The organism is Nitratireductor rhodophyticola (assembly GCF_019891355.1).
Taxonomy (GTDB): domain Bacteria; phylum Pseudomonadota; class Alphaproteobacteria; order Rhizobiales; family Rhizobiaceae; genus Nitratireductor; species Nitratireductor rhodophyticola.
Map to the genome: position 1 here is coordinate 460,034 of NZ_JAHSSF010000001.1, position 110,582 is coordinate 570,615.

A 110,582-nucleotide genomic window follows, 5' to 3' on the forward strand; every position below is an offset into this window, starting at 1 on the left:
GTGGTCCGATACGGTCGGCCAGCCTGAGGCGATGGAAGAAGACATGCTGGACTTCGCCTACGAGGTTCAGCCCACCTCGCGCCTGTCCTGCCAGATCATCGTGCGTGATGATCTCGATGGTCTGGTGGTGCGCATTCCCGAGCGGCAAGCCTGATCTGACGAGCTTGTGGTCAGGTGCGCACGCATGTGCGGTGAAGCGTTCTAACCGGGGTTTCGTCCCTTTTCGAGCTGTTCCAGCCGGTAGTTGAGCAGGCGCATCAGGCGCCACTCGAAATTGCCGCTTTCAATGCGGTCGAATTTTGCCTGCGCGGCATCGTGTTCTTCGAGTTTCTTCTGCGTCACCTGTTCGGCGCGCGCCTGAAGGGCTTCACAGGAAGAGCGCGGCGCAAGGTCGCCAATCTCGTTTTCGATGCTGCGCGCGTAGCGTTTGGCAATTCCCAGATGGCTTTCTTCATGACGCTTGATGTCTTTTGACAGCGTATCCCAGATGAGGGCGGTTTCCGGTCCGGCGCTCCTTCGGTTGCGCCAGCGGGGGAGGAAGACCCGCGCCTTGACCGAAACCCTGACGTCGGCGATGCGGCAGCGCCGGTTTTCTTCCTCGTAGGTTATCCTGGTCTTGAACTCCATGCGGGTCGCGCCGGGGTGTCTCTGCCCGGTGCTCTGCACATGCGGTCCACGCGAGCGGAGCTGTTCTTCAATTTCGCTCAGCGTCTTTCCGCCGATGGAGAAGTAGCTGTAGGTGCGTGAAATGTCGGCGCTCGCGGTGGGAAAGGTACCGAGTGCCAGCAGGGCGAGTGTCAGCGTGATGCGTCTCATGATGTCTCCGATCTTCACCCTGCGACGTCGGTTGCGCGATGACAAGCCCGGCACTTCCGGTTTCCGAGTCGGCCCGTCAAACACATTGCGGTTGATTTTGGCGGCAATGAGCCGCAAAAACGCCTGATTGCGATCCGGAGGCTACAAGCCCGATGACTTTTCCTGTCTGGAAACTTGCGCATGGGCGCGAACTCGTGCTCGGCGCGGACGCGATCATCATGGGCATACTGAACGTTACGCCGGACAGTTTTTCCGATGGCGGTGCCTTTGTCGGTATCGAATCCGCGCTCCGCCAGGCAGACAGACTGATCGGCGAGGGGGCGTGCATTGTCGATATCGGCGGCGAATCGACCCGCCCCGGCGGCGCGCCGGTATCCGCTGCCGAAGAGCAGGATCGGATACTGCCTGTGTTCGAGGCGCTCGCGGGGCGCGATGACGTTCTTCTTTCCGTCGACACCTACCGGGCCGTGACGGCACGGCTCGCCGTCGCTGCGGGAGCCCATATCGTCAACGATGTCTGGGGGCTTCAGCGCGAGCCGGGCATTGCAGAGGTCGCATCGCAAAGCGGGGCAGGGCTCGTCATCATGCACACCGGCCGCGAGCGCGAGAAGCTTTCCGATGTGATCGCCGATCAGTTCTCGTTTTTGCGCCGCTCGCTGGAAATCGCCCGCCATGCCGGCGTTCGGGACGAACAGGTCATGCTTGACCCGGGTTTCGGCTTTGCCAAGGACACGCAGGAGAACATCGAGATCATGGCTCGTTTCGAAGAACTGGCCGGCCTTGCATTCCCCCTGCTTGTCGGTACATCGCGCAAGCGCTTCGTGGGGGCGGTCACGGGCCGCGAGAGTGCAGAAGATCGGGATATGGGAACGGCCGCGACCAGTGCGCTGCTTAGAATGAAGGGCGCAGCCGTTTTTCGGGTGCACGATGTCGCAATCAACAGGGATTCGCTGAAGGTAGCAGATGCTATGCTTGCAGCGCAGAGATAGGCCGGTGAGGCGATGATGTATGTAATCCGGATGAAGAACTGCGCTTTCTTCGCGCGTCACGGCGTGCACGACGAAGAAGAGCGCCTGGGCCAGCGCTTCTATGTGGATGCGGTGCTGACCGTGGAGCCTGGCCGTGCGCTTAGCGATGATTCTCTGGAGGGAACGGTCGACTACGGCGCGGCCTTCAAGGTCATTGAAGAGATCGTCGCCGGCAAGCGCCGGTTTCTGATTGAGGCTTTGGCGCTGGAAGTGGCGAAGGCACTTGCTGCCCGCTTCCCGCAGATTGCGCGTTCTGAAATCACGATACGCAAGCCCAACGCTCCTGTTCCTGGAGTTCTGGACTATGTCGAGGTTTCCGTGGTCTGGCCGCAGTAGAATGCAGGACGTTTATCTGGGTCTGGGGGGCAATATCGGAGACCCGCGCCGGGCGATGCAGATGGTTTTGGCGGCGCTCGATGCCCGGCGCGATACAGAGGTTCTCGCCGTCTCGTCGCTCTATCGCACGCCTCCGTGGGGCAAGCTCGATCAGCCGGATTTTCTCAATGCCGTTGCCATGGTGCGCACCAGCCTTGATCCGCATGCGCTCCTCGAGCAGTGTTTGACGATCGAACGGGCGCTCAAGCGCATACGGGCGGAGCGCTGGGGGCCGCGCCCCATCGACGTTGACATCCTGTTTTACGGTGACCGCACTGTGGACGATGCCGGGCTGACGATACCGCATCCGCGCATGGCCGAGCGTGCATTCGTCCTGGCGCCACTGGCCGAGATTGCGCCGGAGCGGGAGATTGACGGAAAATGCGCCAGAGCGCTCCTTGAAACGCTGGATCAGAGCGGTATGGAGCGAATTACGCCCGACGGAATGTGGTGGCGCGTCGATGGAGACAAAAAAAGCGGCTGAAAGCCGCTTTTTCTTCCCGAAAAACCTGGCGGCATGATCGACATGGCGCCCACAAGGCATCAGCGATTACTGCCGGGCGATGGCTTCGATGCCGCCGGAATCCGTGCGCTTCAGTTTCATTCCGATTACCGGAACCATATCGTCGTTCACCTGCACCGAAATGGTGATGTGCATCGTGTTTTTGTCGCTGATGCGCGCGCGCATCGCACCGCTGAGCGAGGAGCGGTGAAGAGCGAACACCACATCGTTTCCGATTACCTTGCCGCCGGTGACATCGAGACCCTTGCCGGCCGCGCCATCGAGAAAGGTTCCGATATAGCCGCCCTTTCCACGTACCACACTGGCCTTCATGGGCTGTGTGAAGACCCCGACACGACAGCTTCCGTCGAGCGCCATGCCAATCTTCTTGTCGGGCGTGCCACCGTCGAAATTACAGACGAACTTCGTACCCTTGTATTTGCCGGCGACAATCTCGCCGGGACCAGACCAGCTTCCTTCGACAGACTGGAAAAAACGCCGCTCCTTTTCCGAAGCTTCCGCCGTGCCGGCCAAACCGGAAATCGGGGCTGCTGCAGCGGCCAGAAGAGCGAGCTTGAGCGCGAATTTCAGCATGAGCTAAAGAACCAGACCAGGTTGAAAAAGAAATCTAGCGGGAATCCTGCCGCAGATTGGTTAAGGCTTTGTCTACCATACCGACCTGATTCGGTGGAGCCGCCGAGCGCATCAAACCCGGGGTTCCGGTTGCGATAGTCCGCAGGTGTGTCTTTTGAGACTCACCCGACCAGCCGACGATTTCAGAAAAACTGGCGCTTTGTTTTCGGGCTATCCTTGCCGGTTTTCTCGCTCGACGCGAAACTCGTGAGTGCTTTCAGAAAGTCGCCGATGCCCGGGCGCTGAACGGCGTTGAACGGGAGAGGACGGGCGGCGTCCATGGCGGCGATGCCGATGCGCGCCGTCATCATGCCGTTGACCACGCCTTCGCCGAGTTTCGCAGAAAGGCGCGCTGCAAGCCCGTGACCCACGACCTGCTGAACCAGCGTTTCACCGGCGGCCATGGAGCCGGTGATCGCAAGGTGCGTAAAGATGCTGCGCACAAGGCGCATGAATCCCAGGAACCCGGGGCGTCCGCCATAGAGGTCGGCAATGCGCCGTGTCAGCCGCGCGGCCTCGAAGAGCACATAGGCGATGTCGATCAGCGCCCGCGGCGATACCGCGGTCACCACCGACACCCGCTTGGCCGCATTCAAGACCTGGGTTCGTGCCATTGCGTCGAGGGGAGCGAGCAGTTCCTTCTCGGCAACCGCAAGCAGGTCCGCACCGTCGATCACATCGTCTTTGAGGCCCAGAAGCGTTTCGCGGCCGGCGGCCGTCTCGGGCTTGCGCGCCAGCAGACCCATGAGGTGATCCACCGTTTTCCTGGCTTCTGCGGTGTCATTGCGAAGGATCGCGTCCGCTGCATCCCGGCGCATCGCCTCGATGGAAGCGAGCCGCATGATGCCGAGTGCTTCACGAACAAGGATTGCCACGAACGCCAGCAGCGCTGTCGCGGCCACGCCGAGCGCCAGCCAGCCCAGCCAGTCGGCACGGTTGAAGAGGTCGCGGATCAACCGGTCGGTCCAGAGACCAATTGCCAGCGAAACGAGGATACCGAAGGCGGTGAAGAAGACGCGGCCCAGTATGGAGCGGCGGCGCGGCGGAACCGGCGGCGGGGTGGTGAGAGCCAGGTCCGGCTCGGCGAAATAATCGTCGCTTTCGGCGACCACCGCCACTGCCTTGCCGGGGCTCACTGCCTGCGGCTTTCGTTTGGCTGCCGGCTTTTCGACCTTTTCGGGTCTCGGCGGATCTATGCGAAACGATGCGGGCGCTCTCTTCATGCGAGATGGTCTCCGACAAGAAACTGAAGGGCCCGGTCAAGTCTGATATGAGGGAGAGAAAGGGTGACGCCTTCGGCGGTTCGCTCGAGCCGCGGTGGGCGAAACCGCACGAAACGGAGCGAGTGCTCGGGAGCGGAGCCGGCGTTTTCTTCGTCCGGTCCCGGCTGCTGGAAGATCAAACCGGGCTTTTCGGGCAGGTCGCCTGGAAAGATTGCCGTTTCGGTGTCGCCGTCGAAGGTCTCACCGGCGATGGTTTCGCCCTCCAGCGGTGTTCCGATGATGACGGGCAGTGTCTCCTTGCCCTGTCTTACGGTTCCCTCGCGCGTCGCCCGCACGGCGGCCATGGCGAGAACGTCGACCGCGGCGCCGGAAAAACCGGCCCGCGCGATGGCACGGTCGGCGAGCCTGCGCACGATTGCCTGCAACCGGTCATGGCTTTCGTGGTGGATGTGGTCCGCCTTGGTTGCCGCGACGAGAATCCGGTCGATGCGGTGTGAAAAAAGCCCGGTCAGGAGATTGCCGCGCCCCTGGCGAAAGCACGAGAGGATCTCGGTCAGCGCCCGTTCGAGGTCGGTAACGGCCTCGGCGCCCGCGTTCATGGCCTGCATTGCATCGATCAGCACGATCTGTCGGTCGAGCCTGGCGATGTGTTCGCGGAAAAACGGACGAACGACATGCGTCTTATATGCCTCATAGCGCCGCTCCATCATGGCATGCAGCGAGCCGGGCTTGCCCCGGGCGCCGGGCTCCACACCCAGCGGGGCGAAGGTCAATGCCGGAGAACCCTCCAGATCGCCCGGCATCAGGAAGCGGCCGGGTGGCAGCGTTGAAAGCGCCCGGTGATCGGCCTTGCATGCACGCAAATAGGATGAAAATGCCCCGAAAAGCCTGCGGGCGGCCATTTCATCTGCCGGTTCGTTCGGGTCGACCTCATGCGTCAGGGCGCGCCATTCAGCCGAAAGATCGGCGCGGGCAGGAAGGGCTGCCATCTCCAGCGCCTCGCGGCAGAAGGTTTCGTAATCCTTCGACAGCAGCGGTAGGTCGAGCAGCCATTCGCCAGGATAATCAACGATATCGAAGGATAGTTTCCCGCGTGACAGGAGACGGTTCCATGCTGATGCGGATTCGAATTCGACCGTCAGGCGCAACTCGGAGATGGCGCGTGTGGATTCGGGCCAGATACGGCTTTCGACAAGCGCGGCGATGTGATCTTCATACTGGAAGCGGGGGACCGCATCGTCCGGCTGGTGTTCCAGATAGGCCCTGGAAATACGCCCCGAACTCTGCGCGTCGAACAGCGGTAGCCGTCCACCATGCAGAAGATTGTGCACGAAAGCGGTGATGAAAACCGTCTTGCCGGCGCGTGAAAGCCCGGTAACGCCGATCCGCAGTGAGGGCGAAACGAGCCCGGCGGCGCGTCCGGCCAGCGTGTCGAGAGCAATCCGCGCTTCGTCCGTGTATGTGGTCAATGAAGCCAAAAGGCGAAATCCTCAAAAATCGCAAGACCTTGCATATAGGAACCCAAAGCCGTGATTGAAGACCGTTGGCGCAGCGTGCTGTCAGAGGTCCGGCTTCAGGAAGGCTTCGAGCCGCCCGCCATTGCGTCTTATATTTGCCAGTGGTCCGGGAAAGCTGATGACTGCAAGACCGCAAGTGGGGAAGCCGGAAGCGGTACCGCGCATTGCCTGTTGATCTCCTGCGGAAGGAAGTTCGAACGCCAGATCCTCCATCATCGGATTGTGCCCCACCAGCAGCAATGTCTCAGCCATCGGCGCTTCCCGCACGGCGTGCAGGTAGTCCGTTGCATCGGAATTGTACAATTCCGGGACAAGTTCCGTTTTTGGGGGGCTGTCGAAGAGTGTTGAAGCGACAAATTCAAGTGTTTCGACAGCGCGCCTGGCTGGAGAACACAGGATCAGATCGGGAATGAGGCCGGTTGAGCGCATTCGCGTCCCAAGCGCCTTTGCGTCGGACTGGCCCGACTGGGTAAGGGTTCTGTCGAAATCCGACGTACCGGGTGCCGCCCAGCCGGCCTTTGCGTGGCGAAGCAGGAAAAGGCGGGACATTACCGAAATCCGGGATAAAACGAAGAAAACGCGCCAAGAAGCTGCTGGTTTGAACCAAAACTGCGCGGATTTTCCGTCATTTTACCCTCCGTGGAATCCCGTGATCTCCCCGGGGAGTTTATACGCATCCCGCGTTTGGAGTAGGAGATATCCACTATTTCCGCTGCAATTAACAAAAGCGTGAAGCATGCGGCCTTTGTGCTTGTGGTTGCGGGGGTGCGTGAATATATAGGCGCGGGCGTCAAAACATCTCAGGGTGACTCGATGAATGAGCTCAGAAATGCCGAATACGTGCCCACCGAGGACGAACCCTTCATGAATGAGCGCCAACGCTCATATTTCCGTGCGAAACTGCTGCGTTGGAAAAGCGACATTCTCAAGGAAGCGCGTGAGACCCTCGAGGTACTGCAACAAGAAAGTGCAAATCACCCGGACCTCGCCGACCGTGCGTCGTCCGAAACGGATCGCGCAATCGAACTGCGAGCGCGTGACCGCCAGCGCAAGCTGATCTCCAAGATCGATGCCGCCCTGCAGCGCATCGAGGAGGGGACCTACGGTTATTGTGAAGAAACGGGTGAGCCGATTTCACTGAAGCGGCTTGATGCACGCCCGATTGCGACTTTATCGATCGAGGCACAGGAACGTCATGAACGCCGCGAGAAAGTCTATCGCGACGATTGATTTTTTTACTTTAAGCACGCTTTTGATCCGTGCTTGTTTTGTTTTGTGCGCGCCACCCCTCAGGGTTGGCGCTTTTTTCTTGTCCACCGTCTGGTGGAGCTTTGAAACCGGGCCGTCAGTGTTTCTGTTCTGAAAGCTCTTCAAGCAGGCGGCTCATCTCATCTTCGAGCGTGTGTTCGCCGGCCTGATTCTGTGCGGCGGATTGCTCTGCGCGTGAGGCTTCAAAATCAACGGCAGGAGTCTCGTCTGTGTGTTGCAACCCGGCGCCGGGTTCTGGTGGCCGGTGTTCCCCGGCGTCTTCGATACTCGGCTCACGTATCGGGGCAGCCGGCGCCACTGTGGCAAGCGAACCGATCGATGCCGCTGTAACGGCGCGCCGCGGAGCGGGCGACGACACGGGTTCCCGCATTGGCTGCGGGGCTTCTGTCACTGTTTCTGCCGGATAACGGCGAGGCGCCGGCGCGGGGGCCGGCCGACTGGCTATCTGGATCGTCGGTTCCGGTGCTGACGGGCGGCGTTCGGGCTCGGGTTCGGGCATTTCCGGTTCCGGGGAAGAGGGAGCGGTGCGGGGCGCCTCTCTCTCGATTTCCGGTTCCTGCATGCCGGAGGCTCGTGGTTCGACTGGCGCAGCCGGTTCTTCGACTTGCTGCGTCACAGGCTCGGCAGTCGTGGCACGGGGCCCCCCGATATTGGTTTCGATCACGAGATCGCCTGGTCCGCCGATCAGGATGAGGTGTTCCACATCATCGCGGCGCACCAGTACGAGACGTCTGTGGTTGTCCACGGGGGTGGCGTCCGTCACAGCCAGGCGCGGCTGCCTGCCACGTGCGCCGGAGATGAATGTCCCGGCGGTGAACCGGCGGTTTACCCGGAGAAACACAATAAGGACGACGGCGACGGCTATGAGAATGATCGTCCAGAAGGCCGCGGTCGCGTAAGCCTCTCCAAAAATTCCCACGAGCCAGTCGCGCATTCGTCTACTCCACTCTCAATCTGATCAGCCAAACTATGCGTCTCGCAGGGACGCGGCAACCCGCGGCTGCGCCGACAGAGCCTGCCCCCATGGTTTTCAGCAGCAAAATTCGCGCAAAGAAAGGCGATTTGCGTTTCGATTACATGTGTACGCTTGCAGATGCCGGGAGCCCTGATATATCCCGGAGAGGCCGGGTTCGCGTGGAGCCTGGCAGGAATTGGGCGCGACAGACGGGAAACGCATGGCCAAGCAGACCGGGGGAGAAATCCACGCAGCACCGATTGTCGACCAGAGTTCTCGACCCGGTGCCATCACGCGCCTGATCATATTCATCGTCATACTGACCCTTTCTGCGGTTGCATTTTCCGTGTTCCGCGAACGGCTCGGCGATCCGTTCCTGCTCGGACTCCTTGGTATTCTGGCGATGATCGGTGTGGGGTTTCTGTTCGCAACAGCCATCGGATTCGTGCAGGTCGCACCGCGTTCGGCGGGAAGTGAACTCTCCAGGGCCTTTGTCGATTCCATGGAGGAGGGCCTTGTGGTTGCGGACACCAAGGGCCGCATCCTTTATGCAAACAATGCTTATGCACAAATGACGGGTGCAACATCGGTGGCCGATGTGAAGACCGTCGACGGACTTCTGGCAGACAATCCGGAAGCCGCACCGGTGGTGGAGAAGCTTTCGGCCGGTCTGCGCGACGGACGTGCAGGTGACGGAGAGTTCCGGCTGTCGCGCTCCATCCGCCCCGGCGGTGCGCTTGGCGCCCGCTGGTACAGAACCTGGGCGCGCATCTTCAAGTTGCCGGGTTATCGTCAGCCGGTGTCCGCCTGGCAGATTGCCGATATTTCGGAAGAACGCGCCGAGCAGGAGCGCTTCTTCCTCGACCTTCAAAAGGCGATTGATCATCTGGATCATGCACCGGCGGGCTTTTTCGCGGCCGATCCCGACGGACGTGTGACCTATATCAACGCAACGCTGGCGGAATGGCTGGGCATCGATCTTGCCAATTTCGTGCCCGGAGCCGTGCGCCTGCCACAGATCGTTGCCGGTGACGGGATGGCGCTGATCAACGCGGTGAAGGCCGATCCGGGCACAGCGCGCAATGCGGTGATCGATCTCGACCTCTCTACAATGGGTGGCGAAGTGCTTCCGGTGCGTTTCATGCATCGCGTAACTGCAAGCCGCGAGGGAACTCCGGGGGCAACCCGCACCATCGTCCTGAACCGTCAGCTGGGTGAGGACGCGTCAGCGGACCTGCGTGCGTCCGAAGTGCGTTTCACCCGCTTTTTCAATTCCACGCCGATGGCGATTGCTTCGGTGGATCATGAAGGGCGGATCCTGCGCACCAATGCACCGTTCCTTTCGCTGTTCTCGCGTGTCGTCGACAGCGGTGCAGTGGAGCGGAATATCCGGCTGGATGCGGTCATTCACGAGAATGACCGCGAGGCGTTTGCCGCGGCGCTTGAAAGGGCAAAGCAACGCCAGGCGGAAATCGCGCCCATCGACACGATGCTGCCCGATGATGCAGAGCGGCACGTACGCTTCTACGTGAACCCCGTGGTCGACCACGATGGCGGGGAGGGCGCGGAGGAAGCCGCGATCGTCTATGCCGTGGAAACCACCGAGCAGAAGGCGCTCGAAGCGCAGATGGCGCAAAGCCAGAAAATGCAGGCCGTGGGACAGCTCGCCGGCGGCATCGCGCACGATTTCAACAACGTCCTGACGGCCATCATCATGGCCTCTGACCTCCTTTTGACGAACCACCGTCCGTCCGACCCGTCTTTCCCGGACATCATGAACATCAAGCAGAATGCCAATCGCGCTGCGTCGCTGGTGCGTCAGCTCCTGGCGTTCTCGCGTAGGCAGACCCTGCGTCCGGAAGTGCTCAACCTGACGGATGTTCTGGCGGATCTGAGAATGCTGCTTGCGCGCCTCGTCGGCAGTGAGATCACACTCTCCATCGAGCATGGGCGCGATCTTTGGCCGGTCAAGGCCGATATCGGTCAGTTCGAGCAGGTTGTCGTGAACCTGACGGTCAACGCACGCGATGCAATGCCGGAAGGGGGCAAGCTTGCTGTGCGGACCCGGAACATTTCCGCCGAAGAGTGCGCCCAGTTTTCTTATCGCGAAATGGCAGCGGCCGACTATGTGGCTGTCGAGGTGAGCGACACGGGTACGGGCATCGATCCCGAAACCATCAAGAAGATATTCGAGCCATTCTTCACCACCAAGGAAGTGGGCAAGGGAACCGGGCTTGGCCTTTCCATGGTGTATGGCATCGTCAAGCAGACGGGCGGCTTCATTTTCTGCGATTCCGAGCTGGGCGAGGGCACCACATTCCGAATCTTCCTGCCGCGTCATGTTCCGAGCGAAGCGGAGAAATCTGCCGATGAAGCCGCTGCACGAGGGAATGACGCTGCGAAGGCGAAAGAAGAAAACCGCGACCTTTCAGGCTCTGCACGCGTGCTCCTCGTAGAAGATGAGGATGCGGTCCGGATGGGCAGTGTGCGCGCGCTCTCCTCCCGGGGTTATGAAGTGCATGAGGCCAGCTCCGGCGTCGAGGCGCTCGAGATATTCAACGAGCTGGATGGCAAGGTCGACATCGTCGTTTCCGACGTTGTGATGCCGGAAATGGACGGCCCGACACTGCTTGGCGAGCTGCGCAAGGCGCAGCCCGACATCAAGTTCATCTTTGTGTCCGGTTATGCCGAGGATGCCTTTGCAAAGAACCTGCCGGAGGATGCGCAGTTCGGCTTCCTGCCGAAGCCTTTCTCTCTAAAACAGCTTGCAACTGTTGTTAAGGAAATGCTGGAGGAAGCCTGATCGTTTCAGACTTCTCGCCATTTGCAAAAAAAAACTGCGCCGATGCGGTGCCCATAAAGCTGGACTGTCAGACTGAAACTGTGCGGCGAACGCGGTTTTGCGTTCCAAACAGCTTTATGTAGCGCTCGATTTCGGCTGGGTCGCCTGTTGCCTTTTCCGGGTTGTCGGAGAGTTTGACCGCCGGTTGGCCATTTGCGCTGCTCACCTTGCAGACGACCGAGATCGCCTTCAGACCATTCACTTCCGTTGGCGCGCAGTTCTCGAAATCATTGGTGAGGTTGGTGCCCCAGCCAAAGGCCATGCGCACCTTTCCCTCGAAATGGCGGTAGGCCGCTTCGATCGTGTCTACATCGAGGCCGTCGGAAAAGATCAGCAGCTTGTCACGCGGATCTTTGCCGTGCTTGCGCCAGAACTCCATGATGCGTTCCCCGCCTTCGATTGGAGGCGCGCTGTCGGGACGGAAGCCCGTCCAGTCCGCGACCCATGGCGGGGCGTCACGCAGGAAGGATTCCGTGCCGAATGCATCGGGAAGCACGATCAGCAGGTTGCCGCCGTAGTAGCTCTGCCAGTCTTCGAGAACGCGATAGGGGGCCTCGAGAAGTTCCTCGTCAGTTCTGGCCAGCGCTGCCAGCACCATCGGCAGCTCGTGAGCGTTCGTGCCAAGTGCTTCCAGGTCCGTATCCATGGCGAGAAGCACGTTGGATGTGCCGGTAAAGGAACCGCCGATGCCTTCTTTAAGCGCTTCCACGCACCAGCGCTGCCAGAGGAAAGAATGCCGCCGCCTGGTGCCAAAATCGGAAATCCTGATGTCCGGCAGCTTTTTCAGGCGTTCGACCTTGGTCCAGACCTTGGCCTTGGCGCGAGCATAGAGAACATCGAGCGCGAAGGGGCCGAGCGAGCGCATGGCAGCGCGCGATCGCAGCTCGTTGATGATCGCAAGGGCGGGAATCTCCCACATCGTGGTTTCCATCCATTTGCCATGGAAGTTGAGTTCATACTGGCCGCCACGACGGGTGAGCTCGTATTCTGGTAACCGGAAATCCGCGAGCCAGTTGAGGAACTCCGGCTGGAAAATCTGCTTGCGCCCATAAAACGTATTACCGGCGAGCCAGATCATTTCCTTTTTGGTGAAGCGGATCGCACGGGCGTGATCCAGTTGCTCGCGCAGTTCCCCTTCATCGATCTCTTCGGCCAGGAGGACCGACTTGTTGCGGTTTATAAGAGAGAAGGTCGCATCGACATTCGGATACAGCCCCCAGATCATCTGCAGCATCAGAAGCTTGTAGAAGTCCGTGTCCAGGAGGCTGCGGCAGATGGGGTCGAGCTTCCAGGCGTGATTGTAGACGCGGCGCGCGATATCGGTTTTCGGCATGATGTGCGTTTCCTGCGAGTGTAGTCCACCGGTTCGCGGCGTTCGTCCGGCAGACCACACCGGCAGGCCACGATTGTCAACGACCGCCAGAGTCAAACCTTGCGGTGCAAGGGGAAACGCACATCGAAATTGCGATCTTCACCAGGCTCTGAACCTGGCTTTCGCCAGCTTTGAGACAATTGCGCGGCGGATGGTTAAAGCTTCGTTAACAGATGAGGCGGACACTGACTGCCGGGAGGAGTCTCGAGGAGATGAGTATGATCTACTCTGGCTTTTCCAAACGGCGTCTGGCTTTAAGTGGGGCTCTTCTTTTGGGCGCATTTGCGCCTTCATGGACAATGGCTGTTGCGCATGAGGCAAAGAGCGGCTGGCGCTATCCCTATGCCTGCTGCTCCGATCGCGACTGCCGGGAGGTCTCGAACGCCGCCGTCACGGAGGGACCCGAGGGATATGTCATCAGGGTAACCGGTGAAGTGTTGCCGTATACGGACAAGCGTGTGCGCAACTCGCCCGATGGCGTGTTCCACTGGTGCTCCGTGGCCGGAAAGATGGACGGCCGCACCATCTGCCTGTTTGTGCCGCCACGCAGCTTCTGACGCGGTGGAAGACAGGCCGTGAGGCGCAGCGCAAGGTGCTGTGTCAGAGCGGAATGTTGTCGTGCTTTTTCCAGGGGTTCTGGAGGTCCTTGTTGCGCAGCATCCGCAGGGCACGGGCAATGCGCGTCCGTGTCGAATGCGGCATGATAACCTCGTCCACATATCCTCGCTCGGCCGCCACAAAGGGCGAGAGGAAGCGGTCCTCATACATTTTTGTGTGGGCGGCTATCTTGTCCGGATCGTCAATGTCCTTGCGGAAGATGATTTCCACGGCACCCTTGGCACCCATCACCGCGATCTGGGCCGAAGGCCAGGCGTAATTGATGTCACCGCGCAGGTGTTTGGAGGCCATGACGTCGTAGGCCCCGCCAAATGCCTTGCGTGTGATGAGGGTGATCTTGGGAACCGTTGCCTCCGCGTAGGCAAAGAGCAGTTTGGCGCCGTGCTTGATCAGCCCGCCATACTCCTGCGCGGTGCCCGGCAGGAATCCGGGAACATCCACATAGGTGACAAGCGGAATGTTGAAGCAATCGCAGAAGCGTACGAAGCGGGCGGCCTTTCGGGACGCGTCCGAATCCAGAACGCCCGCCAGCACCATCGGTTGATTGGCGACGAAACCCACCGTGCGGCCCTCCACGCGACCGAACCCGGTCACGATGTTTTTGGCGAAGGACGTCTGAATCTCGAAAAAATCCGCTTCGTCGCAGGTTTTCAGGATCAGCTCACGGATGTCGTAGGGTTTGTTGGCATTGTCTGGGACCAGCCGGTCAAGAGAGTAATCGGGGTCCGAGACGGGCTGGAAACACTCCACTTCGGGCAGGTCAGCCGTGTTCGACGTTGGCAGGAAATCGATCAGGCGGCGCATCTGCAGGAGCGCTTCCACATCGTTGTCGTAGGCGCCATCGGCTATGGAGGATTTGACGGTGTGGACGGAGGCTCCGCCGAGTTCTTCGGCCGTTACCGTTTCGTTGGTGACGGTTTTGACCACATCCGGCCCGGTGACGAACATGTAGGAGGTGTCGCGCACCATGAAGATAAAATCGGTCATGGCCGGGGAATAGACGTCACCACCGGCGCAGGGGCCCATGATGACGGAAATCTGCGGGATGACGCCGGAGGCGAGAACGTTGCGCTGGAAGATCTCGGCGTAGCCGCCGAGTGCCGCCACGCCCTCCTGAATGCGCGCGCCACCTGCATCGTAAAAGCCGATGATGGGCGCGCGGTTCTTCAGCGCCATCTCCTGAACCTTGACCACCTTTTCCGCATGCGCTTCGGAAAGAGAGCCGCCGAACACGGTGAAATCCTTGGCAAAAACGAAGACGGTGCGCCCGTTGACCGTGCCCCATCCCGTCACCACGCCATCGCCGGAAATGCGGGTTTTCTCCATGCCGAAATCGGTGGATCGATGCTCGACGAACATGTCGAACTCTTCGAACGTGCCTTCATCGAGGAACGTCTCGATGCGCTCACGCGCGGTCAACTTGCCCTTGGCGTGCTGGGCGTCGATCCGCCGCTGGCCTCCACCCTCGCGTGCGGCAGCGCGGCGACGTTCCAACTCGAGAAGAACCTCTTTCATGCTTGTCTCCCCCAAAGGCAATCAACGGCCTTCTGCTGTTAGCATGGCGGCAGCGGCAGGAAAATACGCCGTGCGTTCCAGATAACGCACGGCGCGTTTGCAGAATTTACCAGCTGCCGGTGTTTTCCATGGAGGCCCAGGGCTCGGCCGGCTCCCTTGCGCCGCCCTTCTGGAGGAGTTCGATCGAGATCCCGTCAGGCGAACGAACAAAGGCCATGCGGCCGTCGCGGGGCGGGCGGTTTATGGTGACGCCTGCCTTCATCAGCCGGTCACAAAGAGCGTAGATGTCGTCAACCTCGTAGGCGAGGTGTCCAAAATTGCGGCCCCCGTCATAGTCCTCCGGGTCCCAGTTGTATGTGAGCTCGATCAGCGGTGCCTGTTCCTGGCTCGCGCGCGCTTGATCTGCGGGGGCCGAAAGGAAGATCAGGGTGAAACGTCCCTTCTCGTTCTCAGAGCGGCGAACCTCGGTCAGTCCGAGCTTGTTGCAGTAGAATTCGAGCGATTCATCAATGTCTTTTACACGGACCATGGTGTGCAGGTAGCGCATGTTTTCTCTCGCTTGCTGGTTTACGTATACGGTACGGGGGCTCTACACGTTCTATTCGGCAATGTTGCACGTTAACCGGTTGTGCCGTTTTGCCGAAATCCCTCAAATCCGGCTGATTTCACCTGCTGTTGAAAATCAGAAACTGGGTCTTGCTATGCCACAAAGCGCCAATGCTATCTTTGAAACACACAGTGAGTCGGGCGGACTTGAGAAAAGGCTTGATGGGATGGACGACAAGTCCTCGACAACCAAGAGGTACGAGGCTGGCGATAAGGCGCCGAAAACGGATGACGTCGCGGAAACCGGGGAACTGGTAGAGATTTCCGGCGCCATCAAATGGTTCGACGTGGCGAAAGGCTATGGCTTTATCCTCCCGGACAATGAAGAGCATGGCGATGTGCTACTTCACGTAACCTGCCTGCGCAAGGATGGGTTCCAGACGGCACTCGAGGGCGCACGGGTCGTTTGCCTGGCCCAGCAGGGCGAAAAGGGGCTGCAGGCCTTCAAGGTGGTGTCGATCGACCTTTCGACGGCGGTTCATCCGAGTGAGGATCAGGCACCGCGCACCCATGTTACCGTTGTCGCGGAGAGCGGGCTGGAGCGGGCGATTGTCAAATGGTTCAACCGCACCAAGGGGTTTGGGTTCCTGACCAGGGGTGAGGGGACCGAGGACATTTTCGTTCATATGGAAACCCTGCGCCGTTACGGTGTGACGGAACTGCGCCCCGGCCAGGTGGTTCTGGTCCGTTTCGGGCGAGGCGAAAAGGGCCTCATGGCCGCCGAAGTCTATCCCGATCTTGGCACGTTGAACGCCGCGCACTGATCTTGCGCGGCTCCCGTACCTGAGAGAGTGCCAGCGATGCCGCGCTTTGTGTTTTCCCTGTCTGGCTGTTTTCTGTCTGCTGTCGTTGCCCTGATGGTTGCGACAGCCGGGGCGCTTGCGCAGGGCTCGGCGATGCGGCTGCCGGTCGACCCTGAACCGCTTGTCGCGATCACATCGTCGGGCGAGGTCCGGTTTGACATCGAGATCGCCGACGAGCCGCATGAACGTCAGCGCGGCCTTATGTTCCGCCAGTCCATGCCCGCTGATCGTGGCATGCTCTTCGTCTTTCCGGCGGAGAGCCGGCAGGGCTTCTGGATGCAGAACACGCCACTCGCACTTGACCTGATGTTTGTCGGTGCCGACGGCACGGTACGGGCGATTGCACCAGGAACACCTTTCTCCACCGCGTCCATATCACCAGATGTGGAATCTCAATTCGTGCTTGAACTGCTGGCGGGAACCGCGCAGAAGATGGGTATCGAGGTCGGTGATCGTCTGCGCCATCCGCGCATCGAGACTGCCGGCGCACAATAGTCAGCAGCGGCGCATATCCAGACATGCAGTCTTTCAAACATGACGGGTTCGAACTTTCCTTTATCGATGAAGGGCAGGGCGATCCAATTCTCCTGATCCACGGCTTCGCTTCCACCCACTATGTGAATTGGGTGGCGCCGGGCTGGGTGAAAACGCTGCGGGATGCGGGTTTTCGCGTGATCGCACTCGACAATCGCGGCCATGGCCGCTCCACCAAGAGCCATGACGAGGCGGTTTACACACCCCGCAAAATGGCTGGCGATGCGGCAGCGCTGCTTGATCATCTGGACATTCCGAAGGCGCATGTGATGGGTTATTCCATGGGCGCGCGCATTTCCGCTTTTCTCGCCCTTGAACATCCCTCGAAAGTCGCGACGCTGATCCTGGGGGGGCTGGGACTGGGCATGATCGAGGGCGTTGGCGAATGGGATGAGATCGCCGAGGCCCTGCTGACCGACGACCCCGATACCATCGCCTCGGAGCGTGGTCAGATGTTTCGCAAGTTCGCAGACCAGACGAAGAGCGATCGCAGGGCACTCGCAGCCTGCATCGCGACCTCGCGTGAACTTTTGACCGAACAGGATGCGGCGAGGATAGCCGTGCCGACGCTGGTGGCGGTGGGAACGCGCGACGATATTGCCGGTTCGCCCGAAGGCCTTGCCGATCTGTTGCCTAATGGCGTCGCGTTTGCCATTGAGAGACGGGATCATATGCTGGCGGTGGGCGACCGGACATTCAAGGCGCGCGCGCTGGCATTTCTGGAGGAGCACCCTCTTGATCGAACGTAAGGCGATTTCATTCGTCGGGGCCGAAGGCAATCGGCTGACCGGTGACATATGGGATGGTGGCGGTCAGCCGGTCGTTTTTCTGCATGGCGGCGGACAGACCCGCCGCGCATGGGATGCAACGGCCCGGGATGTGGCCAAGCGCGGCATGCGGGCAATCGCGGTCGATCAGCGCGGCCATGGCGAGAGCGCCTGGGTGGAAAGCGGGCATTACGGCTTTCATCACTATGGCGAGGATGCAGCGGCAATCTTTCACCAGGTGCACGAGCGCTTTCACACGCGGCCCGCGGCTGTGGGCGCATCGCTTGGCGGCCTTGCCTCTTTGACGGCGGAAATGCGGGCTGGCCCGATTCTGGACGCGCTGGTTCTTGTCGATATCACGCCGCGTCTCGACCCTGTCGGGGTGGACCGGATTCAGGGTTTCATGGGCGCGCGGATGGAGGAGGGGTTTGCCTCTCTCGAAGAGGCAGCCGATGCAATTGCTGCGTATCTTCCGCACCGCGCACCGCGCCGCTCCCTCGAAGGTCTTCGCAAGAACCTGCGGCAGGATGAAGATGGCCGCTATCGCTGGCACTGGGACCCGGCCTTCATCAAGGGCGCGGTGAACATCAATTCCGGCGCGGAAGCGCTAATGCAGGAACTGATCGCAGGTCTGCCGGAACTGCACCTTCCCGTTCTTCTTGTCCGCGGAATGCGGTCGGAGCTGGTGCAGGAATCTCACGCGCGGGAGTTCGTCTCGCTCGCCCCGGCTGCATCCTATGTCGATGTTGGCGGCGCGGGGCACATGGTTGTCGGAGACCGAAATGACGTTTTCGCTTCGGAAATCCTGAAGTTTCTGGGCCGTGATCAGGCGGCCTGATCGCTCAGCGCCCCTGGAAGCGGGCGGGTCGGCGTTCACGAAAAGCCAGGCGCCCCTCCGCGTAGTCTGCGCTCTCGAAGGTAATGTCGCCCAGATTCTGCGCGTGCGAGACGTCGCTCGCGCGGCAAGACAGAGCGGCTGCGATGGATGCCTTCGAAGCACGGATTGACAGGGGCGCGTTGGCGGCGAGCATTGTCGCTATCTCCTGTGCCCGGCTGGCCAGAACGTCGGTGGGCACGATTTCAAGAAGGAAACCGCACTCCCTGGCGCGCGCTGCATCGATCCGGGCACCGGTGAATGTGAGATAGCGCGCCATCTGCGCACCCGCTGTGGCGACAATGTCGCCCATAGCCTCGACCGGATAGGCAAGGCCGAGCCGGGCGGCGGGAACTGCAAAGAGCGCATCTGGTGTTGAAATCCGCAGATCGCATGCCGCCGCCAGACCGAAACCACCGCCGAAGCAGACGCCGGAGATGGCGGCGACCGTGGGCAGGCGCGTGTTGCGGATGGCGGCGAATGCCTCTGCGTTCAACGCTTCATAGACCCGCGCCGTTTCCGCATCCCGGCGTACGGTCTCGAATTCGGAGATGTCGGCCCCCGCGCAGAAATTGTCGCCCGCTCCGCGCAGGATCATCACGCGTGCCGTGTCGTCGGCGTCAAGTTTTTCAATTGCGGCAATGAGGTCGCGCCACATTGCCTGCGAGACAGCGTTCATCTTCCCCGGACGCGAGAGGAGAATTGTGGCAACACCATCGATGCAGGAAACGCGGAGGGCTGGCTCACTGTGATGGGCTGGCACTGTCATGCATCAATTTTCCTGTAACTATGGTCACGGTTTTTTGCGGTTCAACTACCAAGGCTTCTGACGTATGTTGCCATGCAAGGCAAGTTTACGCCTTGGAGCATCGGACCGAAAAGTGGGATCCGGTTTTCGGATTGTTCCGATGCTCCATTTATAGTTTGGATCGTCCTTTGTGCGTCCGGATGGACGCACGGCGATCTAGAGCATTATGCGGGCAGGTGGAATCACCTGACGTTTGCATGTGCGTGGATAACTGAGATATGGAGCGTCCTTCGGACCGGCATGACTTGCACGGGGTAATGTGTCGCAAAACCCTGAAAACCATGAAGTCTTCCTGCGGTGGCGCTATGCCCATCCGCACAAACCAGGCCGATCATTGCGGCCATATTCATAGGCCCTGAGCCCGGGTGGAGAAATCCAATGAACGCACGCAACGCAATTCGCCAGCGCAGTTCCGGCAAAAGCACCCCGCAGCCGGTGGATCCGATCTGGTATGCCGTGCGCGAAGAGGCAGAGGCCGCGGTTGCCAACGATCCGCTTCTGGCAGCGTTTCTCTATGCCACGATCCTCAATCATGACGATCTGGAAAGCGCGGTAATTCACCGGGTGGCCGAGCGGCTCGACCATCCGGACATGGGCGCGGATCTCATCCGACAGACATTTCACGCGATGCTGAATGCCGACCCGGAATGGCGTACAACGGTGCGTGTCGACATTCAGGCCTATTACGACCGGGATCCGGCCTGCGATCGTTTTCTGATGCCGGTGCTTTATTTCAAGGGGTTCCACGCGATCCAGACACACCGGCTGGCCCATTGGCTCTGGAATGAGGGGCGACGGGACTTCGCCCTGTATCTGCAGAGCCGCTCCTCCGCTGCCTTCCAGACGGACATCAATCCGGCAGCGCGGATGGGCAAGGGAATCTTCATTGACCATGCGACCGGGGTCGTGATCGGCGAAACTGCCGTTGTGGAAGACGACGTTTCACTTCTTCATGCCGTGACCCTCGGCGGTACAGGCAAGGAAACCGGCGATCGACATCCAAAGATTCGCCATGGCGTTCTGATTGGCGCCGGCGCGAAGATCCTCGGCAATATCGAGGTCGGTCACTGCGCCCGGGTCGCTGCGGGATCGGTCGTACTGAATGATGTGCCGTCCGCCAAGACAGTTGCGGGTGTGCCGGCACGGGTTGTCGGTGAGTCCGGATGCAGCGAACCATCGCGCTCGATGGATCAGACGCTTCACGGCGAAGCCTGAGAGGCTCCCGCGACCTCAACATTGTCGTTTTGCGTTGCGATGGCGGTTGGAGGGGGGGCGGCTGTTCGGAAACGCCTGTTGACCTGCGGAAGCTTTACGGCTGAAATCCCGGTTTCAGGGTTTACAGTGGCGCAGGGCTCATGTCAGAAGCGCGCCACCACAGCAGTGCCGCCAATCATCTATCTGGGTGATTTGTCGGTTCTGTACGAAATCTGAAGCTGCGCATAAGGGTTGCTAAGAATATCCGACCCTGGCGATGCGCGATGCACTGGAGATGTTTCTTGAATCCCGAGGAAATCAGAAAGCTGGAAGCGTATTTCAAACGCACCTTCAACAATCCCGCCTTGAGTGTGAAGGCGCGCCCGCGCAAGGACGATTCCTGCGAGCTCTATCTGGGAGATGAGTTTCTCGGAATCATCTTCAAGGATGAGGATGAAGGAGAGCTTTCCTATAATTTCTCGATGGCCATTCTCGACATCGATCTCTGAGAAGCACTGCCAGATCATCTCTTTGGAAAGCCCGCGTGCAATACAGTTGCCTGCGGGCTTTCTGATTTCGGTCTCCGGTCGTCGGCGCGCGTTCTGTTAGCCAGGTGCATTGAGAAGGCGCGCAACCTTCTGCTTTATCGCGCTATCCAGAACCTGCCAGTTTCCCAGGAGCGAAGCAGGGAAGCGGTAGGTCATGCTCAGGCGGTTTCCGACGTTAATGTCCCGCTCGCAGGGTGCTAGCGCTTCGCGGGCTGCTGTGCCTGTCAGGCAACGGGCAACGAATGGTTGATCTGTCCCGGCATTCTCTGCGATGGCCAGAACCTCCCCCGCATATCCCGAATCCCTCTTGAAACGATGGAACCGAATGTTCCCCGGGCCGGCCACTGAGCGCGTTTCGATGATCTGCCGGTAAACCGGCTCCAGCCTGTTGCTCATATCGCGCGACATCACCTGTTCCTCGAATGTGAGGAATATGATGTTCCGCGCTCCGTCGACATGATTGAAATCGTTGCGCCGCTCGGGCGTGTATCCCTCAAGCTCGGGCCATGACAGATAGATGTCCAGACGCAGCGTGACGCCATCCATGCGTGCACTCTTGAAGCGGATGGCATTTTCAGGAACCGTCAGAACATTGTTCCGGATCACGATTTCCCGAAGCCTGACCGATTCGGTGTGGCCGGCATTCGAAAGGCTGGCACCATACCAGCGTCCGAAAAGGAAGATGCCGAGAGACAGGACAAGGAGCACAAGGCAGAGCTGGAGCACGCGGATCGCAAGACGATGTCTCCGCGAAGCCGGCTCCGCGCCGGAATCCCCAGTGGTTTCGCCGGTCGCCAGTGTCATCCCCTCGTGCACGCCTCCCGCGGATGGGAGAATCATCATCAAGTTTCTGAATATCAATGAAACCTTGGCTCTACATGGTAAAGGGACAGTAAATCTCTGCCGCAGGAGCTTCCTGAAGAATGGAGACCGGGAGCGTTTTCCTGAAGCCGCTATTCTGCTTTGGAGCGGGATGCTGCAGAGTACGACTTGTTCGAACTGGAGTGGACTATGCCGATTTACGCACTGGCGGGCGAAAGCCCCGTTTTCGAAGACAGGGAAACCAACTGGATCGCGCCGGATGCCTCGATTATCGGACGGGTGCGGCTAGGTCGCAACGCCGGTATCTGGTTCGGTGCCGTCTTGCGTGGTGATAATGAGCCCATCGAGATCGGAGAAAACACCAATATTCAGGAGCATTCGGTGCTGCACACGGATATGGGCTTCCCGCTGCGCATCGGGCGCGGATGCACGATTGGCCACCGGGCGATCCTGCATGGCTGCACAATCGGCGAAAACAGCCTGATCGGCATGGGCGCGATTGTCCTCAATGGAGCCGAGATCGGCAGGAACTGCCTCATAGGCGCGGGTGCACTCGTAACAGAGAACAAGAAAATCCCCGACAATTCGCTCGTCGTCGGCTCACCGGCAAAGGTTGTGCGGGAACTGGACGACGAAGCCGTGCGCGCTCTTCAGTGGTCATCCGCTCACTACGTGGAGAACGGCAACCGCTTTCTGAATGAACTGAAGACGCTCTAGGGTCCTGACCCTAGGAGCCCGGAAAAAGGCGGAGCCGACCCATGGGGTGGGCCGGCTCCTGTACCCGGTCGTTGGGGACGGGGAGGTGGGGACTCGACCGGGTGTCCCGGAGCGGACCCGGCTGCGCGGAGGTCAGAAGCGCAGTGTTGTCCGTCGGATGTCAGTCTGTCATGGGCGCGTCCCGTCCATTGCGCCCATGAGTATGGAATGTATCAGCGGCTCGAGGCAACGCTGCCGACAGCGATGGCCCGCCCATCGTTGATGGTGACCCATTTGCCGGAATGAGACGCCGACTGGCGTTTCAGATAGGTGTAGTCCGTATCGGTCCAAACTGAAACACGTGCTTCCAGATTGTCCAGAATATAGTCACCCATGCTGGTGACAACCGTCAGCACCGCATGTCCATCTCCGTTGGGCTGGCGCACGACCGTGATCAGCAGATTGCCGGCCGGTACGCCCGCGCGGATGAGGCGCCGACGCTTCTCAAGGACGTAGTCTTCGCAGTCGCCATAGGCCTGAGGGTAGGACCAGTATTCCTCAACACCCCACATTTCCATGTCGGTGCGCGGCAGAACCGTCGAATTCACAGCGTTGTTGACGTCGATCATAGCCTGCCAGAGCTTCCGCGTGAGCTGCACCGGGCGCGGACGCGCCGTGGTCTGGCGGCACTCCACCGGTTCACGCTGACACAGCTCATAGTGCCCGATAGGCTGACTGGTAAGGCCGCCGATCTTCATGAAATTGGGTGTGGCGAACGCCCCCGTGGTGAACGCCCCCATTGCGATTGCGGCTGCGGCCATGAGCCGTGCGCTTGTTGAAAGCCCCATTGTCTTGTCTCCCCGTTTGACGCGACAATGGCAGAGGGGAATTTATTCTAGGCAAAATTGCACAGTATAAGTCTCGATAAATTCTATCTGTATTTGGAATTAATAAGAATAAAAATCGATCTTGTTTTGATTTTTATTTGAGTAAAGTTTGCTTAAAATTGTAACGAAATTGAAGAAGCGATCCGGAGGCGGAATGAAGAATCTGCGCGCATTGGTGTTCGACCTGGCGGGCATGAAGCCGGCGGACGACTGAATGGCGGCTGCGCGCAATGACGACCCCGGAGCCGCGCGCGTGGTGTGGGCTCAGGACTACCTTTGTTCCCTGGTTATGGGAGCATGGTGAAAGGTGCCAGAAGCGACCTGCCGGCCGGAGAGGCCAGGGATGTGATTGCAGCGGATTTCGAGGTTCTGACCTCGGGCGTTGTCAGACTTCGGCAGCGAGCGAGAATTCTGCTTCCAGAGCCTGACGGTCCTGAATGCTGGCAAATTCGATGGCCACTCCGTCGTCGAAGTGGCGGACCACCTGGCCACGCATTGTGCCAATATGAACCTGGGTGCCCCGTTCAGGCCTGACTTCGCTCTCAATGGCTGCGCCGGAGAGCGAAAGATCGATAATGCGGCAGCGGTATTCGCGGCCGTCCGGCAGACGCAGGACGCTGATCGGATTGCGCGGTGCGATGCGCTCGTGGCGACGATCCTCGGGCAGGTCCAGTTCGTGCTTGTTGGCGAGCCAGGTGAGCTGTGCTGCGAGCTTGTCGCGTTTGCGCTCCGATGCAACCACCGTCATGGCGAAACCGTCGCGGTTGACCCGGATGATTTCACCTTCGATGCGGCCAACATGATCGAGATAGGCGATAACACGTTCACCCTGGCGGCCTGACCGCTGGGCGATCAGGCAGACATCGCCCGGCGACATGTCGGTCACGCGGCACGCGTGTTCGCTGCGGTCTTCCAGCATGAAACGGCCGTAGATCGACACTTTCACGCGCTGAAAACTGCGTCGCTCATCATCCAGTGTGGACCGGTTTATCGCCGCTGACATGGTGGTATGCGCTCTTCGCTGTGGCGGTTCTGATGCCCAGTCGGGCAGCGCTACACTACGCCCAATCGGTTAACAACCGGTAAGAGCAACTATACGTTGCGGCCACCGTCGAAGACCACCAGATGCCGGAAGCGACGGCCCTGACCGGGCTCGATCAGACTGTCGGTAATGGACCGTCGTTCGGGCACCAGTGGCGGGACTTCAACGGCAGGACGGTTTTTCAGGAGAACCGGCTCGCGATCCGCATCGATGAGACGCAGAGACGTCACTTCGCAGTCGACGAGGGCCTCTGCACCCAGCCAGAAGGGCTTTTCGCAGGCCAGAAGCGAACCCATCGCGCGGGGGCTCTCCATCCCACCTTCCAGAGGCAGGAGCAAGAGCTCGAACGACGCCCTGTCGTCTGCTTTGTTTTTTCCGTCGAAGGTAAGAACGACGACGGACTTCATGTCGAAAACGCTGCGTGCGAGTTTTCCGACCACTGTCTGATCGCGGTCCGCCCAAAGCGATGCGAAGGAAAGGCCCTTCAGCTCTTTTCCAAAAGTGGCACACAGCCGGGTGCCGGCGAGGCGGAAGACGGCTTCGCTCCGTGCGTCCTTTTCAAGGATGAACGTATCGGCCAGCAGGGACTTGATCTCTGCAGGTTCAACTTCCGTGCGCCTGGGGGCCGGACGGTTGCCGCGCAACCTGTTCCAATATTGGAACAACGTCACTGAACCATCGTGTCTCATGCCTCTTGGCTCCTTACTTTCGGCCCGGGCCTGTCCCATAGGCGGACAGGTGTGGGCATTTTCAATAGCGACATGTGGATGGCTGCAGGTTGCGTGCCAGAGCGGCCGGGGTTGTTCACCTGCCCGTTTTGTTAAGGTTAAAAAAGGGTTTCAATTGCATGGCCGGCGGGGCGCTGGCAGTGTCTGGCTGTCAGCAAGACCGAATCATTCACAGACGGGCAGGGCCGAAGTTCGGAACAAGAACCGGCAGGGGGGCTCGACAAAGCCGTTCAGGTTGTTTTGCCTGGACGGCTTTTTCTGTCCGGTGGGTCTGCTGGATCGCTCTGCGTCCAACCGCACGCACAAAGGACGATCCAGACTGTTGATGGAGCATCGGAATAGCCCGAAAACCGGATTCCACTTTTCGGTCCGATGCTTTAAGCAAAATCATGGACAGAGATGAAGATCACAAGATTCCGGCGGCGGCAGCCGACAGGGTGGGGCATGGCGGGAATGATGGACGCGAGCCCGTCTTCAATCTGGCGCCGGCGGTTGCGGGCATCGGCCTTGTTTGCATTGCCATCTACGCGGTGGAAGCATTCTGGCTGAATCTGGATCAGCAGCTCTGGCTGATGCTGCATTTCGCTTTCCTGCCAATTCGCTATACGGGGCCGTTTGCACTTGATTTTTCAGCCCTGATCAGCCCGGTCACCTATTCCCTCCTGCATGGAAGCTGGGGACATTTGCTGGTCAACCTGATCTGGCTTGCCGCTTTCGGTTCGCCGCTTGCCAATCGGATCGGCACCATGCGCTTCCTGCTTTTCTGGATTGCGGGCGCTCTCTCAGCGGTCGCGCTTCATTTTGTACTCTATCCGTCGTCAGTGGTTCCCCTGGTCGGGGCGTCCGGCTCCATTTCGGCAATGATGGGGGCTGCGGCGCGTTTTGCCTTCCGTGTGGACCGCCGCGCACCAAAACCGGCTTTCACCGGACCGGTCCTGCCGGTATCGGTGGTCTTGAGATCCCGGATGGTTCTGGTCTTCCTCGGGGTCTGGATGGTTGTAAACCTCGCCACGGGCGTATTCAGCGGCACGACGATCGACGGGCCGCAGATCGCCTGGGAGGCGCATATCGGCGGTTTTCTTCTGGGCTTTTTCGGTGTTCGCGCGTTCGATCGCCGCCATGCCGCGCCGCAATATCCTCAGGACAATTGACGAGCACGCGAGACGGTATTCCACCACTTGCAAAGCACTCGGGCTCGGCGCAACATTGGCTTGTTGCGAGGAGAAGGAGATTGCGATGACGGTAAAGGCCATTCTGGACGCCAAAGGGCGCAATGTCGTCACCATCGCCCCGGATATGAAGCTTGCGGATGCGGCGCAGCTTTTGTCGGAACGCGGTATCGGTGCGGTCGTCGTAACAAAGGCCGATGGCCGGATTGCGGGCATATTGTCGGAGCGCGATATTGTGCGCGTGATCGGCAGGGATGGTGCCAGCGCTCTCGAACAGCCGATCTCCAGGGTGATGACGTCGAAGGTGCAGCGCTGTCATGAACAGAACACCATCAACGAGGTCATGCAGATCATGACCACGGGGCGTTTCCGCCACCTGCCAGTCGAGGAAAACGGCAAGATTGCCGGCATTATCTCCATCGGCGACGTCGTGAAAAAGCGGATTGAGGATGTCGAGCGCGAGGCGGAGGACATCCGCAGCTACATAGCCACCGCCTGAAAGATGAGAGGCTGCCTTCTGGCAGCCTCTCCTAATGCATGTCGCTTTCAAGTGAATTCATTTGAAAGACAACGAACATGCATCATTTGAAAGTGTTTCAGCGTCCTTTCGCGTCTTATAAGACGCGCGGCGCTGTAGTTTAGCGGTTGTCGCCCTGTGAGCGAACCAGTTGCAACCCCCGCCGCGTGATGCGGTAGGGCCCGCCATTGCGCGACTGGATTGCGCGTTTGCGTTTGATTTTTCTGAAGACGATCACGTCGAGGCCGGGGAAATACCAGCCATCGCGCGTGACGCAGTTCAGTTCGATGATCTGGCCGCGGTCATCTTTCTCAATGTCTATGCGACCGCCCTGCGCCAATATGTGCAGGATGCGCTGTTCTGCGCGGGAAATGTCCATGTTTTGAAGTCCTGGAAAAAACCGGTGGCCGAATGGCCACAAAACATCGCCGCGCCATCCTGCGATGGCACGGGGTTTCAAGGTTTTCTCGCCCCGATCCTGTGTTGGTTCAGGTTCGGGGCCTCACCGGGCCTCAAGGCTGATGGACATAAAAACTCCGTTGGTTCGCGGTTTTCATAACGCAAACTTTGGCCGGAATAAAGCGCTCGGCTTGCCACACGGGAGTGTTTGGTCTAGCGAATGCGCATTCATCATAGAACCATCCGACTGCACGGCACCGTGAACCCATGACAATCATCGATACGCGCACGCCCGATCCCAAGCGCTTCATCTCCGGAGCGACCGGCGACTGGGAAATCATCGTCGGCATGGAGATCCATGCTCAGGTTACCTCTGAAGCAAAGCTCTTCTCCGGCGCTTCGACGGCCTTCGGTGCCGAGCCCAATGCCAATGTCTCGCTCGTGGACGCTGCCATGCCCGGCATGCTTCCGGTGATTAACGAAGTGTGCGTGAAGCAGGCAATCCGCACGGGACTGGGTCTCAAGGCGCAGATCAACCTGCGCTCGGTTTTTGACCGCAAGAACTACTTTTACCCGGATCTGCCGCAGGGCTATCAGATTTCACAATTCAAGCAGCCGATCGTGGGCGAGGGTAAGGTGACGGTGTCCGTCGGCCCCGCCAAGGACGGTTCATTCGAGGAAATCGAAGTCGGCATCGAGCGTCTCCATCTGGAGCAGGATGCCGGTAAGTCGATGCATGACCAGCATCCGACCATGTCCTACGTGGATCTTAACCGATCCGGCGTCGCGCTCATGGAAATTGTCTCCAAGCCTGACATCCGTTCGGCCGATGAGGCCAAGGCGTTTCTGACCAAGCTGCGTACGATCCTGCGCTATCTGGGCACCTGTGACGGCAACATGGACGAAGGCTCCATGCGGGCCGACGTGAATGTTTCCGTGCGGCGTCCCGGGGGCGCGTTCGGCACGCGCTGCGAGATCAAGAATGTGAACTCGGTGCGTTTCGTCGGTCAGGCCATCGAATCGGAAGCGCGTCGTCAGATCGCCATTCTGGAGGATGGCGGGTCGATCGATCAGGAAACCCGTCTGTTCGATCCCGCGAAGGGCGAAACGCGTTCCATGCGTTCCAAGGAAGAGGCGCATGACTACCGCTATTTCCCCGATCCGGATCTGGTGCCGCTGGAGTTCGATCAGGCTTATGTGGATGCGCTCGCTGCCGATCTGACGGAACTTCCCGATGAGAAGAAGGCGCGCTTCATCGAAACGTTTGGCCTCTCGGAATACGACGCATCCGTGCTGATTGCGGAAAAGGCCACGGCGGACTTTTTTGAAAAGGTTGCCGAAGGCCGCGACGGCAAGGCTGCCGCCAACTGGGTGATCAATGATCTTCTTGGCGCCTTGAACAGGGCCGGGCAGGGGATCGAAGACACCACAGTAACGCCTGATCAGCTTGGTGCGATCATCGACCTGATCAAGGACGGAACGATATCCGGCAAGATTGCCAAGGATCTGTTCGAGATCGTGTTTGCAGAAGGTGGTGATCCGCGTGTCATCGTCGAAGAACGCGGCATGAAACAGGTCACCGATACCGGTGCCATCGAAAAGGCCGTGGATGAGGTCATCGCCGCCAATCCGGACAAGGTCGAACAGGCCAGGGCCAAGCCGACGCTTGCCGGCTGGTTCGTCGGACAGGTGATGAAGGCCACCGGTGGCAAGGCCAATCCGCAGGCCGTCAATGCGCTTGTGAAGGAAAAGCTCGGGATCGATGCCTGATAGCGAGGAATTCTTCGTCCGTACGGCCGGCGAGCGCGACCTGCCCGCCGTGCGTGCGCTCCTCGTGGAGACGTGGCACGACACCTATGACCCGATCTATGGCCGCGAGCGCGTGGTGGAAATTACCGACACCTGGCATTCTCTGGATGCGCTAAGGGCGCGTCTGAAACGTCCGCATTCAGAATTCGTACTGGCAGACAATGGGCGGTTGATTGGCGGTATGGCGTTTGCAGTGGCCGGGAAAGACGGCAAGGAAATCCATCTTCATCAACTCTATGTGCATCCTGAATGCCAGGGAAAAGGCATCGGAATGGCGCTTTTCGCCGAGATCGCTAAGTGTTTTCCTGAAGCGCGTGAAATCACGCTCGAGGTTGAAGAGGCGAACAGCAGGGCGAGAGCCTTTTACGCCCATCTGGGATTTGAGCAGGTTGGGCGAAGCGGCGATTGCGGTGGTGCGGGTTTCGAGCTGCCGGCGCTCATCTATCGCCGGGGGCTTTGATGGAAACGGGCGCCGAAGGGCCGATGATTCGAATCGCCGAACGACGCGATGTTGAGGCGATTGTCTCGCTCTTCGCTGCGGACGGGGAGGGTGGCCACGGGGACACGACCGATCCGAACGCCGCAGCCGCCTATCTTGCGGCATTCGAGCGCATCAGCCGGAGCCCGAACGACACGCTTTACGTTGCCGAACTCGACGGCGAGGTTGTGGGCACCTTTCAGACGACGCTTATTCCGGGAATGCCGGGGCGTGGCGGGACGAGCTTCCAGATCGAGGCCGTGCAGACCCGCAAAGACATGCGCAGCCGGGGGATTGGCGCGCTGATGATCTCGCACGCCGTCGATGAGGCGAAGGCGGCGGACGCGCGTCTGGTTCAGCTCATGTCAAACGCTGTGCGCGAGCGCGCGCACGGGTTTTATGAGCGGCTTGGCTTCGCAAAAAGCCATGTCGGTTTCAAGATGAAGCTGAAATGACTATGGAGCATTGTCCGGAGGCCTTGCCTTCCGGCGCGGTGGACGCCATAACGCCAATCACGAGCCATCTGTGACGATGACAGCGAGCGACTTGAGGACGCCATGAAGAAGTTTTTGCTTCAGTTTTTCACCTGGTGGAACGGCCAGACGCTGGGCACGCGCTTCCACACATGGCGCAAGGGCACACGCGTCGGTGAAGATGAATTCGGCAATACCTATTATGAAGGCGGCAAGGATTCCGAGGGGCGCACACGCCGCTGGGTGATCTATAACGGCATTTCCGACGCCTCTCTGGTGCCACCCGGCTGGCATGGCTGGCTGCACCACCGCGTTGACGTTGCGCCCGTCAACGAGAATTACACGCCGCGCGAATGGCAGAAGCCCCATCAGCCGAACCTGACAGGCTCGCCGGCTGCCTACCGTCCGCAGGGCTCGATCGCGAACGCGGCCGATCGCCCGCGTGTCACTGGCGATTACGATGCGTGGACGCCTGGCGGCTGAACCTGTTTGCTGATCTCGCCACAATTGCGCATTAGTCGTAAGCTTTATCGTGGGTCGGGCGATTCCGCTGGACTCTCTCAGCGTGACAAGCAAACAGAACGGGTGTCGAGCCATATGAAGTCAGGCCAGAAGAAAAACGCCGGTTTCGGGCTGATCGTGGCATTGGGACTGGCCGTGCTGGCGACTGCGCCGGTCCAGGCCGCCCGGATCAAGCACCCGGTGGCCGAATTTACCGGCATCGACAAGATCACCGGGCGTATCATCTCTTTTGACGTTTATATGGACGAGACGGTTCAGTTCGGTGCGCTGCAGGTCACCCCGCGGGTCTGCTACACTTCGGAAGAGACCGAAGAGCCGCGCACGGATGCTTTCGTGGAAGTGGACGAGATTACCCTGGACCGGGAAATCCGCCGTATCTTTACCGGCTGGATGCTGGCCGAGAGCCCTGGCCTGAACGCGGTCGAGCACGCGGTCTACGATGTGTGGCTGAAGACCTGCAAGGAAGACACCGACGTTCCGCCACCGGAGACCAATTGATCTCGTTCTCCGTTCTTACGGATTGAAGCGTGCCTCGCCGCTTTGCAGTGCTTCCTGCAGGAGCTGCTCATAGCGGTTCCGTGGCACGTCGATTGCGCCGAACTGCTTGAGATGCGGCGTCGTAAACTGTGTGTCGAGAAGCGTGAAGCCGCGCTCACGCAGCCGTTTCACGAGATGAACCAGGCAGATTTTCGAGGCATCGGTGCGGCGTGAGAACATGCTCTCGCCGAAGAAGGCGCGGCCCAGCGTCACGCCGTACAGCCCGCCGACCAATCCCTCATCCGTCCAGGCTTCCACGGTGTGGCAATGGCCGTTCTCGAACAGAAGCCCGTAGGCTTCGCGGATCGGTGCATTGATCCAGGTTTCGGTGCTGTCACGCCGTGCCTCTGCACAACCTTCGATGACGCCGTCAAAGTCCGTGTCGAAAGCGATCCGGAAAGGATTGCGGCGCAGCGTCTTGCTCAGGCTTTTGGGGACGTGAAACGTGTCGAGCGGGATGACGCCGCGCATCTCCGGCCGCACCCAGAACACCTCCGGATCGTCGGCGCTTTCGGCCATCGGGAACACCCCGGTGGCGTAAGCGCGCAAGAGAAGATCCGGAGGAATCCGAAATCCTGGTGCGAAAGGTCGTGCCATCGTGCCCAACCGGCGAGATCGCCGGAAAATCACATGGAGCAGCGAGCCTTAGCTCGTCTTCGCCAGGTAATTCTCCAGCCAGTGAATGTCGTAATCGCCGTTGGCGATGTCGGGATTGCCGACCAGGTCCTGGAACAGCGGCAGCGTGGTCTTGATGCCGTCGACCACAAATTCATCCAGGGCGCGGCGCAGGCGCATCATGCATTCCACCCGGTTGCGGCCATGCACGATCAGCTTGCCGATCAGGCTGTCGTAGTAAGGTGGAATGCGATAGCCGGAATAGACGCCGGAATCGACGCGGATGCCGAGACCGCCGGGCGTGTGGAAGTGCGAGATCGTACCCGGCGAGGGGGTGAAGGTGCGCGGGTCTTCCGCATTGATGCGGCATTCGATGGCGTGGCCCTCGAAGCGCACTTCATCCTGCGTGCAGGAAAGACCGCCGCCCGAGGCAACGCGGATCTGCTCATGCACCAGATCGATACCGGTAATCGCTTCCGTCACCGGATGCTCCACCTGAAGGCGGGTGTTCATCTCGATGAAGTAGAACTCGCCGTTCTCGTAGAGGAACTCGATCGTCCCAGCGCCGGAATAGCCAAGATCGGCAATCGCCTTCGACACGATCTCGCCGATGCGGTTGCGCTGTTCGACGTTAAGGGCGGGGGAGTTCGCCTCTTCCCAGACCTTCTGGTGGCGGCGCTGCAACGAGCAGTCGCGTTCGCCCAGATGAATGGCCTTGCCGGCGCCATCGCCCATGACCTGCACTTCGATGTGACGCGGCTTTTCGAGATACTTCTCGATATAGACCGCGTCATCACCGAAAGCCGCGCCTGCCTCGGAGCGTGCGGTGGAGAGCGCTTCGGCAAGGTCGGCTTCCGTCTTCGCGACCTTCATGCCACGCCCGCCGCCGCCGGCCGATGCCTTGATGAGAACGGGGTAACCGATATCCGCGGCGATCCGCTTGGCTTCCACATCGTCGGTGACGGCGCCATCGGAGCCGGGAACCACCGGAATGCCCAGTTCCTTCACCGTCTTCTTGGCGGTGATCTTGTCGCCCATGATGCGGATGTGGTCGGCTGAAGGACCGATGAAGGTCAGGTTGTGCGCTGCCAGAATCTCCGAGAACTTCGCGTTCTCGGAAAGGAAGCCATAGCCTGGATGAACTGCGTCGGCGCCGGTGATCTCGCAGGCGGCCAGAATCTGATGAATGTTCAGATAGCTGTCGCGCGAGGGCGGCGGCCCGATGCACACGCTTTCGTCGGCAAGGCGCACATGCATCGCGTCCGCGTCGGCTGTTGAATGTACGGCCACGGTCTGGATGCCGAGCTCCTTGGCGGCGCGCAGCACGCGCAGGGCGATTTCGCCGCGATTGGCGATGAGGATTTTGTGAAACATGCGCGCCTGCCCCGGACTACTCGATCACAACCAGCGGCTCACCGAACTCGACCGGCTGCGCATCCTCGAAGAGGATCGCCGTCACGGTGCCGGAGCGGGGCGCGGGGATCTGGTTCATGGTCTTCATCGCTTCGATGATCAGAAGCGTCTGGCCTTCCTTCACGGACTGACCAATCTGGATGAAGGGGCTGGCCCCGGGGGCGGGGGATGCGTAGGCGGTTCCCACCATGGGGGAGGGAACGGCGTTCTTGGAATCGGCAGGGCTCGTTGCCGGCGCTTCGTCCTTCGCCGAGGCTGCGGGAGCAGCCGGCGCAGGCGCCGGGGCAGGTGCGGGCGCGGCGTAAGTCTGCACCGCCGCTGCCGCCTGCTTGGCCACGCGAATTCGCAGGTCGTCCTGCTCGACCTCGATCTCCGTCAGATTGGTGTCGTTCAAGATCGTCGCAAGCTCGCGAATGAGTTGCTGATCGACCCCCGTCTTCTTTGTCGACATATTCTTTGTCCTGCCTTGTTCTCAATCGGGCCGGCTTGCGGCCAGCGCGTCCAGCGCGAGTACATAACCGATTGTGCCCAAACCGCAAATCATCCCTTTTGCGGCCGGAGCAATCATCGAAACGTGGCGAAAGGTCTCGCGTGCGTGAATGTTGGAGATATGCACCTCGATCACCGGCAGCGGGCTGACGGCGCGGATTGCATCATGGAGCGCGATCGACGTGTGCCCATAGGCGCCTGGATTGATGACGATCCCGGCGGCACCTTCACTGGCCTCATGAATCCAGTCAACGAGGTCACCTTCGTGATTGGACTGGCGAAACTCGATGTCCACGCCAAGCGATGCAGCCTTTTCCCGGCAGGATGCTTCGATCCCTTCCAGAGTATCGCCGCCATAGATGCCGGGTTCACGCCTGCCGAGCGCATTCAGGTTGGGCCCGTTCAATATGAAGACTGTTTTCGCCATGAAATTGTCCCCTGACCCCTCGCGGCACGCTCAATACGCTCCTCTATAGAGGGCTTAGACCGTGCCGCAAAGATGGCAAGGGGCTTCTTTGTCTGTCCACAGCGCGCTCACGGCGCCGATCAGTTGCTTTGCGTGCGTGCCTGGTCGATCTTCTCGGCAAGAACGTCCTTGCCCAGTGCGCCGAACACCACTTCATCGCCGATCACATAAGCGGGTGTTCCTGTGACGGCAAGCTGATTCGCCAGATCGTAGGTCTCGGCAAAGATCTTCTGGATCTCCGGATTCTCCATCTCCTTGCGCAGTGCGGCTTCGTCGATGCCTGTTTCGGTTGCGATCTTCATGGCCAGTTCGCCGTCGGCGCGCGTTTCCGCGCCCAGAAGCTTCTGGTGGAAATCGGCGTATTTTTCCGGGGCAATCGCATGAACCGCCATGGAAACCACATGCGCTTCACGCGACTGGGCGGAGAGGATCGGAAATTCCTTGAGCACGAAGCGGACATCGTCGTTTTCCTCGACCAGCGCCTGCATGTCCGCCATGGCGCGCTTGCAGTATCCGCAATTGTAGTCGAAGAACTCCACGACCGTGATGGCTGCGTCGGGATTTCCCACCACGCCGTCGTAAGGGCTGTTGAAAAGCTGCTCTTGTCTGTCCTTCATGACCGCCTGCTGAGCCAGTTTCTGCTCTTCACGCTGCTTCTTCTCCAGCGCGTCCTGGACCTCGAGCAGGATTTCGGGATTGTTGAGCAGGTACTCGCGGACAATCTGCTCCACCTGCGGCTTGCCGAGCGGTGCTGCAGTCTCGGCCTGCGCCCCGCTGCCGAACAATGTGACTGGCGTGAGCAGGGCGGCCGTCGCCGCAAGCACTCGGATATTTCTGGTGAAGGTCATGTCATGTTCCGATTCATCTGATTGGTGGGCGGGTGCGCTCATGGGTGTCGATGGCGCGTCAATGGTTCACGCTAACCCGGTTTCCTGTACTGAATGATGTCCTGGGCACGCAGCCAGCCAGGCGTTCCGCGCTTCATGCGCTTTTGTGCTCTGGTGGCGAAGATTTTTGCATCCTGATAGCGGCCGAGATGAAAATGGCCTTCCGCGGTTGCCAGGTCGGCCGCAGCGATGTCTCCGAGCTGGCCATAGGCCTGCGCGAGATAGCGATAGCCATTGGCAAATTCCGGCTCGCGCGAAAGACCTGTCTGCAATTCGGAGGCGGCTTTTTTCACCAGATCCGGCTTGCCGGTCGCAAGAAGAGCCTGCCCATAGCCCACCTGCAGGAGGCCGGGCGTTCCCGGTGCAAGAGAGAGTGCTCTCGCATAGGCATTGGCCGCTTCTTCGGCACGGCTGGCCTTGATCAGAATGTCACCGCGCAGCTCCTGCAAATAGGCATTGCGCGGCATTTCCGCGATCAGGGCATCGACCTTCTGAAGCGCGGTGCGCGGGTTGCCATTGAGATAGGTGGCGATGGCATCGCCGTAGCGCGCCGGAATGCCGCGCGGATTGCCGCGGAATAGGCGCTGAACGGCCTGCCCACCTTCCATATAGGCGGCGATCTTGGCCCGCATCATGTCGTGACGAAGCTGTAGCTGCGGGGGATCCTTGCGATCGAAGTAGCGGCTCTTGCGGGCGAGCTCTTCCAGATTGGCGATGCGCTCGCGCGGCATCGGATGGCTGATCTGGTAGGGATCCACATTGATGCCGGCCAGCGCCATGCCGCCGGCAAGGCGCTCGAAGGTCTTGAGCATGCCGTTGGCCGACTGGCCCGTTCGATTGAGATAGTCGATCGCCGTGCGGTCTGCTGTTGCTTCTTCGGAGCGCTGGTAGCCGAGCAGGCTGCGCCGGGCCATTTCAGCGCCACCGGCTGCCATGCCCATGCCAGCCGTTGCCAGGCCGCGCGAATCCGAAGCGGCGCCGGCCACACCTGCACCGATGCCGATCAGTGCGGAGACAATCGCCATTGTCTGTGCGCGCTGCAACTGTTGGCGCAGACGTTCCTGATGACCGCCGGCGATATGACCGGCCTCGTGAGCGAGGACGCCAATGACCTCGTTGGGCGTTTCCGCATCCGTCAGTGCGCCGGTGTGAATGAAAATCCGGCGTCCGTCGACAAAGGCGTTGAAGCTGCGATTGTTGACGAGGACGATGTCTATGCCAGACCGGGAGAGGCCCGCCGCTTTCAGGATCGGTTGGGCATATTCCGAGATCAGGGCTTCGATTTCCGCATCGCGCACGACGGTCACTCTGGACTGGGCAAAGGCAGAGGGTGTCGAGGCGACAGTGAGATAGGCCGCAACGAGGAAAAGCGAAATGGTTCGCGTGACAGTCGTGTAAACCATGGTGTTTCTCTCAAGCATCGCGAAAGTGGTAGACGAGCATGAGGGCGATGGAAAGGCAGAACCGCGTGCGATCATGGAGTTTTGATCACCAGCGTCGCCATGCCGCAAAAAAAGAAGCCGGCGCAGAACGCCGGCTTCTCGAGATCAAGTCGTCAGGAGCGTTACTACAGCGCCGCGCGTCTTGTAAGACGCGCAAAGGACGCTGTAACACTTTCAAATGAATTCATTTGAAAGCGACATGCATTAGAAGAAGCTCTTGCGCTGCCACCAGCCGGTTTTGCGCGGCCGGTCGCTTTCTGCAGGCTCTGACGAGGAAACAACCGGTTCGGCTTCTGCAACAGCGCTCTCCTTGACCGGAGCGTCCTTCTCCTCAGCCTTGGCTTTCGCCGTGCTGCGACGTGTGGCGGTCCGGCGCTTCTTCGGCGCAGGAGCGGCGGCCTCTTCAGATGCGACTGCCTCAGTGGCATCTTGTCCGGCAGGCGCTTCCTCTGCAGGCGGCGTCGCGCCATTGGTGGCTTCGGTCTTCTGGCTGTCGTCGGCTGCGGCAGCGGCAGTTTTGCGCGTGCGGCGGCGCGGCTTCTTTGCCGGCTTCTCGTCTGTCGCCGGTTCCTGTGTCGCGTCGCTTGAAGCGTCCTGTAGCGGAGCGTCTTCTGCCGCAGCATCGAGCTTGGCCGAAGTGTCAGCATTCGCCGCCTGAGGCTCTTCATTCCCGCTTTCGGTCTCGGTCTCCTGAGCCTGTGCGTCCTGCGCCTGGTTCTCGCGGCGGTTCTTGCGACCACCCCGTTTGCCGCGGTGACGCTTCCTGCGCTCGCCTTCACCACCCTCCGCAGCCGCTGCCTCGGCAGGTTCTTCGGAAGAAACAGTTTCTTCACCGGTGCCCGCAGCAATGGCATCTGCGTCGATCGAGCCCTGTTCGGTGCTCTCATTCTGATTCTGGTCCGTTGCTGCCTCTCCGCCACCGTTGCGGTTGCGGCCGCCGCGCCGCTTGCGCTTGCGCCGCCGCTTGCGCGGCTCGCCATCCTCACCGTTGGTGGCTTCGTGTGACGGGGCGGCGGTCTCTTCCGGTTCGGCAACGTCGACCGGAGCCGTGGGGGCGGGCTGTTCCATGCCCGACTTGTCGGCAGGCTGCTGCCTGGTGATCGCAAAGTGCTGCGCACCGACCTCGTCGTCCGCTTCCACGGTGATGTTCACACCAAAGCGGTTCTCCATCTCGACGAGATTGGCGCGCTTGTGGTTGAGGAGATAGAGAGCCGTGGGTGTGGGGGTCCGCACAGCGATATTGTTGCGGGAATCTTTGAGGAGATATTCCTCGATGGAGCGAACCACGAAGAGAGCCACGGAGGAATCGGAGCGGATATGCCCGGTGCCGCCGCAATGGGGGCAGGGCTGCATCGTGCTCTCAAGAACGCTTGCGCGAATGCGCTGGCGGGACATTTCCAGAAGGCCGAAATGCGAGATGCGGCCCACCTGGATGCGCGCACGGTCGTTCTTCAGGCATTCCTTGAGGCGCTTTTCCACCGCACGGTTGTTGCGGTTTTCCTCCATGTCGATGAAATCGATGACGATCAGACCTGCAAGGTCGCGCAGGCGCAACTGGCGCGCGACCTCTTCTGCCGCTTCCAGATTGGTCTGGAGCGCGGTGTCTTCGATGGAATGTTCTTTCGTGGAGCGGCCGGAGTTGACGTCGATTGCAACCAGCGCCTCGGTCTGGTTGATGATGATGTAGCCGCCGGATTTCAGCGTTACCTGTGGCTGCAGCATCCGGTCGAGCTGTGCTTCGATACCGTTGCCGGCAAAGATCGGCGTAACCTCGCGATAGGGCTGCACGACCTTTGCGTGGCTCGGCATGAGCATGCGCATGAAGTCCTTGGCTTCGCGATAGCCTTCCTCGCCTGCCACAAGGACTTCGCCGATATCCTTGTTGTAGAGGTCGCGCACGGATCGCTTGATCAGGCTGCCTTCCTCGTAAACGAGGGCAGGCGCGGTCGATTCAAGCGTGAGGGAGCGCACCTTCTCCCACAGACGCATCAGATAATCGTAATCGCGCTTGACCTCCGCCTTGGTGCGATTAGCACCCGCGGTGCGCAGGATGACCCCCATGCCCTGTGGCACATCAAGCTGCTTCACGACGTCCTTGAGGCGTTTGCGGTCCTGGACGTTCGTGATCTTGCGCGAAATGCCGCCGCCGCGTGCCGTGTTCGGCATCAGGACCGAATAGCGTCCGGCGAGCGACAGATAGGTGGTAAGTGCTGCGCCCTTGTTGCCGCGCTCTTCCTTTACGACCTGAACCAGAAGTATCTGGCGGCGCTTGATGACTTCCTGGATCTTGTAGTTCTTGCGGGCGGCACGGCGCGGGGGCTGAGCCTCCTCCAGCGCGTCGTCGGCTCCAACGGTATCGACATTGTCGTCCTCGTCGTCGCCATTGCCGTCATCTCCATTGCTGTCGTCTCTGGAGCGGTTGCGGCGGGAGCGCCTTCCGCGCGGCTCTTCTGAAACCACATCGCCGGCTGCATCCGCAGCCATCGCCGCGGACTTTTCCCCGCCCTCGGTTTCGGAAGCGTCTTCGTCATCGGAGGGCTCTTCGGAGAGGGTTTCGCCATTCTCCTCGTCGGCAGCGACATCGTCCTGTTTCGCTGACTTCTTCCGGGTGCTGGCACGGCGGCGCTTGCGCCCGCCCTTCTGGGCCTGGCGCTGCTCGCCTTCTTCCTCGTCTTCGTCCGCCTTGGCTTCCGCCGCCTCGGCCTCGATGAGTGCCTGACGGTCGGCTACAGGGATCTGATAGTAGTCGGGATGGATCTCGCTGAATGCGAGAAAGCCGTGCCTGTTTCCACCATACTCGACGAAAGCCGCCTGAAGTGAAGGTTCAACGCGTGTTACACGCGCCAGATAGATGTTTCCGCGAAGCTGTTTCTTATCCTGAGATTCGAAATCGAATTCTTCGATGCGATTACCGCGAAGGACGACGACCCTTGTTTCCTCCGGATGGGAGGCGTCTATTAGCATTTTGTTCGGCATAAATTCTTGTCTCCCCGGCAGGGAACGATTGTCGGGCTGGACTCCACGCGTGTCGCCGCAAGCCAGTGTGACAATCTGTGCCGGATAATCTGAGGTTCGTCGGCGTTGAAGGCCGCGCGAAATTGGGCCGGAACACCGATTTCGCGGTGCATTTTAATCCGGATCTATTTCCAATCGCGCCTGAAGCCATTCCATCGCCCGGCAGAACCGTTTCAACCAAGGCCCGGTTTTACGGGCCAGCTTTTGCTCATAGCGAGCCGGCGCGGACGTTTCTTAAGGTCCGGCCGTTTCCAACGTCAGAGCCCTCATGTCTGGAGAACGCCCTGAAAAATTCCTTCTGAATCACCGCCCGTTCCGGTTTGCGGCAGCGGAAAAGATTTGCCCCGTTGCTCATCGCCGTTTGTCAGCAGGGACTCAAACCAGGCACGCGTATCGCGATGATTCATAGATGCTTTTATGATTTGACAGTTGTATTGGCAACCCTGATTTCCATTGACGGGTTGCGTGGCAGGTCGATGCGGAACCCGGCGCGTATTTGCTCAATCGATCTGGAAAGCGCATAAAAAATGCCGGTTTCCCGGCGATTCGAGAGCAAAATTGCCATCTTTGTCCGTAGGGAATCGGTGTCGATTCGATAAAAATTCGCACAATGCATCGCAGAGAGACGGTTTTGCACAGACCAGCACTTTTGTTTTCGGTTGTTCTTGCGGCGATCCTTCTCGTCTTCAACAACGCTTTAGGTGCTGATTCCGCGCTGAAGGCACATGATTACAAGATGGCGGGCGATGCGCAGTACACGCGCATCGTCGTCCATTTCGACCGCAAACCCGACTTTCGATGGTTTCTGCTGCGCGACCCCAGCCGGCTGGTGATCGATCTCCCATCGACGGACTTTTCGTTCGATCCGCTTGAGCTGCGTCCGCGCGGGCTCGTGGCCGCGGTTCAGTACGGTGCTGTCGATGCGCAGCGGGCGCGGCTCGTCTTCAGGGCGGTCGGGCCGTTCTCCGTCGAAAAGGCCGAAGTGAAGGAGAACGAGACTTCGGACGGGTTTCGCCTGATCATCGAACTGCGGGCAAGCTCGACCGAGGCGTTCGATGCGGCATTGCGTGCGAGCATGCTGAAACCGGGGACGGAAGCCCGACTGGAGGCCCCGTCTCATACGCAGGATCGATTCACTGTCGCGCTCGACCCGGGGCATGGCGGCGCTGATGGTGGCGCGCGTGGCGTGAACGGCACGGTTGAAAAGCAGATCACGCTTCTGTTTTCACTGGAACTCGCCAGGAAACTCGAGGAAACGGGGCTCTATCGGGTCGTTCTGACGCGGGAAGACGACCGGTTTCTGCGGCTCGATGAGCGGGTGCGGATCGCCCGGGAAAAAGGCGCCGACCTGTTCGTCTCCGTACACGCTGACGCGATCGCAATTCGCAGCGTGCGCGGGGCGACCGTTTATACGGTGTCCGACAAGGCTTCGGACGCCGAGGCTGCTGCCACGGCTGCACGCGAAAACCTCTCCGACGAGATCGCAGGCAAGGTGCCTGAAGAAGAGCAGGATGAAGTCGAAGACATTCTGGTCGATCTCATCCGGCGCGAAACGCATGCGTTTTCCATACGCTTTGCGCGCACGCTGATCGGCAAACTGTCGGATACGGTACAATTGGTGAAGAACCCGCACCGATATGCGGGATTCCGCGTCCTGCGAGCGCCCGACATTCCGTCGGTTCTTCTGGAGCTTGGCTATCTGTCGAACCCGAAGGACGAGGCTCAGCTTCGGGATCCGGCATGGCGCGCAGCCACGATGGATGCGATCATAGAGGCGGTGGGTTATTTCGCGAAGGCCAATGGCGGGGCTCGCGGATGATGCCGAGACGTTGCAAGTCTGCAACGCTGGCATGGATTAATGCGGCTGGAGGTATTGCCATGCCTGCCGCCGTATTTTGCCCACAAGACTAAGGCAGTAAGGAAAAACGCAGGATTTTCCAGAAGCCCCGGGTGTTCCGGGCGGAAGATCGTGACAAAAAGTGGTACTATAGAATCGCTAACAACGAAGATGGGCGGACTGCGTTGCGGTGACGAGGCACCATTTCGTCATTCCTCTTTGTGATGCGGACAGAACTTGAAAGGCGGCCCCGGCGATCCCTGACATTGACAGGGCAAAGCTATGTCGGGGTGTAAATTGGAGCGGGCATGGTACGTCTCATCGGGTATTTCTTTGGCGTGGGCATCGTGCTGGCGCTGCTGGTGGCAGCGGGCATTGCACTTTATGTCGGCGATCTGACTAAAGATCTTCCCGACTATGAGGTTCTGGCGAAGTATGAGCCGCCGGTGACCACCCGTGTTCACGCCGCCGACGGCGCACTGATGGCGGAGTTTGCGCGCGAGCGCCGGCTTTATCTGCCCATTCAGGCGGTGCCTGACCGTGTCAAGGCGGCCTTCCTTTCGGCTGAAGACAAGAACTTCTACAATCATCCGGGCGTTGACGTGACCGGTCTTGCACGAGCCGTGGTCACCAATATCCAGAATCTTGGTTCCGGTCGCCGCCCGGTGGGCGCATCAACCATCACGCAGCAGGTCGCCAAGAACTTCCTTCTGACGTCGGACCAGACGATGCAGCGCAAGATCAAGGAGATGGTGCTCTCCTTCCGCATCGAGCAGGCCTATTCCAAGGATCGCATTCTCGAACTCTATCTGAATGAGATCTTTTTCGGTCTTGGCTCCTATGGCATCGCGGGTGCTGCGCTGACCTATTTCGACAAGTCGGTCAATGAACTGACGCTTGCCGAAGCGGCCTATCTCGCCGCTTTGCCCAAGGGTCCGTCGAATTATCATCCATTCCGGTACACGGAACGCGCCATAGAACGCCGCAACTGGGTGATCGACCAGATGGTCGCCAATGGCTATGCCACGGCAGAAGAGGGCGAGAAGGCCAAGGCGACCGGGCTTAATGTGTCTCCGCGTCGCCGTGGAACCTATCTCTTTGCCGGCGAGTATTTCACCGAAGAGGTCCGCCGCGACATCATCTCCCGCTATGGTGAGGACGCGCTTTACGAAGGCGGGCTTTCCGTTCGCACGACACTCGACCCGCAATTGCAGCTTTATGCCCGCAAGGCGCTGCAGAATGGTCTGCTTCGTTACGATACGCTGCGCGGCTATCGCGGACCGGTCACGCAGATCGACATTTCCGGAGACTGGGGTGTTCCGCTCGGCGAAGTCGATGCCCTCAGCGACGTGCCGGAATGGCAACTTGCCGTCGTTCTGGGGACTGAAGACGACAAGATTTCCATCGGCATCAAACCGGAACGTGTTGTCTCCGGTGCGCTTTCGGAAGAACGCGAGACAGGAACCATTGCGCTCGACGACATGAAATGGGCCATGCGCCATGTGGTCGATGGCAAGCGGGTCAAGGCGAACAGGCAGTCGGACGTGCTGAAGCCCGGTGACGTGATTTTCGTCGAGAAGAAACCGGATACGGAGCGGGCGTGGGAGTTGCGTCAGGTTCCCGAGATCGAGGGCGCTCTGGTGGCCATGGACCCGCATACGGGACGCGTCCTGGCGATGGTTGGCGGTTTCTCCTATGCCGATTCCCAGTTCAACCGCGCAACGCAGGCCTATCGCCAGCCCGGTTCGGCCTTCAAGCCCATCGTTTATGCCGCTGCGCTCGACAATGGCTATACGCCGGCGTCGGTTGTGCTTGATGCGCCGATCTCCATTCAGGTGGGCAATGATGTCTGGGAGCCGAAAAATTACGGCGGCAAGTCGGCTGGGCCCTCGACACTGCGTGCGGGCATCGAGCGCTCGCGCAACCTGATGACGGTTCGTCTGGCCAAGGATATGGGCATGCAGCTCGTGGCCGACTATGCGGAGCATTTTGGCCTTTACGACAAGATGCTTCCCGTGTTGGCCATGTCGCTGGGCTCCGGTGAAACGACGGTCATGCGCATGGTTTCAGCCTATGCGGTTATGGCGAATGGCGGAAAACAGATCGTGCCTTCTCTGGTCGACCGCATTCAGGATCGCTACGGCAAGACTGTCTACAAGCATGACCGCCGCGAATGCGTCGGCTGTGTTGCGAGCGAGTGGACGGGGCAGGATGAACCGGAGATCATCAACGATCGTGATCAGGTTCTCGATCCCATGACCGCTTATCAGATCACCTCGATGATGCAGGGCGTGGTGTCGCGCGGCACCGCCGTCACCGTTTCAGAGCTGGGCCGCCCGATTGCCGGCAAGACCGGCACGACGAACGACGAAAAGGATGCATGGTTCGTCGGTTATACACCCGACCTCGTGGTCGGGGTGTTCATGGGCTACGATACACCGCGTCCGATGGGGCGTGGCTCCACGGGTGGTGGCCTGGCCGCTCCGATCTTCAAGGAATTCATGGCGAACGCCCTGAAGGATATGCGCCCTGTGGATTTTCAGGTGCCTGAAGGCATGAACGTCATTCCCATTGATCGCAAGACGGGGATGCGCGCCCAGGCAGGACAGCCGGGCGTCATCATGGAAGCCTTCAAGCCGGGCACGGGGCCGGCCGACAGCTACTGGGTCATCGGCATGGAGGACCTGGAAGGCGCGGGCGGTCCCCGGGTGATTTCTCCCCAGGCCAACCGTGCGGTCAATTCGGGCGCCGGCGGCCTCTACTGACAATGTCGACCGATTATAGGCGTGTCCGCTTTACACAGGCGGGCACGCTCCATATGGTCCGACGCGATTCAGGACACCGTTCCTGAAAAATCCAACAAAACCGAGGTGTGGATCTGCAATGCGTGCGGAAACCGAAAATCTTGTCGACGAAATCAAGCAGGCCATAAGCCTGCTGAGGAGGCATCTTTGACTGGGATGAAGCGGTAAAGAGGCTCGAATATCTGAATTCCCGCGCCGAGGAGGCTGATCTGTGGAACGATCCGCAGGAGGCCCAGAAGCTGATGCGCGAGCGCCAGATGCTCGAAGAGAACATCACCGGTGTCCGCAACCTGTCACAGGCGCTTGAGGACAATGTCGGGCTCATCGAACTTGGAGAGGAAGAGGGTGACACCTCGGTTGTCTCGGAGGCCGAAGCCGCGCTGAAGGGGCTCAACGATGAGATCGCGGCCCGTCAGGTCGAAATGCTCCTTTCCGGTGAGGCTGACGGCAACGACACCTATCTTGAAATTCATGCCGGCGCTGGCGGTACCGAGAGCCAGGACTGGGCGCAAATGCTTCTGCGCATGTACACGCGCTGGGCCGAGCGCCGCGGCATGAAGGTTGACGTGATGGAAGTCCATGACGGCGAAGAGGCGGGCATCAAGTCTGCCACGCTGCTGATCAAGGGGCGCAATGCCTATGGCTGGCTTAAAACGGAATCGGGCGTGCATCGCCTCGTGCGTATTTCGCCATATGACAGCAATGCGCGGCGGCACACTTCCTTTGCCAGTGCCTGGATTTACCCGGTCATCGACGACACGATCGATATCGACATTCCCGATTCCGAGGTTCGCATCGATACCTATCGCGCGTCGGGCGCGGGCGGTCAGCACGTCAACACGACCGACTCTGCAGTCCGCATCACGCACATTCCAAGCGGTATCGTCGTTCAGTGTCAGAAAGAACGCTCACAGCACAAGAACCGGGCGACCGCCTGGGACATGCTGCGGGCGCGTCTTTATGAGGAAGAACTGAAGAAGCGCGAAGACGCGGCAAATGCGACCGAAGCATCCAAGACCGACATCGGCTGGGGGCACCAGATCCGTTCCTACGTACTGCAGCCCTATCAGTTGGTGAAGGATCTGCGCACGGGCGTGGAAAGCACCAGCCCTCAGGATGTTCTGGACGGCAAGCTCGACGCGTTTATGGAAGCCGCTCTGTCGCAGCGTGTGCATGGCAGCGATGGTGCGGAGGTCGAGGACCTGGCGTAGATCGCCGTGCGTCCATCCGGACGCACAAAGGACGATCTAGACTGTTGATGGAGCATCGGAATAACCCGAAAACCGGATTCCACTTTTCGGTCCGATGCTCTGATGCATGTCGCTTTCAAATGAATTCATTTGAAAGACAACGAACATGCATCATTTGAAAGTGTTACAGCGTCCTTTGCGCGTCTTATAAGACGCGCGGCGCTGTAGCCGGTCTGTCGACAAAACAGGACAATACGGGCGGACGCATGGCGTTCGCCCGTTTTCACGTTCAGGAATCGCTTTCGAGATATTTGGCGATCTTTCGTCCCGCCGTGATGAAGCGGGACGGATTGATGGCTGCGCCGGATCTGCGCACTTCATAATGAAGGTGCGGACCTGTGGAGCGGCCGCTGGAGCCTACCTTGCCCACCTTCGTGCCGACATCCACTTTGTCCCCGGTCTTTACGAGAATCTTGCTCATGTGAGCGTAGCGCGTCGTCAGGCCGTTTCCGTGGTCGATTTCCACCATGCGTCCATAGCCGCCGTTCCAGCCTGCCTTGACGACGGTTCCAGCGCCGGTCGCGTGGATTGGGGCGCCACGGCGGGCGCGGAAGTCGATTCCCGAGTGATGTGCCAGGCGACCGAGAAACGGATCCTTTCGTGCACCAAACCGGCTTGTTATCGGTGCACCAGGTGACGGGCTCGCCAGCGGGAGCCGCTTTGCCTTTGTCTTCACCTCGTTCAGATGGGACAGTGCTTCATCCAGTTCCCGTACCTGATCCTCAAAGACAAGGGCCGAGGTGGCGGCGAGAAGCGGACCACCAACGTTCTGCTCCCTGTCATCTTCAGGAATGGTCAGGCCAACATCTTCCAGGGTACCGGCGATGGCGTCGGCAGTCTGATAGGCGTCTTCGGCGAGCAGCCTCACGCTGTCGATCTGGTCTGTTTCAATGGATTCCAGCGCGCGATTGAGCTTCACAAACAGATAGTCCGCCTTGTCGGCTGCTGACAATTGTCCACTCTGCTGGGATGTCTGGGCGCGCAGCGGCCAGGGAACCGTGTCTCTGGCCGAAGGGGCAAACGAGGCGACAGCGATGCTTCCGGTTTTTGTCGGGTCAAGCAGATGGTCGGTTTCAGCCTTGATCTGGGGCCTGGGGGCGGGCACGGGCGCATTCTCGGGAAGCAGTTCGGCGCCCGCTCGATTGAGCACCGGAGCGAGGCGGCTTTGCCGTTTGGTCAACTGGTCCTGCCGGGCAAGCAGTTCGCCGACCTTTTCCTGCATGAACTGCTGATCGAGGAGCTGCCGGCTGGTAACTCGATCGAGCTGTGCACGCAGGGCGGAGATTCGATCTTCGTAGGCCTGCTGAAGGCGTGCCTGACGGGCGACGGTCGCACCGATCAGATCGTCGCGGAGCACAAGATAGGAAGTGGCGAGAAGATAACCGATGGCAAGCGCTGCAACGGCTGAACCCACCATTGCAGCAACCCAGGGCCGCACGGTGAAGTGCCGTATCTTGTCGCCCCGTGCGATGATGATCGTATGGGGTTCCTTGCGTTTACCAAAAACCGCGGATTGCTGTGGGCGCATCGAGAATCGAACTTATGTTCAAGGGACCAAATTCGATGTCGATTACACTTGATTAGGGTTAACAAAGCTTTTCGGACGCTGGCGGGTGTGGTGCCAAATGCGGTCCGGCAAGCTTATTGCCAACGGCATTTGCGGGCTTTCGTCATAACAGGCGCGGGATAGGGCCTGCGCCTATTCACCGTTCTGCTTGAGCGCTTTGACGGCGTCGAGCACCGCCTGCGCATGGCCCGGCACTTTCACCTTGCGCCACGTCTCGGCGATGCGGCCGTCCGGGCCAATCAGGAAGGTGGAGCGCTCGACACCCATATATTTGCGCCCATACATGCTTTTCTCGACCCAAACGCCATAGGCCTGGAGCGTCTCCTTGTCCTGGTCGGACACGAGGCTGATTGTGAGAGCGTGCTTGTTCTTGAACTTGTCATGGCTTTTGGGGCTATCGGGAGACATCCCGAGCAAAACCGTATCCAGAGCATCGAATTCGGGTTTGAGGGCGGTAAAATCGATTGCCTCGGCGGTGCAGCCGCTGGTGTCGTCTTTCGGGTAAAAGAAGAGAACCACGGTCTTCCCGCGAAAATCCGACAGTCTGATTTCGCCGCCGCCATCACCAGGCAGTGAAAAATCCGGAGCTTCGCTTCCTTTGACGGGTTCTGTCATTTTCTTTCCCCTGTTTGTGGATAGCCGATGGAAGGGAGAGATATAATGATGTCGGTGGATTCGTCCATGGCTGCTGAGTGTCGACGGGAACGGTTTTGGATCAGGAAGGTGCTCCTCACAGAAAGGTCAGGTTCAAGCGCGGCGAGATAGCGGCTCTGGAAACGTATCCGTCTACCCATGACAGGGCTCGCCGGGTTTTGAGACGCTCGGTCATGTGGCTATGGCTAAGGCGGTGCGTTGGCGGTCTTTTCGTCATGATCGCGCTTCTCGTTTCCCTTGGCGTGGCCATTCAACTCATCGGAACAGGCTCCTTCGGCCAGGATCGATTGCGTTCGGCTGCCCAGAAAGCCCTGACAGCACTGGCGGGGTACGAAGTCGAAGCGACCATGGGGAGCCTCCGGATCGTTCTGAGTGATCGCAGCCTGATCGCGCTCGAAATTCGCGATGTTGGTCTGACAAAGGCTGAAACCGGTGAAACGCTGATCGACGCGGACACGCTGCATTTCGGTTTCAGGCTGCTGCCCCTGCTCAGGGGCCAGGTGCAGGTGGGCAGCGCTGAGATCACCGGCGCTCGTGTGCAACTGGCCAGTCTCTCCTCGCGCCCCGAGGAGGTGGCCGCGGTCGCCCGCTGGAAGAAGCCTGTCGATCCCCGCGTCATCGAGAAGGATGTCTTCGATGGCCTGCGACGCGTCTACGCGCTGACCGAACGTACGGGAACGCGCTATCTTCGTCTGCGCGACGTGGTGGTCGTTGTGGATGAAACCACCCAGCGCAGCCTCGCCATCGATGTCAATGCTTCGATGACACCTTCCGGCAAACTGGACTTCAAGAGCAGTGTTACTTTTGACGACCGCGACATTGAACTTTCTGGAACCGCTTTGCGACCCGCGCGTGAGGGGCCGATCAAGTCGCTCGATATCGAGATCGCAGCGCCAAAGCCATCGCTCCTGGAAGCCGCGCGCACGGTTTCGGGGCAGACGCGGCGCAAGGGTGGTCTTCTCGAAGCGGTGCGCATTTCACTCAGCGGTGGAGAGACCGAAAGCGGCAAGGGAAGGCTGCAATTTGAACTGGCCCTGGAGGAGGCGCCCTTCGATCTTGGCGAAGACGGTGTATTGACAGCGACAGGGCGCATTCGCGCCGCTGTTGAAAACGATACGGGGATGGTTGTCATCAACCGGGCAAGCCTGATCGTCGGTCGCTCGGCTTTCGACTTCACCGGCCGGATTGTTCCGGTAGAAAACCCGGATGCCGGGAGCGCGGTTTATCGTTTCGATCTTGCCAGCGGCAAGTCGACGATCGCGCCGATCGATTCTCCCGAAGCCGCTGTCCCGTTCGTTGCCGGGGCTTCGGGCCGCATCGACACGGGAAGCGGTCGGATCATCGGCGATACGATCCGTATAGCCACAACGTCGGGGGTGATCACCGCAAGCGCTGCCGTGACCCTTGCGGCGGGCAAGACGCCGGGCCTTTCGCTTGCCGTTTACACCAAGGGCATGCCGACACATGAGGTGAAGCAGTTCTGGCCGTGGTTTGCCGCTTCCGGCGCGCGGGAATGGGTGCTGGAAAACCTGTTCGGCGGGCGGGTTGTTGAAGGCAATCTGCGCCTGCGGGTTCCACCGGGGCGTTTCGGCAATGGCAAGCCGCTGGACAATGAAGAGGTCAGCGGAGCCTTCGAGGTTGCAGATGCACGGTTCGACATCGCCGGCCGGATCCCGCCGGTGCGTGATGCCGTCGGCCGTATCGCCTTTCAGGGTGCAGATATCGACATCGGTATCGAAGCAGGGACGGTGTTCATGCCGAGCGGGCGCAAGGTTGCGGCGAGCAAAGGATCGCTCAGGGTTCGCAATGCACATGTCAAGCCACGCATAGGCAAACTGGAGATTGACGTCGCCGGAAAGGCACCGGCGATCATCGAACTCGCATCTTACGAACCGATCGACGTTTCGGACAGGATCGATCTTGCGCCTCAAGATGTGACAGGAGATGTCACAGGTCATGTGAAGGCAGATATTCCTCTGAGCGACGGAATACCGCGCGAAGACCTCGGCTGGCAGGCGACGCTCGAATACGAAAATCTCTCGATCTCAAAACCCTTTGACGGGCAGATGGTCGCCGATGCGAGTGGTGTCCTGATGGTAGAGCCGGGAAGGGCGGACATATCCGCTTCGGCAACCCTCAACGGCATTCCGGCACGGCTGGAACTCGTGGAGCCTTTCGGTGATACCGGAGTAGAGCGGTCGCGCAGGATTCAGCTGACGCTGGACGACAAGCTGCGAGACAAAGTGGTTCCGGGGCTCAGCGAGATTCTGTCTGGCCCAATGACAGTCGACTATTCCGAGCGCGACGACGGCCGCAAGGCGCTGACCGTCAAGCTCGACAAGGCGCGTCTGACGCTGCCATGGATCAACTGGAGCAAGGGCGCGGGCATTCCGGCGACGGCATCCTTCGTTCTCGATGAAAAGCCGTCCTCGATGACACTGACGGATTTCAAGCTGTCCGGTGAAACGTTTTCGGCTGAAGGACGTCTCAGCATCGCCGGTGGGAAGCTCTCCAGCGCACGTTTTGAAAGAGCGCGACTTAATCGCGGTGACGATTTCTCGGTTTCGATCGATCGTTCGGACAGGAATTTCGCGGTGACCGTTCGCGGTGCTGCGCTGGATGGCCGGTCTTTGATCAAGCACTATCTCGGGGCGGAACAGAGGGGCGCGGGAGGTGGCGCATCCGAAGCAGGTAGCGCGAATGTGACCCTGGATGCGAAACTTGCGCGTGTGTCCGGCTTCGGCGGGGCAGTGTTGCGGGACGTTTCCCTGAAGTATGCATCGTCGCAGCGTGGACCGGGCCGTCTGGATCTGACTGCCAAAACGGCATCGGGCGGTGCCGTGACGCTGGCGCGGGATGCTAGCGGTATCGCGGCCAATTCCTCCGATGCCGGCGCGGTCATGCGGTTTGTCGATTTCTACGAGAATATGGAAGGGGGGCAGATGGCTGTCTCGCTGAGCGAGGGAAATGGCGGGGTTCTCAGCGGTCGTGTCTCGGCCGAGAACTTCTTCATCGTCGACGAGCCCCGTCTTCGTTCGCTGGTGTCGGCAACCGAGAACAATGGTGAGGTGGATGCCAACAGGATCAGTTTCGAACGTGGCTATGCGACGGTGCTGAAAGGCCCGGGCCGTCTCGAACTGAAGGATGGCGTGCTGCGTGGGCCATTGATCGGCACCACGTTTCAGGGAACCCTGTTTGACGCAAACGACAACATCGCGATCACAGGCACTTTCATGCCGCTTTACGGGCTGAACCGGATCTTTGGCGAGATTCCGGTGTTCGGCGGGTTGCTCGGGAATGGGCGCGACCGCGGTTTGATCGGAATAACCTACCGCCTTTACGGCAAGCTGGCGGAACCGCAGATGGAGGTGAATCCCATCTCGGCCATCGCTCCCGGCATTTTCCGGCAGATTTTCGAGTTTCGATAAAAGAAAGCGTGCGCCATTCGAGCGCACGCCATTTGCGAGAGCGCCGCGCTTCGTGCGCCTCAGACCGGACGCAGAAGCACGTGCTTCTTTTTGCCGAGCGACAGTTTTACCACGCCTTCCTCGGTGAGATCGTCGAGGGTCACGGCCTGCCGGTCATCGCTGACGGGCTGGTCGTTGAGGCGCACTGCGCCACCCTTCACATGCCGGCGCGCCTCGCCATTGGAGGCGGCAAGGCCTGCGGTCACGAAAAGTGCCAGAACGCCGACGCCTTCCTCGAGCGCCGAGCGCTCCACTTCGATGGTCGGCAGGGTCTGCGCCAGAGCGCCTTCCTCAAAAGTCTTGCGCGCCGTCTCTGCAGCCTCTTCCGCCGAGTCGCGGCCGTGCAGCATTGCCGTCACTTCGGTGGCGAGAATTTTCTTCGCCTCGTTGAGCTCGGCTCCCTGCAGTGCCGCAAGGCGCGCGATCTCATCGAGCGGCATCGTCGTGTAGAGCTTGAGGAAACGCTCGACGTCGGCATCTTCGGTGTTGCGCCAGTACTGCCAGAAATCGTAGGCGCCGAGCATATCCGGGTTGAGCCAGACAGCGCCGTCGGCGCTCTTGCCCATCTTCGCGCCCGACGACGTGGTCAGAAGCGGCGAGGTGAGGGCGTAGAGCTGCGGCGTGCCCATGCGGTGGCCGAGATCGATGCCGTTGACGATGTTGCCCCACTGGTCCGAGCCGCCCATCTGCAGACGACAGCCAAGCCGCCTGTTCAGCTCAACGTAATCGTAGGCCTGGAGGATCATGTAGTTGAATTCCAGGAAGGAAAGCGACTGCTCGCGATCGAGGCGCAGTTTCACCGAATCGAACGACAGCATGCGGTTGACCGAGAAGTGGCGACCCACATCGCGCAGGAATTCCAGATAATTGATGTCCAGAAGCCAGTCGGCATTGTTGACCATTAGCGCGTCCTGCGGGCCGTCGCCGAAGGTCAGGTAGTTGGCGAACACTTTCTTGATGCCGGCAATGTTGTCGGCAATCGTCTCCGGCGTCATCAGCTTGCGCGCCTCGTCCTTGAACGAGGGGTCGCCGACCATGCCGGTGCCGCCGCCCATCAGGGCGACAGGCCTGTGGCCGGTCTGCTGCAGCCAGTGCAGCATCATGATCTGGATCAGGCCGCCGGCGTGCAGGCTCGGCGCGGTGGGATCAAAGCCGATATAGGCCGTAACCGTCTCGTTCCGGAACAGTTCATCGAGACCAGCGTCGTCGGAGGTCTGGTGAATGAACCCGCGTTCGCTGAGCGTGCGCAGGAAGTCGGATTTGAAGGCGGTCATGGTCTTTCAGGCTCTTTGGATTCTGGCGGAAGCGAGGCAGTATGACGCATCCGCGCGACGGTCTATTTCAGGCGTTTCGGGCGGGGTTCGGAAAGCTCGCCACGCAGACGGCGGTCCAGATAGTCCGAACACTCTCCGATCAGTTCGTCGACGTGATCGGTATAGAAGTGGTTCACGCCGGGCATGGTTTTCTGGGTGATCGTAATGCCCTTCTGTGACTGCAGCTTGTCAACCAGGCCCTGAACGTCGGCGGGCGGTGCAACTTTGTCGGCATCGCCATGAATGATCAGGCCGGATGACGGGCAGGGGGCCAGGAAGGAGAAGTCGTAGAGATTCGGCTGTGGCGAGATGGACATGAACCCCTCGATCTCGGGGCGGCGCATCAGGAGCTGCATGCCGATCCAGGCACCGAAGGAATAGCCGGCGATCCAGCAATTCTTCGAATCGGGATGCAGCGACTGCACCCAGTCGAGCGCTGCAGCCGCATCCGACAGTTCGCCGGTGCCGTGATCGAAGGCGCCCTGGCTTCGGCCGATGCCACGGAAGTTGAAGCGCAGCGTGGTGAAGCCCCGGCTCTGGAACATGTAGAAGAGATCGTAGACGATCTTGTTGTTCATCGTGCCGCCGAAATGCGGATGTGGGTGGAGGATGAGCGCGATTGGAGCGTTCTTTTCCTTCGACGGCTGATACCGTCCTTCGAGACGTCCGGCAGGCCCGGCAAAAATGACCTCAGGCATGAGTACTCCACATTGGGCATCGCAGCATATCGGGTTACACAGGGAACGATGTTCCTTAACCCTTGACGCGACGCCGACGCCTCCATAGAAGCTAGTTTAGAATTGTTCAAAAATGATGATGCGCAAGCGATCATCATGTCGGCAAGCCGGGTAAATAGGACGGCTCGCCCTGAAAATTCAAGGAAATTACGTCACTGCGGCCAAGTTTGGCCTGGAAGGCGTGAAGCAGACAGCGGATTCGCGGAGAAAAGCGGAAGGTCTATGTCGGCAACCCGGGCATATCTCGACTTCAACGCCAGTGCGCCGCTTCTTGAGCGGGCACGGGTGGCGATGCTTGACGCGCTGTCGATGCCGGCGAATCCCTCGTCGGTTCATACCGAAGGGCGGGAAGCCCGTCGCGTGCTGGAAGACGCACGCACGCACGTTGCCCGACTGGCTGGCGCGCGTCCCGAGCATGTGATCTTTACGTCCGGCGCAACCGAAGCTGCTGCAATGCTGCTCACGCCGCGCTGGAAAATGGGGCGGGCGCCGCTCGGATTTTCGGCGCTTTATGTGAGTGCTTCTGATCATCCCTGTCTTCTGAAGGGTGGCCGGTTTTCACAAAGTGACATCAAGACGATACCGGTGCGACCTGACGGTTTGATTGATCTTGCGGAACTGGAAACCCTCCTTGCTGCGCATGATCGCAATGCCGGTCTGCCGCTGGTTGCCGTGCACGCGGTGAACAATGAAACTGGCATTGTTCAGCCGGTAGAGGAAATTGGGCGTATGGCCAAGGCCCACGGTGCCACCACCGTGTTTGATGCCGTGCAGGCTGCAGGCCGTATTCCTGTAGATGTTTCATCGGGTTACGCTGACTACATCATTCTTTCCTCGCACAAGACCGGCGGGCCCAAGGGGGCTGGCGCCGTGGTTGGAAGTGCCGACCTGATGATGCCGGAGCCGCTGATTCATGGCGGCGGCCAGGAAAAAGGGCATCGCGGGGGCACTGAAAATCTCGCTGCCATCGCCGGTTTTGGCGCTGCTGCTGCCGAGGCGTTTGAAGGGTTGGGGCGCATTGCGGCGCTTTCCACCATGCGGGACCGATTCGAGGCCGCTATTCTGAAGCATGTGCCGGATGCCGTGATCCACGGCCGCGACGTACAGCGGGTCGCCAACACGAGCTTCTTTTCCATTCCCGGCATGAAGGCCGAGACTGCACAGATCGCGTTCGACCTCGGCGGCGTTGCGCTGTCGGCGGGCTCGGCCTGTTCCTCCGGCCGGGTCGGTCCCAGCCATGTGCTGCAGGCCATGGGGCAGGGCGACGAAGCAAGTGCATTGAGGGTTTCCATCGGACACGCGACGAGCGAACAGGATTTGGCGCTGTTCGACGCGGCTCTGGCCGGTATTGCGAAGCGGCGAAAGAATGCCGCGGGGACTGGGATTCAGGCCGCGTAGTGTGGTCGAAAGGAAAAAATCGATGGTGAAGAGAATAAAAATGGAGAAAAAGACACATATTTAATATGTGACCGGATGAAACGTCCGCTCCGAAGCACTACATCAGGTTTGCCACAAGGCAATCAGGGTGTGCACAATTTGAAGACGGCCGGGCCTTGACCCCGGCATGGATGGAGAACGCATATGCCTGCCGTGCAGGAGACGATTGATCAGGTCCGCATGATCGATGTGGACCAGTATAAATATGGTTTCGAGACCCTCATTGAAAGCGATCTGGCTCCCAAGGGCCTGAACGAGGACATCATCCGCTTCATCTCGGCCAAGAAGGAAGAGCCGGAATGGATGACGGAGTGGCGGTTGAACGCCTTCAAGCGCTGGCAGGCCATGGAAGAGCCGAGCTGGGCGCGCGTCAGCTATCCCAAGATCGACTTTCAGGATCTGCACTACTACGCAGCGCCAAAGAACCAGACCGGCCCGAAGTCACTTGACGAAGTCGACCCGGAATTGCTCAAGACTTACGAAAAGCTCGGTATCCCTTTGAGGGAGCAGGAAATTCTTGCCGGTGTGCGCAAACAGGGCGAGCCAAGCGAGCTGGACGATAGCCCGAGCGACAATGTCTACAGCTCCGGGCGCGTTGCGGTCGATGCGGTGTTCGATTCGGTTTCGGTCGTGACCACGTTCAAGGAAGAACTCGCCAAGGCCGGCGTGATCTTCTGCTCGATCTCCGAGGCGATCCGAGAGCACCCTGAACTGATCCAGAAGTATCTGGGCTCGGTCGTTCCGGTGTCTGACAATTTCTATGCTGCGCTGAACTCCGCCGTCTTTACCGATGGCTCCTTCGTTTATGTGCCGAAGGGCGTGCGCTGCCCGATGGAATTATCGACCTATTTCCGCATCAATGAGCGCAACACCGGCCAGTTCGAGCGCACGCTGATCATCGCGGAAGAGGGCGCCTATGTGTCCTATCTGGAAGGCTGCACCGCGCCGCAGCGCGACGAGAACCAGCTGCATGCCGCCGTGGTCGAGCTGATCGCGCTGGACGATGCGGAGATCAAGTACTCCACCGTCCAGAACTGGTACCCGGGCGATTCCGAGGGCAAGGGCGGCATCTACAATTTCGTCACCAAGCGCGGCGATTGCCGGGGCAACAATTCCAAGATTTCCTGGACCCAGGTCGAGACCGGTTCGGCGATCACCTGGAAGTACCCGTCCTGCATCCTCCGTGGCGACAACAGCCGCGGCGAGTTCTACTCGATTGCCGTCTCCAACGGCCATCAGCAGATCGATTCCGGCACCAAGATGCTGCATCTGGGCAAGAACACGTCGAGCCGCATCATCTCCAAGGGCATCTCCGCCGGCAAGTCGCAGAACACCTATCGTGGAAAGGTTTCGGCGCACCGCAAGGCGGCCAACGCCCGTAATTTTACCCAGTGCGACAGCCTGCTGATCGGCAATGACTGCGGCGCGCACACGGTGCCCTATATCGAAGCGAAGAACGCCACTGCGCAGTTCGAGCACGAGGCGACCACGTCGAAGATTTCCGAGGACCAGCTGTTTTACGTCATGCAGCGCGGCATTCCCGAGGAAGAGGCCATCGCGCTCATCGTCAACGGCTTCGTCAAGGACGTCATCCAGGAACTGCCGATGGAGTTCGCCGTCGAGGCGCAGAAGCTCATCGGTATTTCGCTTGAAGGTTCAGTCGGTTGAGGCCGGCGCATTTGTTTGGAAAAAATCATGCTTGAAATCAAAAATCTGCACGCCCGCATCGCCGAGGATGGCACGGAGATCATTCGTGGCCTCAACCTGACCGTAAAAGCCGGCGAAGTGGCCGCGATCATGGGGCCGAACGGCTCCGGCAAGTCCACGCTGTCCTACATTCTCGCCGGTCGTGACGACTATGAGGTGACCGAGGGCGAGATCCTCTACAATGGCGAGTCCATTCTGGAGATGGATCCGGCCGAGCGCGCCGCCGCCGGCATTTTCCTCGCCTTCCAGTACCCGCTGGAGATTCCGGGCGTTGCCACGATGGAGTTCCTCAAGACCGCCATCAACGCGCAGCGCAAGGCGCGCGGCGAGGAAGAGTTGAAGATCCCCGAGATGTTGAAGCGCGTTCGCGCTGCCGCCGACGAGCTCGACATGAGCATGGACATGCTCAAGCGTCCGCTCAATGTCGGTTTTTCCGGCGGCGAGAAGAAGCGGGCCGAAATCCTGCAGATGAAGCTTCTGGAGCCAAAACTCTGCGTTCTGGACGAGACCGATTCCGGCCTCGACATCGATGCGCTGAAGATCGTCGCCGATGGCGTGAACGCCCTGCGTTCTCCGGATCGCGCCGTGCTGGTGATCACCCACTACCAGCGTCTTCTCGACTACATCGTTCCCGACACGGTTCACGTTCTGTACCGCGGCCAGGTCATCAAGTCTGGCGACAAGGATCTGGCGCTTGAGCTGGAGAAGAACGGTTACGCCGGCGTCATCGACGCAGCCGCTTGAGGTGACGAGATGAACCTTCATGCTCAAAACACGCTGACGGAGGCCGAAACGGCGCTGGTCAACGGCTATTCCAGCCGTTTTTCCGACCTGCCCGGCGATGCCGAGGTCACCGTCTGTCGCGATGAGGCGCTCGAGCTTCTCAAGCAGGGCCTGCCCACGCGCCGCGTCGAAGCCTGGCATTACACCGATCTGCGCAGGCTTCTTTCCATCGTTCCGGATTTCAAGCCGGTGGCCAATGCCGAGGCGGTTTCGCCGCTGATCGAGAATGCACTCGTCCTGCCGGTGCTGAATGGCGCTGCGCATGGTCGCGATGCCGGGCCCGAGGGCCTGACCATCGCCACACTGGCCGACAAGCTGCAGGAAGGCGCGCTGCCTGCCGAATGGCTGACGGCTTCCGACCGGTTCGACGCCGTCGGCGCGATCAATGCAGCTTTCGTTTCGGATGGCTACTGGCTCGACATCGCGGAAGGTGCGGAACTTGACCGACCGGTCGAGCTTCAGAACATCCACGCGGGCGGCCAGGTGCATGGCCGTTTCGTGGTCAATGCGGCAGCCGGTTCAAAGGCGACCATCATCGAGCGCCAGACCGGTGCCGGTGATGCGCTTGCATCGTCCGTCACGCATCTGGACGTTGGCGACGGCGCGAATGTGCTGTGGATCCTGCTTCAGGAGCAGCCGGACGATGCGGCCTATCTTGGCCAGTTTACGGCTTCGCTTGGCAAGGATTCGAGCCTCACACTCTTCATCATGAACGGCGGCGGCAAGCTGGTTCGCCAGGAAGTGAAGGTTGTGGCGCGCGGCGAAGGCTCCGAGTTCAGGCTTCGCGGCGTGAACCTGCTTGGCGGTGAGACCCATTGCGACGTGACCATGGTGCTTGATCACCTGGCACCCGACACGGTCTCCACCGAGACGTTCCGCAATGTCGTGACGGGCAAGGCCAATGGCGTGTTTCAGGGGCAGATCCGCGTTGCGAAGGACGCTCAGAAGACCGACGCCAAGATGGCCTGCAACACGCTGTTGCTGACCGATGAAGGCGGGTTCTCTTCGAAGCCGGAACTCGAGATCTTCGCCGACGATGTGGCCTGCGGCCATGGCGCGACGGTGACCGATATCGAATACGAGCATCTCTTCTACATGATGGCGCGCGGCATCGACGAGAAGACGGCACGTGGTCTGCTGGTCAAGGCCTTCGTGGCCGAGGTCATCGAGGAGCTCGAGGATGAAACCGTGATCGAGGCGCTGGAGGCCAGACTGGTCGACTGGTTTGCCACGCACGGCTAGAGCGCCGTACGTCCATTCGGACGCACAATGGACGCTCTATCCTATTGGAGCTTCGCATCGTGCTTTCCGAAAATCGATTTCGATTTTCGGGCCGATGCGATAATCCCAAACCACTCACGCCCGCCTTTCTGAGCGAAGGGCGGGCACGCGGGGTTTCGAAATGGACCATAAGGTCGACACTATGCGTTATGACGTTGAAGCCGTTCGTCGGGATTTCCCCATCCTGACACGAGAGGTTTATGGCAAGCCACTCGTCTATCTCGACAATGGCGCGTCGGCGCAGAAACCGCAGGCGGTGATCGATGCGATCACGCACGCTTACAGCAATGAATACGCCAATGTTCATCGCGGCCTGCATTTTCTCTCGAACGCCGCCACGGATGCCTATGAAAAGGCGCGTGAAACGGTCCGGCGCTTCCTGAATGCGGAAAGCACCGATCAGATCATTTTCACCAAGTCGGCCACCGAGGCGATCAACACTGTCGCCTATGGCCATGCGATGCCCAATATCGGCGAGGGCGATGAGATCGCTCTGTCGATCATGGAGCATCACTCAAACATCGTGCCCTGGCATTTCCTGCGCGAGCGCCATGGCGCGAAGCTCGCCTGGATTCCGGTCGATGAGGAAGGGGTGCTCACGGTCGAGGCGTTCGAGAAGACGCTGACCGACCGCACGAAGCTCGTCGCCATCACGCATATGTCGAATGTGCTTGGCACCGTCACGCCGCTCAAGGAGATCATAAGGATCGCCCATGAGCGCGGGATTCCGGTTCTGGTCGATGGCAGCCAGGGCGCTGTCCACCTGCCGGTCGACGTGCAGGCGCTCGACTGCGATTTCTATGTCTGCACCGGGCACAAGCTCTACGGTCCGTCGGGCATTGGCGTGCTCTATGGCAAGAAGGAGCGCCTTGCAGCCATGCGGCCCTTCCAGGGCGGCGGCGAGATGATCGAGGACGTGACGCTCGACAATGTCACCTACAACGATCCGCCGCACCGTTTCGAAGCCGGTACGCCGCCCATTGTGCAGGCGATCGGGCTTGGCGCGGCGCTGGAGTATATCGAAGGCATTGGCCGCGAGGCGATTGCTGCTTACGAGGCCGATCTGGTGCGCTATGCACATGAGCAGCTTGGCCGCATCAATTCGCTGCGGATTTTCGGCAATGCGCCGGACAAAGGCGCTATCGTGTCCTTCGAGCTCCAGGGCATTCATGCCCATGATGTGTCGATGGTGATCGACCGGTCAGGTGTCGCCGTCAGAGCCGGGACGCATTGCGCCCAGCCGCTCTTGAAACATTTCGGCGTCACCTCCACATGCCGTGCATCGTTCGGCATGTATAATACACGCGAGGAGGTCGACGCCCTCGCTGAAGCGCTTGAGAAAGCGCGGCGTTTTTTCGGGTGAAAAAGATGACTGATACACCGCAGGATACGGACCAGCCTGTCGAGGCTACAGCCCCTCGGGAGAGGGAAGTCAAGACGTCTTCCATTCCGCAGGAAGAGCTTGCACGCCTGACAGACGATATCGTCAGCGCGCTGAAGACGGTCTACGATCCGGAAATCCCGGCTGACATTTATGAACTCGGTCTGATCTACAAGGTCGATATCGAGGATGATCGGTCGGTCAAGATCGACATGACCCTGACGGCGCCCGGTTGCCCTGTGGCAGGCGAGATGCCCGGCTGGGTGCAGAACGCCGTGAGCAGTGTCGAGGGTGTGGGCGATGTCGAGGTGACGATGGTGTTCGATCCGCCGTGGACGCCGGACCGAATGTCGGAAGAAGCGCAGTTCGCTGTCGGGTGGTATTGAATGCTGCTCTTGCAACGCGGCCGAATCCTGCCCATCTTTTGGACATGACCATTCCGCGAGCCTTGCACTCGCTGTGAACGGAGACTTTTATGAGCCGATTTCAAGTGATGACGATGACCGACGCCGCGGCAGATCGCGTGCGTGAAATCGTGTCCGCCCGAGACGGCGCCAGGGGCGTGCGGGTCGGCATCAAGAAGGGCGGCTGCGCGGGTATGGAGTATACGGTCGATCTGGTGACGGAACCTGATCCTAAGGACGACCATGTGGAACATGAGGGCGCGCATGTCTATGTGGCGCCGGAGGCGGCGCTTTTCCTGCTCGGCACCGAACTCGATTTCGAGGTGACGAAGCTGCGCACCGGCTTTACCTTCAAGAATCCCAACCAGACTTCCGCCTGCGGCTGCGGTGAATCCATCGAACTGAAACCTGCAGACCTGAAAGCGCTGGCCGAAGCGCGCGGCACTGCCTGACGGGCGGGCGGTGGACGACGACGCCATACGCGATCTTTTCGCAGGGCTCGGTCCCGTTACCATCCGACGCATGTTCGGCGGGAAGGGAATTTACCATCAGGGAATTGTTTTCGCGTTGCTGGTTGGTGGCGAGATTTTGCTGAAGGCCGACGCGCAGACCGCACCGGCTTTCAAAGCTGCCGGTTCACGGCAATGGGTTCCGGCGGGCCACAGGGGGCGGGGGCCGGTTGCCATGCCCTACTGGAGCATACCTGACCACGCGGTTGACGACCCCGATGAAATGACGCTGTGGGCACACCGTGCGTTCGAGGCGGGGCTGCGAAGCAGGAAGAAATAATCATTCGTGCAAAAAAAAGCCGCTGCGGGAGGACTCCAGCAGCGGCTTTGTTCATTCCGTCATCCGGTTCGGCTTCAGGTCCTGACCGGGATCTTCATGAACGCAGGCACGTCTTCGCCGAAGCCGACAGTGGTGTCTTCCTCGCGCTGATGGCGTCGCTGCTCTTTGCGGGGTTCTGGGCGGAGTTCTGGTTTGTCCTGCTTTGCCTTGCGCTCGGCATTCTCGGACTTGATTTCGTCCTTGCGCGACTTTCTGCCGGAAGGTTTTCTGTCGTCGCCTGCCACGTCCTTCTTGCTGTCGCGTTTTGCTCCGCGTCCGCGCTTGTGTTCGTCGGTTCCGTCTTCTGCCTGGAGCGTCGAGAGATCGCCGTCCAGCCATTCGACATCCTGGCCGATGAGTTTTTCGATCGAGTCCATGTATTTGCGATCCGCCTTGGTAATCAGCGTGAACGCTGCACCCTTGCGGCCCGCGCGGCCGGTACGGCCGATACGGTGCACATAATCGTCGGCATGGGTGGGAATGTCGAAATTGAAAACGTGGCTGACATCGGGGATGTCGAGCCCGCGTGCTGCGACGTCGGATGCGACGAGCAGCTTCAGATTCCCTTTGCGGAAATTTTCCAGCATCGTCATCCGCGCGCGCTGGTCCATGTCTCCATGCAGCGCGCCGGCGTCATATTCGTGACGGACCAGTGAGCGGAACAGCGTCGCCACTTCGCTCTTGCGATTGCAGAAGATGATCGCGTTTTTCAGCGTGTCACCCTGAGAATCGATCAGAGACCGCAGGCGCTCGCGCTTCTCCCAGGGCTTGGAGCCGCATTTGACAAAGCGCTGGGTAATGTTCGTCGCGGTCGTCGCCGGACGCGAAACCTCCACGCGGACCGGTGCCTGAAGAAACTGCTCGGTGAGCTTGGTGATCTCCGGCGGCATGGTGGCCGAGAAGAAGAGGGTCTGCCGCGTGAAGGGAATGAGCTTGCAGATGCGCTCGATGTCGGGGATGAAACCCATGTCGAGCATGCGGTCGGCCTCGTCGATCACGAGGATTTCCACACCGGTCAGAAGAAGTTTTCCCCGCTCAAAATGATCGAGCAGACGCCCTGGCGTCGCGATCAGCACATCGGCGCCGCGCTCCAGCTTCTTTTCCTGCTCGTCGAACGAAACGCCGCCGATCAGAAGCGCGATGTTGAGCCGGTGGTTCTTGCCATATTTGACAAAATTCTCCTCGACCTGCGCAGCGAGCTCCCGTGTCGGCTCCAGGATGAGCGTTCGAGGCATGCGCGCCCTGGCACGTCCGCGCTCCAGTCGCGTGAGCATGGGCAGGACGAAGGACGCTGTCTTTCCGGTCCCCGTCTGGGCAATGCCCAGCACATCCTTGCCGGCCAGGGCATGCGGTATGGCGCCTGCCTGGATCGGTGTGGGCTGCGTGTAGCCCGCATCGGCCACGGCGGAGAGGACCTTTTGGGACAGGCCCAGATCGGAAAATGTCAACGCTTCCTGAGCGGTGTCTTGTTCTTCTGCTGGCACGTTTCGGCTGTCTTTGTGTTTGCGGCATGGTGCCGCCCTGTGAGGCCTTGGAACCCCGAATCCCCCGAGGGCGTACGGCCTGACGCGTGCGATGTCAACAGATCACTTGCCGTAAAGTCAGCTATTGTTCAGTAACGGAACTGCTCGGAAAGGATGCGTTCGTTCCAGGAATGGCTCTCGTCGAACAGAACGGTAACGGTTTCCTCGTGCGATTCGCGGACCGTCACCGACACGACCGACTTGATCTCGGTGTGGTCGGCAACCGCGTTCACCGGCCGTTTTTCAGGTTCGAGGATATCGAAACGCACCGTCGCCTGGTTGGAGAGTAGGGCACCGCGCCATCGGCGCGGACGAAACGGGCTGACGGGGGTAAGCGCAAGCAGGGGCGCGTCCAGCGGCAGAATAGGCCCGTGAGCGGACAGGTTGTAGGCCGTGGAGCCCGCAGGCGTCGCCACCATGACACCATCACAGATCAGCTCTTCCAGGCGTACCTTGTCGTCGATGGCAATGCGGATCTTGGCTGCCTGGTATGACTGACGCAGAAGCGAGACTTCATTGACGGCGAGTGCCCTGACCCTGTTGCCATCGGCATCGATGGCCTCCATCTGCAGCGGGCGCACGGTTTCGGGGATTGCAGCGGCGACGCGCTCACGCAGGCCGCGCTCCCGGTATTCATTCATCAGAAAACCGATTGAGCCGCGATTCATGCCGTAGATGCGCTTTCCCGCACTCATCGTTTCGCGGAGCGTGTGCAGCATGAAACCGTCACCGCCAAGCGCCACGATGACGTCAGCATCCTCGGGCCGTTCCTGGCCATACAGCGCCGACAACCGCTTTGCCGCTTCCTGGGCATCCTCGGTGTCGGCGGAAACGAAGGCGAGGGCCATTGTTTGTTGGGTCATGGCGGTCGGACAGGCCTTGAATTCGCGGCGGGCAGCTATCGGTTAGCATGTGGGCGTTTGCCTGCAAAGGCAAACGAGGTCGCATTCATATGGGGATCGGACATGATCGATGCCAGTTTTGATTTCACTCTTGCGCGGTTTGTGCTAACGGAGCGCCGGATGCCCTTGTAGCTCAGTTGGTAGAGCACCTGATTTGTAATCAGGGGGTCGGCGGTTCGAGTCCGTCCGGGGGCACCATTTTTCACAGACAGTTATCAAACTCTCAGGCCCGATTCCCATCGCGTGGCCGGTGCTTCAAAGGCCGTCGCAGCTTTCCGCGATCTGGGTCTGATTGCTTTCCCGGATGCTCTCTTCCTCGATCACGAAGCGTTCGCTCGTGAGAACGGAATTGCTCGGGAAATCATAGCACACGGTCACAACCGTTTCGGCATCCAACTCTTCTTCCACGCGATAGCGGATGTCGGTGCCGCTGCCTGTCGCCTCCTCCCAGGCGTCGAGCGAACCGAGAAACTCTTCTTTCGTCTGTTCAATGCCTAAGTCGTTCAGGATGATCCGCGCATCGTCAGCAAGGAGATCTGCAAGTGCCTCGCGGTCGGTGGTGCGCAGGGCGTCGAACCATCGGGCGAGAACGGTGCCGTCATCGGCGAGCGATGGTGAAACGGTCAGGGCCATGGCGGCCAGAAGCAGTTGCATCCGGTGCGGTATCATCGGGAAACCCGGTCCAGTGCTGTTGCGTTCGGTTCGGCTGCGGCCATCCTAGAGCATTGGACCGAAAAGTGGAATCCGGTTTTCGGATTGTTCCGATGCTCCATCAATCGTTTAGATCGTCCTTGGTGTGTGCGGATTGACGCACGGCGATCCAGCCGTTTTGGCGCGGTTCCGGAAACCGGTGAACAGCCGGAGCTATTCCGTGTCCGAAATGGTCTTCAGGTGCCGGCAGGCCGTATAGAGGGAGACCGCCGCGGCATTCGACACGTTGAGCGAACGGATTGCGCCCGGCACATCGAGCCGGGCCAGCGCGGATACGGTTTCGCGGGTTTTCTGCCGCAGACCTTTGCCCTCGGCCCCCAGGACCAGAGCGATCCGGTCAGCCTCGAATGTACTTTCAAGGCGCTTCGGTCCATCCGAATCGAGGCCGATCGTCTGGAAGCCTGCCTGCGCAAGTTCCTCGAGCGCCTCGGCGAGGTTACGCACGGTCAGATGATCGATGTGCTCGAGCGCGCCGGAAGCCGCCTTGGCGAGAACACCGGATTCGGCCGGGCTGTGGCGCGCGGTCGTGACCAGCGCGTTGACCCCGAAAGCAACGGCGGAGCGCATGATGGCGCCGACATTGTGCGGATCGGTAACCTGGTCGAGAACGAGGACGAGGGCGGCCCCGTCGAGATCACGCAGTGGCGCGGGCTTGAGCGGCTCCGCCTCAAGCAGCGCGCCCTGATGCACCGCATCGGGGCCAAGGAGACGGTCGATCTCGCGCGGCTCGACGGTTTCCACCGGGAAGGGCAGGGCCGCAACGTCCGTTAGTTCAAGGCGCGTGGCCGCGTTTCGGGTAATGCAGAGGCGCTTGATTCGCCGTTTCGGATTGTCGAGCGCGGCCCGCACCGTGTGCAGCCCGTAAAGGCGGACGATCCCATCCCCTGCGTCGGGCCCGGCAGGGGGCGCATGCCTGCCCGGTTTCTGCTGGGCACGGTCCCTGTGGGCGCGTCTGAGGCGCGCGTAGTGGCTGTCTTTCGGGGTTCGGGAGTTGTGATCGTCGCTCATGGCGTCTCTATAGTCTGGCGGCGGCATTCTGGAAACCGGATTCGCAGGATGCAAGTTTTTCGGCGAAGATTTGCGACAGGCGGTTGACACCGGAGAGCCGCCTCGTCATAAGGCGCATCGCGGAACGGAGCAGGGCGATTTGCCTTTCGAAATTCCGCCACGTCGCTGAAGCTCCGACGGAAACGGAGGGGTGTCCGAGTGGTTAAAGGAGACGGACTGTAAATCCGTTCGCTATGCGTACGCTGGTTCGAATCCAGCCCCCTCCACCACCGTCGATCCGAGCCAGCGAAACGAACCCGGCGGGTATAGCTCAATGGTAGAGCAGCAGCCTTCCAAGCTGAATATGCGGGTTCGATTCCCGCTACCCGCTCCAGCGTTCCACCTTCGGCGTTTCATCCCCGGCGTCTTGTCTCTGTGTTTGTTTGTCGCATTCGGTCGCTTTCGGCTGGCTGGTGCGTTGCACGTGCTGCATGATGCTCTTGCCGGTTTGTCCATAAGGACGAACAAGCGATGGAGCTATTGTCATGCTGATGTCCGAGGTGGGGCTTGCTGAGGCACCGGTCGTTTTGCCGGGAGCGCGTTTCTCCGACACTTTTGACGCAGTTTCGCGAGAGCGGATCGATGCCGGCGTCGCCATGGAGCGCGGGTTCAAGACGGTTCCAGGCTGGGTCGACAGTCTGATGCGTCTGCGCGATCGTCTGGTCGCGCCGTTCGGACTGAAAACGAGGGACGGGACGGCGCGCGCGGACAAGGCGGTGCCGTTTCCCATACTGGAGCATACACCGGAGCGGATCGTCATGGGGACCGATGACAGGCATCTGGATTTCCGCGTGATTCTTGGCGCGAACCCGGTGGAGCGCGGCGGTACGCGTGTCTCCTGCACGACGCTGGTCCGGCCGCGAAATCTGCTCGGGTGGCTCTATCTCTTGGCTGTTCTACCGTTTCACAAGCTGATCGTGGCGGCCACCGTGCGCCGCATCGTGGCCTGAACCCGGTTCTTGGAACCGGGCGGGGGTGGTCTGCTTCAGCACGGGGCCCATAAAGGCGGCTGAAACACCCGATTGCAGGGGCAAATCGGCCTGCCGGGCCGGCCTGGCGGTAAAGGGGCTTGTAATTTATCGACTTTGTCGGTAATCGCCCCGCATCTAAAACCCAAACGCATCCACGGCGCCAAAGGAAGTTGCAATGGCCAAAGGTAAATTTGAGCGTACGAAGCCGCATGTGAACATCGGCACGATTGGTCACGTTGACCACGGCAAGACGTCTTTGACGGCTGCGATCACGAAGTATTTCGGTGAATTCCGCGCTTACGACCAGATCGATGGTGCGCCGGAAGAGAAGGCCCGCGGCATCACCATTTCGACGGCGCATGTGGAATATGAGACGGATGCACGTCACTACGCCCACGTCGACTGCCCCGGCCACGCCGACTATGTGAAGAACATGATCACGGGCGCGGCGCAGATGGACGGCGCGATCCTGGTTGTTTCGGCCGCTGACGGCCCGATGCCGCAGACCCGTGAGCACATCCTGCTCGCTCGTCAGGTTGGCGTTCCGGCCATCGTCGTGTTCCTCAACAAGGTCGACCAGGTCGACGACGAAGAGCTTCTCGAGCTGGTCGAGCTCGAGGTTCGCGAGCTTCTGTCGTCCTACGACTTCCCGGGCGACGACATTCCGATCGTCAAGGGTTCGGCACTGGCCGCTCTCGAAGACTCCAACAAGGAGATCGGCGAGGACGCAATCCGCAAGCTGATGGCCGAGGTCGACGCCTACATCCCGACGCCGGAGCGTCCGGTTGACCAGCCGTTCCTGATGCCGATCGAGGACGTGTTCTCGATTTCGGGTCGCGGCACGGTCGTGACGGGTCGCGTCGAGCGCGGCATCATCAAGGTCGGCGAGGAAGTCGAAATCGTCGGTATCAAGGACACGACGAAGACGACGGTTACCGGCGTTGAGATGTTCCGCAAACTGCTCGATCAGGGTGAGGCCGGCGACAACATCGGTGCTCTGATCCGCGGTGTCGACCGTGAAGGCGTCGAGCGCGGCCAGGTTCTCTGCAAGCCCGGCTCGGTGACGCCGCACACGAAGTTCAAGGCCGAAGCCTACATCCTGACGAAGGAAGAAGGTGGCCGTCATACGCCGTTCTTCACGAACTACCGCCCGCAGTTCTACTTCCGCACGACGGATGTGACGGGCGTGGTTTCGCTGCCGGAAGGCACGGAGATGGTGATGCCTGGCGACAATGTGACGGTCGACGTCGAGCTGATCGTGCCGATCGCCATGGAAGAGAAGCTGCGCTTCGCTATCCGTGAAGGCGGCCGCACCGTCGGTGCCGGCATCGTCGCATCGATCACTGAGTGATCGAGACGGCGTTGCCGAAAGCAACCGACGCGGAGAATGCCAAAACGGGCGCAAGCGCGTTTTGGCGCGGTGCCGGCATCGTCGCATCGATCACGGAGTGATCAGGCGGGAGCCGTTGTCATAAATGACGACGGCGACACCTATGATTTTCAGGCGGGGCGCTGGATACAGCGCCCCGTTTTTTATGCCTGAAGGGTGAGGGGACTGAAGGGTGAGGGACAATGGCGAGAGTGCTTCTTGGCCTGTTGATCGTTTTCGTGATGGCGGGGATGCCGCACGCATCGGCGGCGCGAAACTGTCCCGAGCGCCCGCCGTGCAAGGGGTGCGGCTGTAAGGGCGGTCCCGGATATCGCGCGCCGGATGGGAAGTGCGTGAGTTTCAAGAACATCCATCGAAAGTGCGGCACGCCGCCTGAAAAACGCTGTATCTTCGAGAACGCCCCGGGTGCGGGAGCCAACAAAAGCTGTGCCCTGAAAAGCCAGCGAAAAAAGTGAAGTTTTCGGAGCATCCGGGCAAACTACTTCTTGAACTGAAAATGCGTTTGGGCAATAAGGACGCCGATAGGGGTATAGCTCAGTTGGTAGAGCGGCGGTCTCCAAAACCGCAGGTCGGGGGTTCGAGCCCCTCTGCCCCTGCCAGGACACTGCATTGATGAACCGAACCAGATTGCCTTGGGGCTTCTTGTCGCCACAATATTCCGTTGGGGCTTGCAAGAATCGGACTTCGGTTCTATGTAGGACGAACAGACACGCGGTGCGTGGAGCCGGGAAAGCGGCTTTACGCGCCTTTGTCGTATGGGTGAAATGTGGAAAACGATTCGGTTTTTCAGGTTTCTTCCGGGCTTGGGGCTGGCCTCGCCGGTCTCGTGCATCTCTCCCGATCTGATCGGGGACAATAAATAACCTGGCTTACCAGGCTTTAGAACCAAGAGCGGCATATGGCGTCGAAAACCACGAATCCTTTCACGTTTCTTCAGCAGGTTCGGTCCGAAACCGCGAAAGTAACGTGGCCCTCGCGGCGTGAGACACTGATCTCTACGGTGATGGTCATCGCATTCGCCACGCTGGCGGCGATCTTCTTTTTCGCTGCCGATCAGCTCATGGCCTACGGCATCGAGCTTATCCTTGGCATTGGCGCCTGATCCTGGACGATTGACGGAGTGCGATTGAAATGACTGCGCGTTGGTACATCGTCCACGCCTATTCGAATTTTGAGAAGAAGGTTGCCGAATCCATTGAGGAGCAGGCGCGCCAGAAGGGGCTGACCGACAAGGTCGAGCAGGTTGTTGTTCCGACCGAGAAGGTCGTGGAAGTGCGTCGCGGCCGCAAGGTCGATGCTGAGCGCAAGTTCTTCCCCGGTTACGTTCTCGTCAAGGCGCAACTCACCGATGCCGTCTTCTCGATGATCAAGAATACGCCGAAAGTGACCGGTTTTCTTGGTGACTCCAAGCCGGTGCCGATCACCGAGGCGGAAGCCGAGCGTATCCTGACCCAGGTTCAGGAGGGCGTGGAGCGTCCAAAGCCTTCGGTCACATTCGAGATCGGCGAACAGGTGCGCGTGGCCGACGGTCCGTTCGCCTCGTTTAACGGCTCCGTTCAGGAAGTGGACGAGGAGCGCTCGCGGCTCAAGGTCGAGGTTTCGATTTTCGGACGGGCCGTGCCCGTCGATCTGGAATTCGGTCAGGTCGAAAAGGGCTGACCGTGTTGCCCCTTGAGGGGCTTCGTCGGTGGAAGGGAAGGGCGGCTTAGCCGGCTGCTGATTTCCGGACCACCAAACTGCAGTGCCGGCCCATCCTTCCCGAGGTGGTCGGCGTGAACGACAAGGCAGATGAGATATGGCTAAGAAAGTTGCAGGCCTGCTCAAGCTTCAGGTTCCCGCGGGTTCGGCGACGCCGTCGCCCCCGATCGGTCCTGCGCTTGGTCAGCGCGGCATCAACATCATGGAGTTCTGCAAGGCATTCAATGCGCAGACCCAGGAGATGGAGAAAGGGTCGCCGATTCCGGTCGTCGTGACCTACTACCAGGACAAGTCTTTCACCTTCACGATGAAGACGCCGCCGGTGAGCTACTTCCTCAAGAAGGCGATCAACCTGAAGTCCGGCTCCAAGGAGCCCGGCAAGGTGGTTGCAGGCAAGATTTCCCGCGACAAGGTGCGCGAGATCGCCGAAGCCAAGATGAAGGACCTGAACGCGACCGACGTCGACGCAGCCATGCGCATGGTCGAGGGTTCTGCGCGGTCCATGGGCCTGGAAGTGGAGGGCTGAGGATATGGCGACGAAACTTTCCAAGCGCATCGCGAAGGCCCGTGAAGGCATTGATCGCGATAAGGAATACGCGCTCGACGAGGCCGTTGCGCTCCTGAAGGACCGTGCGACCGCAAAATTTGACGAGACCATCGAAGTGGCGATGAACCTCGGCGTTGATCCGCGCCATGCGGACCAGATGGTTCGTGGCGTTGTCAACCTGCCGAACGGCACGGGCCGTACGGTTCGTGTTGCTGTCTTCGCCAAGGGCGACAAGGCGGATGAAGCCAAGGCAGCCGGTGCCGACATCGTCGGTGCCGAAGATCTGGTTGAGATCGTCCAGAAGGGCGAGATCGAGTTCGATCGCTGCATTGCGACGCCGGACATGATGCCGCTGGTCGGCCGTCTGGGCAAGGTGCTCGGCCCGCGTGGCCTGATGCCGAACCCGAAGGTCGGAACGGTTACCGCTGACGTGACCGCTGCGGTCAAGGCTTCCAAGGGTGGCGCCGTCGAGTTCCGCGTCGAGAAGGCCGGTATCGTGCATGCGGGCGTCGGCAAGGCTTCTTTTGATGCCAAGGCCATTGCCGAGAATGTACGCGCATTTGCAGATGCCGTGATCAAGGCGAAGCCGGCAGGCGCAAAGGGCAACTATGTGAAGAAGGTGGCGATCACCTCGACCATGGGCCCGGGCCTGCGCATCGATGTTGGCAGCCTCTCGGCCGAAGGCTGATGAATTTCGGGGAGGGCGCTTCGGCGCCTTCCCCAGGACTTTCCGGACCTTCGGGTGCGGAAGCCGGAAGGAAACTTCCGGAACATCCTGTCCGAGATTGCAGGCGGTTCGCCTTAATCCCTTTTCGGGGTCTGCATGAGACGGGTGGGACCGGAGATCGGGGCACGCCCCGTTTGAAGGTTCGAACCGTGTTGGCCTTTTGTCCGATGCCGGAATTCCGGCTGGCGAAAGGGGACAGGATCCTCGAGCGTCGCTTGGGTGATCCGAGTTTGCGGATGCCCTGCGGCAAAAGGCAAACCGGCGGATATGTCTTTCGGGACTTTCCGTCAAATGGAGAAGGCAGTGGACAGAGCGGAAAAACGCGAATTCGTCGCGGATCTGAATCAGGTGTTCAGCAACACCGGTTCGGTCGTCGTGGCCCACTATGCCGGTCTGACCGTCGCACAGATGAACGAGCTTCGTTCGAAGATGCGTGGCGCAGGCGGCACAGTCAAGGTTGCGAAAAACCGTCTCGCCAAGATCGCCCTTCAGGGAACCCCGTCCGAAGGCATTCAGGCCCTTTTCGAAGGCCAGACCCTGATTGCCTATTCGGACGATCCGGTTGTCGCTCCAAAGGTCGCCAATGACTTCGCCAAGGGCAATGACAAGCTTGTCATTCTTGGCGGTGCCATGGGTGAGACCGCGCTCGATTCCGATGGTGTGAAGGCTCTTGCCTCGCTGCCGTCGCTGGACGAGCTGAGGGCGAAGCTGGTCGGCATGATTTCTACGCCGGCCACCCGGATCGCTCAGGTTGTCAACGCGCCCGCGGGTCAGCTCGCGCGCGTCTTTGGCGCCTATTCCAAGAAGGACGAGGCGGCGTGATGCCGGTCCTCAAGACCAACAACACAGTTCGAACACAAAAGGAAATGTACAATGGCTGATCTTGCTAAGATCGTTGAAGACCTGTCGAGCCTGACCGTCCTCGAGGCGGCTGAGCTCTCCAAGATGCTTGAAGAGAAGTGGGGCGTCTCCGCTGCTGCTCCGGTGGCTGTTGCTGCTGCTGCAGGCGGTGCTGCTGGTGGCGAAGCTGCTGAAGAGAAGACCGAATTCGACGTCGTTCTCACCGATGCAGGCGCACAGAAGATCAACGTGATCAAGGAAGTCCGCGGCATCACGGGTCTCGGCCTCAAGGAAGCCAAGGACCTCGTTGAGTCCGCTCCGAAGCCGATCAAGGAAGGCGTGTCCAAGGACGAAGCCGAGAAGATCAAGGGTCAGCTCGAAGGCGCTGGCGCTAAAGTTGAGCTGAAGTAATTCAGCGTCCGGTCCGCGTGGATTTCCGATCTGCGCGGACCGGAACACTGAACAAGGAACCGAAACCTCTTTCCTGTGGGCCGCAAGCGGCTTTCAGGAAACGGGTTTTTATCCGTTTGGATTGACCGCCGGGATGGCGGTTCACGTGGTGCATGCAAGCCAGGCAGGGCAAGGAGCGACGATGGCCGAGACCCAAACGTTTAATGGTCGCAGGCGGGTACGCAAGTTCTTCGGAAAGATTCCGGAAGTTGCGGAGATGCCGAACCTTATCGAGGTTCAGAAGGCATCCTATGACCAGTTCCTGATGGTCGAGGAGCCCCAGGGCGGGCGTCCTGACGAGGGGCTGCAGGCGGTGTTCAAATCGGTGTTCCCGATTTCGGACTTCGCCGGAACGGCAATGCTCGAATTCGTGAAGTACGAGTTCGAGGATCCGAAATTCGATGTGGACGAGTGCCGGCAGCGCGATCTTACGTTCGCTGCGCCGCTGAAGGTGACGCTGCGCCTGATCGTCTTTGATGTCGATGAGGATACCGGCGCCAAGTCGATCAAGGACATCAAGGAGCAGGACGTCTATATGGGCGACATGCCGCTCATGACGTCCAACGGCACCTTCATCGTGAACGGCACCGAGCGCGTCATCGTTTCGCAGATGCACCGCTCTCCTGGCGTGTTCTTCGATCACGACAAGGGCAAGTCGCATTCTTCGGGCAAGCTTCTGTTTGCCGCCCGCGTCATTCCCTATCGCGGTTCCTGGCTCGACATCGAGTTCGACGCCAAGGACATCGTGCATGCGCGCATCGACCGCCGCCGCAAGCTGCCGGCGACGTCGCTTCTGATGGCGCTCGGTATGGATGCCGAAGAGATACTGTCCACCTTCTACGATCAGCTCACCTATGTGCGCGACGGTGAAAACTGGCGCGTGCCTTACACGGTCGAACGCTTCAAGGGTCTGAAGGCAACTGCGGACCTGATCGATGCCGACAGCGGCGAAGTTGTCGTCGAGACGGGCAAGAAGATCACTGCGCGTCAGGCAAAGCAGCTTGCTGAAAAGGGCCTGAAAGCGATCCGCGCCACGGAAGACGATCTCTTGGGCAATTACCTTGCAGAAGACATCGTCAATCCCGAGACGGGCGAGATCTTTCTCGAGGCCGGCGACGAGATCGATGAGAAGACGCTGAAGGTTCTGCTCGAGACGGGCGCGACCGAAGTGCATTTCCTCGACATCGACCACGTCAATGTGGGTGGCTACATCCGCAACACGCTGGCTGCCGACAAGAACGAGTCGCGTCAGGACGCGCTGTTCGACATCTACCGCGTGATGCGCCCGGGCGAGCCGCCCACGCTTGAGACCGCGGAGGCGATGTTCCATTCGCTGTTCTTCGATGCCGAGCGCTACGACCTTTCGGCCGTCGGTCGCGTGAAAATGAACATGCGTCTCGAGCTCGATGCGGAAGACACCGTGCGCGTTCTGCGCAAGGAAGACATCGTTGCCGTGGTCAAGACACTGGTCGAGCTGCGCGACGGCAAGGGCGAGATTGACGACATCGACAACCTCGGCAACCGCCGTGTGCGTTCCGTCGGCGAGCTGATGGAAAACCAGTACCGCGTCGGTCTTCTGCGCATGGAGCGCGCGATCAAGGAGCGTATGTCCTCGATCGAGATCGACACGGTCATGCCACAGGACCTGATCAACGCAAAGCCGGCGGCTGCCGCCGTGCGCGAGTTCTTCGGTTCCTCGCAGCTCTCGCAGTTCATGGATCAGACCAACCCGCTCTCCGAGATCACCCACAAGCGTCGCCTTTCGGCGCTTGGACCGGGCGGTCTGACGCGTGAGCGTGCGGGCTTCGAGGTGCGCGACGTGCACCCGACCCACTATGGCCGCATCTGCCCGATTGAGACGCCGGAAGGCCCGAATATCGGTCTGATCAACTCGCTCGCCACCTTTGCCCGCGTGAACAAGTACGGCTTCATCGAAAGCCCGTACCGCAAGATCGTCGATGGCAAGGTCACGCAGGACGTCGTCTATCTTTCGGCCATGGAAGAAGCCAAGCACTATGTTGCCCAGGCCAATGCTTCCATCGGTGAAGACGGCAGCTTCACGGACGAGTTCGTCATCTGCCGCCATGCCGGCGAGGTGATGATGGCGCCGCGCGAGAATGTCGACCTGATGGACGTGTCGCCGAAGCAGCTCGTTTCGGTCGCGGCCGCGCTCATCCCGTTCCTCGAGAACGATGACGCCAACCGCGCACTGATGGGCTCGAACATGCAGCGTCAGGCCGTGCCGCTGGTGCGGGCTGAAGCGCCGTTCGTCGGCACCGGCATGGAGCCGATCGTGGCGCGCGATTCCGGCGCTGCGATCGCCGCACGCCGGACCGGTGTGGTCGATCAGGTGGACGCAACGCGTATCGTTATCCGTGCAACGGAAGACGTCGACGCGTCGCGTTCTGGCGTCGATATCTACCGTCTGATGAAGTTCCAGCGTTCGAACCAGAACACCTGCGTCAACCAGCGTCCGCTGGTGCGCGTGGGCGATCTGATCAACAAGGGCGACATCATCGCCGATGGTCCTTCCACGGATCTTGGTGATCTGGCGCTTGGCCGCAACGTGCTCGTCGCGTTCATGCCGTGGAACGGCTACAACTACGAGGACTCCATCCTTCTGTCCGAGCGCATCGTTCGCGATGACGTCTTCACCTCCATTCACATCGAGGAATTCGAGGTGATGGCGCGTGACACGAAGCTTGGACCGGAAGAAATCACGCGCGACATTCCGAACGTTTCGGAAGAAGCGCTGAAGAACCTCGATGAAGCCGGCATCACCTATATCGGCGCTGAAGTTCAGCCGGGCGATATCCTGGTCGGCAAGATCACACCGAAGGGCGAAAGCCCGATGACGCCGGAAGAAAAGCTTCTGCGCGCCATCTTCGGTGAGAAGGCTTCGGACGTTCGTGACACCTCCATGCGCATGCCGCCTGGCACGTATGGCACGGTCGTGGAAGTGCGCGTCTTCAACCGCCACGGCGTGGAGAAGGACGAGCGCGCCATGGCGATCGAGCGCGAGGAAATCGAGCGTCTCGCAAAGGACCGTGACGACGAGCAGTCGATCCTCGACCGCAACGTCTATGCGCGTCTGGCCGACATGCTGGACGGCAAGCAGGCCATCGCGGGCCCGAAGGGCTTCAAGAAGGGCGGTGCTCTTTCCGCAGAGGTTCTCGACGAGTATCCCCGCTCGCAGTGGTGGCAGTTTGCCGTCGAGGACGAGAAGCAGCAGGAAGCGCTCGAAGCGCTGCGTGCCCAGTATGACGAGTCCAAGAAGGCGCTCGAGCAGCGTTTCATGGACAAGGTCGAGAAGGTGCAGCGCGGCGACGAGATGCCGCCCGGCGTCATGAAGATGGTCAAGGTCTTCGTCGCCGTGAAGCGCAAGATGCAACCCGGCGACAAGATGGCCGGCCGTCACGGCAACAAGGGTGTCGTGTCACGCATCGTTCCGGTCGAAGACATGCCGTTCCTGGAGGATGGCCAGCATGTGGACATCGTGCTCAACCCTCTGGGTGTGCCGAGCCGCATGAATGTCGGCCAGATTCTGGAAACGCATCTCGGCTGGGCCTGCGCGGGCATGGGCCAGCAGATCGGCGAGCTGATCGACAGCTACAAGGAAAATGGCGACATCAAGCCGCTGCGCCAGACGATCGAGGCGGTCATTCCCGAGAACGACCGCAACGAGCCGGTTCGCCAGTATGACGATGAAAGCGTCGTGCGGCTGGGTGAGCAGATGCGTCGCGGCGTGTCCATCGCCACGCCGGTCTTCGACGGTGCGCATGAGGCGGACGTCAATGACATGCTGGCGCAGGCAGGCATGCAGACCAGCGGACAGGTCACGCTCTACGATGGGCGTACGGGTGAGCCGTTCGACCGTCAGGTGACCGTCGGCTACATCTACATGCTGAAGCTGCACCACCTTGTGGACGACAAGATCCACGCCCGTTCGATCGGGCCGTACTCGCTCGTTACCCAGCAGCCGCTGGGCGGCAAGGCGCAGTTCGGTGGCCAGCGCTTTGGTGAGATGGAGGTCTGGGCGCTGGAAGCTTACGGTGCGGCCTACACGCTGCAGGAAATGCTGACCGTGAAGTCGGACGACGTGGCAGGCCGTACCAAGGTCTACGAAGCCATCGTGCGCGGCGACGACACGTTCGAGGCGGGCATTCCGGAGAGCTTCAACGTTCTCGTCAAGGAAATGCGCTCTCTCGGCCTCAATGTGGAGCTGGAAAACTCCCGCATTGACGCGGCCGAGGCCGAGCAGCTGCCCGACGCTGCGGAATAAGCGTTATCGCGTGTCGCAGGAAAACCTGCGGCACGCATCGTCGTTCGCAAGGCAGCATAGCGGCCAAGCATTTGAACCGGTGAGACACGCGGCGGCAGTCTTCACCGAAGTTTAAAAGGGACAAGGCGTCCCGAAAAGGAGATCGGCATGAACCAAGAGGTCATGAATCTTTTCAACCCTCAGGCGCCGGCACAGACTTTCGACTCGATCAGGATTTCTCTGGCCAGCCCCGAGAAGATCCTGTCGTGGTCGTATGGCGAGATCAAAAAGCCCGAGACCATCAACTATCGTACGTTCAAGCCCGAGCGTGACGGTCTCTTCTGCGCACGCATCTTCGGTCCGATCAAGGACTATGAGTGCCTGTGCGGCAAGTACAAGCGCATGAAGTACAAGGGCGTCATCTGCGAGAAGTGTGGCGTTGAAGTCACGCTGTCGCGGGTGCGTCGTGAGCGCATGGGCCACATCGAGCTGGCCGCACCCGTCGCGCATATCTGGTTTTTGAAGTCGCTGCCGTCGCGCATCGGCACGCTGCTCGACATGACCCTGAAGGACATCGAGCGGGTTCTCTATTTCGAGAACTACATCGTGACCGAGCCCGGCCTGACGGCACTCAAGGAGAACCAGCTTCTTTCCGAAGAAGAGTATCTGATCGCGGTCGACGAGTATGGTGAGGACCAGTTCACCGCCATGATCGGCGCCGAGGCGATCCATCACCTGCTTGAATCGATGGACCTCGACACGATTGCGGGTGATCTGCGTTCGGAGCTGGCATCCACCACGTCGGAACTGAAGCAGAAGAAGCTTCTGAAGCGCCTCAAGGTGGTCGAGAACTTCCTTGAGTCGGGCAACCGTCCCGAGTGGATGATCATGAAGATCGTGCCGGTCATCCCGCCGGACCTGCGCCCGCTGGTGCCGCTGGACGGCGGCCGCTTTGCGACGTCCGATCTCAACGACCTCTATCGTCGCGTGATCAACCGCAACAACCGTCTGAAGCGCCTCATCGAGTTGCGCGCACCGGGCATCATCATCCGCAACGAGAAGCGCATGCTTCAGGAGGCCGTCGACGCGCTGTTCGACAATGGCCGCCGCGGCCGTGTCATCACCGGTGCCAACAAGCGTCCGCTGAAGTCGCTCTCCGACATGCTGAAGGGCAAGCAGGGACGCTTCCGCCAGAACCTGCTCGGCAAGCGCGTCGACTATTCGGGCCGTTCGGTGATCGTGACCGGTCCCGAGCTCAAGCTGCACCAGTGCGGTCTGCCGAAGAAGATGGCGCTCGAGCTGTTCAAGCCGTTCATCTACGCGCGTCTCGACGCTAAGGGCTATTCGTCCACCGTCAAGCAGGCAAAGAAGCTGGTCGAGAAGGAAAAGCCGGAAGTCTGGGATATCCTGGACGAGGTTATCCGCGAGCATCCGGTTCTTCTGAACCGCGCGCCGACGCTGCACCGTCTGGGCATCCAGGCGTTCGAGCCGGTGCTGATCGAAGGCAAGGCGATCCAGCTTCACCCGCTGGTCTGTACGGCGTTTAATGCCGACTTCGACGGTGACCAGATGGCCGTTCACGTGCCGCTTTCGCTGGAAGCCCAGCTCGAAGCGCGCGTCCTGATGATGTCGACCAACAACATCCTGCACCCGGCCTCCGGCGCACCGATCATCGTGCCGTCGCAGGACATGGTTCTCGGACTCTACTATCTGTCCATCATGAACCAGAACGAGCCGGGCGAGGGCATGGTCTTTGCCGATATGGGCGAGCTGCACCATGCGCTGGAGAACAAGGTCGTCACGCTGCACACCAAGATCAAGGGCCGTTTCAAGACGGTCGACGCGGAAGGCAATCTCGTTTCGCAGATCCACGAGACGACGCCTGGCCGCATGATCGTTGGCGAGCTCCTGCCGAAGAACCACAATGTGCCCTTCGACATCTGCAACCAGGAACTGACCAAGAAGAACATCTCCAAGATGATCGACACGGTCTATCGTCACTGCGGTCAGAAAGAGACGGTCATTTTCTGTGACCGCGTCATGCAGCTCGGCTTCGGCCATGCCTGCCGCGCCGGCATTTCCTTCGGCAAGGACGACATGGTCATTCCGGACACCAAGGAAAACCTGGTGGCCGAGACCGAGGCGCTCGCCAAGGAATACGAGCAGCAGTACAATGACGGCCTGATCACGCAGGGCGAGAAGTACAACAAGGTCGTCGATGCCTGGGCCAAGTGCTCGGAAAAAGTCGCCGACGAGATGATGAAGCGCATTAAGGCGGTCGAGTTTAACGAAGACGGTCGTCAGAAGCCGATGAACTCGGTCTACATGATGTCGCATTCCGGTGCCCGTGGCTCGCCGGCGCAGATGCGTCAGCTTGCCGGCATGCGCGGCCTGATGGCCCGTCCGGATGGCTCCATCATCGAGACGCCGATCATCTCGAACTTCAAGGAAGGCCTGACCGTGATGGAGTACTTCAACTCCACCCACGGTGCCCGTAAGGGGCTGGCCGACACGGCTCTGAAGACGGCAAACTCGGGTTATCTGACCCGCCGTCTGGTTGACGTGGCTCAGGACTGCATTGTCACCGTGCCCGATTGCGGTACCGACAAGGGCCTGACCATGCAGCCGATCGTCGACGCCGGTCAGGTGGTTGCTTCCATCGGTCAGCGTGTGCTGGGCCGTACCGCGCTTGACGACATCATCAACCCCGCAACCGACGAGGTCATCGTTTCGGCCGGGCGTCTGATTGACGAGCGCGATGTCGAGGCCATTGAAAAGGCCGGTATCCAGTCTGTCCGCATCCGTTCGGCGCTGACCTGTGAAGTCCGCAGCGGTGTCTGCGCGATCTGTTACGGTCGTGACCTTGCGCGTGGTACGCCGGTCAATATCGGCGAGGCCGTTGGTGTCATCGCCGCCCAGTCGATCGGTGAACCGGGTACCCAGCTCACCATGCGTACCTTCCACATGGGCGGTACGGCGCAGGTGGTCGACCAGTCGTTCCTCGAGGCTTCCTTCGAAGGCACGGTCAAGGTCCGCAACCGCAATGTGGTGCGCAACTCCGAAGGCGATCTCGTGGTGATGGGCCGCAACATGGCGGTTCTGATCCTGGACGAGAACGGCGAGGAGCGGGCAAGCCACCGTCTCACCTATGGCTCGCGTCTGTTCATCGACGAGGGCGACAAGGTGAAGCGCGGCCAGCGCATCTCCGAGTGGGATCCCTATACGCGCCCGATGCTGACCGAGGTGGAAGGCACCGTCGCGTTCGAGGATCTGGTCGACGGTGTGTCGGTTCAGGAAACGGCCGACGAATCCACCGGTATCACCAAGCGTGAGGTCATCGACTGGCGGTCGACGCCGCGCGGAACCGACCTGAAGCCGGCGCTGACGGTGCTCGATGCCAAGGGCAAGGTGGCAAAGCTCGCCCGTGGTGGTGATGCGCGCTTCCTGCTGTCGGTGGAGACGGTTCTTTCCGTGGAGCCGGGCTCCAAGGTCAAGCCGGGCGACGTGATTGCCCGTATCCCGACCGAGAGTGCCCGCACCAAGGACATCACTGGTGGTCTGCCGCGCGTTGCGGAACTGTTCGAGGCCCGTCGTCCGAAAGATCACGCCATCATCGCCGAGATCGATGGCACGATCCGCTTCGGTCGGGACTACAAGAACAAGCGCCGCATCGTCATCGAGCCGCATGACGCGACTCTGGAGCCCGCGGAATACCTCATTCCCAAGGGCAAGCCGTTCCATCTTCAGGACGGTGATCAGATCGAGAAGGGCGACTTTATTCTCGACGGCAACCCGGCGCCGCACGACATCCTGGCGATCAAGGGCGTGGAGGCTCTGGCTTCCTACCTGGTCAACGAAATCCAGGAGGTCTACCGGCTGCAGGGCGTGTTGATCAACGACAAGCACATCGAGGTGATCGTTCGCCAGATGCTGCAGAAGATCGAGATCACGGCACAGGGCGACTCGACCTACATTCCGGGCGACCATGTCGACTCGGTCGAGTTCGAGGAGATCAACGAGCGTCTGGTGGAAGAGGGCAAGAAGCCGGCCGAAGGCCAGCCGGTCCTCCTCGGCATCACCAAGGCTTCGCTGCAGACACCGTCCTTCATCTCCGCGGCCTCCTTCCAGGAGACCACACGCGTGCTGACCGAGGCGGCTGTCGCCGGCAAGATCGACACGCTGCAGGGCTTGAAGGAGAACGTCATTGTCGGCCGTCTCATCCCGGCCGGTACGGGTGGCGCCATGAGCCAGGTTCGCCGGATCGCGCGCTCGCGCGACGATCTGATCCTGGACGAGCGGCGCAAGAGCTCGGGCGCCGAGATGGCCGATCCGATGATCGCCGACATGACGACAAGCGCTGCCGAATAATCGGCAGATCGCTTCTCAGAAAAATGCAAGAGCCGGGCCCTGTGCCCGGCTTTTCTTTTGTCGATCCACCGTCATGGTCGCGTGCCTGTCATCCGACTGGATCATGAGGCTTCCGGGGCGTGCATTCCCGCCCGGTTTTTGGAGAAGTTCTCATGTTTACAAAGTTAGTCCTCGCTGCGGCATTGTCCGTTTCGGTGCAGTCTCTCGCCCACGCAGACGCCATGATGAAGCCCGCCTATCTCGGCGAAATCGTTCTTCCCAGCGGCCTCATGATCTCCGGCGTCGAGTTCGGTGGCATATCGGGCCTGGACTATGATGCAGAGGCGGGGGTGTTTTATGCAATTTCGGACGACCGGTCGGAAAAAGCGCCGGCGCGGTTCTATCGGCTGAAGCTTGCGATTGAGGAAGACGGCGTTAAGGGCGTCGATATCATCTCCAGCCATGTGCTGCAGGAGGAGAACGGCGGGCCGTTCGCGCCCAAAACGATCGATCCCGAAGCCATCCGCTTCGACGCTTCGCGCCAGAGCGTGTTCTGGTCGAGTGAACGCGACGTCGCGGGCAATCCAACGCTCTACGAGGCTGGACCGGACGGCGCATTCAAGCGCAGCTTCGCGATCCCTGAAGCCTATCTGCCGGATACTGCCGGCGAACGGGGCATCCGCAACAATCTGGCGTTTGAAGGGCTGACACTTTCAGTCGATGGAGAGACCGTCTGGGTCGCGACCGAGAATGCGCTCGTTCAGGATGGCCCGAAGGCGACGCTCGAAGCAGGCAGCCCGTCGCGCATTCTTGGCTTCAATGTGGAAAGCGTGGAGCCGGTTGCCGAATATGTCTACGAAACTGGTCCGATCCACCAGAAATCCGAAACCGAGCCCTATTACAACGATAACGGTCTGACGGAAATCCTGGAGATCGAGGCCGGCAGGTTTCTTGCGGTCGAGCGTTCCTTTGCACTGGGGACTGGAAACGAGATCAATCTCTATCTCGTCGAAACGGCAGGTGCGAGCGACATTCTCGGCGCGGAAAGCATTGCCGACCGTGATGTCACGCCGGTCAGGAAGGCGCGGGTTCTGAAGATCGGGGAAGGGGATTTCGGGCTCGACGTGGACAACATCGAAGCGGTCTCCTGGGGACCGGATGTCGGCGGCAAACGAACCCTCGTCATGGCCTCCGACAACAACTTCAATCCCAATGGCCAGTTCTCGCAGTTTGTCGTGTTCACGCTGGAACCGGCGCTAAACTAGATCGCCGTGCATCGCATGCGGAATAAGCCCGGCTGACAGCCGGGCTTATTCGGAGACTGCACCATTCGACCATTTCACGGAAACGCCGCTCGGGGCACTCTGCCGTTTTCCTAGTGCGTGTGGATGTCCGGGCGGTCCCTTCTGACTGTGAACGCCGTGGGGGCAGGGCCTAGATTGGTTCGTCAAACGTGACGATCGCGATTTCGCCTTCAAGCGCGCCCTGCCAGGCGGAGAGATGAGGCTCCTCGTCCGGCTCACCCTCCATGTCCCCGATTCGATCAAGCTCAGCCTCGGCATAGCCTTCGCGGGCAAGGGCCTCCAGAGCGAGCCGTACGGCGGTGTCGTCGTCGGGTGCGAGCAGCATGATGTGCACACCTTCGCTTTCCTCGCCCTTTTCGCGCCAGACGCGGCCGGTAATGATGGTGACCGCGCGTTCTTCAGATTCGTTCATCGTTTTTCCTGATTCTTGCCAGACGGCGAATGCCTGTATTGCGAGGCCCGTTTTTCGCATGCGGCCCTGAAAAATGACAGGGGAGCGACGTGGTTTCACTTCGAAAAGCCGCCCGATTGAGCAATATTGTGTCGTTGCGCCTCGCCAGCGCCGTGTCACCGGTGTTTGCGCCAGATAATTGCGCGGGTGGGGTTGACGGTTAACCGACATGCGAGTAATACCCGCTTCGTCCGAGCCGATGTGAGGCTTTTTCTTTCGGGGCGACGCGCCCTGGATCAGGTCTCAAACAGGGTTCGTTTTTGCGAGCGACAGAATTTGCGGCGCATGAAGCGGAAACGCTTCCTCTGCTGTATGTCCGGGCAAGACCGTTAAAGCGGTTTGGCAGCCCGGATTTGTGCATGTACGCAGACTGTTCTTGAAGCGGCCCTCGGGCTTGAGACACGGAATTGTAACAAGGGAAGGTTTGATGCCTACCGTTAACCAGTTGATCCGCAAGCCGCGCATTGCGCCGGTTAAGCGCAATAAGGTTCCGGCCATGCAGGCCAACCCGCAGAAGCGGGGCGTTTGTACGCGCGTCTACACCACGACGCCGAAGAAGCCGAACTCGGCTATGCGTAAGGTGGCGAAGATCCGCCTTGCCAATGGCTTCGAGGTCATCGGTTATATCCCGGGTGAGGGGCATAACCTTCAGGAGCACTCCGTGGTCATGATCCGCGGCGGTCGCGTGAAGGACCTTCCGGGTGTGCGCTACCACATTATCCGTGGTGTGCTCGACACGCAGGGTGTCAAGAACCGCAAGCAGCGTCGTTCCAAGTACGGCGCCAAGCGTCCGAAGTAGGTTTCCCGGCTTCGGCGCTTTGTTTTTGAGCCGGGCCTTCGAAGGTAAGAGACGAAAAACATGTCCCGACGCCATCGCGCAGAAAAGCGAGAAATCAACCCCGATCCGAAATTCGGTGACACGGTTGTAACGAAGTTCATGAACGCCATCATGCTTGATGGCAAAAAGTCCGCTGCGGAGCGTATCGTTTACGGTGCGTTCGAGCAGGTTGAGGACAAGCTGAAGCAGGAGCCTGTTGGCGTGTTCCATCAGGCGCTCGAGAACGTTGCTCCGCACGTTGAGGTTCGTTCCCGCCGTGTTGGTGGTGCGACCTACCAGGTGCCGGTTGATGTTCGTCCCGAGCGTCGCCAGGCGCTGGCCATTCGCTGGCTGATTTCTGCCGCGCGCAAGCGCAACGAGACGACCATGGTCGATCGCCTTTCCGGCGAACTGCTCGATGCAGCCAACAATCGCGGCACTGCCGTCAAGAAGCGCGAAGACACGCACAAGATGGCTGAGGCCAACCGCGCGTTCTCGCACTACCGCTGGTAGCCTTACGGATCGAAGAGGTACACGACGATGTCCCGCGAATATAAGCTCGAAGACTACCGCAACTTCGGTATCATGGCGCATATCGACGCCGGCAAGACGACGACGACCGAGCGCATTCTTTTCTACACCGGCAAGTCCCACAAGATCGGCGAAGTGCACGACGGTGCTGCGACGATGGACTGGATGGAGCAGGAGCAGGAGCGCGGGATCACGATCACGTCTGCTGCCACGACCACCTTCTGGGAAGGTCGTGACGGCAAGAAGCGCCGCTTCAACATCATCGACACGCCCGGACACGTGGACTTCACGATTGAAGTGGAGCGTTCGTTGCGCGTTCTCGACGGTGCGGTTGCGCTGCTCGACGCCAATGCCGGTGTGGAACCTCAGACGGAGACCGTCTGGCGTCAGGCGGACAAGTACAAAGTCCCGCGCATGATCTTCTGTAACAAGATGGACAAGATCGGCGCCGACTTCTACCGTTCGGCGGAGATGGTCAAGACCCGTCTTGGCGCGCAGGCTGTCGTCATGCAGCTCCCCATCGGTGCCGAGAACGATTTTGCCGGCGTTGTCGATCTGATCGAGATGAAGGCGCTGGTGTGGCAGTCCGAGAACCTGGGCGCTGCTTGGGACATCGTCGACATTCCAGCCGATCTTCAGGCGAAAGCCGAGGAGTATCGCGAGGCGCTCGTCGAGGCTGCCGTCGAGATGGACGAAGGCGCGATGGAGCGTTACCTCGAAGGCGAAATGCCCTCGAATGACGAGATCCGCAAGCTCATCCGCAAGGGCACCATCGAGGTCAAGTTCTTCCCGATGTTCTGCGGCTCCGCCTTCAAGAACAAGGGTGTTCAGCCGCTGCTCGACGCCGTTGTGGACTTCCTGCCGTCTCCGGTGGATGTTCCGTCGATCAAGGGCATTGATCCCAAGACCGAGGCAGAGATTGCGCGCAAGTCGTCTGACGAAGAGCCTGTCTCCATGCTCGCCTTCAAGATCATGAACGATCCTTTCGTTGGCTCGCTCACCTTCTGCCGCATCTATTCGGGTGTGCTGAACAAGGGTTCTTCGCTCGCCAACACGGTGAAGGACAAGCGCGAGCGCATCGGCCGCATGCTGCAGATGCACTCCAACTCCCGCTCTGATCTCGAAGTGGCATACGCTGGCGACATCGTCGCCCTGGCCGGCCTCAAGGAGACCACCACGGGCGACACGCTTTGCGATCCGACCAAGCCGGTCATTCTCGAGCGCATGGAGTTTCCGGATCCGGTGATCCAGATCGCCATCGAGCCTAAGACCAAGGGCGACCAGGAGAAGATGGGCCTCGCGCTCAACCGTCTGGCAGCCGAGGATCCGTCCTTCCGCGTCAAGTCGGACGAGGAATCCGGCCAGACCATCATCGCCGGCATGGGCGAGCTTCACCTCGACATCATCGTCGACCGTCTGAAGCGCGAGTTCAAGGTCGAGGCCAATGTCGGCGCGCCGCAGGTTGCTTATCGTGAGACGATCACCCGCGAAGCGGAGATCGACTACACCCACAAGAAGCAGTCCGGTGGTTCGGGCCAGTTCGCCCGCGTCAAGATCGTGTTCGCGCCGAACACCGAGAGCGAGGAGTTCGAGTTCGAATCCAAGATCGTCGGCGGTTCGGTTCCGAAGGAATACATTCCCGGCGTCCAGAAGGGCATCGAGAGCGTTCTCTCCTCCGGTCCGGTTGCGGGCTTCCCGATGCTCGGCGTGAAGGCCACGCTGATCGACGGCGCCTATCACGACGTCGACTCTTCGGTTCTCGCCTTCGAAATCGCCGCTCGTGCGGCATTCCGTGAAGGCGCCCAGAAGGCCGGTGCCCAGCTCCTTGAGCCGATCATGAAGGTCGAGGTTGTGACGCCGGAAGAGTATGTGGGCAGCATCATCGGTGACCTGAACGGGCGTCGTGGCCAGATTCAGGGCCAGGAAGCACGCGGCATTGCCACGGTGATCAACGCCATGGTGCCGCTGGCCAACATGTTCAAATACGTCGACACGCTGCGTTCGATGTCGCAGGGCCGCGCCCAGTACACGATGCAGTTTGATCACTACGAGCCGGTCCCCAGCGCTGTGGCGCAGGAGATCCAGAAGAAATACGCGTAATCCGCTCAGATACGTTCGCTACGGATTATCGAGAGTTGAAAGAGCCCGAACGGGCACAAGGAATGGAGAGCTCACATGGCCAAAGGTAAATTTGAGCGTACGAAGCCGCATGTGAACATCGGCACGATTGGTCACGTTGACCACGGCAAGACGTCTTTGACGGCTGCGATCACGAAGTATTTCGGTGAATTCCGCGCTTACGACCAGATCGATGGTGCGCCGGAAGAGAAGGCCCGCGGCATCACCATTTCGACGGCGCATGTGGAATATGAGACGGAAGCCCGTCACTACGCCCACGTCGACTGCCCCGGCCACGCCGACTATGTGAAGAACATGATCACGGGTGCGGCGCAGATGGACGGCGCGATCCTGGTTGTTTCGGCAGCCGACGGCCCGATGCCGCAGACGCGCGAGCACATCCTGCTTGCCCGCCAGGTTGGTGTTCCGGCCATCGTGGTGTTTTTGAACAAGGTCGACCAGGTCGACGACGAAGAGCTTCTCGAGCTGGTCGAGCTCGAGGTTCGCGAGCTTCTGTCGTCCTACGACTTCCCGGGCGACGACATTCCGATCGTCAAGGGTTCGGCACTGGCCGCTCTCGAAGACTCCAACAAGGAGATCGGCGAGGACGCAATCCGCAAGCTGATGGCCGAGGTCGACGCCTACATCCCGACGCCGGAGCGTCCGGTTGACCAGCCGTTCCTGATGCCGATCGAGGACGTGTTCTCGATCTCGGGTCGCGGTACGGTCGTGACGGGTCGCGTCGAGCGCGGCATCATCAAGGTCGGCGAGGAAATCGAAATCGTCGGTATTCGTCCGACGACGAAGACGACCTGCACGGGCGTTGAGATGTTCCGCAAGCTGCTCGATCAGGGCCAGGCTGGCGACAATATCGGCGCGCTCCTGCGCGGTGTCGAGCGTGAGGGTGTCGAGCGCGGTCAGGTTCTGGCCAAGCCGGGTTCGGTGACGCCGCACACGAAGTTCAAGGCAGAAGCCTACATCCTGACGAAGGAAGAGGGCGGTCGTCATACGCCGTTCTTCACGAACTACCGCCCGCAGTTCTACTTCCGCACGACGGATGTGACGGGCATCGTTCACCTTCCGGAAGGCACGGAGATGGTGATGCCTGGCGACAATGTGACGGTCGACGTCGAGCTGATCGTGCCGATCGCCATGGAAGAGAAGCTTCGCTTCGCTATCCGTGAAGGCGGCCGCACCGTCGGTGCCGGCATCGTCGCATCGATCACTGAGTAAGAACGGCAACCTTCCGGCGCGGCGCGGTTACCCGCGTCGCAGCGGAACAAGGAAGTGACACATGAACGGACAGAATATCCGTATCCGCCTCAAGGCGTTTGATCATCGCGTTCTTGATGCCTCGACGCGGGAAATCGTGTCTACGGCGAAACGCACGGGCGCGAACGTGCGCGGCCCGGTGCCGCTGCCCACGCGCATCGAGAAATTTACTGTGAACCGGTCTCCTCACATCGACAAGAAGAGCCGCGAGCAGTTCGAGATGCGCACCCACAAGCGGCTGCTCGACATTGTCGATCCGACGCCGCAGACGGTTGATGCGCTGATGAAGCTCGACCTCGCTGCCGGTGTGGATGTCGAGATCAAGCTCTAGGGCGCAAGACAAGAAGTCAGGAACCCGAGCCTCTACCCGTGACAGCGGGCGAGGGGCTGGGAACCCCGAAAGGAAATCGAACCGATGCGTTCAGGTGTTATCGCACAAAAAATCGGTATGACACGCGTCTACAACGAAGCGGGCGAGCATGTGCCCGTGACGGTTCTGCGCATGGAGAACTGTCAGGTCGTTGCGCAGCGTACCGAGGAGAAGAACGGCTACACGGCTGTTCAGCTTGGCGTTGGACTGGCCAAGGTGAAGAACACGTCGAAAGCGCTGCGCGGCCATTTCGCGACCGCTTCCGTCGAGCCGAAGGCCAAGGTGGCCGAATTTCGTGTGTCGCCCGACAATCTTCTGGATGTCGGCGCTGAGATCACGGTCGAGCATTTCGTCCCCGGCCAGAAGGTCGACGTGACGGGCACCTCGATCGGTAAGGGCTTCCAGGGTGTCATGAAGCGCCACAATTTCGGTGGCGGGCGCGCAACCCATGGTAACTCGGTCTCGCACCGCTCGCATGGTTCGACCGGTCAGCGCCAGGACCCCGGCAAGGTGTTCAAGGGCAAGAAGATGGCCGGCCACATGGGCGCGCACCGCGTGACCACGCAGAACCTGGAGATCGTGTCTACGGATACCGAGCGCGGCCTGATCCTGGTTCGCGGCGCGGTTCCCGGTTCCAAGGGCGCCTGGATCACGGTTCGTGATGCCGTCAAGGCTCCGCTGCCAGACAACGTGCCGATGCCGGCCGCTATCCGTAGCAATGGCGCTGCAAAGGCTGAAGAAGCTGCCGCCACCGAGGGGGCTGAATAATGGACATTAAAGTTACGACCCTCGCAGGCAAGGATGCCGGGAAGCTGAAGATCTCCGATGAGATTTTCGGGCTCGATCCCCGCGAAGACATCCTGCACCGTGTCGTGCGCTGGCAGCTCGCCAAGAAGCAGCAGGGCACGCACAAGACCAAGGGACGCTCGGAGATCTCGCGTACCGGTGCGAAGATGTACCGTCAGAAGGGTACGGGCCGCGCCCGCCACTCGTCTGCCCGTGTGCCGCAGTTCCGCGGCGGTGGTCGCGCTCATGGCCCGGTCGTTCGCGACCATAGCCACGATCTTCCCAAGAAGGTTCGTGCGCTCGGTCTGAAGCATGCACTGTCGGCGAAGGCGAAAGACTCCAGCCTGATCATTATCGATGATCTGGCGCTGGCTGATGGCAAGACGAAGTCCCTGGTGGAAAGCTTCGCCAAGCTCGGCCTGAGCAACGCTCTGCTGATCGGCGGCGCGGAAGTCGATGCCGGCTTCAAGCGTGCTGCTCAAAACATCGCCAACATCGACGTTCTGCCGGTGCAGGGCATCAATGTTTACGACATTCTGCGCCGCGGCACGCTGGTCCTTTCCAAGGCCGCCGTCGAGGCCCTTGAGGAGCGTTTCAAATGACGGAGCTTCGCCACTATGACGTGATCGTCAGCCCGGCGATCACCGAGAAATCGACCATGGCGTCGGAAAACAACCAGGTGGTCTTCAACGTGGACCGCAAGGCGACGAAGCCTGAAATCAAGGCTGCAGTCGAGGCGCTGTTCGGCGTCAAGGTTACCGGTGTCAACACGCTTGTTCGCAAGGGCAAGGTGAAGCGTTTTCGCGGAACGATTGGCCGCCAGAGCGACGTGAAGAAAGCGATCGTCACGCTGGCTGAAGGTCATTCCATCGACATCGCGACTGGCCTCTAATCGGGCGGCGAGGAAGAGACAATGGCACTGAAGAAGTATAAACCGGTAACCCCAGGCCAGCGCCAGCTGGTCATCGTTGACCGCTCCGGCCTTCACAAGGGCAAGCCCGTGAAGGGCCTGACGCAGGGTCTGACGGGCAAGGGCGGCCGCAACAACACGGGTCGCATCACCGCTCGCTTTCAGGGCGGTGGTCACAAGCGCACCTACCGTCTGATCGACTTCAAGCGTCGCAAGCTTGACGTGTCGGCAACGGTGGAGCGCATCGAGTACGACCCGAACCGCACCGCGTTCATCGCGCTGGTTCGTTATGAGGACGGCGAGCTGTCCTACATTCTGGCACCGCAGCGTCTGGCGGCCGGCGACAAGGTTATCGCCAGTGACAAGCCGGTCGACGTGAAGCCGGGCAATGCGATGCCGCTTTCGGCAATGCCGATTGGCACGATTGTGCACAATGTCGAGATGAAGCCCGAGAAGGGCGGTCAGATCGCTCGCTCTGCCGGCGCTTACGTCCAGCTCGTCGGCCGTGATCAGGGCATGGCGATCCTGCGTCTCAACTCCGGCGAACAGCGCCTCGTTTCCGGTCGCTGCTTTGCAACGGTTGGCGCCGTTTCGAACCCGGACCACGGCAATGTGAGCCTGGGTAAGGCCGGCCGCAAGCGCTGGATGGGTAAGCGCCCGCACAACCGCGGCGTTGTCATGAACCCGGTCGATCACCCCCATGGTGGTGGTGAAGGCCGTACCTCCGGCGGTCGTCACCCGGTGTCGCCCTGGGGCAAACCCACAAAGGGCATGAAGACCCGGTCGAACAAGTCGACCGACAAGTTCATCATGCGCTCGCGCCACAAGCGCAAGAGCTAAGGAAAGGTAGCGGCAAGTGTCCCGTTCAGTCTGGAAAGGCCCCTTCGTCGACGGCTATCTCCTGAAGAAGGCCGAGAAGGTGCGCGATAGCGGCCGTAACGAGGTTATCAAGATGTGGAGCCGCCGCTCCACCATCCTGCCCCAGTTCGTGGGTTTGACCTTCGGTGTTTACAACGGCCAGAAACACATTCCCGTTTCCGTCTCCGAGGAGATGGTCGGTCACAAGTTTGGTGAGTTTGCTCCGACCCGCACCTATTACGGCCATGGGGCGGACAAGAAGGCAAAGAGGAAATAACGATGGGCAAGGCCAAAGCGCCGCGCAGGCTTGCTGACAATGAGGCCCGTGCCGTATTGCGCACGATCCGCGTCAGCCCGCAGAAGCTGAACCTCGTTGCCGCGATGATCCGCGGCAAGAAGGTGGCGACCGCGCTCGCCGACCTGGAGTTCTCGCGCAAGCGGATCGCCGAGACCGTCAAGAAGACGCTCGAATCGGCAATCGCGAATGCGGAGAACAATCACGACCTGGACGTGGATGCGCTGGTCGTGGCCGAAGCCCATGTCGGCAAGTCGATCGTGATGAAGCGGTTCCATGCGCGTGGCCGTGGCCGCGCCAGCCGCATCGAGAAGCCGTTCTCGCACCTGACGATCGTCGTGCGCGAAGTGGAAGAGAAAGTGGAGGCCGCCTGATGGGTCAGAAAATCAATCCGATCGGGTTCCGTCTCGGTATCAACCGCACGTGGGACTCCCGCTGGTACGCCAATGACGGCGAATACGGCGATCTGCTGCACGAGGATTTCAAGATCCGCAACTACATCGAGAAGGAGCTGAAGCAGGCTGCCATCTCCAAGGTTGTGATCGAGCGTCCGCACAAGAAGTGCCGCGTCACCATCCACTCCGCACGCCCCGGCCTGATCATCGGCAAAAAGGGTGCGGACATCGAGAAGCTGCGTCGCAAGGTCTCGCAGATGACGAATGCGGAAACGCATTTGAACATCGTTGAGGTCCGCAAGCCGGAGATCGATGCTGCGCTGATCGCGCAGTCGATTGCCCAGCAGCTCGAGCGCCGCGTTGCGTTCCGCCGCGCCATGAAGCGTGCCGTTCAGTCGGCCATGCGTCTTGGTGCCGAGGGCATCCGCATCAACTGTGCGGGTCGTCTTGGCGGTGCGGAAATCGCCCGTATGGAATGGTACCGCGAAGGCCGTGTTCCGCTGCACACGCTGCGCGCCGATGTCGACTATGGCACGGCCGAAGCAAAGACCGCTTACGGTATTTGCGGCGTCAAGGTATGGGTGTTCAAGGGCGAGATCCTCGAGCATGACCCGATGGCTTCCGAGCGCCGTGCCACCGAGGGTGACCAGGGCGGCAGCAGCAACCGGCGTCGCGAGAACGCTTAGGAATTTTGGAGTAGAGAACGATGCTGCAACCAAAGCGCACAAAGTTCCGCAAGCAGTTCAAGGGCCGTATTCACGGCGCTGCCAAGGGCGGCACGGAACTCAACTTCGGGTCCTTCGGTTTGAAGGCTCTCGAGCCGGAGCGCGTGACCGCGCGCCAGATTGAAGCGGCCCGCCGCGCGATCACCCGCTACATGAAGCGTCAGGGTCGTGTGTGGATCCGCATTTTCCCGGACCTCCCGGTCACCTCAAAGCCGACCGAAGTCCGCATGGGTAAGGGCAAGGGCTCCGTTGACTATTGGGCCTGCCGTGTTAAGCCCGGCCGCGTCATGTTCGAGATCGACGGTGTCGGTGCAGACATTGCGCGTGAAGCGCTGCGTCTGGGTGCTGCGAAGCTGCCGGTCAAGACGCGCTTCGTGCAGCGTATTGCAGAGTAGGAAAGGCGGACGCTATGAAGGCTGTTGATGTCAGGGCGATGACGCCGGACCAGCTCACCGACGAGCTGACGAAACTCAAGAAAGAGCAGTTCAACCTTCGCTTCCAGAAAGCGACCGGACAGCTCGAGAAAACCGCGCGCGTGAAAGAAATCCGTAGGGATATTGCGCGCATTAAGACAATCGCGGCCGAGAAGTCGGCCGGTAGCAAGGCCTGAGGACAGCGAACATGCCAAAGCGCGTTTTGCAGGGCACCGTGGTGAGCGACAAGAACGACAAGACGGTTGTCGTCCGCGTCGAGCGTCGCTTTACCCATCCGATGATGAAAAAGACGGTGCGTATGTCCAAGAAATACAAGGCACACGACGAAGAGAACGCGTGCAAGGTCGGTGATCTGGTGACCATCCAGGAGACCGCGCCGATTTCTAAGGACAAGAACTGGGTCGTCCTTAAAGACGCCCAGGCACAATAACTATTGAAATTGCCGGAAAGCGGAGTATCTGAACCGCTTTCCATTGAACGAGAAGGCGGCCAGTCATGATTCAGATGCAAACAAACCTCGATGTGGCGGACAATTCCGGCGCCCGTCGTGTCATGTGCATCAAGGTGCTTGGCGGTTCGAAGCGGAAGTATGCCTCCGTGGGCGACATCATTGTCGTCTCCGTGAAAGAGGCGATCCCGCGCGGCCGCGTGAAGAAGGGCGACGTGATGAAGGCGGTTGTTGTGCGTACGGCGAAGGATATTCGCCGCGCTGACGGCAGCGTCATCCGTTTCGACAAGAACGCAGCCGTTCTCGTCGACAACAAGAAAGAGCCCGTTGGTACGCGTATTTTCGGACCGGTTCCGCGCGAGCTTCGCGCCAAAAACCACATGAAAATCATTTCACTCGCGCCGGAAGTGCTCTAGGAGGCCGGGGATATGCAGAAGATTAAAAAAGGCGACAACGTCGTCGTTCTCGCCGGCAAGGACAAGGGCCGTACCGGCGAAGTGGTGAAGGTGATGCCAAAGGAAGACAAGGCGCTCGTGCGCGGTGTCAACCTGGTTCGCCGCCATCAGAAGCAGTCCGCCCAGGCAGAGGGCGGTATCATTACGAAGGAAGCGCCAATCCACCTGTCGAACCTGGCGCTGGCCGACCCGAAGGATGGCAAGCCGACCCGTGTTGGCTTCAAGGTCCAGGAAGACGGCAAGAAGGTGCGCGTGGCGAAGCGCTCTGGAGAATTGATCGATGGCTAATGCTCAGTACCAGCCGCGCTGGAAGAAGAAGTATGATGAGGTGATCCGCAAGGAGCTCCTCGATACTTTCAAGTACGACAATGAGATGCAGGTGCCGCGCATCGACAAGATCGTCATCAACATGGGTGTTGGTGAGGCGACGGGCGATTCCAAAAAGCCGACCTCGGCTGCTGAGGATCTCGCCAAGATCGCCGGTCAGAAGCCGGTCATCACGCGTGCTTCGAAGTCGATCGCCGGCTTCAAGGTGCGTGAGGGCATGCCGCTCGGCGCCAAGGTGACGCTCCGCAAGGACCGTATGTATGAATTTCTGGACCGCCTCGTGACGATCGCGCTTCCGCGCGTCCGCGACTTCCGCGGTCTGAACCCGAAGAGCTTTGACGGACGTGGCAACTTCGCCATGGGCCTGAAGGAGCATATCGTGTTCCCCGAGATCAACTACGATCAGGTCGATCAGATCTGGGGAATGGACATCATCGTTTGTACGACTGCAAAAACCGACGACGAAGCGCGGGCCTTGCTCAAGGCCTTCAACTTCCCGTTCCGGCAGTAACGGCAGGCGAGAAGAAGGACACTTTAAATGGCAAAAGTCAGCGCAGTCGAAAAGAACAAGCGTCGACGCAAGATGGTCGATCGCTACGCTGCAAAGCGCGCAGAGCTCAAGGCGATCGTCAAGGATCAGTCCAAGCCGATCGAGGAGCGCTTCCAGGCGCAGCTCAAGCTTGCTGCTCTCCCGCGCAATTCGTCCAAGACGCGTATCCGCAACCGTTGCGATGTGACCGGACGTCCGCGTGCGTATTACCGCAAGCTGAAGATGTCGCGCGTCGCGCTGCGTGAACTGGGCAATAACGGGCTCATCCCGGGCCTGGTCAAGTCGAGCTGGTAAGGGGTAAGAACGATGTCCGTGAATGATCCGCTCGGCGATATGCTGACCCGTATCCGCAACGCCATCGGCCGCAACAAGCCGAAGGTGTCTACCCCGGCTTCGCGTCTGCGCGCCCGTGTGCTCGATGTTCTGAAGTCCGAAGGTTATATCCGCGATTATAGCCAGATCGACTATGACAACGGCAAGTCCGAGATCGAAATCGAGCTTAAGTACGCCGAGGGTGGCTCCGTGATCCGCGAGATTGCGCGTGTTTCGAAGCCGGGCCGTCGCGTTTATGTGTCGGTGAAATCCATCCCGCAGGTCGCCAACGGTCTCGGCATCGCCATCCTTTCGACGCCCAAGGGCGTGATGGCCGATCATGAGGCGCGCGAACAGAATGTGGGTGGCGAGGTGCTCTGCCAGATCTTCTGATCCGGCAGATAGCGCACGCAAAGAACGAGGGCAGACAAATGTCTCGCATTGGCAAAAAGCCGGTCCCGGTTCCGCAGGGCGTCACCGCTCAGGTCGAGGGCCAGACCGTGACGGCCAAGGGGCCGAAGGGTGAGCTGAAGTTCGTCGTCAACGACGAGGTTCTGGTGAAGCTCGAAAATGACGCTATCGCTGTCGACCCGCGCGACCAGTCCAAGGACGCACGCTCCAAGTGGGGCATGTCGCGCACGCAGATCGCCAACATTCTTCACGGTGTGAAGGATGGTTTCGAGAAGCGTCTTGAGATCAACGGCGTTGGTTATCGTGCCGCGATGCAGGGCAAAAACCTGCAGCTTTCGCTTGGCTACAGCCACGAAGTGATTTACGAGGCTCCTGAAGGAATCAGCATCAGCTGCCCGAAGCCGACCGAAATCGTGATCGCCGGCATCGACAAGCAGGTGGTTGGCCAGGTTGCGGCCGAGATTCGCAAGAAGCGTGGCCCCGAGCCGTACAAGGGCAAGGGCGTCAAATATGCGGACGAGACGATCGTTCGCAAAGAAGGCAAGAAGAAGTAGGAACTCGAACCATGGTCTCGAAAGTCTCCGTCAAGCGGCGTGCGGGACGTGTTCGCCGGAAGATCAAGGCGGTCTCCAATGGCCAGCCCCGTCTTTCGGTCTACCGTTCCTCCAAGAACATCTACGTCCAGGTTATCGACGACGCCAAGGGCCACACGCTCGCGGCCGCCTCGACCCTCGACAAGGATCTCAAGGGCCAGATCAAGACCGGTGCCGATTCCGCTGCTGCTGCAGCCGTTGGCAAGCTGGTTGCCGAGCGGGCCAAGAAGGCAGGCGTAGAGGAAGTGGTCTTCGACCGCGGTCCTTACCTCTTCCACGGTCGCGTCAAGGCACTTGCCGACGCAGCCCGCGAAGGTGGCCTGAAGTTCTAAACCGTTCGGGCGTTCCCTGAAGGGAGCGCCCGGATCATCATTATCAACCCCGTGCTTCCGGAAAAGAACAAGGAAAAGGGCAATGGCACAAGGACGTAGGGACGATCGCCGCGAGCGCGAAGAGCGCGACAGCGAATTCGTCGACAAGCTTGTACATATCAATCGCGTCGCCAAGGTGGTGAAGGGCGGCCGTCGTTTCGGCTTCGCTGCACTCGTCGTGGTCGGCGATCAGAAGGGCCGCGTCGGCTTCGGTCATGGCAAGGCGCGCGAAGTGCCGGAGGCCATCCGCAAGGCCACCGAGAGCGCCAAGCGCGACATGGTTTTCGTTCCGCTGCGTGGCGGCCGTACGCTGCATCACGACGTTTCGGGCCGTCATGGCGCCGGCCGTGTTCTCCTGCGTGCTGCAAAGCCCGGTACCGGCATCATTGCCGGCGGCCCGATGCGCGCCGTTTTCGAGACGCTCGGCGTTCAGGACGTGGTGGCGAAGTCGCTCGGCTCCTCGAACCCCTACAACATGGTTCGTGCCACTTTCGATGCCCTGAAGCATCAGTTGCATCCCAAGGACGTTGCTGCACAGCGCGGCATTAAATATTCCACGCTCCAGGCGCGCCGCGGCGCTGCTGCAGGCGGCGAGGAATAAGGATCACGGCAGATCGGCCCGTTTACTGACGGGCTTTGATCGCCAGGTTTGCAAGGATTGATGAACATGGCAGAGAAGAAGAAGGGCAAGACGGTCACCGTTGAACAGATCGGCAGCCCGATCCGCCGCCCGGCCAGCCAGCGCCAGACGCTGATCGGCCTTGGTTTGAACAAGATGCACCGTCGTTCCACGCTGGAGGACACCCCGTCCGTGCGCGGCATGATCGCGTCGGTGCAGCATCTCGTCCGCGTCGTGGACGAGGCCTGAGGATCCCAGGAGCGATATTATGAAACTGAATGAACTCAGGGATAATGAAGGCGCCACCAAGTCGCGCAAGCGCGTCGGCCGTGGCATTGGCTCCGGCACCGGCAAGACCGGTGGCCGCGGTGTGAAGGGTCAGAAGTCACGCTCAGGTGTGTCCATCAACGGCTTTGAGGGTGGTCAGATGCCACTCTACCGCCGTCTGCCCAAGCGCGGCTTCAAGAACATCTTCGGCAATGACTTCAATGAAGTCTCGCTCGGCCGCATCCAGGCCGCCATCGATGCGAAGAAGCTTGACGGCAAGGGCGTGATCGATGTGGCTGCACTGGTTTCCGCGGGTGTTCTGCGCCGCGCAAAGGACGGTGTTCGCGTTCTCAGCGACGGCGAGCTGAAGGCCAAGGTGACGCTCGAAGTCGCCGGTGCCTCCAAGGCGGCCGTCGAGAAGATCGAGAAGGCCGGCGGAACGGTCAAACTGCTCGAAGCAGCGGCCAAGGCCGAGTAATCCGATCCACAGGCGGCGGGCGATTGTCCGCCGCTTGCATCTATGCCTGTCAGACCCTATTTCGGGTTTTCGACACCGTGTGCCCGTATCGATTCGATAATCTGCGGGGGCATGACGAAGCGGAGAATTCTTCATGGCATCGGCAGCGGAACAGCTTGCGTCCAACCTCAATTTCGCGGCCTTCGCGAAGGCCGAGGATCTCAAGAAACGCATCTGGTTCACGCTCGGCGCGTTGCTGGTTTACCGGCTTGGCACTTACATCCCGATGCCGGGCATCAACCCTGACGCCTTTGCGCAGGCCTTCCAGCAGCAGTCTGGCGGCGTCCTGGGCATGTTCAACATGTTCGCCGGTGGCGCGGTCGAGCGCATGGCGATCTTCGCGCTCGGCATCATGCCGTATATTTCCGCCTCCATCATCATGCAGCTCATGACGTCGGTCGTGCCGTCGCTCGAGCAGCTGAAGAAGGAAGGCGAGCAGGGCCGCAAGGTCATCAACCAGTACACCCGTTACGGCACGGTCATTCTTGCGACGGTTCAGGCTTATGGCATCGCCGTGGGTCTGGAGGGCGGCGCGAATATCGTTGCCGATCCGGGCTGGTTTTTCCGCATTTCCGCCGTCATCACGCTTGTCGGCGGCACCATGTTCCTGATGTGGCTCGGTGAGCAGATCACCGCTCGCGGCATCGGCAACGGCATCTCGCTCATCATTTTCTCCGGTATCGTGGCCGGTCTTCCGTCCGCCATTGGCGGCACGCTGGAGCTTGGCCGCACCGGCGCGCTGTCCACCGGGCTGATCCTTGCGATCATCGTGCTGGTGGTTGCAGTCATTGGCGTGATCGTGTTCTTCGAGCGTGCCCAGCGCCGTCTTCTGATCCAATACCCGAAGCGTCAGGTGGGCAACCGCATGTTCCAGGGCGATACCTCGCACCTGCCGCTCAAGCTCAACACCGCCGGTGTGATCCCGCCGATCTTCGCATCGTCGCTGCTCCTCCTGCCGGCGACTGTGGCGGGCTTCTCCGATACCACGCAGCTGCCCGGCTGGGCGTCGACCATGCTGGCCTCGCTTGGCCACGGCCAGCCGCTGTTCATGTTCCTTTACGCTGCGCTCATTGCATTCTTCGCGTTTTTCTACACGGCCATCGTGTTCAACCCGAAGGACACCGCCGATCAGTTGAAGAAGCATTCCGGCTTCATTCCAGGCTATCGTCCTGGCGAGCGCACCGCAGAGTACATTGACTATGTTCTGACGCGCATCACGGTGATCGGTGCAATCTATCTTGTTTTGATCTGTCTGCTGCCCGAATTCCTGATTTCGGCCACCGGCGTTCCCTTCTATCTCGGCGGCACGTCGCTGCTGATCGTGGTGAGCGTCACGCTCGACACGGTTGCGCAGATGCAGGGTCACCTCATTGCCCATCAGTATGAGGGGCTGATCAAGAAATCCAAATTGCGTGGGGGTAAGAGGGGACGATGAGGCTTATACTTCTTGGACCGCCGGGAGCGGGTAAGGGCACGCAGGCCCAGCGGCTGGTCGAGAAGCACGGCGTTCCGCAGCTATCCACGGGTGACATGTTGCGGGCCGCGGTTGCGGCTGGAACGGAAGTCGGCAAACGCGCGAAAGCAGTGATGGATGCCGGGGAGCTGGTGTCGGACGAGATCGTAAACGCGATCGTTGCAGAACGTATCGATCAGCCCGATTGTGCGAACGGTTTTATTCTCGACGGATATCCGCGCACTCTTGCGCAGGCTGATGCCGTTGAGGCGATGCTGGCCGAACGCGAAGTCAAGCTTGACGCGACCATCGAGCTGGTGGTCGATGACGCGGCCCTGGTAGGGCGCATCGAAAAGCGCGCACAGGATGCCATCGCCGCCGGTCAGACACCGCGCAAGGATGACAATGCCGCAGTCTTCGACGAGCGGCTGCGCGAATATTACAAGAAGACCGCAGCGCTGATCGGCTACTACCATGCCAAGGGATTTCTGCGGCGCGTCGATGGAATGAAGTCCATCGACGAGGTGACGGCGGAGATCGAGCAGGTCCTCGCGTCACTTTGAGCCGGTGCATTCTCCGGCGGTGCTTGACTGTGTGGCGTTTATCGATTAATGCCACTCGGTCTCCTGATCGAACGAGTCGTTGGTCGGGCCGTCAGGCTCGGCCTTCTTGTTTGTAGGAACAATCATCTCCCGCAAGGGCCGGCCTCCACCGGACGCGGGCAAACGAAGCGCCGGGAAACCGGCTCACATGGAGAAGAAGATGGCCCGTATTGCAGGCGTCAATATTCCGACCAACAAGCGCGTCGTGATCGCGCTCCAGTATATCCACGGCATCGGTCCCAAGACCGCCGGGGATATCGTCAAGCAGGTCAACATTCCGCTCGAGCGCCGCGTCAGCGAGCTCACCGATGCCGAGATCCTCGCCATCCGCGAAACGATCGACCGCGATCTGCGTGTTGAAGGCGATCTTCGCCGCGAAGTTTCGATGAACATCAAGCGTCTGATGGACCTGGGCTGCTACCGCGGTCTGCGTCACCGTCGTTCGCTTCCGGTCCGCGGTCAGCGCACGCACACCAATGCGCGCACCCGCAAGGGCCCTGCCAAGGCAATCGCCGGCAAGAAGAAGTAATTGAGTGAGTAGCGAATAGCGAATAGCGAATAGAAGCCGATCTTGTTTCTACTCGCTACTCGCTAACCACTATTCGCTTCTCCAGGTGGAGCCGCTGGTGTTACGGCGGTGTAGAGATCGACTGAAAGGAAGATTATGGCCAAGGAAGCCGCACGCGTTCGGCGTCGCGAACGTAAGAATATCTCGTCGGGTGTTGCTCACGTCAATTCGAGCTTCAACAACACGATGATCACCATCACGGACGCACAGGGCAATGCCATTGCCTGGTCGTCTGCAGGCGCACAGGGCTTCAAGGGCTCGCGTAAGTCGACGCCGTTTGCCGCCCAGGTTGCTGCCGAGGATTGCGCTCGCAAGGCTGCCGAGCATGGCATGCGCACGCTTGAGGTTGAGGTTTCCGGCCCCGGTTCGGGTCGTGAATCCGCGCTTCGCGCGCTGCAGGCTGCCGGCTTCACCATCACCTCGATCCGTGATGTGACGCCGATCCCGCACAATGGCTGCCGTCCGCGCAAGAAGCGCCGCGTCTAGCAAGAGTTTTTGCCGCAAGAGCGCTACGGCGCTCCTCTGCGGTTTCCAGGACGCCCGTCACGAATGGATGGTGGCGGGGTAACGGAAGGAACCCGGAATGATCCAGAAGAACTGGCAAGAGCTTATCAAGCCGAACAAGGTCGAGTTTTCGTCCAAGGGCCGCACCGTCACCACGCTGGTGGCTGAGCCTCTTGAACGTGGCTTCGGGCTGACGCTCGGCAACGCACTGCGTCGCGTTCTGCTGTCGTCGCTGCGCGGCGCGGCTGTGACCGCGGTGCAGATCGACGGCGTGCTGCACGAATTCTCGTCGATCCCCGGCGTGCGTGAGGATGTGACGGACATCGTCCTGAACATCAAGGAAATCGCACTCTCCATGGAAGGCGAGGGCCCCAAGCGCATGGTCGTGCGCAAGCAGGGACCGGGTGCCGTGACGGCTGGCGACATCCAGACCGTGGGCGATGTGGAAGTCCTCAACCCCGATCACGTGCTGTGCACGCTGGACGAGGGCGCGGAAATCCGCATGGAGTTCACCGTCGACAACGGCAAGGGCTATGTCCCGGCTGACCGCAACCGTGCAGAAGATGCGCCGATCGGGCTTATTCCGGTCGACAGCCTCTACTCGCCGGTCAAGAAGGTCTCTTACAAGGTTGAGAACACCCGCGAGGGTCAGGTTCTCGACTATGACAAGCTGACCATGACCATCGAGACCAACGGTTCGGTGACGGGCGAGGACGCAGTGGCTTTTGCCGCGCGCATCCTGCAGGACCAGCTGGCGCTGTTCGTCAACTTCGAAGAGCCGCAGAAGGAGCAGCCCGCCGAACAGGTGGCTGAGCTTGCTTTCAACCCGGCGCTTCTCAAGAAGGTGGACGAGCTGGAGCTTTCGGTTCGCTCTGCAAACTGCCTGAAGAACGACAACATCGTGTATATCGGCGACCTGATCCAGAAGACGGAAGCCGAGATGCTGCGCACGCCGAACTTCGGCCGCAAGTCGCTCAACGAAATCAAGGAAGTGCTGGCCTCGATGGGGCTCCACCTCGGCATGGAAGTCGAGGATTGGCCGCCGGAAAACATCGAAGAACTCGCCAAGCGTTACGAAGACCAATACTAGGCCCGTAAAGCCCGCCAAGTTCGGGCGACGGGGATTGAAGGAGAAAGGCCATGCGTCACGGAAAATCCGGCCGCAAGCTGAACAGGACGGCAAGCCACCGCAAGGCGCTCTTTGCCAACATGGCGGCTTCGCTGATCGAACACGAACAGATCGTCACCACTCTGCCGAAGGCGAAGGAACTTCGCCCGATCGTGGAAAAGCTGGTGACGCTCGGCAAGCGCGGCGACCTGCATGCCCGCCGTCAGGCTATCTCGGCCATCCGCGACGAGAGCCTTGTCAAGCGCCTGTTCGACACGCTCGCTCCGCGCTACGCAGAGCGCAATGGCGGCTACACCCGCATCATGAAGGCCGGCTTCCGCCACGGCGACAATGCGCCGATGGCCGTCATCGAGTTCGTTGACCGCGATGTCGAGGCGAAGGGCGCTGCAGACCGTGCGCGTCTCGAAGCCGAGGGCGGCAACGAAGAGGCCGAAGCCGCATAATTTTGCGCGCCTTGAGCACACTTGAAAAAAGGGGCTTCGCGGCCCCTTTTTTGTTGCGCAGAATCACGGCTTTGATGGGCTCGCGCCTTTCAATATGCACAATGCTCTGAGAAAACCGGCTTGGGTCTTCACACGATCACCTGCATTCTCCCAAAACGGATAGAGGCAAGGCATATGCGGATGCGTTCTGTTTTCTCAAGGGTAGCTCTTCTTGTGTTTGCTGCTGTGGTTGTCGCCACTGGTTCGGTTCTTGCACAGGAGAGCGGGAGCGGGACCCTGCGGGGATTTCTTTCTGATCTTCTGAAAGGAGAGGGGCAAAAGCAGCTTGTCGCGCCGCAGCGCGATACGCCAGAACGTCGTGTGCCGTTCGGGCAGGGGGAGATTCAGCTTTCTTTCGCACCGCTCGTCAAGGAAACATCGCCGGCCGTGGTGAATGTCTATGCCTCGTCGACCGTTCAGGTGCGCTCGCCCTTCATGGGCGACCCCTTCTTCGAGCAGTTTTTCGGGCGACCGCAAATGCCGCCCCGTGTCCGCTCTTCACTCGGCTCCGGTGTGCTTGTCGACCCTAGCGGCGTGATTGTGACCAACAACCACGTCATCAGCGACGCCGATGAGGTGAAGGTTGCACTGGCGGATGGACGCGAGTTCGAGAGCGAGATACTGCTGAAGGACAAGGCGCTTGATCTCGCAGTGTTGAAGATCTCTGGCGATGATGCATTTCCCGCCGTTCGGCTGGGCGATTCCGATACTCTCGAAGTGGGCGATCTGGTGCTTGCCATCGGAAATCCGTTCGGTGTCGGGCAGACGACGACGAGCGGCATTGTTTCCGCGCTCGCGCGCAGCCATGTCGGTGTGTCGGATTTCGGTTTCTTCATCCAGACGGATGCGGCGATCAATCCGGGCAATTCCGGCGGTGCGCTGATCGACATGCGCGGCCAGGTGATCGGCATCAACACGGCCATTGTCAGCCGCAGCGGCGGCTCCATTGGCATTGGATTTGCCATTCCCGCCAACATGGTCCGGGCGGTGGTCAATGCCGCGCTTTCCGGTGCCGATACGTTCGAAAGGCCGTTTTTCGGCGCTTCGTTTGATCCCGTAACCGCTCAGATTGCCGAGGCACTTGGCATGGAGCGTCCCGTTGGCGCACTCGTACGCGAGATTGCGCCCGATAGCCCTGCCGAGCGTGCCGGCCTGCGCCCGGGCGATGCGGTGGTGGCCATGGATGGAGCAGACATTCAGCATCCCGATGCGCTCGAATATCGCCTTGTTACGCACCCGCTCGAAGAGAAGGGTGTGATCAGGGTGCTGCGCGACGGGACGACGCTCGAGTTGAACTTTAAACTCGAAAGGCTCTCCGATGGTGAGGATGCGAAGCCTGTCACGTTGGACGGGCGCGGCCCATTTGCCGGTGCTGCGATCGCCACGCTCGCTCCGCGCCTGGCCCAGCGCCTGAAACTGCCTTTGAACAAGAAAGGCGTCGTTGTGCTGGAGGTCGACCGGCGCTCGCCCGCAGCCAGTGTGGGTCTGCGGCCGGGCGACATCATCCGCGAGGTCAACGGCATCGAAATCGAGGACAGCGAAACGATGCAGGTCGTGGCCCGGGATACCGGGCGCCGCTGGGACTTTGCTGTTGAGCGGGATGGCCGCATATTGCGTCAACGTCTGCGCTTTTGAGCTTGGATTCGATGAATGACCGATGAGTGATCTGTTCGCCACTGCCGAAGATAGCGGCTCGAATGTGAGCCGCCCGCTTGCCGACCGGCTGCGCCCGAAAAAGCTCGAGGAAGTGGTGGGGCAGGAGCACCTGACCGGCGATGACGGTGTGCTTACCCGCATGATCGCGAGCCGCTCGCTCGGCTCGCTGATCTTCTGGGGGCCGCCCGGCACCGGCAAGACCACGGTTGCCCGTCTCCTTGCCGGTGAGACAGAGCTGGCCTTTGAGCAGATATCAGCGATCTTCTCAGGCGTTGCCGATCTCAAAAAGGTGTTGGAGGCTGCGCGGCTCCGGCGCAGCCAGGGCAGACAGACGCTTCTTTTCGTGGACGAAATCCATCGTTTCAACCGCTCACAGCAGGATTCTTTCCTGCCAGTGATGGAAGATGGCACCGTGGTCCTCGTCGGGGCGACGACTGAAAACCCTTCCTTTGAGCTCAACGCTGCTCTTCTGTCGCGTGCGCGTGTGCTGAACTTCAACACGCTTGGACCAGAAAGCCTTATGCGGCTTCTTGAGCGTGCGGAGGCACTGGAAGAAAAACCCCTGCCGCTGGACGAGGAAGCGCGGGCCGTGCTTGTGCGCATGGCCGATGGCGATGGGCGCGCCTCTCTGACCCTTGCCGAAGAGGTCTGGCGCGCCGCCCGCGAAGGCGAGGTGTTCGATGCCGAGGGGCTGCAGCGTGTCGCCCAACGCCGCGCGCCCGTCTATGACAAGGGCCAGGACGGGCATTACAATCTCATCTCGGCGCTGCACAAGTCCGTGCGCGGTTCCGATCCCGATGCCGCGCTCTATTATCTGTGCCGCATGTTCGATGCGGGCGAACACCCGCTTTACATCGGTCGCCGGCTTGTGCGCATGGCTGTGGAAGACATCGGCCTTGCGGACCCGCAGGCTCTTGGCATCGCCAATGCAGCCAAGGATGCCTACGAATATCTCGGTTCACCGGAAGGGGAACTGGCCCTCGCGCAGGCCTGCGTCTATCTGGCGACCGCGCCCAAGTCGAACGGCGTTTACACGGCCTTCAAGCAGGCCTTTGCCGATGCAAAGGCAAATGGATCCCTGCTGCCGCCCAAGCACATCCTCAACGCACCGACCAAGCTCATGAAGGAGACCGGCTACGGTGCCGGTTATGCCTATGATCACGACCAGCCGGATGCGTTCTCCGGGCAAAACTACTTTCCCGAAGAGATGGGGCGCCGGCGCTACTACGATCCGCCCGAACGGGGTTTTGAGCGCGAGATCCGCAAGCGGCTCGACTATTGGGCGCGACTGCGCAAGGAACGGGGAGAGCCGTGATGTCGAGGGTTGTTGATTTTTGCGCAGCTTCTGCGAAAAGGTCGCCATGAACCATCTGCTGATCGTTGCCGCCGGAGGGGCAGTCGGCGCGAGCCTGAGACACCTGACCGGCCTTGCTGCCATGCGCCTTCTGGGGATCGGCTTTCCGTGGGGAACGCTGACGGTCAATCTCGTCGGGTCTTTCATCATGGGCGTGTTTGTCGAGTGGCTGGCCCGGCGCGCGGGCGCGTCGACGGAATTGAGGCTTTTCGTGGCAACAGGATTGCTCGGCGGGTTCACGACCTTCTCCGCCTTTTCGCTCGATGTTGCCGGTTTGTGGGAACGGGGCGAGGGGCTGCTGGCCGTGTCCTATGTGGTTGTCAGCGTTTGCGGTGCGATTGCAGCGCTGTTCGCCGGCCTTTATCTGGTTCGGCATTTCGCCTGAGGCGATGTTTTAAATGGATGGGTGAAATGGCCGGCGTACAGCAGATCGAAGTGGACAAGGACGAGAGCGGAATGCGGCTGGACCGGTGGTTCAAAGCCCATTTTCCCGGTCTCGGCTTCGGGCATTTGCAGAAACTCCTGCGCTCCGGGCAGATCCGTGTAAGCGGAAGCCGTGCCAAGGCCGATACCCGGCTTGAGCCGGGGCAGATGGTGCGCGTGCCGCCGCTCGATGTGGATCGCAAGGGGGACGGACAGGCGACAGCGCACAGCCTGCGCAACACCGGCGATGGCGAAGCGCTGATGCAGATGCTGCTCTACGAAGACCCGAAGGTTTTCGTCTTCAACAAGCCGGCCGGTCTTGCCGTGCAGGGCGGCTCCGGTGTGAACAGGCACGTCGACGGTATGCTGGAAGCCCTGCGCAACAAGAAGGGCGAAAAGCCGCGCCTGGTGCATCGCCTCGACCGCGACACGTCGGGTGTGCTCGTGGTGGCGCGCACCCGTCAGGCGGCCATGCGGCTTGCCGAAGCGTTTCGCGCGCGCGAGACGAAAAAGATCTACTGGGCACTGGTGAAGGGTGTTCCAAACAGGGACGAGGCGCGCATCTCCACTTGGCTTGCCAAGGAGCAGACGCCAGACGGTGACCGCATGCGCGTGGTCAAGCATGGCGAGCCCGATTCCGATCACGCGGTTTCAAATTACCGGGTGGTGGAGCGGGCCGGTTCCGCTCTCTCCTGGCTCGAGATGGAACCCTACACAGGGCGCACCCACCAGCTTCGCGTTCATGCTGCCTATATCGGATGCCCGATCATCGGCGACCCGAAATATTTCGAGGCGGACCAGAACTGGGAATTTCCCGGGGGCATCCAGAAGCGACTTCATCTGCATGCCCGCCGCATCGTTATCCCGCATCCGGGTGGGGGCAAGATCGACGTGACTGCGCCGCTGCCGCCGCATATGCGCCAGAGCTGGAATCTTCTTGGCTTCGACGAAGCCTCCGCCGAGGATGGTGCATGACCACGCTTCCCGCCGGCGCCGCTTCAGTCCGGCGCGATGCAATCGATGCCTTCGCCACCATTGTCATGCTTGGGCTGACCCTGACATGGGGCGTCAACCAGGTGGCGATCAAGCTGGCCAATATCGGCTTCAACCCGATGCTGTCCATGTTTCTGCGCTCGGCGGTGGCCACTCTGCTCGTCTTCCTTTGGTGCCGATACAGGGGCATTCGCCTGTTCGAGCGCGACGGGACGCTCTGGCCCGGGATTCTGGCCGGTCTCCTGTTCGGTCTGGAGTTCATTCTGGTCTTCTTCGGCCTCGATTACACATCGGCGGCACGCGGTGCCCTGATGCTCAACACGATGCCATTCTGGGTGCTCGTCGGCGGCCACTTCTTCCTTGGGGAGAAGATGTCAGCACTCAGGTTCGGCGGGCTTCTGCTTGCTTTTGCCGGAGTGGTTCTTGTCTTCTCCGATAATCTCAGCCTGCCGGGACCGGATGCACTTTTCGGCGATGTCTTATGTCTTGTCGCAGGCATTGCCTGGGCTGCAACCATCGTCGTCATCAAGCAGTCCAGCCTGTCGAACGCTGGTGCGGAAAAGACGCTGCTTTATCAGCTCTCCGTTTCCGCGCTGCTTGCGATCCCCTTCATTCCCTTTGGAGGGCCGCTCTTGCGCGAAGTCAGTACCCTGGCGACGGGAGCGCTGGTGTTCCAGGCAGTGTTTGTCGTCTCGTTCACGTATCTTGTCTGGTTCTGGCTGATGCGGCGCTACCCGGCGTCGGGGCTGTCGAGTTTCACCTTTCTCACACCCGTTTTCGGCGTTCTGTCGGGTGGTCTTCTCCTGGGCGAACCCCTGACGCTCAAAATCCTTCTGGCGCTTTGCCTGATCGTACTCGGGCTGACCGTGGTCAATCGGCCACGTCGCCGGGTGATTCCAGGTTAGCCAAATTGCAAACACACACTATATGAAGACCCATGCGTGACCTTCTGAACGATCTCGAAAGCGGAAAGACCCCGGCGGAGCTCGATCCCGTCCGGCGGGCACAGAGTGCCATCCGGAAGCCGCTGCCAAAGCGTTTTTACAAAAACGTTTCAGTGGCGCCCGAGGAGGATGGTGGTTTTGCCGTCCACCTTGACGGAAAGGCCGTGCGGACGCCAGGTGCAAGTGCTGTGCGCTTGCCAAATGAAGCGACAGCGCTTCTGGTGGCCGGCGAGTATCAGGCACAGGGTGAGCATATCGATCCTGCAACCATGCCTGTGACACGACTCGTCAACACGGCGATAGACGGGGTTGCCGTTCACGCTCAGGCTGTCCTGGAAGATGTCCTGCGTTACGCCACCGGCGATCTCGTCTGCTACCGTGCGCCATCGCCGGAGCGTCTGGTGGCACTGCAGGCAGAGGCTTGGGATCCGGTTCTGGACTGGGCGCAGCAGCATATGGGCGCGCATTTCGTGCTCGCCGAAGGGGTCATCCATGTGGAGCAGCCCCGGGAGGCGATCGCCGCAGTCAGCGCATATTTGCGCCAGAAGAACGAGCCATACCGTCTGGCCTGCCTGCACGTGATGACGACGCTGATGGGATCTGCGCTGCTTGCACTGGCCGTAGAGGCGCAAGCGCTGGAGCCGCGGGCAGCGTGGAAAGCCGCTCATGTGGATGAGGACTGGAACATTTCGCTGTGGGGCGAAGACAGTGAAGCCGCGCAGCGGCGCTCCGCCCGCGAGCGCGACATGATGTCAGCGGCGACGCTGCTTTCTGCACTCGATTGAGCCGGGGCAGGGGCGTTACCGGCCCCTGTCTCAGTTGCCGCCGAACATCTGATAGAGAACGCCTGCGATCTCGCTTTCGAGCGGGAACGAGAGCATGCCCATGACCGAGTAGCCGAGCAGCCAGGGCATCAGATAGAACCGGATCATAAAGAAGAACCACGCCACATAGACCGGCACCAGCGGCTCCAGCAGGAAGCCCGGCGTCACGGGACGGAAGAGTTTCAGGATCGGGTTCGTCACGCGCACGAAGAAGCGCATGAAGAAGAAGCTTGAATCTTCCGGCAGGAAAATGTTCATGGCCGCGCGCCCGATCAGCGTCCACATGATGACGCCAAGGATGTAGTCGAGCGCCAGCACCCAGAATGGAAATGCAGCCATTGTTTCGGGCATGGAGTGCCTCCCCGGACATGATTAGGGGGCGGGTTTTCCCGCCCCCGTTTTCGGAGCCTAGAGCATCGGACCGAAAAGCGGAATCCGGTTTTCGGGTTATCCCGGTGCTCCGTCAATCGTTTGGATCGCCATGCGTCCGGATGGGCGCACGGCGGTCTTGCACGGATCAGTGCTTGGCAGACAGAATGGCCGGGCCTGTCGGCACACGGGTTTCTTCCACCATGCGCTGGATTTCTTCGTCGGGGGCGGGCGTCAGCAGGGTGACGACCACCATCGAGACCAGGCTAACGGCCATGCCCACTATGCCAAAGCGGAGATGGTCGATGCCGAACCATGGCGTTCCTCCGGTGTAGACATAGTAGAGATAGAGGCTGCCTGCGGTGAAACCCGCTGCCATACCGGCAACCGCGCCGGCCCGGTTGGCCCGTTTCCACCACACACCGAGGGCGAGCGGGAAAAACAGACCGGAACAGGCGAAGCAGAATGCCCAGGCCACGGCACCGAGAATGCCGGTGAGTTGGAGAGACGCGATCAACGCGCCCAGCGCACCGATGCCGACAAGCAGAACGCGCGCGACAATCAACCGGATGGCCGTGTCAGCCTTTGGATCGATGATCTTGTAATAGAGATCGTGGCTGAGGGCGTTTGCGATGGCCAGGAGAAGGCCGTCCGCAGTGGACATGGCTGCCGCCATGCCGCCGGCTGCAACGAGACCGGAAATCACATAGGGCAGGCCCGCGATTTCAGGGGTGGCCAGAACGACGATGTCGGGCCGCATGAAGAACTCGTTGAGCTGCAGGATGCCGTCACCATTCTGATCCGCGATGGCGAGGAAGCCAACGCTTGCCCAGTTCTGGATCCATGCCAGTGAAGCCACTTCCTCGAACGGTTTGCCGATGATCGCCGTTGGCAGATTCGGATCGAGAAGCTGCAGCTTGGTGAGCGTGGCGAGGGCCGGGGCTGTGAAGTAAAGCAGGAAGATGAACAGCAGCGACCATGCGACCGACTTGCGCGCCGAACGAACGGTCGGCGTCGTGAAGTAGCGCATCAGGATGTGGGGCAGGGAAGCCGTGCCGCACATCATGCACAGAGCAAGCGTGATGAACTTCCACTCTGCATAGTCACCCACCGGGCCGGTGTGCGGCGTGGTGAGCACCGAAAGGCCGGCGATGGCTTCTGCCGGCGGGTTTAGCCCATACTGCGCCTCAAGCTGCGTCATGGTGGACGCCGCTTCGCCATAGGTGAAGTGCGGGATCAGACCGAAACCCTGCGCATTCGACATCCAGATGACCGGCACGAGATAGGCGATGATCAGCACGATGTACTGCGCCACCTGGGTCCAGGTGACGGCGCGCATGCCGCCCAGCATGGAGCAGAGCAGAATGCCCAGCAGCCCGAACCACACGCCGTAGGAGAATGGAATGTGCAGGGCGCGCGCGGCGATGGTGCCGGTTGCGTTGATCTGCGCCGTCACATAGGTGAACGAAGCAACGACCAGAACGATCACGGCGCACAGGCGCGCAAGATTGCCGCCGTAGCGTGTGCCGATGAAGTCGGGCACCGTATAGCAGCCGAACTTGCGCAGATAGGGCGCCATCAGCGAATTGACGAGCACATAGCCACCCGTCCAGCCGACGATGAAGGCCATGTAGCCGTAGCCGCCGAAATAGACGCCGCCTGCAAGGGCAACGAAGGATGCGCCCGACATCCAGTCGGCCGCAGTTGCCATGCCGTTGTAGACGGCCGGCACCTGCCGTCCCGCCACATAATAGGCATCGACCTCCATGGTCCGCGACAGCCAGCCGATGATGGCATAGATCGCGATGGTGAAGGCAACGAACAGAATGCCGATCGTGTCGGCGCCGACGCCAAGCTGTTCCAGAACCGCCATCAAGAGGATGAAGGCAAGGAAGCCGCCGGTGTAGATTGCATACACCCGGCCGATATTGTCGATGAACCGTCCCTGTATCAAAGCCATGCCGGTTCCTCCCTATTCTTCTTCGCCGAAGCCGAATTCGTCGTCGATGGCATCCTGGCGCCAGTTCTGCACCCAGATGATGACGACAAAGGCGATGAGCGAACCCTGGGCGATCATGTAGTAGCCGAAGGGAAAGCCAAGAAACGTGAATTGATTGAGTGTCGAAACCATTGCTGGAACGACAAGTGCGAAGAACGCCCACAGGGCCAGAACCACAATTGTCAGGTTCCTGGTCTTGGCCCAGTAACGATCCCTCACATCATCTGCGTTGTTAGCGGACATGGTGTCCTCCTCCCTAAGAACGTCAGCGACGAAAGTCGTTAACTGCCGCCATTGCGGTTCTATGGATTAGGAATCACAATGGCATGTCTCAAGCATTGGGCATCTTCTGATCAATGGAAATCGAGACATTGGTCGTATGACGGGAGGACGTGTCTTATGGGTGTTGCCTGGTCCAGGGGGATGGCATTCCTGCGCGAAGCGGCTGGGCGTCTCAGTTTGCGGCGGGACAATAGCGTAATCGACGATATCCCGTCCCTATGCAGTTTCGTTGCGACACGCTCTTCATTCGTGGCTCAGAAGAAGCTTTACGGATATCTGAAAGCCCGCATGGGCACACGCTATCCGTCCATGTTCGAAGACGACGTGTTCATCGGTTCCATCAACATTGCCAAGCTCCACGTTTTCGCGGCCTGCCTGTCCGACCTTACCGTTCACGCGGTTGCCAAGATTGGGGCCGAAGGCGCCCTGAGCCAGGATGAGGCCAGCGCACTCGCCCGTCATTGCCATGCAGCGGGGCTGGCCCAAAACGCCGAGGCGCTGCCTGATGCGCAAATCGTGGAAGACTGGCGGGAGCGATTTCACGATCGCATCGCCGATCTGCACTGGCAGAATGCGGCAACCAGTGGCGACTGTTTTTCGGAAAGTCCGAAGGCGCTGTTCAAATGGGCGCCGATTGCCGATGAACTGAAACGCTTCGACCGGGAGATTGTCGAAAACTCGATCCGCTTCGCCTTTGGTGAGGTGACGCGCGCATTTCGGGAACGTGCGGACCTTTCCGCTTTGGCGCGGGACTGGCAAAGCCGCAGCACCAGAGGCTGAAATAAAAAGGGCCCC

At 60.3% G+C, this 110,582-nt stretch carries 117 protein-coding genes and 4 tRNA genes (1 of these 121 cut by a window edge); 86 read left to right on the top strand and 35 right to left on the bottom strand.

Translation table 11 applies throughout. The features are described from left to right. A protein-coding gene (locus tag KUG85_RS02075) for a 2Fe-2S iron-sulfur cluster-binding protein (RefSeq protein ID WP_065815193.1) crosses the window boundary here: on the top strand, window positions 1-154 show its end. It extends 167 nt beyond the left edge of the window; only the last 154 of its 321 coding nucleotides appear in the window; the start codon falls outside the window, past its left edge; it ends in the stop codon at window positions 152-154. Window positions 155-201: 47 nt separating this feature from the next. On the opposite strand, the gene KUG85_RS02080 is transcribed toward KUG85_RS02075, so the two are convergent. Then, on the bottom strand, window positions 202-816 hold the full coding sequence (locus KUG85_RS02080; protein WP_065815396.1) for a DUF922 domain-containing Zn-dependent protease: 615 nt from the start codon (window positions 814-816) through the stop codon (window positions 202-204). 152 nt (window positions 817-968) lie between these two features. On the opposite strand from KUG85_RS02080, the gene folP reads away from it, so the two are divergent. Genes folP through folK form a run of 3 tightly spaced genes read left to right on the top strand, consistent with a single transcriptional unit; the run spans window position 969 to window position 2,703 of the window. Continuing rightward, complete coding sequence (folP, locus tag KUG85_RS02085) at window positions 969-1,805, top strand: dihydropteroate synthase (protein WP_223003986.1); 837 nt, start codon at window positions 969-971, stop codon at window positions 1,803-1,805. 15 nt (window positions 1,806-1,820) lie between these two features. Next, window positions 1,821-2,180 carry a dihydroneopterin aldolase gene (gene folB / locus KUG85_RS02090; protein WP_007007133.1) on the top strand — a complete coding sequence of 120 codons (360 nt, stop codon included), beginning with the start codon at window positions 1,821-1,823 and terminating at the stop codon, window positions 2,178-2,180. Window position 2,181: 1 nt separating this feature from the next. Next, window positions 2,182-2,703, top strand: coding sequence for a 2-amino-4-hydroxy-6-hydroxymethyldihydropteridine diphosphokinase (gene folK, locus KUG85_RS02095; protein ID WP_223003987.1), 522 nt, complete (start codon window positions 2,182-2,184; stop codon window positions 2,701-2,703). 66 nt (window positions 2,704-2,769) lie between these two features. Here folK and KUG85_RS02100 read toward each other — a convergent pair whose 3' ends face one another. The 4 genes from KUG85_RS02100 to KUG85_RS02115 form a co-directional block, all read right to left on the bottom strand. Then, window positions 2,770-3,315 carry a hypothetical protein gene (locus tag KUG85_RS02100; protein ID WP_007008011.1) on the bottom strand — a complete coding sequence of 182 codons (546 nt, stop codon included), beginning with the start codon at window positions 3,313-3,315 and terminating at the stop codon, window positions 2,770-2,772. Between the two features lie 182 nt (window positions 3,316-3,497). Next, window positions 3,498-4,577 carry a YcjF family protein gene (locus tag KUG85_RS02105; RefSeq protein ID WP_223003988.1) on the bottom strand — a complete coding sequence of 360 codons (1,080 nt, stop codon included), beginning with the start codon at window positions 4,575-4,577 and terminating at the stop codon, window positions 3,498-3,500. Next, window positions 4,574-6,055: a YcjX family GTP-binding protein gene (locus tag KUG85_RS02110; RefSeq protein WP_223003989.1), complete on the bottom strand. Its 1,482-nt coding sequence runs from the start codon at window positions 6,053-6,055 to the stop codon at window positions 4,574-4,576. Before KUG85_RS02110 ends, KUG85_RS02105 begins: the two co-directional genes overlap by 4 nt. 81 nt (window positions 6,056-6,136) lie before the next feature. Next, window positions 6,137-6,643, bottom strand: a complete 507-nt coding sequence (locus KUG85_RS02115) for a SixA phosphatase family protein (RefSeq protein ID WP_223003990.1) — start codon at window positions 6,641-6,643, stop codon at window positions 6,137-6,139. Window positions 6,644-6,907: 264 nt separating this feature from the next. On the opposite strand from KUG85_RS02115, the gene dksA reads away from it, so the two are divergent. Next, window positions 6,908-7,324 carry an RNA polymerase-binding protein DksA gene (gene dksA / locus KUG85_RS02120; RefSeq protein WP_007008015.1) on the top strand — a complete coding sequence of 139 codons (417 nt, stop codon included), beginning with the start codon at window positions 6,908-6,910 and terminating at the stop codon, window positions 7,322-7,324. A gap of 115 nt (window positions 7,325-7,439) precedes the next feature. On the opposite strand, the gene KUG85_RS02125 is transcribed toward dksA, so the two are convergent. After that, the gene (locus KUG85_RS02125; RefSeq protein ID WP_223003991.1) at window positions 7,440-8,297 is read right to left on the bottom strand and encodes a flagellar biosynthetic protein FliO; all 858 of its coding nucleotides are present in this window, start codon (window positions 8,295-8,297) and stop codon (window positions 7,440-7,442) included. A 241-nt stretch (window positions 8,298-8,538) separates the two neighbouring features. Between KUG85_RS02125 and cckA the strand changes: the two genes are divergently transcribed. Continuing rightward, complete coding sequence (gene cckA, locus KUG85_RS02130) at window positions 8,539-11,121, top strand: cell cycle histidine kinase CckA (RefSeq protein WP_223003992.1); 2,583 nt, start codon at window positions 8,539-8,541, stop codon at window positions 11,119-11,121. 67 nt (window positions 11,122-11,188) lie between these two features. On the opposite strand, the gene pncB is transcribed toward cckA, so the two are convergent. After that, a complete protein-coding gene (gene pncB, locus KUG85_RS02135; RefSeq protein ID WP_223003993.1) occupies window positions 11,189-12,493 on the bottom strand; it encodes a nicotinate phosphoribosyltransferase in 1,305 nt (434 codons plus the stop codon). 338 nt (window positions 12,494-12,831) lie between these two features. On the opposite strand from pncB, the gene KUG85_RS02140 reads away from it, so the two are divergent. Further along, entirely contained in the window at window positions 12,832-13,089 is a 258-nt protein-coding gene (locus KUG85_RS02140; protein ID WP_100213155.1) for a hypothetical protein, read from the top strand. 43 nt (window positions 13,090-13,132) lie between these two features. Here the strand turns inward: KUG85_RS02140 and KUG85_RS02145 are convergent, their stop codons facing one another. Together KUG85_RS02145 and gloA are read right to left on the bottom strand one after the other, a co-directional pair. Further along, a complete protein-coding gene (locus KUG85_RS02145) occupies window positions 13,133-14,665 on the bottom strand; it encodes an acyl-CoA carboxylase subunit beta (RefSeq protein ID WP_007008020.1) in 1,533 nt (510 codons plus the stop codon). A gap of 106 nt (window positions 14,666-14,771) precedes the next feature. Continuing rightward, window positions 14,772-15,212, bottom strand: coding sequence for a lactoylglutathione lyase (gene gloA, locus KUG85_RS02150; RefSeq protein ID WP_007008021.1), 441 nt, complete (start codon window positions 15,210-15,212; stop codon window positions 14,772-14,774). A 226-nt stretch (window positions 15,213-15,438) separates the two neighbouring features. Between gloA and KUG85_RS02155 the strand changes: the two genes are divergently transcribed. From KUG85_RS02155 to KUG85_RS02170, 4 genes are all read left to right on the top strand, one after another. After that, window positions 15,439-16,035, top strand: a complete 597-nt coding sequence (locus KUG85_RS02155) for a cold-shock protein (protein WP_065815203.1) — start codon at window positions 15,439-15,441, stop codon at window positions 16,033-16,035. A 93-nt stretch (window positions 16,036-16,128) separates the two neighbouring features. Further along, window positions 16,129-16,569 carry a DUF192 domain-containing protein gene (locus KUG85_RS02160; RefSeq protein ID WP_255606227.1) on the top strand — a complete coding sequence of 147 codons (441 nt, stop codon included), beginning with the start codon at window positions 16,129-16,131 and terminating at the stop codon, window positions 16,567-16,569. A 23-nt stretch (window positions 16,570-16,592) separates the two neighbouring features. After that, window positions 16,593-17,357 (top strand): alpha/beta fold hydrolase, encoded by a 765-nt coding sequence (locus tag KUG85_RS02165; protein WP_065815205.1) that lies wholly within the window; start codon window positions 16,593-16,595, stop codon window positions 17,355-17,357. Then, window positions 17,344-18,213: an alpha/beta fold hydrolase gene (locus KUG85_RS02170; RefSeq protein ID WP_223003995.1), complete on the top strand. Its 870-nt coding sequence runs from the start codon at window positions 17,344-17,346 to the stop codon at window positions 18,211-18,213. Before KUG85_RS02165 ends, KUG85_RS02170 begins: the two co-directional genes overlap by 14 nt. A gap of 4 nt (window positions 18,214-18,217) precedes the next feature. On the opposite strand, the gene KUG85_RS02175 is transcribed toward KUG85_RS02170, so the two are convergent. Then, window positions 18,218-19,018, bottom strand: a complete 801-nt coding sequence (locus KUG85_RS02175; protein ID WP_223003996.1) for an enoyl-CoA hydratase/isomerase family protein — start codon at window positions 19,016-19,018, stop codon at window positions 18,218-18,220. 417 nt (window positions 19,019-19,435) lie between these two features. Between KUG85_RS02175 and cysE the strand changes: the two genes are divergently transcribed. Next, window positions 19,436-20,272 carry a serine O-acetyltransferase gene (cysE, locus tag KUG85_RS02180; protein WP_223003997.1) on the top strand — a complete coding sequence of 279 codons (837 nt, stop codon included), beginning with the start codon at window positions 19,436-19,438 and terminating at the stop codon, window positions 20,270-20,272. A gap of 281 nt (window positions 20,273-20,553) precedes the next feature. Beyond that, the gene (locus KUG85_RS02185; protein WP_007008028.1) at window positions 20,554-20,760 is read left to right on the top strand and encodes a DUF3126 family protein; all 207 of its coding nucleotides are present in this window, start codon (window positions 20,554-20,556) and stop codon (window positions 20,758-20,760) included. Between the two features lie 96 nt (window positions 20,761-20,856). Here KUG85_RS02185 and KUG85_RS02190 read toward each other — a convergent pair whose 3' ends face one another. Further along, window positions 20,857-21,603: a hypothetical protein gene (locus tag KUG85_RS02190; protein WP_223003998.1), complete on the bottom strand. Its 747-nt coding sequence runs from the start codon at window positions 21,601-21,603 to the stop codon at window positions 20,857-20,859. A gap of 207 nt (window positions 21,604-21,810) precedes the next feature. Between KUG85_RS02190 and KUG85_RS02195 the strand changes: the two genes are divergently transcribed. Then, window positions 21,811-22,338 carry a gamma carbonic anhydrase family protein gene (locus KUG85_RS02195; protein WP_065815209.1) on the top strand — a complete coding sequence of 176 codons (528 nt, stop codon included), beginning with the start codon at window positions 21,811-21,813 and terminating at the stop codon, window positions 22,336-22,338. 212 nt (window positions 22,339-22,550) lie between these two features. Here the strand turns inward: KUG85_RS02195 and KUG85_RS02200 are convergent, their stop codons facing one another. The 3 genes from KUG85_RS02200 to KUG85_RS02210 form a co-directional block, all read right to left on the bottom strand. After that, on the bottom strand, window positions 22,551-23,165 hold the full coding sequence (locus KUG85_RS02200; RefSeq protein ID WP_065815210.1) for a transglutaminase-like cysteine peptidase: 615 nt from the start codon (window positions 23,163-23,165) through the stop codon (window positions 22,551-22,553). Window positions 23,166-23,589: 424 nt separating this feature from the next. Beyond that, window positions 23,590-24,207, bottom strand: a complete 618-nt coding sequence (locus tag KUG85_RS02205) for a PilZ domain-containing protein (RefSeq protein ID WP_065815211.1) — start codon at window positions 24,205-24,207, stop codon at window positions 23,590-23,592. An 89-nt stretch (window positions 24,208-24,296) separates the two neighbouring features. Beyond that, complete coding sequence (locus KUG85_RS02210) at window positions 24,297-24,935, bottom strand: PAS domain-containing protein (protein WP_223003999.1); 639 nt, start codon at window positions 24,933-24,935, stop codon at window positions 24,297-24,299. 428 nt (window positions 24,936-25,363) lie between these two features. Here KUG85_RS02210 and KUG85_RS02215 point away from each other — a divergent pair, with 428 nt between their 5' ends. Further along, complete coding sequence (locus tag KUG85_RS02215; RefSeq protein ID WP_223004000.1) at window positions 25,364-26,125, top strand: rhomboid family intramembrane serine protease; 762 nt, start codon at window positions 25,364-25,366, stop codon at window positions 26,123-26,125. Window positions 26,126-26,210: 85 nt separating this feature from the next. Then, the gene (locus tag KUG85_RS02220) at window positions 26,211-26,642 is read left to right on the top strand and encodes a CBS domain-containing protein (RefSeq protein WP_065815214.1); all 432 of its coding nucleotides are present in this window, start codon (window positions 26,211-26,213) and stop codon (window positions 26,640-26,642) included. A 139-nt stretch (window positions 26,643-26,781) separates the two neighbouring features. Here the strand turns inward: KUG85_RS02220 and KUG85_RS02225 are convergent, their stop codons facing one another. Then, window positions 26,782-27,039, bottom strand: a complete 258-nt coding sequence (locus KUG85_RS02225; RefSeq protein WP_065815215.1) for a YjhX family toxin — start codon at window positions 27,037-27,039, stop codon at window positions 26,782-26,784. A 287-nt stretch (window positions 27,040-27,326) separates the two neighbouring features. On the opposite strand from KUG85_RS02225, the gene gatB reads away from it, so the two are divergent. From gatB to KUG85_RS02250, 5 genes are all read left to right on the top strand, one after another. Continuing rightward, complete coding sequence (gene gatB / locus KUG85_RS02230) at window positions 27,327-28,829, top strand: Asp-tRNA(Asn)/Glu-tRNA(Gln) amidotransferase subunit GatB (RefSeq protein ID WP_065815216.1); 1,503 nt, start codon at window positions 27,327-27,329, stop codon at window positions 28,827-28,829. Then, entirely contained in the window at window positions 28,822-29,328 is a 507-nt protein-coding gene (locus KUG85_RS02235) for a GNAT family N-acetyltransferase (RefSeq protein WP_223004001.1), read from the top strand. The genes gatB and KUG85_RS02235 overlap by 8 nt, the downstream gene beginning before the upstream one ends. A gap of 23 nt (window positions 29,329-29,351) precedes the next feature. Continuing rightward, window positions 29,352-29,801, top strand: coding sequence for a GNAT family N-acetyltransferase (locus tag KUG85_RS02240; RefSeq protein ID WP_255606228.1), 450 nt, complete (start codon window positions 29,352-29,354; stop codon window positions 29,799-29,801). A gap of 102 nt (window positions 29,802-29,903) precedes the next feature. Next, complete coding sequence (locus tag KUG85_RS02245; RefSeq protein WP_007008040.1) at window positions 29,904-30,302, top strand: NADH:ubiquinone oxidoreductase subunit NDUFA12; 399 nt, start codon at window positions 29,904-29,906, stop codon at window positions 30,300-30,302. A gap of 114 nt (window positions 30,303-30,416) precedes the next feature. Next, the gene (locus KUG85_RS02250; RefSeq protein WP_065815219.1) at window positions 30,417-30,839 is read left to right on the top strand and encodes a DUF2155 domain-containing protein; all 423 of its coding nucleotides are present in this window, start codon (window positions 30,417-30,419) and stop codon (window positions 30,837-30,839) included. Between the two features lie 15 nt (window positions 30,840-30,854). Here KUG85_RS02250 and aat read toward each other — a convergent pair whose 3' ends face one another. The 8 genes from aat to KUG85_RS02290 all read right to left on the bottom strand — a co-directional run bounded on the left by aat (window position 30,855) and on the right by KUG85_RS02290 (window position 39,612). Further along, complete coding sequence (gene aat, locus KUG85_RS02255) at window positions 30,855-31,475, bottom strand: leucyl/phenylalanyl-tRNA--protein transferase (protein WP_223004003.1); 621 nt, start codon at window positions 31,473-31,475, stop codon at window positions 30,855-30,857. A gap of 48 nt (window positions 31,476-31,523) precedes the next feature. After that, window positions 31,524-32,867, bottom strand: coding sequence for an acetyl-CoA carboxylase biotin carboxylase subunit (accC, locus tag KUG85_RS02260; RefSeq protein WP_223004004.1), 1,344 nt, complete (start codon window positions 32,865-32,867; stop codon window positions 31,524-31,526). 16 nt (window positions 32,868-32,883) lie between these two features. Then, window positions 32,884-33,357, bottom strand: a complete 474-nt coding sequence (accB, locus tag KUG85_RS02265) for an acetyl-CoA carboxylase biotin carboxyl carrier protein (RefSeq protein ID WP_223004005.1) — start codon at window positions 33,355-33,357, stop codon at window positions 32,884-32,886. A gap of 21 nt (window positions 33,358-33,378) precedes the next feature. Continuing rightward, entirely contained in the window at window positions 33,379-33,822 is a 444-nt protein-coding gene (gene aroQ / locus KUG85_RS02270; RefSeq protein WP_223004006.1) for a type II 3-dehydroquinate dehydratase, read from the bottom strand. Between the two features lie 119 nt (window positions 33,823-33,941). Continuing rightward, entirely contained in the window at window positions 33,942-34,709 is a 768-nt protein-coding gene (locus KUG85_RS02275; RefSeq protein ID WP_065815224.1) for a DsbA family protein, read from the bottom strand. 71 nt (window positions 34,710-34,780) lie between these two features. Then, window positions 34,781-36,169, bottom strand: a complete 1,389-nt coding sequence (locus KUG85_RS02280; RefSeq protein ID WP_407673640.1) for a M48 family metalloprotease — start codon at window positions 36,167-36,169, stop codon at window positions 34,781-34,783. A gap of 225 nt (window positions 36,170-36,394) precedes the next feature. Next, complete coding sequence (locus KUG85_RS02285) at window positions 36,395-39,166, bottom strand: Rne/Rng family ribonuclease (RefSeq protein ID WP_223004007.1); 2,772 nt, start codon at window positions 39,164-39,166, stop codon at window positions 36,395-36,397. Window positions 39,167-39,471: 305 nt separating this feature from the next. Then, on the bottom strand, window positions 39,472-39,612 hold the full coding sequence (locus KUG85_RS02290; protein WP_223004008.1) for a hypothetical protein: 141 nt from the start codon (window positions 39,610-39,612) through the stop codon (window positions 39,472-39,474). A 203-nt stretch (window positions 39,613-39,815) separates the two neighbouring features. Here KUG85_RS02290 and KUG85_RS02295 point away from each other — a divergent pair, with 203 nt between their 5' ends. From KUG85_RS02295 to prfB, 3 genes are all read left to right on the top strand, one after another. Continuing rightward, entirely contained in the window at window positions 39,816-41,024 is a 1,209-nt protein-coding gene (locus tag KUG85_RS02295) for an N-acetylmuramoyl-L-alanine amidase (RefSeq protein ID WP_255606229.1), read from the top strand. A gap of 326 nt (window positions 41,025-41,350) precedes the next feature. Continuing rightward, the gene (locus tag KUG85_RS02300; protein ID WP_065815228.1) at window positions 41,351-43,807 is read left to right on the top strand and encodes a penicillin-binding protein 1A; all 2,457 of its coding nucleotides are present in this window, start codon (window positions 41,351-41,353) and stop codon (window positions 43,805-43,807) included. 118 nt (window positions 43,808-43,925) lie between these two features. Beyond that, window positions 43,926-45,057, top strand: a protein-coding gene (gene prfB / locus KUG85_RS02305; RefSeq protein WP_141685985.1) for a peptide chain release factor 2 whose coding sequence is annotated in 2 segments (ribosomal slippage) — window positions 43,926-43,994 and window positions 43,996-45,057 — 1,131 coding nt in all. Because the reading frame shifts where the segments join, the coding sequence is not laid out codon by codon here. Between the two features lie 268 nt (window positions 45,058-45,325). On the opposite strand, the gene KUG85_RS02310 is transcribed toward prfB, so the two are convergent. Continuing rightward, the gene (locus tag KUG85_RS02310) at window positions 45,326-46,624 is read right to left on the bottom strand and encodes a M23 family metallopeptidase (RefSeq protein ID WP_065815229.1); all 1,299 of its coding nucleotides are present in this window, start codon (window positions 46,622-46,624) and stop codon (window positions 45,326-45,328) included. A gap of 171 nt (window positions 46,625-46,795) precedes the next feature. Continuing rightward, a complete protein-coding gene (locus KUG85_RS02315; protein ID WP_065815230.1) occupies window positions 46,796-47,278 on the bottom strand; it encodes a peroxiredoxin in 483 nt (160 codons plus the stop codon). A 254-nt stretch (window positions 47,279-47,532) separates the two neighbouring features. Here KUG85_RS02315 and KUG85_RS02320 point away from each other — a divergent pair, with 254 nt between their 5' ends. Further along, window positions 47,533-50,745 carry a YhdP family protein gene (locus KUG85_RS02320; protein WP_255606230.1) on the top strand — a complete coding sequence of 1,071 codons (3,213 nt, stop codon included), beginning with the start codon at window positions 47,533-47,535 and terminating at the stop codon, window positions 50,743-50,745. A 59-nt stretch (window positions 50,746-50,804) separates the two neighbouring features. On the opposite strand, the gene tyrS is transcribed toward KUG85_RS02320, so the two are convergent. After that, window positions 50,805-52,058: a tyrosine--tRNA ligase gene (tyrS, locus tag KUG85_RS02325; RefSeq protein WP_223004010.1), complete on the bottom strand. Its 1,254-nt coding sequence runs from the start codon at window positions 52,056-52,058 to the stop codon at window positions 50,805-50,807. Between the two features lie 62 nt (window positions 52,059-52,120). Beyond that, window positions 52,121-52,795, bottom strand: a complete 675-nt coding sequence (locus KUG85_RS02330; RefSeq protein ID WP_223004011.1) for an alpha/beta hydrolase — start codon at window positions 52,793-52,795, stop codon at window positions 52,121-52,123. A 261-nt stretch (window positions 52,796-53,056) separates the two neighbouring features. On the opposite strand from KUG85_RS02330, the gene KUG85_RS02335 reads away from it, so the two are divergent. From KUG85_RS02335 to KUG85_RS02370, 8 genes are all read left to right on the top strand, one after another. Then, the gene (locus tag KUG85_RS02335) at window positions 53,057-54,232 is read left to right on the top strand and encodes a cysteine desulfurase family protein (RefSeq protein WP_223004012.1); all 1,176 of its coding nucleotides are present in this window, start codon (window positions 53,057-53,059) and stop codon (window positions 54,230-54,232) included. 183 nt (window positions 54,233-54,415) lie between these two features. Next, entirely contained in the window at window positions 54,416-55,939 is a 1,524-nt protein-coding gene (sufB, locus tag KUG85_RS02340; RefSeq protein WP_223004013.1) for a Fe-S cluster assembly protein SufB, read from the top strand. Between the two features lie 27 nt (window positions 55,940-55,966). Next, window positions 55,967-56,722, top strand: coding sequence for a Fe-S cluster assembly ATPase SufC (sufC, locus tag KUG85_RS02345; protein WP_223004014.1), 756 nt, complete (start codon window positions 55,967-55,969; stop codon window positions 56,720-56,722). 9 nt (window positions 56,723-56,731) lie between these two features. Continuing rightward, window positions 56,732-58,003, top strand: coding sequence for a Fe-S cluster assembly protein SufD (gene sufD, locus KUG85_RS02350; protein ID WP_223004015.1), 1,272 nt, complete (start codon window positions 56,732-56,734; stop codon window positions 58,001-58,003). 160 nt (window positions 58,004-58,163) lie between these two features. Then, a complete protein-coding gene (locus tag KUG85_RS02355; protein ID WP_223004016.1) occupies window positions 58,164-59,405 on the top strand; it encodes a cysteine desulfurase in 1,242 nt (413 codons plus the stop codon). Between the two features lie 5 nt (window positions 59,406-59,410). Continuing rightward, window positions 59,411-59,809, top strand: coding sequence for an SUF system Fe-S cluster assembly protein (locus tag KUG85_RS02360; protein WP_223004017.1), 399 nt, complete (start codon window positions 59,411-59,413; stop codon window positions 59,807-59,809). A gap of 89 nt (window positions 59,810-59,898) precedes the next feature. Next, on the top strand, window positions 59,899-60,279 hold the full coding sequence (gene sufA, locus KUG85_RS02365; protein WP_007008062.1) for a Fe-S cluster assembly scaffold SufA: 381 nt from the start codon (window positions 59,899-59,901) through the stop codon (window positions 60,277-60,279). A gap of 10 nt (window positions 60,280-60,289) precedes the next feature. Beyond that, window positions 60,290-60,616: a TfoX/Sxy family protein gene (locus KUG85_RS02370; protein WP_223004018.1), complete on the top strand. Its 327-nt coding sequence runs from the start codon at window positions 60,290-60,292 to the stop codon at window positions 60,614-60,616. Window positions 60,617-60,690: 74 nt separating this feature from the next. Here the strand turns inward: KUG85_RS02370 and KUG85_RS02375 are convergent, their stop codons facing one another. Further along, on the bottom strand, window positions 60,691-62,103 hold the full coding sequence (locus KUG85_RS02375; protein WP_223004482.1) for a DEAD/DEAH box helicase: 1,413 nt from the start codon (window positions 62,101-62,103) through the stop codon (window positions 60,691-60,693). A 164-nt stretch (window positions 62,104-62,267) separates the two neighbouring features. Next, complete coding sequence (locus KUG85_RS02380) at window positions 62,268-63,041, bottom strand: NAD kinase (protein ID WP_065815241.1); 774 nt, start codon at window positions 63,039-63,041, stop codon at window positions 62,268-62,270. A gap of 161 nt (window positions 63,042-63,202) precedes the next feature. Here KUG85_RS02380 and KUG85_RS02385 point away from each other — a divergent pair. Next, window positions 63,203-63,278 (top strand) — tRNA-Thr (locus tag KUG85_RS02385). A gap of 57 nt (window positions 63,279-63,335) precedes the next feature. On the opposite strand, the gene KUG85_RS02390 is transcribed toward KUG85_RS02385, so the two are convergent. Together KUG85_RS02390 and KUG85_RS02395 are read right to left on the bottom strand one after the other, a co-directional pair. Then, the gene (locus KUG85_RS02390; RefSeq protein WP_171900053.1) at window positions 63,336-63,734 is read right to left on the bottom strand and encodes a DUF4440 domain-containing protein; all 399 of its coding nucleotides are present in this window, start codon (window positions 63,732-63,734) and stop codon (window positions 63,336-63,338) included. A 210-nt stretch (window positions 63,735-63,944) separates the two neighbouring features. Further along, window positions 63,945-64,799: a TrmH family RNA methyltransferase gene (locus tag KUG85_RS02395; protein WP_223004019.1), complete on the bottom strand. Its 855-nt coding sequence runs from the start codon at window positions 64,797-64,799 to the stop codon at window positions 63,945-63,947. Between the two features lie 184 nt (window positions 64,800-64,983). On the opposite strand from KUG85_RS02395, the gene KUG85_RS02400 reads away from it, so the two are divergent. The 14 genes from KUG85_RS02400 (at window position 64,984) to KUG85_RS02465 (ending at window position 81,334) form a co-directional block, all read left to right on the top strand. Next, window positions 64,984-65,068, top strand: a tRNA-Tyr gene (locus KUG85_RS02400). 30 nt (window positions 65,069-65,098) lie between these two features. After that, a tRNA-Gly gene (locus KUG85_RS02405) sits at window positions 65,099-65,172 on the top strand. Window positions 65,173-65,323: 151 nt separating this feature from the next. Beyond that, window positions 65,324-65,788, top strand: a complete 465-nt coding sequence (locus KUG85_RS02410; protein ID WP_065815244.1) for a DUF2867 domain-containing protein — start codon at window positions 65,324-65,326, stop codon at window positions 65,786-65,788. 196 nt (window positions 65,789-65,984) lie between these two features. Then, a complete protein-coding gene (gene tuf, locus KUG85_RS02415; RefSeq protein ID WP_223004020.1) occupies window positions 65,985-67,160 on the top strand; it encodes an elongation factor Tu in 1,176 nt (391 codons plus the stop codon). A 562-nt stretch (window positions 67,161-67,722) separates the two neighbouring features. Next, window positions 67,723-67,798, top strand: a tRNA-Trp gene (locus tag KUG85_RS02420). Window positions 67,799-68,097: 299 nt separating this feature from the next. Then, window positions 68,098-68,301, top strand: a complete 204-nt coding sequence (secE, locus tag KUG85_RS02425) for a preprotein translocase subunit SecE (RefSeq protein ID WP_007010606.1) — start codon at window positions 68,098-68,100, stop codon at window positions 68,299-68,301. Between the two features lie 29 nt (window positions 68,302-68,330). Then, on the top strand, window positions 68,331-68,858 hold the full coding sequence (gene nusG / locus KUG85_RS02430; RefSeq protein WP_065815246.1) for a transcription termination/antitermination protein NusG: 528 nt from the start codon (window positions 68,331-68,333) through the stop codon (window positions 68,856-68,858). Between the two features lie 136 nt (window positions 68,859-68,994). After that, window positions 68,995-69,423, top strand: a complete 429-nt coding sequence (rplK, locus tag KUG85_RS02435) for a 50S ribosomal protein L11 (RefSeq protein WP_007010608.1) — start codon at window positions 68,995-68,997, stop codon at window positions 69,421-69,423. A 4-nt stretch (window positions 69,424-69,427) separates the two neighbouring features. Beyond that, window positions 69,428-70,132, top strand: a complete 705-nt coding sequence (rplA, locus tag KUG85_RS02440) for a 50S ribosomal protein L1 (protein ID WP_065815248.1) — start codon at window positions 69,428-69,430, stop codon at window positions 70,130-70,132. A gap of 342 nt (window positions 70,133-70,474) precedes the next feature. Beyond that, window positions 70,475-70,993: a 50S ribosomal protein L10 gene (rplJ, locus tag KUG85_RS02445; RefSeq protein ID WP_223004021.1), complete on the top strand. Its 519-nt coding sequence runs from the start codon at window positions 70,475-70,477 to the stop codon at window positions 70,991-70,993. Between the two features lie 51 nt (window positions 70,994-71,044). Then, window positions 71,045-71,422 (top strand): 50S ribosomal protein L7/L12, encoded by a 378-nt coding sequence (gene rplL, locus KUG85_RS02450; protein WP_065815249.1) that lies wholly within the window; start codon window positions 71,045-71,047, stop codon window positions 71,420-71,422. A 181-nt stretch (window positions 71,423-71,603) separates the two neighbouring features. Next, on the top strand, window positions 71,604-75,743 hold the full coding sequence (rpoB, locus tag KUG85_RS02455; protein WP_065815401.1) for a DNA-directed RNA polymerase subunit beta: 4,140 nt from the start codon (window positions 71,604-71,606) through the stop codon (window positions 75,741-75,743). A gap of 147 nt (window positions 75,744-75,890) precedes the next feature. Then, window positions 75,891-80,090 (top strand): DNA-directed RNA polymerase subunit beta', encoded by a 4,200-nt coding sequence (rpoC, locus tag KUG85_RS02460; RefSeq protein ID WP_223004022.1) that lies wholly within the window; start codon window positions 75,891-75,893, stop codon window positions 80,088-80,090. Between the two features lie 152 nt (window positions 80,091-80,242). After that, window positions 80,243-81,334, top strand: a complete 1,092-nt coding sequence (locus KUG85_RS02465; RefSeq protein WP_223004023.1) for an esterase-like activity of phytase family protein — start codon at window positions 80,243-80,245, stop codon at window positions 81,332-81,334. Between the two features lie 169 nt (window positions 81,335-81,503). Here the strand turns inward: KUG85_RS02465 and KUG85_RS02470 are convergent, their stop codons facing one another. Continuing rightward, a complete protein-coding gene (locus KUG85_RS02470) occupies window positions 81,504-81,785 on the bottom strand; it encodes a hypothetical protein (protein ID WP_007010615.1) in 282 nt (93 codons plus the stop codon). A gap of 466 nt (window positions 81,786-82,251) precedes the next feature. Between KUG85_RS02470 and rpsL the strand changes: the two genes are divergently transcribed. From rpsL to KUG85_RS02655, 37 genes are all read left to right on the top strand, one after another. Then, window positions 82,252-82,623, top strand: a complete 372-nt coding sequence (rpsL, locus tag KUG85_RS02475; protein WP_007010616.1) for a 30S ribosomal protein S12 — start codon at window positions 82,252-82,254, stop codon at window positions 82,621-82,623. 60 nt (window positions 82,624-82,683) lie between these two features. Beyond that, window positions 82,684-83,154, top strand: a complete 471-nt coding sequence (rpsG, locus tag KUG85_RS02480; protein ID WP_007010617.1) for a 30S ribosomal protein S7 — start codon at window positions 82,684-82,686, stop codon at window positions 83,152-83,154. A gap of 27 nt (window positions 83,155-83,181) precedes the next feature. Further along, window positions 83,182-85,272 (top strand): elongation factor G, encoded by a 2,091-nt coding sequence (gene fusA, locus KUG85_RS02485; RefSeq protein WP_065815252.1) that lies wholly within the window; start codon window positions 83,182-83,184, stop codon window positions 85,270-85,272. Between the two features lie 75 nt (window positions 85,273-85,347). Continuing rightward, window positions 85,348-86,523, top strand: coding sequence for an elongation factor Tu (gene tuf, locus KUG85_RS02490; protein ID WP_223004024.1), 1,176 nt, complete (start codon window positions 85,348-85,350; stop codon window positions 86,521-86,523). A 61-nt stretch (window positions 86,524-86,584) separates the two neighbouring features. Then, on the top strand, window positions 86,585-86,893 hold the full coding sequence (rpsJ, locus tag KUG85_RS02495; RefSeq protein ID WP_007009511.1) for a 30S ribosomal protein S10: 309 nt from the start codon (window positions 86,585-86,587) through the stop codon (window positions 86,891-86,893). Between the two features lie 84 nt (window positions 86,894-86,977). Continuing rightward, window positions 86,978-87,700 carry a 50S ribosomal protein L3 gene (rplC, locus tag KUG85_RS02500; RefSeq protein ID WP_007009512.1) on the top strand — a complete coding sequence of 241 codons (723 nt, stop codon included), beginning with the start codon at window positions 86,978-86,980 and terminating at the stop codon, window positions 87,698-87,700. Continuing rightward, window positions 87,700-88,320 (top strand): 50S ribosomal protein L4, encoded by a 621-nt coding sequence (rplD, locus tag KUG85_RS02505; protein ID WP_065815253.1) that lies wholly within the window; start codon window positions 87,700-87,702, stop codon window positions 88,318-88,320. Before rplC ends, rplD begins: the two co-directional genes overlap by 1 nt. Beyond that, a complete protein-coding gene (locus KUG85_RS02510; protein WP_007009515.1) occupies window positions 88,317-88,610 on the top strand; it encodes a 50S ribosomal protein L23 in 294 nt (97 codons plus the stop codon). The genes rplD and KUG85_RS02510 overlap by 4 nt, the downstream gene beginning before the upstream one ends. 21 nt (window positions 88,611-88,631) lie before the next feature. Continuing rightward, on the top strand, window positions 88,632-89,468 hold the full coding sequence (gene rplB, locus KUG85_RS02515; RefSeq protein ID WP_007009516.1) for a 50S ribosomal protein L2: 837 nt from the start codon (window positions 88,632-88,634) through the stop codon (window positions 89,466-89,468). 16 nt (window positions 89,469-89,484) lie between these two features. Continuing rightward, window positions 89,485-89,763 (top strand): 30S ribosomal protein S19, encoded by a 279-nt coding sequence (gene rpsS / locus KUG85_RS02520; protein WP_009452531.1) that lies wholly within the window; start codon window positions 89,485-89,487, stop codon window positions 89,761-89,763. 2 nt (window positions 89,764-89,765) lie between these two features. Then, complete coding sequence (rplV, locus tag KUG85_RS02525; protein ID WP_007009518.1) at window positions 89,766-90,155, top strand: 50S ribosomal protein L22; 390 nt, start codon at window positions 89,766-89,768, stop codon at window positions 90,153-90,155. Continuing rightward, window positions 90,155-90,862, top strand: a complete 708-nt coding sequence (gene rpsC, locus KUG85_RS02530; RefSeq protein ID WP_007009519.1) for a 30S ribosomal protein S3 — start codon at window positions 90,155-90,157, stop codon at window positions 90,860-90,862. Before rplV ends, rpsC begins: the two co-directional genes overlap by 1 nt. Before the next feature lie 20 nt (window positions 90,863-90,882). Further along, entirely contained in the window at window positions 90,883-91,296 is a 414-nt protein-coding gene (gene rplP / locus KUG85_RS02535) for a 50S ribosomal protein L16 (protein ID WP_007009520.1), read from the top strand. A 14-nt stretch (window positions 91,297-91,310) separates the two neighbouring features. Continuing rightward, window positions 91,311-91,511, top strand: coding sequence for a 50S ribosomal protein L29 (rpmC, locus tag KUG85_RS02540; RefSeq protein ID WP_007009521.1), 201 nt, complete (start codon window positions 91,311-91,313; stop codon window positions 91,509-91,511). 11 nt (window positions 91,512-91,522) lie between these two features. Then, window positions 91,523-91,765 carry a 30S ribosomal protein S17 gene (gene rpsQ / locus KUG85_RS02545; protein WP_007009522.1) on the top strand — a complete coding sequence of 81 codons (243 nt, stop codon included), beginning with the start codon at window positions 91,523-91,525 and terminating at the stop codon, window positions 91,763-91,765. Between the two features lie 65 nt (window positions 91,766-91,830). After that, a complete protein-coding gene (gene rplN / locus KUG85_RS02550; RefSeq protein WP_007009523.1) occupies window positions 91,831-92,199 on the top strand; it encodes a 50S ribosomal protein L14 in 369 nt (122 codons plus the stop codon). A 12-nt stretch (window positions 92,200-92,211) separates the two neighbouring features. Then, window positions 92,212-92,526, top strand: coding sequence for a 50S ribosomal protein L24 (gene rplX / locus KUG85_RS02555; RefSeq protein ID WP_007009524.1), 315 nt, complete (start codon window positions 92,212-92,214; stop codon window positions 92,524-92,526). After that, window positions 92,519-93,076 (top strand): 50S ribosomal protein L5, encoded by a 558-nt coding sequence (gene rplE / locus KUG85_RS02560; protein WP_065815256.1) that lies wholly within the window; start codon window positions 92,519-92,521, stop codon window positions 93,074-93,076. Before rplX ends, rplE begins: the two co-directional genes overlap by 8 nt. Before the next feature lie 27 nt (window positions 93,077-93,103). Further along, entirely contained in the window at window positions 93,104-93,409 is a 306-nt protein-coding gene (gene rpsN / locus KUG85_RS02565) for a 30S ribosomal protein S14 (RefSeq protein ID WP_007009526.1), read from the top strand. Between the two features lie 12 nt (window positions 93,410-93,421). Then, window positions 93,422-93,820, top strand: coding sequence for a 30S ribosomal protein S8 (gene rpsH / locus KUG85_RS02570; protein ID WP_025030949.1), 399 nt, complete (start codon window positions 93,422-93,424; stop codon window positions 93,818-93,820). 38 nt (window positions 93,821-93,858) lie between these two features. Next, a complete protein-coding gene (gene rplF, locus KUG85_RS02575; RefSeq protein WP_223004025.1) occupies window positions 93,859-94,392 on the top strand; it encodes a 50S ribosomal protein L6 in 534 nt (177 codons plus the stop codon). An 11-nt stretch (window positions 94,393-94,403) separates the two neighbouring features. Continuing rightward, a complete protein-coding gene (rplR, locus tag KUG85_RS02580) occupies window positions 94,404-94,763 on the top strand; it encodes a 50S ribosomal protein L18 (RefSeq protein ID WP_007009530.1) in 360 nt (119 codons plus the stop codon). Between the two features lie 82 nt (window positions 94,764-94,845). After that, window positions 94,846-95,403, top strand: a complete 558-nt coding sequence (gene rpsE, locus KUG85_RS02585; protein WP_007009531.1) for a 30S ribosomal protein S5 — start codon at window positions 94,846-94,848, stop codon at window positions 95,401-95,403. 66 nt (window positions 95,404-95,469) lie between these two features. Next, entirely contained in the window at window positions 95,470-95,670 is a 201-nt protein-coding gene (gene rpmD / locus KUG85_RS02590) for a 50S ribosomal protein L30 (protein ID WP_007009532.1), read from the top strand. Window positions 95,671-95,689: 19 nt separating this feature from the next. Next, window positions 95,690-96,166: a 50S ribosomal protein L15 gene (rplO, locus tag KUG85_RS02595; RefSeq protein WP_065815257.1), complete on the top strand. Its 477-nt coding sequence runs from the start codon at window positions 95,690-95,692 to the stop codon at window positions 96,164-96,166. 133 nt (window positions 96,167-96,299) lie between these two features. Continuing rightward, entirely contained in the window at window positions 96,300-97,640 is a 1,341-nt protein-coding gene (gene secY, locus KUG85_RS02600) for a preprotein translocase subunit SecY (protein WP_025030951.1), read from the top strand. Then, window positions 97,637-98,221 (top strand): adenylate kinase, encoded by a 585-nt coding sequence (locus KUG85_RS02605; RefSeq protein WP_065815258.1) that lies wholly within the window; start codon window positions 97,637-97,639, stop codon window positions 98,219-98,221. Before secY ends, KUG85_RS02605 begins: the two co-directional genes overlap by 4 nt. Before the next feature lie 199 nt (window positions 98,222-98,420). Then, window positions 98,421-98,789 carry a 30S ribosomal protein S13 gene (rpsM, locus tag KUG85_RS02610; RefSeq protein WP_007009536.1) on the top strand — a complete coding sequence of 123 codons (369 nt, stop codon included), beginning with the start codon at window positions 98,421-98,423 and terminating at the stop codon, window positions 98,787-98,789. A 135-nt stretch (window positions 98,790-98,924) separates the two neighbouring features. Next, window positions 98,925-99,314 (top strand): 30S ribosomal protein S11, encoded by a 390-nt coding sequence (gene rpsK, locus KUG85_RS02615; RefSeq protein WP_007009537.1) that lies wholly within the window; start codon window positions 98,925-98,927, stop codon window positions 99,312-99,314. Between the two features lie 97 nt (window positions 99,315-99,411). After that, the gene (locus KUG85_RS02620; RefSeq protein ID WP_065815259.1) at window positions 99,412-100,422 is read left to right on the top strand and encodes a DNA-directed RNA polymerase subunit alpha; all 1,011 of its coding nucleotides are present in this window, start codon (window positions 99,412-99,414) and stop codon (window positions 100,420-100,422) included. A gap of 50 nt (window positions 100,423-100,472) precedes the next feature. Then, window positions 100,473-100,904: a 50S ribosomal protein L17 gene (gene rplQ / locus KUG85_RS02625; RefSeq protein WP_007009539.1), complete on the top strand. Its 432-nt coding sequence runs from the start codon at window positions 100,473-100,475 to the stop codon at window positions 100,902-100,904. A gap of 174 nt (window positions 100,905-101,078) precedes the next feature. Next, entirely contained in the window at window positions 101,079-102,578 is a 1,500-nt protein-coding gene (locus KUG85_RS02630) for a DegQ family serine endoprotease (RefSeq protein WP_223004026.1), read from the top strand. A gap of 22 nt (window positions 102,579-102,600) precedes the next feature. Continuing rightward, window positions 102,601-103,914 (top strand): replication-associated recombination protein A, encoded by a 1,314-nt coding sequence (locus tag KUG85_RS02635; RefSeq protein WP_223004027.1) that lies wholly within the window; start codon window positions 102,601-102,603, stop codon window positions 103,912-103,914. 46 nt (window positions 103,915-103,960) lie between these two features. Further along, window positions 103,961-104,338, top strand: coding sequence for a fluoride efflux transporter CrcB (gene crcB / locus KUG85_RS02640; RefSeq protein ID WP_223004028.1), 378 nt, complete (start codon window positions 103,961-103,963; stop codon window positions 104,336-104,338). A gap of 26 nt (window positions 104,339-104,364) precedes the next feature. Continuing rightward, entirely contained in the window at window positions 104,365-105,351 is a 987-nt protein-coding gene (locus tag KUG85_RS02645) for an RluA family pseudouridine synthase (protein WP_223004029.1), read from the top strand. Continuing rightward, a complete protein-coding gene (locus tag KUG85_RS02650) occupies window positions 105,348-106,274 on the top strand; it encodes a DMT family transporter (protein ID WP_223004030.1) in 927 nt (308 codons plus the stop codon). The genes KUG85_RS02645 and KUG85_RS02650 overlap by 4 nt, the downstream gene beginning before the upstream one ends. A gap of 32 nt (window positions 106,275-106,306) precedes the next feature. Beyond that, window positions 106,307-107,098: an ATP12 family chaperone protein gene (locus tag KUG85_RS02655; protein ID WP_223004031.1), complete on the top strand. Its 792-nt coding sequence runs from the start codon at window positions 106,307-106,309 to the stop codon at window positions 107,096-107,098. A gap of 30 nt (window positions 107,099-107,128) precedes the next feature. On the opposite strand, the gene KUG85_RS02660 is transcribed toward KUG85_RS02655, so the two are convergent. The 3 genes from KUG85_RS02660 to KUG85_RS02670 all read right to left on the bottom strand — a co-directional run bounded on the left by KUG85_RS02660 (window position 107,129) and on the right by KUG85_RS02670 (window position 109,748). Next, complete coding sequence (locus tag KUG85_RS02660) at window positions 107,129-107,488, bottom strand: YggT family protein (RefSeq protein WP_007009546.1); 360 nt, start codon at window positions 107,486-107,488, stop codon at window positions 107,129-107,131. A gap of 166 nt (window positions 107,489-107,654) precedes the next feature. Then, the gene (locus KUG85_RS02665) at window positions 107,655-109,466 is read right to left on the bottom strand and encodes a sodium:solute symporter family protein (protein ID WP_223004032.1); all 1,812 of its coding nucleotides are present in this window, start codon (window positions 109,464-109,466) and stop codon (window positions 107,655-107,657) included. Between the two features lie 12 nt (window positions 109,467-109,478). Beyond that, the gene (locus tag KUG85_RS02670; protein WP_065815265.1) at window positions 109,479-109,748 is read right to left on the bottom strand and encodes a DUF4212 domain-containing protein; all 270 of its coding nucleotides are present in this window, start codon (window positions 109,746-109,748) and stop codon (window positions 109,479-109,481) included. 288 nt (window positions 109,749-110,036) lie between these two features. Here KUG85_RS02670 and KUG85_RS02675 point away from each other — a divergent pair, with 288 nt between their 5' ends. Beyond that, window positions 110,037-110,567 carry a hypothetical protein gene (locus KUG85_RS02675; RefSeq protein ID WP_255606231.1) on the top strand — a complete coding sequence of 177 codons (531 nt, stop codon included), beginning with the start codon at window positions 110,037-110,039 and terminating at the stop codon, window positions 110,565-110,567. Window positions 110,568-110,582 lie beyond the last annotated feature (15 nt).

Coding starts and splice junctions, on each gene's coding strand:
- KUG85_RS02080 (WP_065815396.1), bottom strand. CDS start 816: ATGAGACGCATCACGCTGACACTCGCCCTGCTGGCACTCGGTACCTTT.
- folP (WP_223003986.1), top strand. CDS start 969: ATGACTTTTCCTGTCTGGAAACTTGCGCATGGGCGCGAACTCGTGCTC.
- folB (WP_007007133.1), top strand. CDS start 1,821: ATGTATGTAATCCGGATGAAGAACTGCGCTTTCTTCGCGCGTCACGGC.
- folK (WP_223003987.1), top strand. CDS start 2,182: ATGCAGGACGTTTATCTGGGTCTGGGGGGCAATATCGGAGACCCGCGC.
- KUG85_RS02100 (WP_007008011.1), bottom strand. CDS start 3,315: ATGCTGAAATTCGCGCTCAAGCTCGCTCTTCTGGCCGCTGCAGCAGCC.
- KUG85_RS02105 (WP_223003988.1), bottom strand. CDS start 4,577: ATGAAGAGAGCGCCCGCATCGTTTCGCATAGATCCGCCGAGACCCGAA.
- KUG85_RS02115 (WP_223003990.1), bottom strand. CDS start 6,643: ATGTCCCGCCTTTTCCTGCTTCGCCACGCAAAGGCCGGCTGGGCGGCA.
- dksA (WP_007008015.1), top strand. CDS start 6,908: ATGAATGAGCTCAGAAATGCCGAATACGTGCCCACCGAGGACGAACCC.
- KUG85_RS02125 (WP_223003991.1), bottom strand. CDS start 8,297: ATGCGCGACTGGCTCGTGGGAATTTTTGGAGAGGCTTACGCGACCGCG.
- cckA (WP_223003992.1), top strand. CDS start 8,539: ATGGCCAAGCAGACCGGGGGAGAAATCCACGCAGCACCGATTGTCGAC.
- pncB (WP_223003993.1), bottom strand. CDS start 12,493: ATGCCGAAAACCGATATCGCGCGCCGCGTCTACAATCACGCCTGGAAG.
- KUG85_RS02140 (WP_100213155.1), top strand. CDS start 12,832: ATGGCTGTTGCGCATGAGGCAAAGAGCGGCTGGCGCTATCCCTATGCC.
- KUG85_RS02145 (WP_007008020.1), bottom strand. CDS start 14,665: ATGAAAGAGGTTCTTCTCGAGTTGGAACGTCGCCGCGCTGCCGCACGC.
- gloA (WP_007008021.1), bottom strand. CDS start 15,212: ATGCGCTACCTGCACACCATGGTCCGTGTAAAAGACATTGATGAATCG.
- KUG85_RS02155 (WP_065815203.1), top strand. CDS start 15,439: ATGGACGACAAGTCCTCGACAACCAAGAGGTACGAGGCTGGCGATAAG.
- KUG85_RS02160 (WP_255606227.1), top strand. CDS start 16,129: ATGGTTGCGACAGCCGGGGCGCTTGCGCAGGGCTCGGCGATGCGGCTG.
- KUG85_RS02165 (WP_065815205.1), top strand. CDS start 16,593: ATGCAGTCTTTCAAACATGACGGGTTCGAACTTTCCTTTATCGATGAA.
- KUG85_RS02175 (WP_223003996.1), bottom strand. CDS start 19,018: ATGACAGTGCCAGCCCATCACAGTGAGCCAGCCCTCCGCGTTTCCTGC.
- cysE (WP_223003997.1), top strand. CDS start 19,436: ATGAACGCACGCAACGCAATTCGCCAGCGCAGTTCCGGCAAAAGCACC.
- KUG85_RS02190 (WP_223003998.1), bottom strand. CDS start 21,603: ATGACACTGGCGACCGGCGAAACCACTGGGGATTCCGGCGCGGAGCCG.
- KUG85_RS02195 (WP_065815209.1), top strand. CDS start 21,811: ATGCCGATTTACGCACTGGCGGGCGAAAGCCCCGTTTTCGAAGACAGG.
- KUG85_RS02200 (WP_065815210.1), bottom strand. CDS start 23,165: ATGGGGCTTTCAACAAGCGCACGGCTCATGGCCGCAGCCGCAATCGCA.
- KUG85_RS02205 (WP_065815211.1), bottom strand. CDS start 24,207: ATGTCAGCGGCGATAAACCGGTCCACACTGGATGATGAGCGACGCAGT.
- KUG85_RS02210 (WP_223003999.1), bottom strand. CDS start 24,935: ATGAGACACGATGGTTCAGTGACGTTGTTCCAATATTGGAACAGGTTG.
- KUG85_RS02215 (WP_223004000.1), top strand. CDS start 25,364: ATGGACAGAGATGAAGATCACAAGATTCCGGCGGCGGCAGCCGACAGG.
- KUG85_RS02220 (WP_065815214.1), top strand. CDS start 26,211: ATGACGGTAAAGGCCATTCTGGACGCCAAAGGGCGCAATGTCGTCACC.
- KUG85_RS02225 (WP_065815215.1), bottom strand. CDS start 27,039: ATGGACATTTCCCGCGCAGAACAGCGCATCCTGCACATATTGGCGCAG.
- gatB (WP_065815216.1), top strand. CDS start 27,327: ATGACAATCATCGATACGCGCACGCCCGATCCCAAGCGCTTCATCTCC.
- KUG85_RS02235 (WP_223004001.1), top strand. CDS start 28,822: ATGCCTGATAGCGAGGAATTCTTCGTCCGTACGGCCGGCGAGCGCGAC.
- KUG85_RS02240 (WP_255606228.1), top strand. CDS start 29,352: ATGATTCGAATCGCCGAACGACGCGATGTTGAGGCGATTGTCTCGCTC.
- KUG85_RS02245 (WP_007008040.1), top strand. CDS start 29,904: ATGAAGAAGTTTTTGCTTCAGTTTTTCACCTGGTGGAACGGCCAGACG.
- KUG85_RS02250 (WP_065815219.1), top strand. CDS start 30,417: ATGAAGTCAGGCCAGAAGAAAAACGCCGGTTTCGGGCTGATCGTGGCA.
- aat (WP_223004003.1), bottom strand. CDS start 31,475: ATGGCACGACCTTTCGCACCAGGATTTCGGATTCCTCCGGATCTTCTC.
- accC (WP_223004004.1), bottom strand. CDS start 32,867: ATGTTTCACAAAATCCTCATCGCCAATCGCGGCGAAATCGCCCTGCGC.
- accB (WP_223004005.1), bottom strand. CDS start 33,357: ATGTCGACAAAGAAGACGGGGGTCGATCAGCAACTCATTCGCGAGCTT.
- aroQ (WP_223004006.1), bottom strand. CDS start 33,822: ATGGCGAAAACAGTCTTCATATTGAACGGGCCCAACCTGAATGCGCTC.
- KUG85_RS02275 (WP_065815224.1), bottom strand. CDS start 34,709: ATGACCTTCACCAGAAATATCCGAGTGCTTGCGGCGACGGCCGCCCTG.
- KUG85_RS02280 (WP_407673640.1), bottom strand. CDS start 36,169: ATGCTTGAGAGAAACACCATGGTTTACACGACTGTCACGCGAACCATT.
- KUG85_RS02285 (WP_223004007.1), bottom strand. CDS start 39,166: ATGCCGAACAAAATGCTAATAGACGCCTCCCATCCGGAGGAAACAAGG.
- KUG85_RS02290 (WP_223004008.1), bottom strand. CDS start 39,612: ATGAATCATCGCGATACGCGTGCCTGGTTTGAGTCCCTGCTGACAAAC.
- KUG85_RS02295 (WP_255606229.1), top strand. CDS start 39,816: ATGCATCGCAGAGAGACGGTTTTGCACAGACCAGCACTTTTGTTTTCG.
- KUG85_RS02300 (WP_065815228.1), top strand. CDS start 41,351: ATGGTACGTCTCATCGGGTATTTCTTTGGCGTGGGCATCGTGCTGGCG.
- KUG85_RS02310 (WP_065815229.1), bottom strand. CDS start 46,624: ATGCGCCCACAGCAATCCGCGGTTTTTGGTAAACGCAAGGAACCCCAT.
- KUG85_RS02315 (WP_065815230.1), bottom strand. CDS start 47,278: ATGACAGAACCCGTCAAAGGAAGCGAAGCTCCGGATTTTTCACTGCCT.
- KUG85_RS02320 (WP_255606230.1), top strand. CDS start 47,533: ATGATCGCGCTTCTCGTTTCCCTTGGCGTGGCCATTCAACTCATCGGA.
- tyrS (WP_223004010.1), bottom strand. CDS start 52,058: ATGACCGCCTTCAAATCCGACTTCCTGCGCACGCTCAGCGAACGCGGG.
- KUG85_RS02330 (WP_223004011.1), bottom strand. CDS start 52,795: ATGCCTGAGGTCATTTTTGCCGGGCCTGCCGGACGTCTCGAAGGACGG.
- KUG85_RS02335 (WP_223004012.1), top strand. CDS start 53,057: ATGTCGGCAACCCGGGCATATCTCGACTTCAACGCCAGTGCGCCGCTT.
- sufB (WP_223004013.1), top strand. CDS start 54,416: ATGCCTGCCGTGCAGGAGACGATTGATCAGGTCCGCATGATCGATGTG.
- sufC (WP_223004014.1), top strand. CDS start 55,967: ATGCTTGAAATCAAAAATCTGCACGCCCGCATCGCCGAGGATGGCACG.
- sufD (WP_223004015.1), top strand. CDS start 56,732: ATGAACCTTCATGCTCAAAACACGCTGACGGAGGCCGAAACGGCGCTG.
- KUG85_RS02355 (WP_223004016.1), top strand. CDS start 58,164: ATGGACCATAAGGTCGACACTATGCGTTATGACGTTGAAGCCGTTCGT.
- KUG85_RS02360 (WP_223004017.1), top strand. CDS start 59,411: ATGACTGATACACCGCAGGATACGGACCAGCCTGTCGAGGCTACAGCC.
- sufA (WP_007008062.1), top strand. CDS start 59,899: ATGAGCCGATTTCAAGTGATGACGATGACCGACGCCGCGGCAGATCGC.
- KUG85_RS02380 (WP_065815241.1), bottom strand. CDS start 63,041: ATGACCCAACAAACAATGGCCCTCGCCTTCGTTTCCGCCGACACCGAG.
- KUG85_RS02390 (WP_171900053.1), bottom strand. CDS start 63,734: ATGCAACTGCTTCTGGCCGCCATGGCCCTGACCGTTTCACCATCGCTC.
- KUG85_RS02395 (WP_223004019.1), bottom strand. CDS start 64,799: ATGAGCGACGATCACAACTCCCGAACCCCGAAAGACAGCCACTACGCG.
- KUG85_RS02410 (WP_065815244.1), top strand. CDS start 65,324: ATGCTGATGTCCGAGGTGGGGCTTGCTGAGGCACCGGTCGTTTTGCCG.
- tuf (WP_223004020.1), top strand. CDS start 65,985: ATGGCCAAAGGTAAATTTGAGCGTACGAAGCCGCATGTGAACATCGGC.
- secE (WP_007010606.1), top strand. CDS start 68,098: ATGGCGTCGAAAACCACGAATCCTTTCACGTTTCTTCAGCAGGTTCGG.
- nusG (WP_065815246.1), top strand. CDS start 68,331: ATGACTGCGCGTTGGTACATCGTCCACGCCTATTCGAATTTTGAGAAG.
- rplK (WP_007010608.1), top strand. CDS start 68,995: ATGGCTAAGAAAGTTGCAGGCCTGCTCAAGCTTCAGGTTCCCGCGGGT.
- rplA (WP_065815248.1), top strand. CDS start 69,428: ATGGCGACGAAACTTTCCAAGCGCATCGCGAAGGCCCGTGAAGGCATT.
- rplL (WP_065815249.1), top strand. CDS start 71,045: ATGGCTGATCTTGCTAAGATCGTTGAAGACCTGTCGAGCCTGACCGTC.
- rpoB (WP_065815401.1), top strand. CDS start 71,604: ATGGCCGAGACCCAAACGTTTAATGGTCGCAGGCGGGTACGCAAGTTC.
- rpoC (WP_223004022.1), top strand. CDS start 75,891: ATGAACCAAGAGGTCATGAATCTTTTCAACCCTCAGGCGCCGGCACAG.
- KUG85_RS02465 (WP_223004023.1), top strand. CDS start 80,243: ATGTTTACAAAGTTAGTCCTCGCTGCGGCATTGTCCGTTTCGGTGCAG.
- KUG85_RS02470 (WP_007010615.1), bottom strand. CDS start 81,785: ATGAACGAATCTGAAGAACGCGCGGTCACCATCATTACCGGCCGCGTC.
- rpsL (WP_007010616.1), top strand. CDS start 82,252: ATGCCTACCGTTAACCAGTTGATCCGCAAGCCGCGCATTGCGCCGGTT.
- rpsG (WP_007010617.1), top strand. CDS start 82,684: ATGTCCCGACGCCATCGCGCAGAAAAGCGAGAAATCAACCCCGATCCG.
- fusA (WP_065815252.1), top strand. CDS start 83,182: ATGTCCCGCGAATATAAGCTCGAAGACTACCGCAACTTCGGTATCATG.
- tuf (WP_223004024.1), top strand. CDS start 85,348: ATGGCCAAAGGTAAATTTGAGCGTACGAAGCCGCATGTGAACATCGGC.
- rpsJ (WP_007009511.1), top strand. CDS start 86,585: ATGAACGGACAGAATATCCGTATCCGCCTCAAGGCGTTTGATCATCGC.
- rplC (WP_007009512.1), top strand. CDS start 86,978: ATGCGTTCAGGTGTTATCGCACAAAAAATCGGTATGACACGCGTCTAC.
- rplD (WP_065815253.1), top strand. CDS start 87,700: ATGGACATTAAAGTTACGACCCTCGCAGGCAAGGATGCCGGGAAGCTG.
- KUG85_RS02510 (WP_007009515.1), top strand. CDS start 88,317: ATGACGGAGCTTCGCCACTATGACGTGATCGTCAGCCCGGCGATCACC.
- rplB (WP_007009516.1), top strand. CDS start 88,632: ATGGCACTGAAGAAGTATAAACCGGTAACCCCAGGCCAGCGCCAGCTG.
- rplV (WP_007009518.1), top strand. CDS start 89,766: ATGGGCAAGGCCAAAGCGCCGCGCAGGCTTGCTGACAATGAGGCCCGT.
- rpsC (WP_007009519.1), top strand. CDS start 90,155: ATGGGTCAGAAAATCAATCCGATCGGGTTCCGTCTCGGTATCAACCGC.
- rplP (WP_007009520.1), top strand. CDS start 90,883: ATGCTGCAACCAAAGCGCACAAAGTTCCGCAAGCAGTTCAAGGGCCGT.
- rpmC (WP_007009521.1), top strand. CDS start 91,311: ATGAAGGCTGTTGATGTCAGGGCGATGACGCCGGACCAGCTCACCGAC.
- rpsQ (WP_007009522.1), top strand. CDS start 91,523: ATGCCAAAGCGCGTTTTGCAGGGCACCGTGGTGAGCGACAAGAACGAC.
- rplN (WP_007009523.1), top strand. CDS start 91,831: ATGATTCAGATGCAAACAAACCTCGATGTGGCGGACAATTCCGGCGCC.
- rplX (WP_007009524.1), top strand. CDS start 92,212: ATGCAGAAGATTAAAAAAGGCGACAACGTCGTCGTTCTCGCCGGCAAG.
- rplE (WP_065815256.1), top strand. CDS start 92,519: ATGGCTAATGCTCAGTACCAGCCGCGCTGGAAGAAGAAGTATGATGAG.
- rpsN (WP_007009526.1), top strand. CDS start 93,104: ATGGCAAAAGTCAGCGCAGTCGAAAAGAACAAGCGTCGACGCAAGATG.
- rpsH (WP_025030949.1), top strand. CDS start 93,422: ATGTCCGTGAATGATCCGCTCGGCGATATGCTGACCCGTATCCGCAAC.
- rplF (WP_223004025.1), top strand. CDS start 93,859: ATGTCTCGCATTGGCAAAAAGCCGGTCCCGGTTCCGCAGGGCGTCACC.
- rplR (WP_007009530.1), top strand. CDS start 94,404: ATGGTCTCGAAAGTCTCCGTCAAGCGGCGTGCGGGACGTGTTCGCCGG.
- rpsE (WP_007009531.1), top strand. CDS start 94,846: ATGGCACAAGGACGTAGGGACGATCGCCGCGAGCGCGAAGAGCGCGAC.
- rpmD (WP_007009532.1), top strand. CDS start 95,470: ATGGCAGAGAAGAAGAAGGGCAAGACGGTCACCGTTGAACAGATCGGC.
- rplO (WP_065815257.1), top strand. CDS start 95,690: ATGAAACTGAATGAACTCAGGGATAATGAAGGCGCCACCAAGTCGCGC.
- secY (WP_025030951.1), top strand. CDS start 96,300: ATGGCATCGGCAGCGGAACAGCTTGCGTCCAACCTCAATTTCGCGGCC.
- KUG85_RS02605 (WP_065815258.1), top strand. CDS start 97,637: ATGAGGCTTATACTTCTTGGACCGCCGGGAGCGGGTAAGGGCACGCAG.
- rpsM (WP_007009536.1), top strand. CDS start 98,421: ATGGCCCGTATTGCAGGCGTCAATATTCCGACCAACAAGCGCGTCGTG.
- rpsK (WP_007009537.1), top strand. CDS start 98,925: ATGGCCAAGGAAGCCGCACGCGTTCGGCGTCGCGAACGTAAGAATATC.
- KUG85_RS02620 (WP_065815259.1), top strand. CDS start 99,412: ATGATCCAGAAGAACTGGCAAGAGCTTATCAAGCCGAACAAGGTCGAG.
- rplQ (WP_007009539.1), top strand. CDS start 100,473: ATGCGTCACGGAAAATCCGGCCGCAAGCTGAACAGGACGGCAAGCCAC.
- KUG85_RS02630 (WP_223004026.1), top strand. CDS start 101,079: ATGCGGATGCGTTCTGTTTTCTCAAGGGTAGCTCTTCTTGTGTTTGCT.
- KUG85_RS02635 (WP_223004027.1), top strand. CDS start 102,601: ATGAGTGATCTGTTCGCCACTGCCGAAGATAGCGGCTCGAATGTGAGC.
- crcB (WP_223004028.1), top strand. CDS start 103,961: ATGAACCATCTGCTGATCGTTGCCGCCGGAGGGGCAGTCGGCGCGAGC.
- KUG85_RS02645 (WP_223004029.1), top strand. CDS start 104,365: ATGGCCGGCGTACAGCAGATCGAAGTGGACAAGGACGAGAGCGGAATG.
- KUG85_RS02650 (WP_223004030.1), top strand. CDS start 105,348: ATGACCACGCTTCCCGCCGGCGCCGCTTCAGTCCGGCGCGATGCAATC.
- KUG85_RS02655 (WP_223004031.1), top strand. CDS start 106,307: ATGCGTGACCTTCTGAACGATCTCGAAAGCGGAAAGACCCCGGCGGAG.
- KUG85_RS02660 (WP_007009546.1), bottom strand. CDS start 107,488: ATGCCCGAAACAATGGCTGCATTTCCATTCTGGGTGCTGGCGCTCGAC.
- KUG85_RS02665 (WP_223004032.1), bottom strand. CDS start 109,466: ATGGCTTTGATACAGGGACGGTTCATCGACAATATCGGCCGGGTGTAT.
- KUG85_RS02670 (WP_065815265.1), bottom strand. CDS start 109,748: ATGTCCGCTAACAACGCAGATGATGTGAGGGATCGTTACTGGGCCAAG.